Consider the following 115,343-nt stretch of genomic DNA (forward strand, 5'->3'; position numbering starts at 1 on the left):
ATAAAATCGGGCAAGTAGTTGAAGGCTACCGTATTACAAGAGAAGTAATGGGATTAGCCCGACGTTATGGGATTGAAATGCCAATTACTGAGCAAGTATATAAAGTTCTTTACTGCAATCAAGATGTTAGTAAAGCTGCTTTATCCCTGTTGGGACGAGCTCAAAAAGATGAGACACTATAAGCTCATAGATAATTTTATAATTAATTAAGCTTATACCCTCCGGTACAATAAATATTTTTATGGAAATTAAGCTATGTCTTAAATACAATTATATCATAAATCTAGATATAGCAGGGAATGTTGTATGCCAATCGAAGAAACCGAACAAATTTGGCAATTAATCAAAAAAGAAGCTCTTATTCTAGCTGATTATGAACCAATGTTAGCAAGATTTTATAATATAACCCTGCTTGAGCACGAAACTTTAGCTGACGCGCTTAGCTATATTCTATCTAATAAGCTTGCAAATACCATTATGCCAGCTATTGAGATCCGCGAGATGGTAGAGGAGGCATATCGTGCAGACAAAAATATCATAGAATATGCTACTAGCGATATTATTGCCGTTCTAAAACGTGATCCGGCGGTTAATAGATACTCTACACCTTTACTATATCTTAAGGGTTTTCATGCGCTACAGTCATATCGTATCAGTCATTGGCTATGGTTAAAAGACCGTACGTCATTAGCTATTCATCTACAACATCAGATATCGATTGTCTTTGGGGTGGATATTCATCCTGCTGCTATTATTGGCTGTGGTAATATTCTTGATCATGCCACAGGAATTGTGATCGGTGAAACAGCGGTAGTTAAGAACGAAGTTTCTATACTGCAGTCAGTCACATTGGGTGGAACGGGGAAGGAAATAGGAGATCGCCACCCAAAAATAGGTGAAGGCGTAATGATTGGTGCAGGTGCGAAAATTCTAGGTAATATAGAAATAGGACGTGGAGCTAAGGTTGGTGCTGGTTCAGTAGTATTGAATTCAATACCGCCGTATGCAACTGCTGTTGGAGTTCCTGCCCGAGTTATAGCATATTATAAGGAGAAAAAATCATCGATGGATATTAATCAACGATTTTTACAAAGTAAGCATTATAGTTTTGAGTTTGGAGATGGAATATAAACAAAAGCATATTTTATTTAAAAATGGGAAATATATGAATTATCTAACTAATATTGCTTGATCTTTCAACTCATGGCACTTTTTAATATCATCGTTCTATAATTCCGGAATAATCAAAGAAGATTTAATAAATATATTTATACTATATTAAATTAATGCAATTCTTGATAAATAATATTTTGCTAGATAGTATAAAATCATACAAATACAGTGCTTATGTCTTTTAAATAAGTCAGATATGCTATTTTTTAGGAAGATTAAAGAGAGGTATAGCACTATATTATCTTATAGAGCCAACATTATATTTTTGAGATAAAATACTACTTAAATAAAGTCTAAGAGATATTTATCTAATATTTTTAAATAAAACCCTCTAATATTTCTGCAGAAATAAGATTTTTATATTTTAATAGATGTATAGTCCTCCCATAAGGCATAGAATATTAATATTTAAGATCATCATAACATGCTTTTAGAGAAATTTTAGTAAAATACTAACTGATGATAATTTTGCAATGATTAATAAATAGCGCTTAGAAACATAGAGAATTACTTTTTATAAAATACTGTTTGTGCGTACCTATATAATTTACCAATACATAAACATTTTAATAACATACAATCATGTATTGTATTGAATATACAGATCATGTTATATAGAGTTTGTGAGAACTATTTTAAAGCTTATAAAAACTGTAATCTAATGTATTATCATTATTTTGGATGCTCAAATCCATATAAATGATAGGCATAATTATAATATATTGATATGCAAGATATTATGTGCATTTCATTCTTAATCTTATCTTTTTATACTTTCTAGCAACATTAAAATATTGCGTTATAACTAGACATTGTTAATACACATATAACGACAAACTCTTCTAAAAAAATAAGATACTGTCATTAAAAAGAAGAAAGTTACATAAAGTTGATTCCTTAATCAAAAATAGAGAAAATTATATGACCAATTGATAATGTCATGAGTATAATAAAAAGATTATGATGTAATTATACTATCATTTGGAAAATCATAATGCAGTTGAGAATAATCAATAGCTTTAAAATAAAGCGTAATATTAACTAATTTATTGACTGAGGCAGCAAATCTTAGAAATTAAAATAACTTAAGTTACTTCTTGAGTCTAGAATATCCTTAAATACATAAGGATTGAGATATATAGATTATTGCAGATCTTGATTGTTCTTGGATACTCTACCTATAATGTTGCATAGATTTATAATCATAATCACATTATAACCGTACTTTTATAGCTAATTGTTTTTAAATAAATATATCTCTAAAACTTAATTATATGTAAATTGCAACAGCCAAATGAAATTCATTTTTCATAGCACGCTTTATCAGATTCAGATAGAGCAAGCAGTTATAGAGGTATGAGTAATGGCTTTAATCAAAGAAATCTTGCACGCTTTGTGGGAACAGGACTTTACCGTTCTAAATTCTCCTAAAATGCTATGGGCTATATACAGCATTTTGTTTATAACACTTTTACTAGAAAATGGACTACTTCCTGTTTCTTTTTTACCTGGTGATAGCTTACTCCTACTTGCAGGAGCATTAATGGGTAAAGGTGTTTTGCCTTTTTTTCCTACTATTATTGTCCTAATTATAGCATCAAGCCTTGGATGCTGGATAAGCTATATTCAAGGTCGCTGGCTGGGAAATACTAGATTGGTTCAAACCTGGATTATGCAACTACCGGCACATTATCATAATCGTGCATATAATATGTTCCATACACACGGTTTGTTTGCATTATTGGCTGGACGTTTCTTAGGATTTGTACGAACTATTTTGCCAACTATTGCTGGATTATCTGGTCTGAAGAATACACGTTTTCAAGTATTTAACTGGCTTAGCGCTTTTTTGTGGGTTTGTTCTATGACAGGTCTTGGTTTAGCTATAAGCTGTATTCCAATTGTAAAACGCCATGAAGATCAAATGATGACATTTCTAATGGTATTACCCATTATTTTACTAGTTATTGGCTTAGTGGGAACACTAATAATATTTGTGCGTAAAAAAAATCATACTATCGTTTAATAAAATAAATAATTTATGTAATATAAGTAATACCTGTGTATCTTATTAAGATCTATCTTCGGAAGCTGTAAAAAAATTACTATCAAATTTTATTTTCATTCTCTTATTACTTCAAGATATAATCACTCTTTAAATTTTTATAAAACTATACAATATCACTGAAATAATAAAACTTATTACTAACTAATAGGTTAGAAATCATTAAATAATTTTAATTCTATAATATTAGTGATAAAATCTCACAAATATTATAAATAGAATGTATAACTTATAAATAAACCAAAATATTAGGGATACACTATTAAGATCAAATGATAGTATTTAAATATAGTAATTTTTGCGAGATAAAAATAATTTAGTACGAAAATATATGAGCTAGTACTTATTATTATCTCGCAAGAGAATTAATTTCTAATATTATGAGAATGGATGATACTACCTTTTAGATCCATCAAATGCTTTTAATAAATATATATATCTTCTCGGAAGAACTTCATAAATTTATTAATAATGAATAATAGATTGAAACTATTGGAGTTAGATAATATTGCTTCTATTACATTTTGATAAGATACCTCATATAAATGTGATATTTTGCATACCATTTTTATATTATTCGTAATAAGTAAGAGATATTAAAGAAGAATGCAAAACATTAAAAAACAAAATGTTAAATTTCTTCGAGAAATTATGTGTAATTATTTAGGAGTATTACAAAGCATAGAATAATCTTACATAAAATCTCCTAATTCACTTATGTGGATAAATATAAAAATTATCTTGTACAAATATGAGGCAGATACAACTAGACCAACATATAAATATTTCTCTGCGAATACAATTCATTATCTATCGCATTGTCCGTATATAATATTTATAAACAAGATAAAGCCAGTAAGATACTCAAGAAACTTTAATTATAATAGTATAATTTTTTAATTGTCAGAAACATCAGGTCAGTAGTAGAGTAACTTGCTTTGTAGGTATTAGACTCAAATACTCATCAAAATAATCTAAAATATGAAAATATCTGTTTCAATACAGACAGGATTTTTTGGATTACATATTTGTATGTGTATCTCATATATCTGAAATATACATAAAAATAATATATATTTTTTTAAAAAAATAACAACATATAGACAAAAGATAATTTTAATGTTATGATATAATATCTAAATATCAGATATTTAAATGATAAAAAGATAATAATTTAATTAATAAACTATTTAATTCTTCTTGATTCATAAAAAACATAAAATTATTTATTAAAATAATAAAGCCAAAGATATACTCTAGATATTGTGCATGATTTTAATCTATAATATAAGATACTCAGGCCCCTTAGCTCAGTGGTTAGAGCAGGCGACTCATAATCGCTTGGTCGCTGGTTCAAATCCAGCAGGGGTCATCAAAGATATAAATTTGTTATATATGATCTCATTTAGATAAAATTTTTTAAATAAAAAGTTACAAACTAGATTATTATATGATCATAAATTTACTTATTAATACAGTGTCGTTTATTTGCAAAAAAGTGATCAAACTATCACGGGTGCAACTTTTAACCTTTGGTGATACAATACATAATTATCAGAAAAAATATAATTTTCTATCTAAATATTAAGCTTCAATCTAAAATAATAAGAAATATAAAAATAACTTAGATAGTTCTAATATTCTACACTTAAATAAAAAATTTAAATTATACAAAGATTCAATGAACATATCATTCTTAGTTAAACCATCTATGTTGATTATATCAAATCAGCTTAGTTAAAGATATCAAATGAATTAACCTAATGAGATTACAGTAATACAGATGCTGAACAGAGAATGACTTACTATATAACCACTATAAGATTGATAATATCTTTATATATTAAATTTGTTTGCTTAGTATAATATTTAATGTAAGAAAAGAAGACATATAATCTTAAACCTTAGTCAGTAAGAGTAATATAGAAAACGGCGATATAGAAAGCTATCAATTAATAATAAGCTTGTATAAACTATAATTTAAGTAATTTACTCTTAACTCATATATAACTAATTATTGATGAAATATTGGCCAAATCATAACTATTAGTATGCCTGCGATCGTGAACAGTACGTTAGCAATTGCATACGTACCTGCGTATCCCAGTGCTGGAATGTTACTACGTGAGGCATCACTGATAATTTCCATCGCCGGAGCACAAGTTCTCGCGCCCATAATAGCGCCAAAAAGAAGAGCACGGTTCATTCGTAGTACATAAGCACCAAATAAAAAACATATTACTACAGGTAGTAAACTTAGCACTAGACCACTGAACAGTAGCTGGTAGCCAATTTGGCCTAATACTTGATTCAAGTCAGCACCAGCATTAAGGCCGATACCAGCCATAAAAACCATCAAACCTAACTCTTTAACCATATTTAAGGCACCCTGCGGGATATAACCAAAAGTAGGATGGTTAGCACGCAGAAAACCAAGCATGATGCCTGCAAAGAGCAATCCTGCAGAGTTACCGATACCAAATAAAAAGTCAGTAAATTTAAAAGTAATAAGACCAATCATCAAACCAATGATAAAAAAAGCGCAGAAAGCAAGAAGATCAGTTACCTGACTATGGATCGCAATAAATCCAATGCGCTCTGCAATACTCTCCACTCGACGGGCATCACCGCTTATCTGAAGTATGTCCCCCTTATTTAAAACAATATTGTCATCTATAGGCATTTCAATTTGGCTACGAATAACACGGTTTAAGAAGCAACCGTGATCTGCTAGTTTAATCTGACTTAGACGCTTACCAATAACATTATTATTTTTTAAGACTATTTCTGCAGTCACAATACGCATATCTAGCAGATCACGATCAAAAACTTCTTTTCCATTACGGAAGCTAGCATCTAAACGTGAATGGGCATCGGGGTAACCAACTAATGAAATTTCATCACTTATCTGTAATACCGCATCTCCGTCTGGGGTAGCCAGGATACCGTTGCGACGAATTCTCTCAATATAACAACCTGTTTGCCGATAAATATCAAGCTCCCGTAAATTTTTTCCATCAGCCCAAAATATTAACTCGGAGCCAACGCGATACGCACGAATTACTGGTAAGAAAACTTTACGTTGTATTTCATTATCTAAACCGCGTTCTTGAGCAATTTGCTGAGCTGCAGTTGGTAAATCTTGGTGTTCTATCTTTGCTAAATAACGGGCGCTCAAGATCAGGCTAACTAAACCTATAAGATAGGTAATAGCATACCCAAAACTAAGATGATCTTGCGATTTTATAAAAAAAGATTTTTCTGTCATGATCTGACGTAAGGTATCCCCTGCTCCTACTAAGACGGGGGTGGATGTCACAGATCCTGCCAGAATACCGGCCGTTAGACCTATATCCCAGTGAAATAACTTTCCAAAACCCACAGCCATCAGTAATGCACTGCCAATCATAACAAGAGCTAACATAAAATAGTTTTTTCCGTCACGGAAGAAAACAGAGAAGAAATTTGGACCCGCCTCTATGCCAACACAGAAGATGAATAGCATAAAACCAAGATTTAGCGCTTCAGTATTCATCATAAAGTGTTGTTGCCCTAACAAAAGTGAAACAACTAATACTCCTATGGAATTACCGATCTGTAAGGGACCGAGATGAATTTTGCCAATAAAAAGTCCCAGAGCTAAAACAACGAATAGAAGTAAAATGTGATTTCCTGCTAATAAACTCACAATATCAATATTCACGGCGAATAACTTATGGTTAAGTAGATTGCGTTTGCTGCAATAAACTATTAGTTGCTAACAGTAGTTGACTATACAATAAAAATCAATGTTATGCGTAACATAATAATTAATATGAATTTAGGAAAAGATTATGCTAAATATAACGCTAATTACAAACCATACAAATAATTAACATATTTTTACAGAAAAAACTAAAATATTTAAAAAATTTTGCTACTTAGCTAAAATGAAAAAAATAATAGTGCGAACGCCATTATATCACAATGAGATAAACATCGTTATAAACTCTACTCCTATCAATCTTAGATAAAAGATATAATTTCTTTCTAAGAATTAAGGTTATACTTATTTTGAGAAAAGAGTATTATAAAATAATATTATTACAAGCATTTATTATAATTAGATTAAGCTTTAGATAGAGCATTGAGTTAATCAATTATTAGAGATAATAGGTAGGATTTAACCACTTTATAAGATGTTGAATGAGATTAAAGATGACATATTATTGCTATTTCTTATAATTAATATTTTTAGATACAGAGACTTTGTCAAATAAGACTTACTAAAGAAAAAATTAAAAAACTTAGATGTCCACTCTACCTTTTTATACTCAGTATTATCAATTAAAAAGTAATTAAAATAATTAAGATCATAGTTATATCTTTTAAGATATTATTATCTTTAATAAAAGTTATAAAAATTTCTTAATGCTTTACGCATCTTGATAATTTTACAAGAAAAACATTAATAATACTGCTCTCTAAACAACTAAATTATTCTATAAATGAATACTGATATCATTAAAGTAACTCTCATGAAATAAGTCTTTATTGCGACTATATTAGAGTAAGATAATATTTAAGATAAAGATTATAGTAAATATAGTTATAGTTTTTATATCTCTGGATAAATCTAATTTTTAAATAAACTAGAACATTGTTCTCCAGTCTAATTTCTACAATTATTTTAATTAAATATAAGACTTAAAATTATATTATAAATAAATAATCAAACTATATATTAAAATAATGCAAATATTATAAAATAGTTTGATAAACTAATAATACTATAACAGATATATCAACAGTAGCCGAAGTCCATCAAACGGCGATATCGACGATTAACTAACTCTTTAGTTTCCAATATATCCAGATCGCTTAAATCACACAATAACCTAGCTTTTATAGACATAGCCATCTCAAGAAGATCGCGATGTGCACCACCTAAAGGTTCTTTTATAATAGAATCAATCAGATTTAACTCTTTTAAGCGCAGGGCCGTAATACACATAGCGTCTGCAGCTAGTGGTGCTTTATCTGCACTCTTCCATAGGATAGAAGCACAACCTTCTGGTGATATAACCGAATAAGTACTATATTGAAGCATATTAACTTTATCGCCAACGCCAATCGCTAACGCGCCGCCCGAACCACCTTCGCCAATAACTGTACAGATAACAGGTACTCTTAAAATAGACATTTCACGCAGATTGCGCGCGATAGCTTCAGACTGACCGCGTTCTTCGGCACCAACTCCAGGATATGCACCCGGAGTATCAATGAAGGTAATTATTGGTAATTTGAAGCGTTCAGCCATTTCCATGAGCCGCAAAGCTTTACGATATCCTTCAGGTGCGGGCATACCAAAATTACGACGAATTTTTTCTTTAGTTTCACGGCCTTTCTGATGGCCAATAATCATAACAGAGCGACCATTCAAGCGAGCTATACCGCCTACGATAGCGTTATCATCAGCATAAGCACGGTCGCCTGCAAGCTCATCAAAGTCAGTAAAAATTTGCTCAATATAATCTAAAGTATAAGGACGTTTAGGATGTCGTGCTAATTGTGCAACTTGCCAAGCTCCTAGATTAGAGAAGATCTTGCGGGTTAATTCAACATGCTTATCCCGCAAACACTGTATTTCTTCGTCGATATTTAAATCTATTTTGTTATCTGGCAAGCTAACTGATGTCAACAATTTAATTTTTTCTTCAAGTTCGTCAATAGGATATTCAAAATCTAGACTCATATTATTCCTATATTAGTCAAATTTAAGTTCTACTTGTTCATTACCCAAAAGAGTACGCAGATCAACTAGCAGACGTTCTGTTGGGGTTACTCGCCAGGTCACCCCAAATCTTAATTTAGCGCGTGCATTATTACGTTGATAGTATAATTCTACTGGAATAGTTCCTGGATGATATGATTCTAACAAGTCGCGGAGACGCTGTAATATTTGATCATAAATTTGTCTATCAGTTAAATAAATAGCTAGCTTACTCACATATTTCTCACGCGCCTCAATGATATCCATGATCTGACGAGCAATCATTTTCATGCCCCCTCTAAAGTTATCAGAGATAATTTGTCCTATTACTATGAGGATGCGATCTCTTTCTAGTAAGTGTTGGTACTTATCTAATGCCTCATTAAATATTATAACTTCTAGGCGCCCAGAACGATCATCTAATGTACACAGTCCAATGCGATTGCCGCGCTTAGTAGTTTTGATTTTAGCTGCCACTACTAATCCAGCAGCAGTTGTCATTTTACCTTTTTCTGTCGGACGCATATCTTTTATATGTATGCCATCTGCATATTTATCTATTTCCTTAAGATATTGGTTTATAGGGTGCCCAGTTAGATATAAGCCTAAAGTTTCACGCTCGCCATCTAATACCACCTGAGCAGGCCATGGAGCATGTCTCTTATATGATGCCTCTACTTGATCAGTGTCTTGAGGCAATACACCAAACATATCTATCTGACCAATGGATTCAGCTCTGACATGCTGATCAGATGCTTTTAATGCGCTTTTTAGTGAGTTAATTAGAGCAGCGCGATGAGGTCCTAATCGATCAAATGCTCCGGACATAATCAATCTTTCTAACATACGACGGTTTAATTTTTTAGTATCTATTCTGGCACATAAATCAAATAATTCTTTAAAAGACCCACCTTTGTTGCGGGCATTAATGATTGCTTCAATAGCCCCTGAACCCACTCCTTTAATAGCACCTATACCGTAAACAATACCACCTTTATCATTCACGTGAAATTGATAATGTCCATTATTAATATCTGGAGGCAGTACTGTAAGTCCCATCAAGCAACATTCATCTACCAAACTTACTACTTTTTCAGTATTATCCATATCTGCGGTCATTACCGCAGCCATAAACTCTGCTGGATAGTGTGCTTTTAACCATAGAGTCTGGTATGAGAGCAATGCATAAGCAGCAGAGTGCGATTTGTTAAATCCATAACTAGCGAACTTTTCCAGTAAGTCGAATATTTTCATTGATAAATCACCGTTAATACCCATCCGCTCTGCGCCTTTTTTAAAAACTATGCGTTGCTTCGCCATCTCTGAAGGTTTTTTTTTCCCCATTGCACGACGCAATATATCCGCTTCACCTAGCGTATATCCAGCTAAAACTTGTGCTATCTGCATTACCTGCTCCTGATACAGGATAATTCCATAAGTTGACTCTAGTACAGGTTTTAACAATAGATGTTGTCGCTGAGCATCTGGGTAAAAAACTTCTTCACGTCCGTGTTTACGATCAATAAAGTTGTCTACCATCCCTGACTGCAAAGGTCCAGGACGAAAGAGTGCGACTAAGGCGATCATATCTTCGAAACAATCGGGTTTTAGTCGTTTAATCAAATCTTTCATGCCGCGTGATTCCAGCTGAAATACTGCTGTAGTTTCTGATCGTTGCAGCATTTCAAAACTTCTTTTATCGTTAAGCGGTATAGCAGAAATATCAATCTTAGGATCAGCTCTTTTATCCTGACGAGCATTAATCATATTCAATGCCCAATCAATAATTGTAAGAGTGCGTAGGCCTAAAAAATCGAATTTGACGAGTCCGGCGCGCTCTACATCATTTTTATCAAACTGAGTCAGTGGATGATTGCCTTCGGAATCGCAATACAGCGGCGCAAAGTCAGTAATTTTTGTTGGTGCAATAACTACTCCACCAGCATGTTTACCAGCATTACGGGTAACACCTTCTAGTTTACGAGCCATATCAATCAGTGTTCTAACTTCTTCATCCTCTTCGTAAATTTTAGACAATTGAGGTTCGGCTTCAAAAGCTTCTTTTAGTGTTATTCCAGGCTCTAATGGAACCAATTTTGATATGCGATCTACAAAACTATAAGGATAGCCTAAAACACGTCCAACATCGCGGATAACCGCTTTCGCTGCCATGGTGCCAAAAGTAATAATCTGGGATACCTCATCACGACCATAAATTTCAGCCACATGTTCAATTACAAGGTCACGTTTCTCCATACAGAAATCAACATCAAAATCAGGCATTGATATGCGTTCTGGATTTAGGAATCGTTCAAAAAGCAAATCAAATGCAAGTGGGTCTATATCAGTTATTTTTAGCGCATAGGCAACTAATGAACCCGCGCCAGAACCACGACCTGGACCCACCCGCACACCGTTGTCTTTCGACCATTGAATGAATTCCATAACGATTAAGAAATAGGCGGGGAATCCCATATTGTTGATAACTTTTAGCTCACTTTCAAGGCGCTGATCGTACTGTATACGATTCTGAGAGCGTTCTTCTTTATTCGGGAATAAGAATGCTAAGCGGTCTTCTAAGCCACCCCTAGATTTAACAATTAAGAAGTTTTCCGTAGACATTGCACCAGTCGGGAATAGCGGCAAGAAGTATTTATCTAGGATAACTGTAACATTACAACGCTTAGCGATTTCTACACTGTTTTCTAATCCTTCTGGAAGATCAGCGAAGATTCTATTCATTTCTTCTTCGCTGCGCATATACTGTTGTTCGCTATATTGTCTAGGGCGTTTTTCGTTATCTAAAGTTACGCTATTATGAATAGCAACGCGTATTTCATGCGCATCAAAATCAGTAGATTCTAAAAAACGTACGTCATTGGTCGCAACAACTGGAAGACTGCACTCTTCAGCTAGTGCTACTGCAAGTTTTAAATAAATTTCTTCGTTTACACGACCAGTTCTAATTAATTCTAGATAATAACTATCAGGAAAATATTGTTGATAGAAATCAACACATTTATGTACCAACAACTGGTTGCCCCTCAACAACATTTTGCCTACATCTCCTTGACGCCCACCAGATAACAAAATTAGTCCTTCACGATGCTTAATTAGAGCATCTTGGTTAATTACTGGACCTTCGATACCATATCCACGCCGGTAAGCACCTGAAATAAGTAGAGTAAGGTTTTTATATCCTTGATTGTTAGCAGATAGAATAGTCAGTTGAGAAATCTCATTACCTAAAAAATGATCATTTTTTATCAGCACGTCAGCGCCAATGATAGGTTTGATACCAGCTCTATATGCTGCATCATAAAATTTTATCAATCCACACATATTAGTATGATCAGTCATGGCAAAAGCCGGCATACCCAAAGAAACTGCTTTTTTAACCAATGCTTCCACTTTTGCTAGCCCATCTATCATTGAATAGTCGCTATGAACTCGCAAATGTATAAAATGTGGTGCAGCCATAATTCAATTACTCATATAAAAGAATTCGTTAATTGTTAGATACGCAGTCAGATCTCAACATGATAGAATGAAGAGCATTTTTCACTGGTCTAAAGCTGTAGCGGTGCTGTTTAGTTACCCCTAACTTTTCTAAACATTTAATATGAAAAGCCGTTGGATATCCTTTGTTCTTTGCGAACTCATATTTTGGAAATTGTGCATCCAGGTTCTTCATTTCTCGATCGCGCGTGACTTTAGCTAAAATAGATGCCGCGCTGATTTCCTCTACATACAGATCACCTTTCACAACAGTCTGAGAAGCCATGGGTAATGAAGGCCCGCGATTTCCATCTATTAACACAAAATCTGGTTTGAGAGACAAACTAGAAATAGCCCTTTTCATAGCTAGCATAGTCGCGCATAAAATATTAAGTTCATCAATTTCTTTAGGTTCTGCATAGCCTAAGCTCCAGCTCAATGCTTGATTTATAATTTTCTCGTATATCATATTACGACGTTTTTCATTTAATTTTTTTGAATCTGTTAATCCAATTATTGGATGAGCAGGATCCAGAATAACCGCTGCAGTTACAACCGGGCCGACTAAAGAGCCATAACCTACTTCATCAACACCTGCAATACGATATCCAGATGAATAGATTAATCTCTCATAAATTACATTCAAAAACATTTATTTTATACCGATTAATTACTTGTAACTAATGATAGTACCGCATCTGCAGCTTGTGCGTTAGCCCCACAACTAATACTTTTATGCAATTCTAGTAAAGTAGTCTGAAGTACTTGAGTGGACCTATCACCTTCAAGCAATTGGGATAATGCTGAAGATAATTTCCCAGGATGACAGTCATGCTGTAAAAATTCTTTAAATAAAGCACGTCCTGCCAACAGATTAGGTAACGATATATATTCAGTTTTAACTAAACGCTCTGCTAGCCAAAATGTAACAGAATTCATGCGATATCCAACAACCATGGGGCATTTGGCTAGCATGCATTCTAAAGCGGCAGTGCCCGATGCCAATAATGCAGCATCACTTGCATACATGGCATCACGAACTTGTCCGTCAAGCATAATAATATTTATATGTGGGGCAACCTTATCTTTAATATGCTCAAACTGTTTGCGACGACTTGAATTAACTAAGGGTACTACTATCTCTAATGCAGGATATTTTTCGAGCAAAATGAGCACTGTTTTTAAAAAATCAGAACTTAGCATTTTTACTTCATAACTACGACTCCCTGGTAGTAAGGCCAAGCATAAGGCATGAGGAGAGATACCTAAGGCTTGGCGAGCAGCTTTCTTATCTGGATCAAAGGGGATATCATCTGCCATAACATGACCAATAAAGCGACATGGAATATTGAATCTGTCATAAAATTCTTTTTCAAAAGGCAAGCAAACAAGCACTAAATCAGTTGCTTTGCCGATATTGAAAATACGTTTCTGTCGCCATGCCCAAACCGAGGGACTAACATAATGAACAGTTCGGATACCAACATGTTTCAAACGACCTTCAAGAGTAATATTAAAATCAGGAGCGTCTATTCCGATAAACACGTCAGGCCTTAACTCTTTAAAGCGCTTAGTCAAATCACGACGTATTTTTAGCAAGCGAGGTAAATGAGTAACGACTTCAACAATACCCATCACCGCCAGTTCTTCCATTTCAAACCAAGATTCGCATCCTTCATTTTTCATCAAAGGACCAGGCACGCCCAAAAATCGTATATTAGGATAACGTATTTTTAAAGCACGGATCAATCCGGCGCCTATAATATCTCCAGAAGTTTCTCCGGCTACCAGACCTATTGTTATTAGAGGTGAGTTATGATCTTCTGAGATCGAATAAGGAGGTATCTTGGATATCCTCATCTTAACGAATGATGCCTCGCTTAGAACGATTAAAGAAATCAATAAACAGCTTAATATCTGCGTGTCTTTTAGCTAATTTAGTAATTTCTAATTTAGCGTCACCTAGAGTCTGACCACTACGATACAAGATGTTATACACATTGCGTACCATATGTAGAGCTTCTTTATCAAAGCCACGGCGTTTCAATCCTTTAGTATTTATTCCAAATGGTATAGCATGATTACCCTGCGCAAGAACATAAGGGGGTATATCTTGCACAACGCCAGAGCAACCTCCTACCATGACGTGTGCACCAATTACACAAAACTGATGTACTGCAGTCATGCCTCCTATGGTAGTAAAATTATCAACCATCACATGACCACCTAGAGTAACATTATTAGCTAAAATACAATGATTACCAATTATACAATCATGTGCAATATGCGCATTGATCATAAGAAGATTATCGCTACCCACTTTTGTCAGGTTAGCACCCTGCGAAGTACCACGATGAATAGTAACATGCTCGCGAATAAGATTGCGATCGCCAATTTCTACACAGGTAGGTTCGCTAGCATATTTAAGATCCTGATTTACTTCGCCAATAGAAGAAAATTGATATATCTTGTTATTGCAGCCAATTTTAGTAATCCCATTGACAACAACGTGTGATTTAAGGATAGTACCTTCGTATATTTTTACTTTTGGTCCCACGTAGCAAAATGGACCTATATAAACACTAGCGTGAATGACTGCGCCATCCTCAACTATAGCACTTGGATGGATAAACGCGGTTGAATCAATCACGTATTAGACCTCCCGGCTACGGGCGCACATCATTGAAGCTTCGCAAACAATTTTCCCATCAACTTTTGCAATACCATTAAAACGAGCAACACCACGGCGCTCTTTTAGAAACTGCACTTCAAGAATCATCTGATCACCGGGCTGAACCGGACGCTTAAATCGAGCGTCATCAATACCAGCAAAATAATACAGCTCGCCTGTCTCTAGTTTACCCGCACTCTTAAATGCTAGGATACCAGTAGCTTGCGCCATAGATTCAAGAATTAAAACTCCGGGAAAAATAGGTTTGCCGGGAAAGTGACCTTGAAAGAATGGTTCGTTAAAAGTTACATTTTTTACTGCGCGTAAAAATTTTCCTTCTCCGAAATCAAGCACGCGATCTACTAAAATGAAAGGGAAACGGTGCGGCAGTAACTCTAAAATCTCGGAAATATTGAGAGTATGAGTGTCAGTAGTCAAAATACTCTTCCTATAGGAAACTAATAATCATCAACAACACGGCTCACCTAACGTCATTAAAAAAGAATAATTCAGGCCGCCGCAAATAGTTTTATACCCATTTTCAACAGAGTCAATACTAGGAATTTGTATTACTGACAAAGGCATAACTTTAGTTGTTAGCCATTATTCACTTTCTTTTCAATCGTTTTTAACCGTTTATTTATTTTATCAATATTCATTAACAGAGCTACCGTTTTACGCCATATTTTATTAGGTAGCAACGGAATACCTGAGGAATAAATACCTGGTTTAGTAATAGGACGCATTACCATACTCATTCCAGTGACTACAGTCTTATCACAAATTTCCATATGACCATTAAGCACGCTCGCACCACCAATCTGGCAATAGCAACCAATCTTTAGACTACCAGCCATAATCACACCGCCAGCAATTGCTGTATTGTTACCAATGACCACGTTATGTGCAATATGACATTGATTGTCAATGATTACGCCATTACCAATAATCGTATCATCTAGAGCTCCTCGATCTATAGTGGTACAGGCCCCTATTTCTACGTAATCTCCAATACGTACTGTACCTAGCTGAGGTATTTTAAGCCACTCACCCTGATCGTTTGCATATCCAAAACCATCAGAACCGATTACTGATCCTGACTGAATCAGACAATGCTTACCTATTTGAATCTTATGATAAATAGTCACGCTCGCCCATAAACGTGTATTATCACCAATTTTAGTAAATTTACCTATAAAGCAGCATGCTCCAATGATGGTGTTATCTCCTAAAACAACGCCTTCTTCAATTACTGTATTGGCACCAATAGAAACATTATTGCCTAACTGAGCTGTTTCATCAATTACTGCACTAGGCGCAATATCTTTTGCCGGATCAGGGGTAGTATTCATAATTTTTGCCATCAATGCGTAAGTTATATAAGGAGTGCTTACCACTAGTGCGGCCGATATAGTACAAAAAGGAAGATCAGGTTCAGTCAAAACTACAGCTCCTGCCTTACAAGTAGCTAATTCTGAACGGTAACGGCTGTTAGATAAAAAAGTTATTTCGTGTGATTTTGCCGAATGCATAGAAGCAACTCCAGTGATCACAATACTACCATCACCGCGGAGTTCTGCATTCAACTGCTGAGCAAGATCAGCTAGTAGAATTGAGGCCATGCCTTATTGAACCTGTTTTAGCACTTGTGCAGTGATATCATTTAAAGCACTAGAATAAGCCACTGCATTTGCATCAATAACTAGATCATATCCTTTATTTTTTGCAACGATACTCACAGCATCCTTAATGCGTATTAATAATTTATTATTTTCTTCTGTCTGACGACGACGATTATCCTCTTCAAAGGCCTGTGCTTTCTGCAAGAAGGCATCACGCTGCGCCATAATTTCTTTTTCCATATTGGCACGATCGTTATCTTGCATGATCGAGCTATCATGTTGCAGTTTTTGCATTTTAGACTGTAGTGCAGTCTCCTGTTTCTGTAAATCTATCGCTCTGCCATTAAATTCTTTCTCTAATTGCTTAGAAAGCATCTCACGTTGCGACAACTGTTGAAAAATGCTAGAAACTTTAACAGTTGCAATTTTATAAGCAGATTCAGCGTTAGCAGAAGCTGCTAACATCATACAAAGACTGGTTGCATATAACCACCTTTTCAATTTTAACTCCTTAAAATTACTCATATATAAACGACACATTTAACGAAGAGACTGAAAACTATAGTTTATCTTTTCATCTGTATTATCAAGTAATAATTTCAGTATAAGGTATGCTGTGATTATCGTAAAACATTCATATACTTTATACAGTCTCTTATTACCAAGTCTTACCAATATTAAATTGAAATTGTTCTTTTTTATCACCATCGTATTGATTAATAGGATAAGCGTAAGAGAAGACTAACGGTCCTAGTGGAGACATCCATTGTAATGCAAGACCAACGGAAGCACGAATTTTGCTTGGATCGCCATAATCTTTATGAGCCGGATAAGCGTCTTTATCCCAATTAGTATCCCACACGGTACCAGCATCTATAAAGATTGAAGTACGCAGGGAGTTAGCATATTTTTCACTAACAAATGGAGTAGGAGTTATCAAGCCTACAGTAGCTATAACCATTGCATTACCACCGATTGCATCGTCATTGCGAGATTTACTTTGATTAATGCTACCATTTGAGTTTAGATAAACTGCTTTTGGACCAATATTATTTGATTGAAAACCACGTATCGAATTAGAACCACCAGCATAATAATTTTCATAAAAAGGCATTTCTTTACCATTTATTCCATCACCATAACTAATTCGATAACGACCCATTATGACCCAGGAATGGTCTTTATCCAATGGTAAATAACTTTGACTGTTGAATATTATTTTATAGTATTCATTATCAGACCCTGGAATTGTTATTTTTCCATTTAGAGAATACTCTGTGCCCTCGCTTGGGAAAAAGCCACGGTTCATATTATTATAAGTCAAGCCCAGAGACCATGTGCATTCATCTGCCTTATAGTTTGCTTGTTCTATATTGTTAAAAATCTGACCAACAGACTTCAGGTAGCGCCACATGGAAACTTGTGGTTGCATATCAAACAAGGAATTATGGATATAGCTAAAACCAGTGCGCACAGAATGATTTTCTGTGATTGGAAATCCTAATGTGCTATCAATACCATAGCTGCTATTCGTGTATTCTGATAGATCCGCATCATCAGCTTTGAAATCGTTATAAAAAATACGCCCTCCCAAGCTAACGCCATCAAGCATAAAGTAAGGATTAATTATAGAGATTTCGGTGTAGGTCTTATAATTATTCTTTGTGCCGCTAATGCCAATATTATTGCCTGTACCCAAGCAATTTTCTTGCTGAACACCCACCTGAAAGCTCATGCCGCTTTCACTACCAAAACCTACACCAAAGTTAAAAGTTCCAGTATTAACTTCCTTTACTGTATATATGACATCTACCTTATCTGAGGCACCTAGAACACTCTTAATATCAACATCAACAGTTTCAAAATAACCAGTACGATTAAGACGCTCCTGGCCCCTATTAACTAATTCACGACTTAGCCAGGTACCTTCCATTTGTCGCATCTCTCTACGCAGCACTATATCTTTAGTAATTTTATTACCGAAAAAATTAATATTGCGTACATAGTAACGTTGACCAGTATCTACGCTTATATACAACTGAATAGTTTTACTATCATCGTTGATGTTAAGTTGTGTATTAATGTGCGGATAAGCATATCCATATTGATCAAGAAATTTCTTGATATCATCCTCAATTTTAGTAATTTTAGTAATGTTGTAACAATCGCCCGTATTTATGTGGATTAAACGGTTGATGTAGTTACTATATCCATGGATATTGCCAATTACTTCAACACCAGATATCTTGTACTGTGCTCCTTCAGTGATATTAATGGTGATGTAAATACCTTTTTTGTCTGGGGTTAAGGTGACTTGCGTCGAATTTATATGAAAACGAGCGTAACCATGATCTAAATAGTATTTTTTCAGAGTTTCAAGATCTCTGGATAGTTTTTCTCTCTGATATTTACGGTCTCCTATGAAGTTCCAAATAGGCACGTCATCTCGTAACTGGAAATGACTAATCAGTTGTGCATTGGTAAATGCATGGTTTCCCAGAATGTTTATTTGCTGAACTTGGGCTGATTTACCTTCGATGAATAACAGCTTGAAATCAACACGGTTATGTGCTAGCGGCGTGATTATAGCTCTAACGGATGCACTGTATTTACCGATGCTGTAGTAGAAATCTTCTAAACTTTTTTCAAGATTGGAAATAATTGCACGATTTAAAAATTGACCCACGCATACACCAGAAGCTTCAAGATTTTTTTTTAGCATATATCCTGTGATATAATGGTTGCCAGAGAAAGTAATTTTTGCAATTGTAGGACATTCTTTTACCTGCACGATCAGATTATTAGAATCACGTAAGACTTTTACATCATCGAAGTAGCCGGTCTTATATAGTAAGCGAATAGTATTGCTTATATCTCTACTGCTTACTATATCTCCAGCACAGAATGGTATATTAAATAAAGCTGCATCGACAGACACACGCTGCAGTCCTTCTAAATGAATCTCTTTTACTACGAATTTATCCGCACCATATAAAGCTGCGCTGGTAAAAAGCAGCGATGCTACGAGCATTTTTTTTATTAACATCGTTATTATATGTACTTCCCTAACCTGAATGTCGCGCTTAAAAACGCGATAAATCATTGAAAAATGCAATCCCCATTAACACCAACATGAGCATAGAACAGATGCGATCACTGACGCTTTGCACTCGTTTAGAAACTGGCTTGCCTTGTATACTCTCGATAGCTAAGAAGAGTAGGCGACCACCGTCAAGAACTGGGAGAGGAAATAGGTTAATAATTCCTAAATTAATGCTAATTAATGATAAAAACATTAAGTAATATGCTAATCCATACTCTGCAGATATCTTAGCGCTCTGCGCAATAGAAATTGGCCCGCCCAAGTTACTTATTTTTATATCACCAGTAATAAGTTTTAATGTCATAGAAGCCGTGATCTTCATTAACTGCCAAGTTTTTTTTATGGCCTTATTAATTGCCACAAAAGGTCTATATCGTATAATAGATTCATATTCTTTAGGTAATGAAGTGACCGTAGGAGCAAAACCTGCAAATCCTTCTATTTTATTTTTACCAAGCGATTTACTCTTTGGTATTAACTGTAATACTTCAATCCTACCGTTGCGTTCTACTTCTATAGAGATTTTTTTGTTAGGATTTTTCTTAATTTGATTCACAAGCGTACCCCATTTCTGGAATAGGCTGCCATCAATTTTAATGATTCTATCACCGACCTGTAAACCAGCTTGTTGGGCGGCAGAATCTTGTTGTACCTCTGTTAAAACTGGATCAATATTTGGCCCAGTTGGAATGATACCAAGCGAAACTACTGGATCCTCTGTGTCGGGCTCATACCGCCAGTTAGTTAGATCTATAATTTTCTTAGTGATATTATGGCTGCCAAAGGGAACAAATGAAATAGTAGTAATTTTTGTACCGATCTGACTTATTAACGCCAAACGGACTTCATCCCAATTAGAAGTCATAACATCTGCTACATACTTAATTTCAGATCCTGATGTAATACCCCCCTGCGCAGCAACAGATTTAGGAATAACTTCACTAATAATCGGGCGAACACTTACAATTCCAATGATAAAAACTAGCCAATAGGCTAGCATCGCAAACAAGAAATTAGCAACTGGACCCGCACTTACTATCGCTACTCGCTGCAATAATGGTTTATTATTAAAGTACTGATGATGGTATTCAGAACTTAGGCAATCACGTTCACCTAACATTTTGATGTATCCGCCAAGCGGTATAAGAGCAATAATATATTCTGTTTTAAATTTATCGACCCTTTTCCATAAGCATTTACCAAAGCCAATAGAAAAACGTTCTACTTTAACACAACATAGACGAGCTACCCAAAGATGACCGAATTCATGAACTGCAGTCAATAGCCCAATCGATATTATAAAAGCAAGCAAGCTCCAAAGTATATTAGTCATCGGTAGCCTCCTATTCTAAGATTAATTAATCAAATATTAATAGCATAAAAAATGCAAAGACTGGTACCGCAGCAGTCAAGCTATCAATACGATCTAGAATACCACCATGACCCGGAATCAAAAAACTACTATCTTTAATACCAGCTTCACGCTTGAACATACTTTCAGTTAGATCACCTAACATAGAAGACATAGCTACTATAATAGAATAAAAAATTAAATGCGCAGGTATAAATCTTGGCGGTGCATAAAAACTAAATACCCAAGATATTATAGTCGAAGTAGTTAGGCTACCTATAAATCCTTCCCAAGTTTTTCCCGGAGAAATTTTTGGTGATATCTTATTTTTGCCAAATAGATTCCCGAACATATAAGCACTAGAATCTATGCACCAGACTAATACCATAATATATAGCAAACACCATATTCCTTGATCACTATTGATCTTATAACCGTATTGACGCAATGCAATAGTACTACCAAAAAATGGAACTATAGTCGCAGCACCAAATATAATTTTTAATATACGAGAGTGTTTCCACCAGACTGCAGATTTTGGATAAAATAACACTAACAATAGCGCAAACATCCACCAGATAATAGCTGCCCATAGTGATCCGCCTATGACATGCACACTAAAGTTAAATACATAAAAACTAAATAGCATTGCCACCAATACAAGACCAAAGAATAATGCACACCAGATGCGCTGTGAGTTTATTGCAAATCCTGCTAGTTTCCCCCATTCCCAAGCTGCTAGCATGCATATAATTAATGTCATAACAGCAAAACCAAGAGGAGGCAACATAAATAGCGATATAATCATACTAGGTACTAAAATCACAGTAGTGATAATACGAGACTTCAGCAAGATCTTTCTCCATTGGAGTATTAAATATGAATTAATATGTTTGTATAGCACCCCCAAAGCGTCGCTCGCGTTTTGCGAATGCATCTAGCGCACATTCAAAGGTAAGTTCATTAAAATCAGGCCACAGAACGTCAGTAAAATAAAATTCGGAATATGCAATTTGCCAAAGTAAAAAATTGCTAACTCTATGTTCTCCTCCGGTTCTAATTACAAGATCAACAGGAACAAGATCATAGAGGCAAACTTGCTGGCTTAACAAATCTTCAGTGATCTCTTCAGGCTGGAGCAAGTTAGTTTTAACCTGCGCAGCTAATATTTTTACTCCCTGCATAATATCCCAGCGCCCACCATAATTAGCAGCAATATTTAACTTCAGTCCATCATTATTTTTGGTTAATTCCTCAGAACGACTAATATGTTCCTGCAAGGACAAGCTAAAACGTCCAATATCTCCGATAACTTTTAAACGCACATTATGCTTATGCAATCTTTTTATTTCGCAATCTAAAGCACGAACAAACAAATCCATCAGTGCACTCACTTCCTGCTCTGGTCGATTCCAGTTTTCGCTGCTAAAAGCATACAAAGTTAACACCTGAATACCATGGGTTACAGCAAAACGAATAGAACGACGGACTGATTTAACACCAAATTTATGGCCAAATACACTCATTTTACCCTGACGCCTAGCCCAACGTCCATTACCGTCCATAATTATAGCGACGTGTTGTGGAACAGAGAATATCTCGTTAGTCATTGCTGATTGAGTAGAAGACATATGTATAATCAATTCCTCAACGCTTGGTATTAAAAGACTCATCTACAAACTCAACCTAGACCATACGAAATAAATTACATAATCTTAAGGAAATATTGAATAATAAAATTTATAAATAATAAGCATGTAACAGTCACTGTTACGCAAAATTACAAAGATAGATAAATAGATAAAATATTTAACATAGACAACATTGCAGAGGTAGTATAAACATATAGCAATTTATCTAAGTTAACCTGAAAAGGTTACAACCTATTCAAGCAGTAATTTCATTTTCTATATAGCAATAGTTAAGATTTACATATAAAATTTTATACATAATCGACAAGCAATCTCTCTAGCTTTCCTGTCAATTTCAAAAACTTCTCTCAGGTTTTTAGGTTCACTAAAGGAGGAAGCTAGTAAGACATCCTCGTTTAAAGCTGCAATATCAGTAAAGCAAATTTTGCTACTTAGGAAAGCATTAACAGAAATTTCGTTAGCTGCGTTTAGCACTGTAGTTGCGGCCTGCCCAGCACGATAAGCATCAATAGCCAATCGTAAACAAGGATAGCGCTTCATATCTGGTTCCTCGAATGTCAAGGCACTCATCGCGCAAAAGTCGAGGGGTTTGATATCAGTTTTTATACTGTCTGGATAAGCCATAGCATATGCAATTGGCAAACGCATATCAGGAGAAGCGAGTTGCGCTATTACACTACCATCAGAGTAGCACACCATAGCGTGCATTAAAGATTGAGGATGAATGACTACCTGAATCTCTGAATCATCAGCATTAAATAACCAACGGGCTTCAATGTACTCTAGCCCCTTATTCATCATAGTTGCGGAATCGACGGATATTTTTGGTCCCATAGACCAATTGGGGTGCTTGCAGGCTTTTTCTGCTGTGACTTTTTTAAGATCCTCTATCGGCAAGTGACGGAATGGACCTCCAGAAGCGGTAAGTATTATGCGTGAAACGCCATTGGCACTAAGAGCAGCAAAGCCAAGATTATGCTGAATAGACTCAGGCAGTATTCGGAAAATAGCATTATGCTCACTATCGATAGGCAATAGCTGAGCCTTGCTCTGATGCAACGCATCCATAAACAAACGACCACAGCTCACTAAAGCTTCTTTATTAGCTAAAAGTACCTGTTTATTAGTTTTTATAGCTGCCATCGTGGGCATGAGTCCAGCAACACCAACGATGGCAGATATAACCTGATCCACATTATCTAGAGCAGCAAATATACAAGCATCCTGAGCCCCAGAGGTTACTTCAATGTCAAAAAGACCTGCATTATTTAAAAGCAAACGAAGATCATGTCCTGCTTTTTCGTCAGCCATAGAAGCATAGCGTGGCATAAACTCCATACACTGCTGAAACATGGCGTCAATATTTTTGTTTGCTACCAAAGCTACTACTTTGAAATCATGAGGATTTGCTCGTATCACAGCTAGAGCGCTAAGACCAATTGAACCGGTAGAACCAAGAATAGTTAGTTGCTTCATTCGAACCTTCTGAGTAATAATTTAACGCAGTAGATAATTCAGTCTGAAAAGAAGACTGAGATTATGCTGACATCATTAATTAGTTTTTAGAAAATAATGAAGTTTAGTAGCCACAAAGATACATCAAAGATCTGCTTAGTATAGGTCTTAACAAAAGAATGTGATATTAAAACTGCATCAATTCTTTTTCTTTATCATCTAGGGTTGCATCAATATTTTTACTCATAACATCAGTGATTCTTTGTACTTCGTCCTGAAATTTTCGCTCTTCGTCTTCATTAATTTTATTATTTTTAAATAAAGATTTAATTTGATAGTTCGCATTACGACGTACATTACGAACAGACACCCTAGCATGCTCTGCTTCAGAACGAATAATTTTGATAAGATCTTTACGGCGCTCTCCAGTCAATGGAGGAAATGGGATACGAATTATTCTATCAATTGATACTGGATGAAGCCCTAAGTCAGATAGCATGATTGCTTTCTCTACCGCAGTAGATAAGGAGCGATCGAACAAAGTAATTGCTAAAGTTCTAGAATCCTCAGCAATAATATTAGCAACTTGATTTAAAGGAGTAGAGGAGCCATAATATTCTACTGATATATTATCTAGCAAGTTCGGATGTGCGAAACCGGTGCGGATTTTATTAATATTTAATTTGAATGCTTTGATGCATTTATTCATGCGCGTTTCAATATCTTTTTTAATTTCTTTAATCACGTTGCAAACCTTTAAACTGTTAATTTAACTAACTATTTCTTAGATGAAATATTGATGCGTTTTAAATCTAGTATAAATTTTAAAACATCTTATTAGATATTGATCATAGTTAGATGACCAATCCACACAACTTATTTTTTAATTACTTTATTATTGATCATTACCAGGAACTTTATATTATTAACATGTATATGCATTATTGCAGACTAGGGTACCTTCTTTTTCACCCATTCCAGCCCGAAGCAAAGCACCAGGATTATTCACATTAAATACACGAATAGGTAGGTTATGGTCTCGAGCCAGACCGAAAGCTGCTGAATCCATTATTTTTAATTCTTTTTCTAAAACATATTGGTAGGTTATCCTATCAAATAGCCTTGCGCCTGAATTAATTACCGGATCTGCTGAATATATACCATCAACTTTAGTAGCTTTTAAGACTATTTCGGCTTCTATTTCTATACCACGAAGGCAAGCTGCAGAGTCTGTTGTGAAGAATGGATTACCTGTACCGCCAGCGAAAATTACTACCCGGCTGTCGCACAGCATACTTATAGCTTCTGCCCAGCTATAATTTTCACAGATACTATTTAGCGGTATAGCAGACATGAGATGCGCCTTGACGAAGGCACGATGTAAGGAATCACGCATTGCTAAACCGTTCATTACGGTTGCTAACATCCCTATATGATCGCTAACCACACGATTTATACCAGTACCAGCTAAACTGGCGCCACGGCATAGGTTACCACCCCCGATTACAACACCTACTTGAACTCCTAGTTTAACCAAATCTTTTAATTCTTGAGCTATACGATCTACTATGTTCGCGTCAATACCAAAACTCTCCGCACCTTGCAAAGACTCACCGCTAAGCTTAAGCATTATTCGTTGATATAATGGTTTGGAGTTCATTATCATGGCATTTTATCCTCAGAAATAGTCAACAAATATTTCGAATAATTTTAAAATAAAATATTGTAACAGAAGATCTTATGTGTTCTAATAATTAAAAAAGTAATCACAGTATTAACTGTTTCTTTAATTTTTTGATTTTATTAAACTTTAAGTAAAATAATCGGACGCTAAAAAATTTTTTCTTTTAAGGATATTGATTGTCTTGATTCTGTTTTACTGCTCCAGAAAATTCAACGATCTCTTTTCCAATGCCTTCACCCAATTCAAAACGTATAAAATTAGAAACAACAGCATTATTTTCTTGAAGAATCTGCCCAACAGTTTTGCTCACGTCCATAACGAAATTCTGGCCAGTTAGAGAGATTGAACTAGTAAATTTTTGCATGCGACCTTTAACAATTTTTTCTGCAATTTCTTTCTTCTTACCAGAATTAATAGCAATATCTAGTTGAAGTTGATACTCTTTTTCTATTATTTCAGAAGGTGCGTCTTGTGGTTTAATGAATTCTGGATTGCTCGCAGCTACGTGCATTGCCAGTTGTTTCGCTAATTTTTTGTTAGAACCTTTAAGAGAAACCAGAACACCTATGCGATTACCGTGCAAGTAGCCAGCAAGCACTTCTCCTTCGAGAAAAGATACACGACGAATATTTATGTTCTCAGCAACTCTCACAATCAGGGCTATGCGCTCTTCTTCGAACTGTTTTTTGAGTAGTTCAACATTATTGACTTTGTCTGAAAAAGCAGTATCCAGTACTTTTTCAGCGAACCTTTCAAAATCACTATCTTTAGCAACGAAGTCAGTCTGACAGTTAATTTCTAAAATCACACCGCAGTTGCCTACTATCTTAATTTTAATTATTCCTTCAGTAGCTATTAAGCTTGCTTTTTTGGCTGCTTTTATAGCGCCAGATTTGCGCATCTCTTCTATCGCTCGGTCTATATCTCCTTCAGCTTTACTTAACGCTTTTTTACAATCCATAATACCAGCAGCAGTGCGTTTACGCAGTTCTTTTACTAGAATAGTGGTGATTTTAGGCATTTTTTCCTCGATGCACTTACGTGAATAACTAAACTGAAAGAAACTAGAAGGGGTTATCTTGATATTTTCTTAAAATTAATATAATTAAATTATTAATTTAAAATTAAATGGGCTAAATTTATTTCAGAAAATTTATAAATTTAAAAAGAAAACTATAGCTTATCAAGTTAAGCGCCCTATTCAATAATTTATTCTATCTCTTAGTTGTTGAATATTAAAAAATCTTATAAGATTTTTTCGTAAAATAATATTATATTATCTTAGATGGGTTATCATTAGACAGGATTTAATCCTATGATAATAGAGTTTCAAGAATAATTTATTATTTTCATGTGACTATATAGTAATCCTTAAATGCTTATTTTATTAAAAGTAGTGAGTAGCGATATTTTTCAAAAAACTAACAGTTAGTGACTGTGTAGTTTATATACAACTTTGTATACAAAAATATTATTCTAAATAATAAATTCTTTTATTTAGAATAAAAGTATTAATAGAATTACATTACAAATTTAAATTATTTTTACCTGTAAAGGTATATATTTTACCATATAAATAATCAGAATAATCATGACTTGTATTACTTAAACATAAGATATTTTGTTATTTTGATTTAATCAACATATTACTGCACCTATCTAATAATCATACAATAGGATTTTCGCATAGACTTTTATCGTCCGGATCGAACTACATATCATCAAAAGAGGCTAAAAAGTATTAACACAGATATTTTTTGTTTTAAGTGATAACGATATTAAGAACGCTGCATTAGTTGTAATTAATAATGTAGGCAAGCAATAATTTTATGTTTTGTTAGCTTATTTAGAATGTATTATTAATTTTAATATTACTCTACTTGATAAAGGTATATTATAGATAAAAAGCATTAAATGTAGGTCATAAATATAAATAATACTGAGAATAAAATGCAATATTATTAATATGGATCTTAAGTCAATACTGAGATGATAATGACACAAAAAGATAGAGCATAGTATTTTATAAAATAAATTTTATTTAAAGTTTGATATTATAAGATCATTCCCAAAACTTAATGCAAGTGCTTTATCTTCCTGTGAATCATAAGTACTCCTAAAAATCAGGATACATAAAATTGTGCAGACTAATAGGAGGGTAGCTTTTAATAAGCTATAAGCTATTTTTCAAAGTTATAAAAGAGCAGTTATGTTACGCAACATAAAGAATAGCTATTCCTACAAGAATAGCAGAAATACCTTTTAATAGAAAAAGTTAGAGGATTATATTATTTCATTCTTTTTATTTTGATCTCTTCACAAGGTCAATAATTTTTGAGAAGAAGTCTTACAAAATAGTTGTTTGAGGATCACAATCCTCAAACAACTTGTGGTGATCCTAAAAGGGTTTCTTCAACTTTTGTATTGAGTAGCTGAGAACGACCCTCGAGCACAGTTGTAGCCACAGCAGTCAGGTAAAGACGAACTGCACGGGTTGCGTCATCATTACCCGGAATTACAAAATCAATACCATCAGGATCGGAATTTGTATCAACTATAGAGAATACTGGAATACCTAAGTTATTGGCTTCTTTAATTGCTATGTGTTCATGATCTGCATCAATTACGAACAGAGCATCTGGCAAGCCACCCATGTCTTTAATTCCACCTAGACTATTTTCTAGCTTTCCTAGCTCACGAGTACGCATTAAGGCTTCTTTTTTAGTTAGCTTTTCAAAGGTCCCATCTTTAGACTGAGTTTCCAGATCTTTGAGTCGTTTAATACTTTGACGTACGGTTTTCCAGTTAGTCAACATACCGCCTAACCAACGATGATTTACGAAAAATTGATCGCAATTGTTAGCGGCTTCTTTTATGGCTTGGCTTGCAGCACGTTTAGTACCAACAAATAAAATTTTGCCTTTACAAGTAGAAATTTTCCTTAATTGAGATAAAGCTTCATTAAACATTGGAACAGTTTTTTCAAGATTAATAATATGCACTTTGTTACGCACTCCTAAGCCAAAAAATATAAAAGGCTTCATTTTAGGATTCCAGTAACGGGTCTGATGACCAAAGTGTACACCAGCTTTAATCATTTCACGCATAGAGACAGTTGCCATAATTAAACCTCTAAATAAGTTTGGGGCTAAAGCTAAAAACATCTTATGGATATAATCTTAGAGACATTCACTTCTGCGACTCTAATAATGCGATAAAATCTGCAACCTACATACAAATATTAGGATTGCGATTATATTTATTTGCAAATAATAAATATAACACCATTTATATTAAAGGTATATCCGTCTTATAAATAAGTATAAAAAGTGCAGGATTATTTGTAACATACAATATCCATATACTCTACCTTTTTGTTGTAATTTGAGACCTAGTTATTTTTAGGATTTAGCGGTAGCAATAAAATTATTATGATTTTCAATCATTGACTATAACAGTCTATTTGATAATACGAGCGGACATATATTTTATGGCAATATCAATAAAAAAACCAGAACAAATAGAAAAAATGCGAATCGCTGGGCAAATGGCTGCGGAAATTCTAGAAATAATTAAACCATATGTTGTTCTTGGCGCCACCACTGGAGAATTAGATCGTATATGTGCTGATTATATCACCAAAAAACAGCAGGCTGTATCCGCTTGCCTAGGATATCATGGCTATCCAAAATCCGTTTGTATATCTGTCAACGAAGTGGTATGCCATGGTATTCCTAGTGATAAAAAAATCTTAAAAAATGGGGATATAGTTAACATAGATGTTGCCGTGATTAAAGACGGATGGCATGGCGATACCTCAAAGATGTTTATTGTGGGTAAACCAACAATCCTAGGAGAAAGATTATGCCGGGTCACACTACAAAGTCTCTACATAGCTATAAAAATGGTTAAACCTAATATACGTTTGCGCACTATAGGTACGCAAATACAGAATTTTATTGAAGCAAATGGTTTTTCGGTTGTACGTGAATATTGTGGACACGGAATAGGAGAAATTTTTCATGAAGATCCTAAGGTTATGCATTACAATACTAATGATAGCGGGGTCGTACTGCAAAAAGGAATGACTTTTACAATTGAGCCTATGGTAAATGCTGGCCATTACAGCATTCGTACTATGAAAGATGGATGGACTGTAAAAACTAAAGATCGTAGCTTATCGGCGCAGTACGAGCATACCATTGTAGTAACAGATAATGGTTGCGAGATCTTAACCTTGCGTGATGAAGAAACAGACATTCCACGGATCATTATTCAGGATAACATATGAATATAATTTACTGACTGTGCATTGCCAAGTATAGAGATAGTCATAAAATATGTATTTCTTAACTAGTGTCTCTATTTTGAGTGTACTTAATCATACTCAAACCATGTTAATATAGTAAATCTATCTTAGCTCAAAATATTCATCAACTAGCTCTACTAATATACTAGATGATTATAGATAATTTTAGTTTAATTAATTAATACTGATAAATCGAGATATTAAATGCAGGAAAATTTTAAAGTATTATCTAATTAGAAACGATGCAGTATCTTGAAAACTATTAAGAGCTGACAAAACGCATTGAATAACCCACTCACTTCTTTAGACAAGACTGTAAAGTCCTAAATAAATATCACGCAACAGTACTAATCAGCTAAAATGCTCGTATATGAAAGATTTAATTCTTATTATACTACGTTAATTTAAGAAATAACAAATAATTGATTATGCAATGCGTAAAATGATAATGATTACTTAACAATTTATGCATAGTTTTTAAGTATTTATCAGGTAAGAAAATATAGTATGTGTAGAAAAAGCAATGCTGAATATAAAATAGTATCTGCCTGCTAGCAAAAGAGAAATAATCTATTATTTTGTACTTGTTTATATATATGAACTTCTCCAAAAAAAACGATACAGTACCAATAACTTACGCTAATCCTATAAAAAATAAAAGAAGAATATTCCTGTTTTTATTTCAGTTACTAACCAATTTTGTTTCAGCATATTCCTAAAGTATTCAAGATAACTATTGTGATCTTGATTATTAATGTCACTGAATATCATTATAAATATTAAACTAAATTTAAGTGTCTAAATATTATATCTAGAGGGTGTACTTTATTTTCTATAAATATTATATGAAGCAATAAGTAAATAAATTTATTATTAATTAATGATTATCATTTACCTTCTTTAGAAGTAATGCTAAAATATCTTCGTATACTCGAATAATTATTAGACTTATAAAGTATATCTAGTAAAGAATAATAATTTAATCAAGGGATATTAATAATAAAGACATAACCCATAAGGTCAATAAAATACCAAAGAATCCAATGCTCTCTTGGGTGATATTTAGGCTGGATACCACCAATATTCACCATAGCAGATTACCTAATATAATAAGGTTTTTCATGCATCATTTTATTCCGGAACACCAATATAAAATAATTGCCTTTTCTCCTTTAATGTGCCCTTCTTACCGTCATAAATTATTGTCTCTGGGTTTTTTGCCAGGATCTCCTTTTAGTGTAGTAAGAATAGCTCCTCTAGGTGATCCCATTGAAGTTAAGTCACGTCGTGTTAGCCTTGTTCTCCGTAAAAAAGACCTAGCATTACTGACTATCGAGAGAATAACAATAGTTAATAATACGAAACATAAAGTGTTTTGAGATCAAATTTTCTTTTCCTTTAACCAATATTTCATAAGCTACTATGTACAAATTTTTAATAAAACCTTTAACATCTTCTTCTAAATACAGTCTATCCTTAATAAAACGTTGAATTATGAAAAAACTCACGATAGGGTTAATTGGTAACCCAAACTCTGGCAAAACAACTCTATTTAACCAGCTAACTGGATCTAGGCAAAGAGTTGGTAACTGGGCCGGAGTTACGGTAGAGAAAAAAGAAGGTAATTTTCTTACAGAAAAACATCAGGTAAAACTAGTTGATCTTCCTGGAATTTATTCTCTAACAACTATTTCAGAACAGACATCGTTAGATGAGCAAATCGCTTGTCGCTATATCCTGAGTGGTGAAGCAGATCTAATCATAAATGTAGTTGATTCTTCTAATCTTGAACGCAATCTATATCTAACATTACAATTACTTGAGCCGGGTATTCCTTGTATAATCGTTCTTAATATGTTGGACATAGCTTATAATCAGCATATTAAAATTGATATTACATCCCTAGCTCAGCTCCTTGGGTGCTCTGTAATACCACTTATTTCTAGCCGGGCTTATGGAATTATTGAACTAAAAAACGCCATCGATGTATCACAAAAAAACTCCATTGAAACACTAGTTGAATACCCAGTACTCATGGTACATATTGAGCGTTTATCTCAGGCAATGCCAAAGTCTTTATCTATAAAACAGCGCCGCTGGATAGCAATTCAAATGCTTGAAGGTAGTACCTGTAGCTCTATTTGTACCATTAATGCATTAAAAATATTACCTAAAATACAAGAAATATTAAAACAAACAATAAATGAAGACCCAGCGCTAATTATCGCAGATTTACGCTATCAACGTATTACTGATATCTGCGATTTTGTATGCAATACCAGTACTCTGCAAAATAATTTCATGACTGAAAAGCTTGATAAGATTGTCCTTAACCGCTGGATGGGAATACCGATATTTTTACTAATAATGTATATCATGTTTTTTCTGGCAATAAATATAGGAGGTGCATTGCAACCTTTGTTTGACATTGGTTCTTCAACAATTTTTGTTCAAGGTTTACAGTGGATAGGTTATAAGCTAAATTTTCCTGATTGGCTGACTATTTTGCTCGCGGAAGGAGGTGGGGGTATTAATAGTATACTACCCATGATACCACAAATAGGCATTATGTACCTTCTCTTATCTTTCCTTGAAGATTCTGGTTATATGGCACGTGCAGCTTTCATCGTTGATCGCATGATGCAGGTAATAGGTTTACCAGGAAAATCATTTATTCCTTTAATAGTTGGCTTTGGATGTAACGTATCGGCAGTTATGGGTGCCCGTACGCTAGATTCGCCGCGTGAACGCCTCATCACTGTGCTTATGGCACCATTTATGTCTTGTGGAGCTCGTTTAGCAATTTTTGCTATATTTTCAACAGCATTCTTTGGACAAGGTGATGCTCTAATAGTATTCTCGCTGTATATAATTGGTATAGTGATGGCCATTTTAACTGGTCTGATGCTTAAACATACAATTATTCGTGGAGAACCGTATCCATTTGTAATGGAACTGCCTGCATACCACGTGCCCAATCTAAAAATCTTACTGATGCAAACATGGCCACGCCTAAAAGATTTCATTCTGCGTGCAGGAAAAATAATCATCTCAGCAAGTATTGTTATAGGCATACTAAACAGTTTTTCTTTCAGTGGAAAGCCTGTGGATTGTATGAATGATTCTGTGTTAGCTTCAGTCAGCAAGATCATGACTCCCCTACTAAAACCTATAGGAATCAGGAGGGATAACTGGCAGGCCATGGTGGGTTTAATTACCGGTGCTATGGCGAAAGAAGTAGTTGTTAGTACTCTAAATACACTGTATGCAGCAGAAAAAATTTACAGTGTCAAGTTTGATCCGGAAGAATATAACTTACTGAAAAGTTTAGGAGAATCCTTAGAGAATACTTGGGATATGATCCAAGATAAATTAAGTATTCAGTTGTTATCATACTCCATAAAAACTAGTAAAAATGAGCATTATATACCATCAGGATCCATGGGGGTTATGGGAAATAAGTTCGGCAGCGCTAGCTCTACCTATGCTTACCTTATTTTTATTCTTTTGTATCTTCCTTGCATATCCGTGATGGGAACAATTGCCTGCGAAATTAATCATAATTGGATGGTATTTTCTATTTTGTGGAGCCTGAATATTGCCTATTCACTCGCAACGGTGTTTTATCAATTAGCTAATTTTGCAAGCCATCCTAAATATAGTGCTATTACCATCTCTCTTGTTATTATATTCAATACGTTACTATTGATAGGTCTTCGATATTCTGGAAACCTATTTAGTGCACGATCAACAAATGATGATACTATCAAGTAGTAGCTATGATTGTAATGCTAATAAGATATTTCGTTAATTCTTTCGTTGTATCTCATTAAATATTATATACTAAGGGTCCCTTCATAGGAGGATAATAGTATGGCAATCTTATTAGAAATACGAAATACACTAGCCCTGCACGGACAGATCGAATTCAATCATTTGTGTCGCACGGTTAATGGTTCGCCAGCAATAGTTTCAGCTATGCTAGAGCTCTTAGAAAAGATGGGATTGGTTAAAAAAGCTGATGGAATCGATAAATCTTGCTTGACAGGAAGATGTACAGGATGCCTGGAAAGACATAAGAACTGTCACACTCTAATTTACATACCTAAATCATATAACTTGAGTCCCTTAGCAAGGGAATGAATATTAATATTATTTTTTATTAAAATCAATCTTATTATACTTTATTAGTTAGCAGTCAGACAAAATTAAATAATGAAAATATACTAATAATCCTTATAAGCAATAAAATTTTTAAAATTTTATTAAATGTTTTTATTATTAAAGAGCAGATAAATTTAATGTTTGCTAATTAGTACTAAGCTTCTCTTAAAGAGAAAGAGAATCTCAATAAATAACATTTTATCTGATAACAGTAATGAATATAACATAATATCTATTGAATAGATATTATGTTATATTCAAGGTTGTACAGAAATATTTCTATATAGTATTCACAAGATAGTTGAAAACAAGAAAATAAAGAAAACTCTTTAGTTATGATAGTTATATTTTCAAGAAATATTTATAATGTTATTCTACTAGATGAGGAGTGCGCATTTTATATGAATTAATAAACAAAAATATTAATTTTCCATCAATATTAGTATATCTTAATTAAGATAAATTTTATACATTGATGCAATCATATATATTCCTAATGATTAATCAACTCTTTAGTTAAATATATGTTACGTTAATAAATATTGCTCTAATATAAAAAGCATCTATAAGATATAAGCAAAAAAATTTTTTAAGTAAATAGTGATATAGATTTTTCGTATTTTACCAACATCATCATTATCTTCATAATGATTAATGCATTTTTGATTTCTTTTAAACCTTGATTATTCTCTAAGAGAATGCCTCAATAAAAAATAATTAAGGATTAGATCGATTTTATCGGCTCAATATCCTGATCATCTCTCTTTCATTAATAACTGGAATTTTTAATTTTTTAGCTTGATACAACTTGCAACCTGCTCTTGCGCCAAAAATAACAATATCGGTTTTCTTGGAAACTTTGCTAGTAATGGTTGCTCCTAAGGCAATGAGAGTATCTTTGACTACATCACGAGTCATCAAGTTTAGGGATCCTGTTAATACTACTGTTTTGCCTGCAAAAGGGCTTGGAATATTATTATCAATAATTACAGGCGTATCAGACCAGTAAATTCCAATATCAGGGCCTAATAACTCGTCGATCACTTTCTGATTCTGCTCTTGACTCAGAAAATGAAACAGGTGTTCTGCAACTACTCTACCGACGTCCTTCACGCATTGCAGGGCTTCAATATCAGCATTTCGCAAAGCCTCTAAGGAACCAAAATATAATGCAAGATTCATCGCTGTAGCTTCCCCTACTCTAGGTATTCCTAAAGCATATAAGAATCTTGCCATTGTAGTTTTCTTAGACTGTTCTATAGCTTGAAGTAAATTAGTAGCAGACTTAGAACCTATGTGCTCTAACCCAGATAGTATCAGTGCCGTCAGGCGATATAAATCGGATGGAGTATTGACATAACTTTTTTCAACTAACTGGTCAATTATTTTATTAGCAATACCTACTACATTCATAGCTCGGCGTGAAACAAAGTGTTTAAGTGATGCTTTACGCTGAGCACTACATACCAAGATACCAGTACAACGCGACACTGCTTCTCCTCTAATGCGCTCAAGGTCAGAATTACATACTGGACAACGCCGCGGGAAGGTAATCTTCTGTGCATTACTAGGGCGTCTATCCTCCAGCACGCCGACTACCTGTGGGATAACATCTCCAGCACGGCGCACAACAACAGTATCCCCAATACATAATCTCAAACGCTGAATTTCATCGGCATTATACAAAGTAGCATTACTCACAATGACACCAGCAACTCTAACAGGCTCTAGACGAGCAACAGGTGTAATAGTGCCGGTACGTCCTACTTGAAAATCAACACTGTTTAAAACAGTTATTTGTTCCTGAGGAGTGAATTTAAATGCTGTAGCCCAACGAGGTGCACGTGCCATAAAACCAAGCTGTTTTTGTATCGCAAAATTATTTACTTTAATAACAACACCGTCAATATCAAAGTCTAGCGTCAAACGTTCTTTCTCAGCTTGATGACAAAATTTTATTACCTCATCGCTACTATTACATAATTTTATATAATTATTTACTGGTAGTCCCCACTTTTTGAGCTGCTGCAAGGATTCATAGTGACCTCCTGGTAACTCGCCATCTTTAAACAAACCTAGACCGTAACAAGAGAAAAGTAGAGGACGTTTAGACGTAGCCAGTGGATCTAGCTGACGCAATGATCCTGCAGCTGCATTCCTTGGGTTTGCAAAAACCTTCTTGTTGGCGTGACGAGCTTCTTCATTTATTGTCGCAAAACCGGCTAATGGCATAAAAACTTCTCCACGCACTTCTAGACGGCGCGGAATATTATTTCCTTGTAAATTCAAGGGAATACCACGGACCATCTTTAGGTTAGATGTAATATCTTCTCCTATAGTACCATCACCACGAGTAGCGCCTCGCACCAGCAGACTATCTTCATATAGCAGACTCACAGCCAAACCATCAATCTTCAATTCACAGCAAAAAGTCAACGGTTCTGTAGTCTTCAGACGTGTATGAAGACGTTTCTTAAAAGATAAGAAATTATCTTCGTCAAAAATATTATCCAAGGAAAGCATAGGCACTTCATGAAGAACTTGTCTGAATGCAGCAAGAGGAGATCCTCCTACTAGCTGAGTTGGAGAGTCACGGGGTATCAAGTGAGGATAACCTTGCTTTTCTATAAGACGTAGTTCATGCATTAGGCGATCGTATTCAGCGTCAGGAATCTCTGGTTGGTTTAACACATGGTACTGATAAGCATGATATCGCAACTTAGTACGTAGATCCTCTAGTTTTTTAAAGTGCTCTACAGTAGTTGGAGTCATTATATAGTTATTGTTAATGATAAAAGATTAATTAAAGAATATAGCATAATAGGATTTGCATCCTATTGCATTACTTTAGAGTTTTTAAAAATTCACGTATATGCACTTTATAGAACTCTAGTTTCTTAGGAGTGAGGATGTTACGCTCATCATCTAGCACCACACCCCCTAAATCATTAGCTATACGCTGTGCGGATTGCAGCATCAACTTAAAGTTTTGATTAGCATCACCATAAGAAGGCACCTTCATAAATAAGGCAATGCCTGGAGTGCTAAACATAGCCATATTATTAGGATCGAAATTACCCGGTTTTACCATATTTGCCATGCTAAATAGCACCGGGCCACTACCTGATGGGTTTAGATGACGATGAAAAATATTCATGTCGCCAAAGTGAAGTCCATATTGTAGAACATTTTGTAGTAAAACTTCACCTATAAACACACTATTCGGCTGTGCCGCAACGTATAGTGCGAGCACTATATCAGTAACCTCTTCAAGATCCCCTGTATCTTCCCCTTTATTACCAACTGAAAGGGAATGTAGGGTATCTTCTTCAGCAACACAAATAAGATCCTGGCTAGAGTGAATCAAATCTTCTACCGACTTTAAATAACCACTTATATTATTCGATTTTAGATGATTATGATTGTTATTTAGGTCGCCTAAAAACAGATCCCTTAGTTTGTTCTGTTTCTTAATATCAGAACTTGGTTGCATATTAGAAGTAACAGGAACAGATGATACATCTACATCCTTAGAAATATCATTTTGATAATAATCATTCTGTTTAGAGGTTTGTGCATGTTTTACAAAATGACGCAATTTATCGCGGGAACTATCAAATTGTATTTCATTTACCCCTTGATCTATTTCACTTGGTGACTGTTCGTCACAATATTCTTTTATTCTTTTATTTGGATAATCACGAAATAATCGATAATATTCTTTACGACTAGTCCACAAGCCGTGCAGTACCAGTGCTATAATAGCAGCAGCACCAACAACAATTAAAATCAGACGCAAATCCTGCATCGTCGCAATCTCTGTTGTTTTCATACTATTGCCAAAATGGCAAACCCTTAACAAATCAATCTATCAAACTAATAAGACGAGAATAGAATTTACAGTAATATCTACATTAAAAATTAGTTGTTCTAATTTTATAGCAATTTTGCATGAGAAAGAATTTTATCTATGATAAAAATCGCTACGATTTATTAATATAGCAGAAATACAGTTCAACATCAGTCATTGAAAAAGTATTTTTACCCAATTAAATATAAAAATATCCTAAATAAAAAATTGCATTTTCATCTTTAGAAAAGACGAGTGATTAGTTTACCACTTCAATGATGAAAGATCTTTGTCATCCAATATTATGATATTAATACCTTATATGAATTATTACTATAAATTATATTTTAACAATCAATAATTAGTACTAAATATTATAATAGCACAGTTTATTAAAAGGCTGATTCTAAGAAAGAACTTACAGTCTATCCGATCCTACTGGTTCTTTATTTTACACTCTAGTATGCTGCTACATAGCATATATGCACAGAGCATAAGTGCATACATTTATGAATAAAAATTATAAAAAATTTTTTTATTAGCATTATCAGTATAACAGATATGCGATATAAAAAAATAATTTTATATGTAGTAATAGTGAACAGATAATAGATAATTTACTACAAGTTATATTATTGATTATATTTGTTACTTATATCGCTCAAATTATATACTAATTCTAATGTTAAGCACAGCAATAATATCAACTAAATAATATACTTGAACTGTTTGATAAACATAAGTAATATTTGATTGATAAAATCTTTATATAATAAAGAGATAACTGCGAAACAAGCAGAGGTATAATTAACATTATAGATATTGCATACTGTCTAGATTTAATAACCATAATACTTATTATAGCATTATGCTTATACGATGATATCGTCTGTTATAGAAGCAGTCTAGAACTAACAAGACAAAATACTACGAATCAGATTATTACGAATATTTCCTTCTCCAGAGAAACTTTAAATGCATTAAATTAATCTTGAGAATCAAGGACAATCCTCTAACTTATTCATTATTAATTTCTTATTGACATAAACATATAATATTTATTTACTTAACTACATATGCTTATTTGTGTATAATAAAGTAATCTTTTCTGTCTTTAATAGAGTCAACGTGCCCGCCATGAGCAAGATTTTTCAAGATAACTCCCTAACAGTAGGTCATTCTCCTCTTGTTCGATTAAATCGTATCGGCAATGGTTGTATTTTAGCAAAAGTAGAATCCCGTAATCCTAGCTTTAGTGTGAAAGACCGCATCGGCGCCAATATGATCTGGGATGCTGAAAAACGTGGTCTCTTAAAGCCTGGAATTGAACTGGTTGAATCAACTAGCGGAAATACTGGTATCGCTCTCGCGTTTGTAGCTGCGTCTAGAGGCTATAAAATAACGTTAACAATGCCTGACACCATGAGTCTTGAACGTCGTAAACTTCTTGAGGCCTTAGGCGCAAAATTAGTGCTAACCGATGGTACTAAAGGCATGAAGGGAGCTATCTCAAAAGCTCAAGAAATAGTTGCTTCTAATCCAGATCGCTTCCTTCTACTAGAACAATTTAGTAATCCTGCAAACCCTGAAATTCACGAGAAAACTACTGGACCAGAAATTTGGGAAGATACTGGAGGTGAAGTCGATGTACTGGTATCTGGAGTAGGGACTGGAGGCACCCTTACTGGTACTACAAATTATCTAAAAAATATCAAAGGGAAAAAAATTATTACTGTAGCTGTAGAACCTGAGACATCCCCTGTAATCACTCAGGCTTTAGCAGGTCAAGAAATTCAACCAGGCCCACACAAGATTCAGGGCATTGGTCCAGGCTTCATCCCCGATAACCTAGACTTAAATCTAATTGACCGAGTTGAACGTGTTGGCAATGATGACTCAATTAAGATGGCCCGACTATTGATGAAAGACGAGGGAATTCTAGCTGGTATCTCATCAGGAGCGGCAGTTATTGCAGCAGTAAGGATTGCTAATGAACTAGAATTTACTAATAAAAAAATTGTAGTTATTTTACCTTCCTCTGGTGAACGTTATTTAAGCACAGATTTGTTCGCGATACAATAATTACAACAGTGATATGAGTATTCTAAAAAAAGCACTCAATTGAGTGCTTTTTTTGTACAACATCCTAAATTTTAACCTGCAAATATTGTTCAATTGTCAAGTTTAGTGTAAAACGCATTTATAATGATTACAAACAATAAAATAATATCTGTTATTATTTAAAAAAAAAATTTTATCTGGATGCATCAGAATAAAAGTGCTTAACTATATTTAATCAAGAATCAATTAAGTGATTCCACTTAGATAAGTCTATTATCTGATTTATTGAGGAAGCTAAAAGCGACATATTTGGTTTGTAATTTTAGATTAATTAAATGATAGTTATTATCTGATACAAACTTTATTAAATGCATTAGATATAACTATCATATTTGCACTAATATATAAGTTAGATAGCAACTGCAGCAAGATAAAGTAAGTGATCTAATCTAGATTTTAGCTCACATTTTCATTCAAAATAGTTAAGGAAAAATATGTTCCAAACAGATGTCACGATTACTGCTTTACATGGTCTGCATACCCGCCCTGCTGCTCGTTTTGTTAAAGAAGCTAAAGGTTTTACCTCAGAAATCACTCTAACTTCTCACGGCAAAAGCGCAAGTGCTAAGAGCCTATTCAAACTGCAAACACTAGCTCTTACAAAAGGTACTGTAGTAACTATCACCGCTGAAGGTGAAGATGAGCAAGAAGCTGTTAAATATTTAGTCAGACTGATGGCAGAACTTGAATGATGATTAAGTCAAATACCTTTAGTGTTAATAAACAAAACAAATGAGACAAGCTTATGATTTCAGGAATTTTAGTATCTCCGGGCATTGCTTTTGGTAAAGCACTTTTATTGAAAGAAGATGCGATTCAGATTAATAAGACAAGAATAGCGCTTGGTACAGAAGAACATGAGATTGCTCGCTTTAAATATGGTTGTGATAAAGCATCTAAGCAACTACAAGCAATCAAGATAAAAGCGAGCGAACGCTTTGGTGAAGAAAAAGCTGCAATCTTCGAGGGACATATAATGTTATTAGAAGACGAAGAGATGGAGCAGGAAATTATCAATCTCATTCAAGCAAGTAAAATGACCGCAGAAGCTGCAGCTAACGAAGTGATCGAGGGTCAGGCAAAAGCATTAGAAGAACTGGATGACGAATATCTGAAAGAACGTGCATCTGATATTCGTGATATAGGAAAACGTTTGCTTATGAATATTCTCGGCATGAATATAGTTGATTTAAGCGCAATTCAAGAAGAAATTATCTTAGTCGCAACTGATCTTACTCCTTCAGAAACAGCTCAACTGAACCTTAAAAAAGTCCTTGGCTTCATTACTGATTTAGGAGGACGTACATCACATACTTCTATTATAGCGCGTTCTCTAGAACTTCCTGCAATTGTGGGTACTTCTGATGTGACCCAAAAAGTAAAAAATGGTGACTTCTTGATTTTGGATGCTATAAACAACAGTATACATATTAATCCGACGGAATCACTAATTAGAAAACTAAAATCAGTTCATAATCACTTCGTCTCTGAAAAGAAAGAATTAACAAAACTGAAAGATTTGCCAGCTATTACATTAGATGGTCATCAGGTTAAAGTTTGTGCAAATATAGGTACGGTGCGTGATATTGCCGGCGCTAAACGCAATGGAGCCACGGGAGTTGGTCTGTATCGCACAGAACTACTATTTATGGACCGCAATGAATTACCTACAGAAGAAGAACAATTTCAATCCTATAAAGCAGTTGCCGAGATCATGGGTACCCAAGCTGTAATAGTGCGTACCATGGATATAGGCGGCGATAAAGATCTGCCATACATGGAGTTACCAAAAGAAGAAAACCCATTCTTAGGCTGGCGTGCAATTCGCATATGTTTAGATCGCAAAGAAATATTACATACTCAACTCCGGGCTATCTTGCGTGCGTCTGCATTTGGTAAGATACGGGTCATGTTTCCAATGATTATTTTAATAGAGGAAATACGCGAACTCAAAGCTGAGTTAGAACATCTTAAAGAACAGCTTCGTAAGGAAGGGAAAAGATTTGATGAGAAAATAGCGGTAGGAGTTATGATTGAGACTCCATCAGCAGCAACTATAGCACACCACTTAGCGAAGGAAGTTGATTTTTTTAGTATTGGTACAAATGATCTCACCCAATATACTTTAGCAGTAGATCGTGGAAATAAAATGATTTCTCATCTCTATAACCCTATGTCTCCGTCAGTGATAACCCTGATTAAGCAAGTAATCGACGCGTCTCATACAGAAGGTAAATGGACCGGTATGTGCGGAGAACTTGCAGGTGATGAACATGCGACATTGCTTCTTTTAGGTTTAGGACTGGATGAGTTTAGTATGAGCTCTATTTCTATACCTGCAGTTAAAAAAATTATTCGTAACTCTAATTTTGAAGATGTTAAAAAACTAGCAAATGAAGTACTAAATCAACCAACAGTAGAAGATGTGATGCACTTAATAAGCACATTTATAGCAGAGAAAAATATCTGTAAGTAGATGCATAGTGGAACACTATTAACAATATCAATATTATAATGAGAGATTATAATTTAATAAAATACAAAGCAACAACAATTTTTATATTTCTGAAATTTCTTGCGTAATATATCATATTTATAGAATTTTATTTATAAGATACTTACCTTAATACACATATAGAATATATAAAATATTAGAAATACAATGTATATTTTCGATAAAGTAAGGTATTGTAATTGAGTTATGAATCTAATTTAGTATCTATACTATTTTCCATAAATAATAATTTTAAAATATTTGCTAAAAATAATAACTAATTTATTGAAATCAATATTTTTATCGATTGCTCATCCTCATTCTTAGAAAATATAGGATTACTCTTGCTTTATTAATCATTTCAAATATATAAACAATCTTTAAAAACTAACTATTTTTTTATGATCGTTATTTTGATGATCTCCTTCTTATTAACATCAAATAGTCCTTGGATTTATTAACTAAAATACAGAATATGATATGCTTATCTTTCTTAAATAAATAATTTCTCAGATACATTACTGTCATAGGATCATAAGAGCTTACTTGTAAATTTTAAATTATGCCCATAAAACATATCAAGCATATTTCATTAATGCTAAGATCTATTATTATATCTATCAGGAAATAGATGAAAGGAGAAAGTATGATACACAATATGATTAAATATTTTTTGCCAACTACTGAGTAAAAGTATAAATTAATATTATTTATAAATGAAAGAAAAATCTATAATGCTAACATTTCTGTTGTTCGCAACAACTGATATGTCAGATACCATCACTTAGATATGCTTTAAAATAAAACATAAACCTCATAATATTACGCAACTTGTATTAGGTATTAGGTATTAGGTATTAGAGATATCATTAAGCTGATAATGAATTAGGGCCGAGGCAAGATTTTTTCTGCTTATTAATTATATAATCCCTGCTCAATTAGATACTAATATTAATTTAAAGTTATTTTTACCTTTCTATATCAATCCCATATCTCATACTGACTCTTTTGCTAATATTTTTAGGAAAAATAAAGTATATCACACAAATAGTTTATCCTTAATCCATACTATTATTTAGTACTGAATTGCGTCTCATATTAATGGTATTAACAACTTACTCTAAATACTGTTGAAGGTAAATTATCATTATACTAATCGCCTCATAGAAGATAATATACTCAGTATTTTAAATAAGTAGCCCGCCAGATGAGATGTGCTCTATCTTTCTCAGAAAATAATTATGTACATTTAGAGCTATAAGTCTCAATAAACCCATCAGAATAAATTATAGTATTTTAACATACTATAATTTATTCTGAGATATATAGTTAATACATCTTTATCTAAAGAAAAATCTTAAATAAAATTATTCAGGAGATTTTTGCGAACTCTACAGTACGTAGGAAAGTATCTCCATCATAAAGGCGTGCACTCAACCAACCAACAAAGTATCGTTCGCCGCGATGAGGGATATTAATCAAATTAACTGAGGGTATTACTAGGCTTATGGGTTCTAAATCCCATCCTTCAGGCTGCGCTGTTATCTGTTGATAGTATCCACGAGGACTAGCTTCTAATACCTGTACTGGAAGGGGGCAACGAATGCTGGCTTCTGAAATAACTTCTATATCCCAAGGACGTAGAAAAATATCTACTTTACCTTGGTAAACAGAAGGAGAATCTAATGGCCAATGATATTTGCTTATATAAATATTTGAGCCACGAATTTCGCCACTAACCTTGTTAACTTCACCTAAAAATTCTAATACAAATCTGCTATTAGGTGCGCTCCACACAGCGTCTGGAGTACCAATTTGCTCAATATTTCCTTGACTCATTACTACAATTTGATCTGCAACTTCCATAGCTTCTTCTTGGTCATGAGTCACGAACACACTAGTAAAACCAAGATCTTCATGCAACTGACGCAGCCAACGGCGCAGTTCTTTGCGAACCCGAGCATCTAGCGCACCAAAAGGCTCATCTAACAATAAAATGGCTGGTTCTACAGCTAGTGCGCGCGCTAAAGCAACACGTTGTTTCTGTCCGCCAGAAAGCTGCGCAGGAAATCGATCAGATAGATGTGAAAGCTGCACCCTTTCCAGTAATTCCCCTACTGTATTTTTAATTAAGCTCGAGCATGGACGCATACGTCCATGTAGAACAGTCAGACCAAAAGCAACGTTGTCAAAAACACTCATATGTCGAAATAGTGCATAATGCTGAAAAACAAAACCAACTCGGCGGTCTCGCGCATGCAAGTGGCTAACATCATTACCATTGAATCTCAGATGACCACTGCTTTGCACTTCTAGACCAGCTATAATTCGCAGCAATGTTGTCTTGCCTGAACCAGAAGGACCAAGTAAAGCTACCATATGACCAGATGGAATGGTCAGTGAAATATCATTTAGGACTTTAGTTTTATTAAAGTATTTGCTTACATTTTTAACTTCAATGCTCATTTCGCGTTCTCCTGCTCAGCTTTAATTAATTGCCGATTCAGTCGCCAGTGCAGCATGTTCTTTAGAAATAAAGTTGCGATTGCCATCATTGTTAATAAAGCAGCAGCGGTAAATGCACCAACAGTATTATAATCTTGATATAATAGTTCAACCTGTAAAGGTAAGGTATAGGTTGCACCACGTATAGAACCAGATACTACCGATACCGCACCAAACTCACCAATAGCGCGCGCATTAGTAAGGACAACTCCATATAGCAATGCCCAGCGAAAATTCGGTAAAGTTACCCGACTAAACATCTGCCAACCAGAAGCACCTAGCAGAATTGCAGCTTCATCTTCATGAATCCCCTGGCTCATAAGGACGGGCACCAACTCTCGAACCACGAATGGACAGGTTACAAATACTGTAACCATTACCATTCCCGGCCAAGAGAACATCAATTGAATATCATGATCGTCTAGCCATCCTCCCAGAGGCCCATTTGGACCATAGAACAATAAATATAACAGTCCTGCTACTACCGGAGAAACAGCAAAAGGTATATCGACTAGGGTTAGTAACAATTGGCGACCAGGAAAAATAAATCTTGTGCATAACCATGCAAGCAAAGTGCCAAAGATAATATTAACAGGTACCGCAATTAGAGCTACTAATAACGTCAAGCAGATAGCATGAATCATATCAGCATCGATAAGATTACTCCACATGACGCCCACTCCTTCTGAAAATGCTAGCGCAAAAATTGAAATAATCGGCAAAAGCAACAAGAATATAGAAAATAGTATACCAATACTGATCAATAAATATTTTAACAAATTAATGTTAGATATTTTTTGATAAATACTTCGGTATAAGACAGATAAACTATACATCAATACCCCCGATACGTTTACCAAAACGGCTCTGGAAAGTATTTATGCTAAATAATAGCAACAGTGATATTAATAATATAACCGAAGCAATTGAACTTGCTGCAGGATAATCAAATTCTTCTAAATTCATAAAAATAATTAATGAGGTCGCTTCTGTCTTCCAAGCGATGTTTCCTGCGATAAAAATAACCGCACCAAACTCACCCAAGCTGCGAGTAAAAGCAAGGGCTGTACCTGCCAAAAGTGCAGGAGCAACTTCTGGTAATACTACTTTCGAGAAACTTTGCCAACGCGAAGCGCCTAATGTTTCTGCTGCTTCTTCATATTCAGGACTAAGTTCTTCTAATACTGGCTGAACGGTACGTACAACAAAAGGTATGCTGGTAAATGCCATAGCTACAGCGATACCCAGCCAAGTAAAAGAGACTTTGATGTCCATCAAAGATAGCCATTTACCATACCAACCAGTAGCAGAAAATATTCCTGCTAAAGTTAACCCTGCTACCGCGGTAGGTAATGCAAATGGTAGATCTATTAAACTATCTAAAAGTCTGTTCCCTAAAAAATCGTAGCGGGTTAGGATCCAGGCCATCAACATACCGAAAATTCCATTAAACACGCTAGCACAACCTGCTGCAAGCAGTGTTACTTTGTATGCTGCTAATACTCGACTGTTGGTAATTATCTCCCAATGCTGTTGCCATGTCATATGAGCTAATTGCACAAACAATGCGCTTAATGGCAGAAGTAAAATCAGACAAGTATAAAATAGGCTACTGCCTAAGCTTAGGGAAAAACCTGGCAAAACTCTTTTTGGCACTGCACGAGACGACATCATTAACATTATTGGTGTCCTTCTGCTAAGATTTGATCTAACTGACCACCGCTTGCAAAATGTGTTATCATAACCTTTGACCAACTGTCAAATTGATCTTCAACACGGAATAAATGAGAATCAGGAAAACGTCCTTTTAGAGCGTCCATCGCTTGTTTATTATAAACTCGATAGTTAAAGCTAGTAATAATTTTTTGCGATTCTGGTGAATAAAGATAATTTAAATACGCTTTTGCCGCCTTTATTGTACCATTGCGCTCTACATTCTTGTCTACTAACGTAACAGGGAATTCCGCCATAATATCTAAAGAAGGAATTATTACTTCGTAGATATTATCAGTATATTGATTCTGAATACTTTTTACTTCTGACTCAAAACTGATCAGAACATCACCCATATTACGCTCAACAAAAGTAGTGGTAGAGCCACGACTCCCGGTATCAAACACCTCAACATTGCTTAAAAAGCGTCTCATCCACTCACGACTTTTGACTTGATCACCACCGTTATGTAAATTAGCTGCACCCAATGCCGCTAGATAAGTATAACGACCATTACCAGAAGTTTTAGGATTAGGGAAAATTAATTTAACATCACTAGCAACTAAATCATCCCAATCCTGAATATGCTTCGGATTTCCCTTACGCACCAAAAAAGCCATGGTGGAGTAGAACGGCGAGCTATTGTTCGGTAGGCGTTTTCGCCAATCTGCTGGGATTAAATGACCACGATCATGTAATAATTGCACATCAGTAACCTGATTATAGGTCACTACATCAGCACGTAAACCTTGCAATAGAGCCAATGCTTGTTTAGAAGAACCAGCATGAGACTGCTTTATCTTAATAGCTGGATTACCCTCTTTATGCCATTGATTCTCAAAAGCAGGATTAAGAGCGGCAAATAGTTCACGAGAAACATCATAAGAACTATTCAAAAGTTCAGCTGCTTTTGAGATACTCATAGAAAATAGTGTCATTACCAATATCAATCCTTTGAGTTTCTTCAGTTTCATAGATCACCTTCAATCATTCTTTGAAAACTACTATTCATGTTATCCTTCATGAAGTTTAGTATATTTATAAGTAGATCCTAACCTGTAACTATTTTTATTTATATTTTGGGATTTAAAAGTATTAAAGGTTATCCAAATAATTTAAACTATAATTGCTGAAAACTACATATATAAATAATCAGATTAAAATAATAAAATATTTTTATATTTTGTGATTCTTTATAATTCTATATGAAAAATTATTTAATATGGGCGGCTGCTAAAAGCAACATAAATTACCTGTAAACACTCAGTGATACTTGTATTTGTCTTTCATGTAATAAGATTAAAGAAGTGCTCTGTATAAATATTGCAATGAAAATTACTTTAAAATAAAGAAAAGACATGTATTCCAGATATTTTAAAAATAGATTTTATTCGCAATATACAGATAGATAATGTAAATTCTTATTTATCTAAAGTTTTCTGGATTATTCTTTTCTATCATAAATCTGTTGACAACAAGAATGGCGTATTTTGATTATCTGAGTAACTATATGTATAAGAAAATTATTTTTTGACTAAAGCAGAATTTTTTGTCTATTATAATTAGATCATTATTACTATGTAATACATAGGACATTATAGGAAAGGAAAATTTAAAGTTATTAAACACCTGTATAATCAGATAGATTTAATTCTGATCAACCAGATGAAATCGATATTTTAATAAATTAATTAACATAAACTCAAGAATAAAAAGACGTTTTCTTATACAATCTGCTCTACATGATCTCTTATAACAGATCATTAGTATTCATCGATATCCATGTTAAGTATGGTTACCTATAAAATATAAAAGAAACATACTCTTTTATTCTTTTATTAATAATGATAAAAAGATCGTTTATGCAATCTATTAAAAGTGATTGCATACAAGTAATAAGATATAAAAAGACTCTGAGCTTGGTAATAAGTTCAGAGGTAAACAATATATCAGATTATTTCTGATGATTTATCGCAAACTACTAGATAATATTTACTAAAATACAGAAGATAGAAGACAGAATACGACACATATAAAAAGAGGAGTCTGATGAAACTTATTATCTAAACTAAGATGTATTAAAATATAATACAATAATTACTGGACTGTATGCGCATTCAAGAAAAATAATCTATATCTAAGATCTTAGATAGCAAGGTTACTGTATCAATTGAAGAAAGATATATAATAATAAATGCCGTTAATTTAATAAAGCAGAAGGAATACCGAATGGTATTCATATGGTAACAGATTTTAATAGCATAACAATAATATTGAAAAAAAATATAAAAGATTGAAATTTTTCAAAATTTAATTTAAAAATGCTGTGATAGATGAGTACTGCTTTTGTATTACATTATATGTATAAATTCTCTTTCTCAATAAATATTGAGCTACTCGCTAGTAGTAAAATGATATCAAATAGCTATTTTTTCTGAAAATATTTTAAATCAATTTATTCAATATCTTCTAGAAAATATTAACAATAGAAATTGTACTGTTTAGTTTATCTACTAAATTGACAGCATCACCGATGTAGTTCGCTGGTGTCATAGCTTTCAGTCGTATTTTTTCTTCATCAGGTAGCTTAAGTTCATCAATAAAAGCATGCATAACCTTAGCGTTAACCTGTTTTCCACAAGTCAACTCTTTTAACTTTTCATAAGAGTTTTTAATGCCATAACGGCGCATAACAGTTTGAATGGGCTCGGCAAGTACTTCCCAATTATCATCTAACTCATCACGAAGGTGATCGTGATTTACTTCTAGCTTGCTTATACCATTTAGAGCAGATTTGTATGCAATAAGGGCATAACCTAGGCCAACGCCTATATTGCGTAATACAGTTGAACTAGCAAGATCGCGTTGCCAACGAGAAATAGGTAATGTGGCTGCTAAGTGTCCTAAAACAGCATTTGATAATCCTAGATTACCTTCAGAATTTTCAAAGTCTATTGGGTTCACCTTATGTGGCATGGTAGATGAACCAATATTACCTCTAATAGTTTTCTGCTTGAAATGGCTCAGTGCAATATAGCCCCAAATATCACGATCAAAGTCGAGCAGGATCGTATTGAATCGCATCACACACGCAAATAGTTCTGCAATATAATCATGCGGTTCAATCTGAGTAGTATACGGATTCCATTTAATACCTAAAGAAATAATAAACTCTTCACTAAATTGATGCCAATTCACGTTAGGATAGGCAGCTATGTGCGCGTTATAGTTGCCTACAGCTCCGTTAATTTTACCTAGAATTTCTACCTTATTTAATTTGTAAAACTGCTTTTCCATTCGGTATACGACATTAGCAAATTCTTTACCTATAGTAGATGGTGTCGCAGGCTGCCCATGAGTGCGAGACAACATAGGAATGTCTCGATATTTTTGCGACATACATGCTATGGAGTTGATAACTTTTCGCCACTGTGGCTTAATTACATTTTCGCGCGCAGTATTCAGCATAAGCGCATAAGATAAGTTGTTAATATCTTCAGAAGTACAAGCAAAGTGAATAAATTCAGAGATAGACCTCAGGGCGGGTATTCTGCTAACTTTATCTTTCAAAAAGTATTCAACAGCTTTGATATCATGATTGGTGATACATTCGATTCTTTTAATGCACTCAGCATCTTCCTCTGTAAATTCTGCTATAATACTATCAAGAAAACAGTTTGTATCTTCATCAAAAGATGGAATTTCGGAAATTTTTGAACAAGATGCTAACTTTTGCAACCAACGTATTTCTACTACTACGCGGAATCTTAGAAGACCATATTCACTGAAAATAGGCCGCAGCATGGTCACACTATCGCTGTAACGGCCATCAATAGGTGATACAGCAGTTAGAGCTGATAATTGCATCAACGATCAATCCTCCTAAAGGATGAAAGATATATTATAACTTTAATAATTTTAAAATTTTGTAAGTACTTAACTATAACAGGTCTTCTTGATAGTTCGTAAAATAAAATATATACATTCAGCACATGAAATTAATAATATCCTTAGATATTGTTGTGCAGTTTCTGTGTCTGCATGTCTTTGTATTGCTTTGTACAGCAAAGATATATTATCTTCTAAAGATATAGCCAATTATAACCTGTCCGAATCTATTAATATTTTAGAGGATTATAATATCCTCATACAACAACATTAGTTAATATAAATATTTTAGAGAGATCCTCTAAACAAAATCACTCTGAAATATTTTAGTTTCTCATTTAAATATATTAATTTATATAACTAGTTCTAGTAGTCAGACTATTCATCTGTTCGCTAAAGATAATCCTATAACCGAATAAGTTAATACGTTTAACAAGATGGTTTATAATGTAATAGAACATAAAAGACGATATACAAGACGATATACAAATAAATAAATTATCCATCTTTAACATGGCAACATTATATCTATAATAAACAAAGATATAGGCTGCAGTATGATTGAGATAATCAATAAGAATTAACATAAAATATCAAATTAATAAATAGAAGTATCACGAAAATTTCTTGGAATAGAATACACGATGTGCGTTAATCGCTCATAAAGCAGATTACAAGCAAAAATAATAATATATATACATAAAGAAGAGAAACTCTTAAATAATATAAAATATGCAGCTCAGTGAGATAAATTTATAATCATTAGGATATGAGCTAAGTCACATTTTGAGCGTATGTTATTCTGATTTAAACTAATTTATTAAAAAATATAAGATATGATGTCATTGTAATAAATATTATAGCACATAGAGTCCTTTCACTAATACTATTTCTTTAATATACTTAGAATAAAATAGACACGACAATTCCTATAAATAAGACTAAACCTACGTAACTATTATTTGAAAAAGCTCGAAAGCACATCATCGGATTACGATGTGAAACTAATTTATGTTGATAAATAAAAAGCAAGCCAGCTATTATAATACCACAGTAATAGGCAATATTAAGATTATTGAGGTGACCAATTAGTAACATAAACAACAGCGTAGCTAATTGCAACAAACCCAGAATAAGAGTATCAAAACGACCAAATAGAATTGCCGTAGATTTAATACCAATTTTTAGATCATCATTCTTATCAACCATTGCGTATTCTGTATCATAAGCAATGGTCCAGCATGTATTAGCTAAGTACAGAACCCAGCAGCTTAACGGTAGACTTTTAGTGACAGCTGCATATACCATGGGTATTGACCAACTAAAAGCTATACCTAATACAACCTGAGGTAAGTGGGTAATACGTTTCATAAAAGGATAAACTAACACTAAAACTAGCGCAACTAGAGATAAAAAAATTGTCATTGCATTCAGCATTAATACTATTCCAAAAGATATTAATATAAGCATTATAAATAAGATCTTGCTCTCTTTTTCTGTAACTAGTCCACCCGGAAGTGGACGCTGAGCTGTGCGTTTTACATGAAGATCTAAGCGTCGATCAGCAAAATCATTCAGAACACACCCAGCCGCCCGCATAAAAAAGACGCCTACTGTAAATATAGTGAATATTAATATGCTAGGAGGTTGCCTGCCACTAGCTAACCATAATGCCCAATAAGTCGGCCAGAGCAATAAAAGACACCCGATTGGTTTGTCTATCCTCATTAGACTATAATAAGCCCGCCACTTGGTTTGGGTCATTAATCCCTCAGAATAAATATTTTAGTGAAATATTAGAATAAATAATTTTTGATAAAATACTAAAAACTTCTTGTGATCCTTCCTCCTTACTTTACTCAAAGTTAATTTGAATAATATTTTATCAAATATTGATAAAAAGATATAGGGTATGTTTGGCAACATGTAATATTAGATTACAAATCTAATCCATGAATATTTTTTAAAAAAATAGTTTTAATCCTTAAAATTGCTATTTATAGTATGCATACTATTAAATAACTAATTTAGTTTTTAATATATCTTTATAGTCTATCAAATACTAATTTAGTTCATAAGATAAAGCAACATATTGAAATATACTTGATAGTTTAATAAAACAGCTTCATTTTATGAAAAATTGTACTTAAAGTATATATTTATGCAAAATATACTGTTATTTTTGATTAAAGGATATCTTATGGGTTCATAAATAAAATATTTAAGACTATCCTTAGGGATAATTAAATTGGTATTAATAATGTCAACATCATTATAATAAAATTGCTGAACAAGAGAATAGATAAGACTGTTTTTAATTTATGGATTCAATATCTCACTTATACATTATTGTCCATCGCAACTGTTTTAATCTCTCTACACCTCACATAAAGCACACTCTAAAAAGAGAAAATATTATGCAAGAGTTAGATTTAGATCGCAAAAAAATTGAATCCAAATTTGAAATACTCGAGAGTAGAATAGCGTTTCAGGAAATTAATATAGAAGAGTTAAGCCAGAAAGTTATATCCCTACAGTTAGATTTGAATAAATGTTGTAAGCAAATTTACTTATTGGTGGACAAGCTTAAAGGATTACAGTTATCAATGGTTGCCCATGATTTAGAAGATACTCTACCACCACATTACTAATATCTAAACTATTGTTACAAATCAGCGGATAAAAGGATACAATAAATCGTACATCTTTAGATTGCTTACTTATAATTATTATACCAATATTTTGCATTAAAATTATAAATCCCAAGTCTATTCTGCGAAGATGAGTATCTTCATGGAAATTCAATAAGAGCATATTATAATATGATTAATAAATATTAATGTCTTGCAAGAATTTAGCATAAAGCCTAAATAATGCGGTACATCGAATATGTGAGATACTTAAGGTTAATATAAGATATTGTAGAGTTCTCTCGCACGTTCAGAGAAGACCGTCACCATATTTACTGCTAATGGTTTAAGCAACTGATATAACATTACTTCGATCAGTTTATTACTTATTTCAAACTCAAGGTAAAGCTCTACTCTGCAGGACTTAGCACCCAAGGAAATAAAATACCAAGCACCTCGTAGTTTACGGAATGGACCGTTAAGAAGCTGCATTTTTATGCTAGAATTCTCTGATAGAATATTTCGAGTAGTGAAGGTTTCACTCATGCCTGCTTTAGAAATATTGATAGTAGCAGTCATCAAGTTTGGTCCTGAATCTAATACATAACTGCCTATGCAACCAGGTAAAAATTCAGGATACGCAGAAACATCGTGAACTAAGTGGTACATTTGCATAGCACTAAATGGCAATAACGCAGAACGGTTAATATGTGGCATAGCAACTCCTTATAAGTAAACAAATCATATGATTTAATTTTTCTTTGAAAATAAATTCCTTCAACACAGTCCTTTTAATGTATATTATATATCTGCTCATTATGACAGGATCTTTACATCTTGATTTAATTCATATAATAATATTATTATGACAAAGCAAAAAATAAATAATATCTCCTCAAATACAATTGCTATAAATAAACGTGCTCGTTATGAATACTTCATAGAAGATGAATTCGAAGCTGGATTAGTGCTGCAAGGTTGGGAGGTTAAGTCTATGCGCGCAGGAAGAGCGAACATAACAAATAGCTACGTAACTTTTCACAATGGCGAAACTTATCTATTTGGTGCTACTATTCAGCCACAGCAACTAGTATCTAGCCATATGTTTTACGATCCAATGCGTACGCGCAAATTACTGCTAAAAAAAAGAGAATTAGAAACACTAGTCGGCAAAGTTAGTCGTGACGGCTTTACTATAATTACCCTATCGCTGTACTGGAAAGAAGCTTGGTCTAAAATTAAAATAGGCCTAGCAAAAGGAAAAAAAGAACAAGATAAACGCTATGAAATAAAATCTCGTGAATGGAAATTAGATAAAGCACGAATTATGAAACAAGCAAACCGCTAAATTCCTATCCATGGAGATATATCTTCTGATATACTTCTCAACAGTTACTCGGGGCTGATTCTGGATTCGACGGGATTGACAAAACTTGAGGAGCATGCCGAGGGGCGGTTGGCCTCGTAAAATAAGCCGCAAAAAATAGTAGCAAACGACGAAAACTACGCTCTAGCAGCTTAATAACCTGTTAGGCCCTCTCTCTCTAGCCTCAGCTCTTAGGACGGGGATCAAGAGAGGTCAAATATAAAAGAGATCGTGTTTATATACCTTGTTTGGGGTGAAAACATTAAATATAATCAAGCTAGTTTATTAGTGGCGTGTCTATCCGCAGCTAATAGGTAAAAGAATATCAAGCATAGACTAAGCATGTAGTGCCAACAGCGTAGTAATTTCGGACGGGGGTTCAAATCCCCCCAGCTCCACCACAATACTATTTTTAGTATTACACAGATAAAGACTAAACAATTATATTTTACAATAGCTACAAAAATATTATTTCTAGTTTATAACTTGTAAATTTTGGCAGTATGCTTGCAAAATAATTTATTTATCAATACAAGAACACACCCTGAGTTTTATCGCATGATTTAGAATTACTAATAACTCATCATGATGAGTTATTAGAGCAGAAATATAGAATAATATTTAATAATAAATATAAAAAATCTTTATAAGATCTGGATATAGATATAAATCTAAATATATTGAAATACCCATTTTAGAATAAAATAGTTATAATATACAAATTATCCTTAACATTATTTAGATGTAGATACTAGATAACTCTTCTGTGCATAAGATTGTTCATATGAGTGCTGACTAACACTATCCATAATTTTATTTCTTATTTTAAAGAAATAATAATATTATTTTATCAAGAGCATCTGTTCGAATAGCATATAGAAATAAAGGATGTCATTTATCTTTATTTAAGAACTATATATTCTTACTACTTAATTTACCTTGAATATACCCATGGAGAATTATTGCTAAGAAGCAGAGAATGCCGTTATTTCGATTCAGATAATATCTGAAAGATGTTTATAAAAACACTGGTAAGTGTGACTTATAAAATGTATAGTTTACAGAAAATATTGCATATATTTATAAATATCACGCGTAAGATAGGTCTATGCCTAGAAACTGTTTTTCTAAAATTAATCCTAAACATGATGCAATGTAGTTCTAAGATGGTATCTAATCATCTATCTGAGGTGGTGTGATGTAGTTAATCAATATCAAGGATATAATTATCAACTACATGTATTGAAGAATCATCAGAGATAGTATGGCTTTCTCTCTCTAATTATAAAATTATATACCCATTAGTTTTAAAGGCTGCTCATAGAATTAGTTCATTTAATGAATACTTAATAATCTCTGCTCACATCAATAAATATTACGTATAATCTATATATAATTACAATTTTATAATATAAAATATCTAAAAAATAAATAAGATACATAGAAAGATCATTTTTTAATATAAAATTAACAGAAATTTATTATTTTGAAATAATAATAAATGCAATTTATTTAAATTATTTAATTGGTTTATGCGAGTTATAGATTATGTAATAATTTACAACAATAAGAATGATATTCTTACAATTACTTTATTATACAATCATAAAAATTTTTTTATTCACTTATTTGCTGTAAAGGGTTTTTTGTCAAATATAATATTCTAAGGCAGTCAACTATTTCACTAAAATACATGATAAATTGCAAAGAGTATCAATTATAACAGATAACTATTACTTGTATTGATCTCAATCAAGCTTTAGCGGTTTTTATTAGCATCATAAGTGAATAACTTGCAGTTTATAGAATAATAAAAAGTAGAATCATACACAAAAAGAATGAAATTAATTAATTCATGATTAGATGATAGTGTTTCCTAAAAATATCCTTTATATTAGATATATATGAGGTCTCAATAAAATATTTGATTGAGTCAATATAAGAGAAATATCAATTTATTACTAAAAACCTGTTTCTCTGTCTATGTAACATAACAAAACATTGAAGTATAAAAATAATATCAATAATAATATTAAACTTTTAGAATAAATAACAAAACAGTCAATTAAGTATTATTGACAATCATATAATTCAAGGAAATTTACGCGCACCTTAAGTTCTCGATAATATATGACTAAGAGTAATCTCTAGACTGAAGAATTTTAGGATATTCTGTTCCTATCACAGGTAAAATAATTCTTATTACATCGTTCTGTCAATCAATACCAAAATCGTATGCAATTTAGTCAAACTGATAACCCATAAATATTATTACTCAATGATATCCTGAGAATTAGTGAACCAGAATGCCCTGTACTATAAGTAAGAAATGAGCAAACATTAAATTAAATAACAATATAATAAATAGCTTTTAACATGAGTATAGAATAAATATGAGCAAAGAGTTTTCTATAAAAAGTTACAATTGCTATGTTTTATTATAGATAATAGCGCCAGACTAACCAAAGACCACGTATGTAAGATTTGAGAGCATAATTTTAGAATAAAATATATTCTAATCTGGCTTTTCTATCTCGTTCTAATCAATTCTCATTAAGTGTTTAGTGTTCTATGCTAATATTTTTGCCAGAAGACGCAACTATCTTCTGCATCAAAATTATAAATAAATTATTATAAATACAAGATCCCAAAATATATCATTATCTGCTATATAGTAATATTATCAATAATACATACTTTTATCTCATGAAATATTACAACTTGCTAGGAATATATATTTGATCTTTATTAAATACTACTTGTCTGTAGTAATTGGTAAATTATAGAGTTATAATACTATTAATAATCAGTGTAAGATATGATAGTTAATATTTATAATGGATAATATCCATAAGATTTTCTTGTATTATCATTTTCTTATTTTATTTAAACTTATAAGTCTTAATTATATTTCTCAATTACGCATCCTAATCTAGCATGACGACTAGTAGATGGTATAGTTCTACAGTATGTTTAGGACATGATTCTCCTACATTGTACATGTATCCCTTGGAGTTTAAAGTTGCTATTAAGGTACTCAGTAAAGATTTATCTAAAAACTCAAGAGAATGTATACCACGCGATATCGATAGATGTTGTGCCATAATCCAGCTTTTTTTTTCTAACTCACTTCGGCTTATTTTTGGATTAGAGATAAGAAGAGAGAATGTAATAGCATAACGTTGAAGAGTTTCCCGTACGACTGCTGCCAATAACGTTACCACAAAAATACGGTCATGGTTTATCATCAAATCATTGCCATTTATAAAAAGAAGTTTCTGGCGAGATAACTCTATGACTATCGATTTAAGAAGCTCTGGTAAATCAATTATTTGATGACACAAGAATAGATCCTTTTCAAAAAGAGGATATAACATCTCGAGATACCGCAATAGACTCTTGAAAGAAATACTATTATAGTGCATGACTATGTTAGATATTAGCGATGGCAGTACAAGCATGTGCTGAATATTGTTACGGTAGTATGCCAGCAATAAAGCCTGCTCTTGTGGTAGGATGATAAGATGACCAATATTATTTTTCTTTACTGCAAATTTACCCATATGTATAGCGTGTTTTAATAAATCTTCCGGATTTTGATTTGGCGTAGTTACACGCGCAGCATACGGAGTATTATTCAGAAGATCTAAATAACATACCAATTGTTCTAGCAACTGTTCTCGAGTAAGTGCATGCGGACTAGCAGCAAGCACAGCTGTAGAACATAGGTTTATTGCATTTGCTGCTGCTGATTTATTTATGTTAACCATAATAGTATGGGCAATAGCGTTAACAGTTGGGGTGAACCATCTTGGACGTTGCGGTTCTACGGCGTTAATCGACTCTCTCCATTCTGGGACATGCTGGTTCAGCCAGTTATTAATGTTAATTGGCTCACCAAAGTTTACATGTACTTCTCCCAAATTACGTAACTTAGTAAGACCGCGAAACATTTGAATTATATTTTCATTTTCTTTTATTGCTCCACCTAGCTCTTTAGCATAAGTTACCACCTCCATAATATGTTCATAACCAATATACACAGGAACAAGGGTGACAGGACGTCTGCTACCTCGTAATATTGATTGGATAGTGATAGCTAAAGTACCTGTTTTCGGTTCAAGTAAACGCCCTGTACGTGAGCGTCCCCCTTCCATAAAATACTCAATAGAATAACCGCGGCTAAATAACTCACTTAGATATTCACGGAATATGGTAGAATATAGCTTATTTCCCTTAAAAGTACGGCGAATAAAAAATGCACCTAAACGACGCAAAATAGAACCAACTGGCCAAAAATTTAGATTTATCCCTGCCGCGATATGCGGCGGAACCAAGCCTTGTTGGTATAGCACGTATGATATTAGCAGATAATCCATGTGACTACGGTGGCAAGGTACATAAACAATTTCATGTCCTGCCTGTGCCAAATTTAGCACAGATTCTACATGATGGACATTAATACTCTGATATAAACGATTCCATAACCAGGCCAGCACACGATTAGATAAACGTACTGTTGCATAAGTAAAATTTGCAGCGATCTCTTTCATCAAAACAACTGCTTTTTGCTCGGCCTTTTCTAGAGAAATTTTTTTGCTGCGCGATTCACCTTCAACAGCTTTTCGAATTGCTTTGGATGATAACATTTTAATAAATAGATCCCGAGGCTCTAATGGAATTGGACCTACAGCAGATAAACGCTGCCGGAAAAAATGCATGCGTGCTAAGCGAACCATTTTGTGTGCGATCACGTGGTCACTACCGTATTTATCTGAGATATGACGCAGTGACACTGAGCTAGAAAAATGCACAAAACTATCACGCCCTAACCATATTACAACAAAACATTTCTTAACAAAGTTAAAAAAATGCAGGCGTGGACAGCTATTAGAAGCGTGAAGATGCGGAGAACGACCAAACATCACCGATGTTGGGATGATTTGGATATCAAGAAAAGGATTGTGACGATGAATTTCTATATAATACTGAAATAGTTTTACTGATTTTTGTATTGTCGCATTGTGACATCCACGCAGATCATCAAGAAAAACGTAACGAGGCAATATAGTACCGTTAATTTGATTAGTGTCCAATGGATCAGGCAAATTATGAATCAGACAACAATGGCGTAGAGTTAATAAATCTAATTTTGAATTACAGGGTAAGATATAAACAACCGGTCTGGTCATATCTAAACATAGCTGAGACACTGGTTGAGAAGGTATTATCGTGCTTCTCACTAGTATTTTGATCTTGAACTTTAATAAATTCAAGAAAAATCTACGCCAGCATAAGATAAAAAAGAGAAGACTAGTGTTAGCTATTCGCATAAAGAATACCGGAAAAATTTAGCTCTGGGTCTTAATTAAATAAGAACTGGCGATAATTATATTCTTTATTGATACAAGCAAGATTCTATCGCTTTCATAACTCTTATCTCTTTATAATTTTTGCTAAATTTTATTTCCATATTATATATTAAAGATAATACCTGCGTTAGTGATATTGATAACTAATATTAGTAAATTACATATTTTTACTTGCGAATTGATGTTAATTTATAGGTGATTAGAACGACAGTCTAATCTTTAGACTAGCATTTTATAGATTACGGTATTCTACAATTTTAGACCATACCTAATTCTAGTGATTATGATAGATGATACCATAGTTAACTTTTACATAAAAAATAATTTGATCTGTGAGCCATGACTAGTTTTTTAACAATTACAGAAGGAAATTGGTGATTAGCGCAACTGTTTTAGGTATGAACTCTTGATAGATTTCTTTATGTCTTTATTAGTAAGCTTTTTATTAATCAGTCCGCCAGACAAATATATTACTGCAAAAAAGAACTTAAACATTCAGTATATTATAAATTGATTTTAGAATAATGCTCTCCTATGCTATCTTGACGCATGAAAACTATGATGTCCATTTATTAAAATTATAAAATTTATCATGCGATAATTTATCTTGACTGATAAAATAATAATTGACTGCACGTATATATAACCACCCTATCTAATTTTCCTAATTTAAAATCCTGGATAAGAGATTATAATAACATTAATCAGTATTAACTGATTTCTATATAAGCTTAAATATCTAGAATAATATCAATATAGCTATTTAAAATAGAGCTATCCTAGTATTATTTTGACAGAATAGTCAGTTGATTTACTAAACGTAAGTTTATGAATATTAATTTTAATATAAATCTAAGTTATAGGTTTTACTTATTAACCATTGAATTAGGTATTCAGCAATAATACGTAATATTTATAGCTAATAAAGTATAGATAATACCAAATATATAAAAGAAAAATAATTTTTCTGAAAAAATAAATATAAATAGCAAAACTTTATAATTTTGGTAAATCCTCTAAAGGCCATCGTGGACGAACGGAAATTATCAAATTTAAATTGATGCCATGTTTTAAACGTACCATGCCAGCATAAGCAATCATTGCACCGTTATCTGTACAAAATTCAGAGCGAGGAAAAAATGCTTTACCACCCCTGTTCTCCATCATTACAGCTAAATTGGTCCGTAGCTGAAGATTATCAGCTACACCACCAGCAATTATCAAATACTTAAATCCTGTCTGTTCTAATGCACGTTTGCATTTGATAGTTAAGGTATCCACTACAGCTTCTTCGAATGCAAGAGCAATATCAGCACGTGTTTGATTATCTGCCTGATGATCACGAATAGTATTAGCTGCAAAGGTTTTCAGACCGGAGAAGCTAAAATTAAGATCTGGGCGATCTATCATAGGGCGCGGGAAAAAAAACCGTCCCTTTTTTCCTTGCTGGGCGATTTTGGATAACATGGCTCCACCGGGATAGCCTAGTCCGAGCAATTGAGCGATCTTATCGAAAGATTCACCTGCAGCATCATCTAAAGATTCTCCTAGCAGTTGATATCTTCCGATACTAGTTACGGCAATTAATTGAGTATGCCCTCCAGAAACCAATAGGGCAACACATGGAAAATGCGGAGAATTATCTTCTAGCATTGGAGCAAGCAAATGGCCCTCCATATGATGAACAGGAATTGCGGGTAAATCCCATGCAAATGCCAGAGATTTCCCTATTGAAGCTCCTACTAATAAAGACCCGACTAAACCTGGTCCCGCTGTATAAGCGACTCCATCTAGGTCTTGTCCAGTTAACTTAGCTTCTTTTAAAGCAGCTTGAATCAGAGGAATAGTTTTTCGGATATGGTCGCGAGACGCTAATTCCGGTACAATACCACCGTAATCAGAATGTGTTTTTACCTGGCTGTATAAGTGGTTAGCCAGTATACCCGCTTTATCATCATAAATACTAATACCTGTGTCATCACAGGATGTTTCAATTCCTAAAATACGCATGGCTGTTTCAATAATATTTCTCTCCAAAAGAAGATGGAATATAGTAGCATAATTCAGCTATACTGTTTCCTGTATTGCTATCCCTAATTAATAAATTAAACTACCTGCTATAATAATCATGTCATTCCTGATCATAATTTAAAAATTAATCACTAAAGGATAGAAAGTCTGTAGACATTAAGACAACACTGTTTTATAAAAGAACATTCTTTATATTCAAAATAGCATTATTTTCAACAGCTAACACTAAGTTGGCAAAACACTGATTGATATCGAGGTGAGAGAGGCAAATGCCATTAATTAAAGTACGTGAGAATGAGCCATTCGACGTCGCTCTACGGCGCTTTAAGCGTTCATGCGAGAAAGCAGGTATTTTAGCCGAAGTACGTCGTCGTGAATTTTATGAAAAACCCACAACTGAACGTAAACGCGCTAAAGCTTCTGCAGTAAAACGTCATGCCAAAAAAATAACTCGTGAAAATGCACGTCGTACCCGTCTATACTAATTTTGTATTAGATGAATTTTTGCACATACTGAATAGGTAATTCAGTATTAATAGTAGTCAATATTTAAAGAGGCTTTATCAGTATATTTTAACATCCAAGAACCAGCCAACTCTTAAAAGGTGGTTGGTTCTGCTTCCGTCTCTATTTTATATAGTTAATGCAGCTAAAGCTGTGCCGTTAAACAATAATGTCAGGACTTATGGCAGGACTAATTCCACGTTTATTCATACATGACTTGCTCAGTCGGACTGATATTATAGATCTTGTCTGCACAAGATTACAATTAAAAAAAAGAGGCAAGAACTACTATGCCTGCTGTCCATTCCATAACGAAAAAACACCTTCATTTACTGTTAACTCAGGTAAACAGTTCTACCACTGTTTCGGCTGTGGAGCTCACGGCAACGCTATTGATTTTTTGATGCATTACGATAAATTGAAATTTATAGAGAGCATTGAAGAACTAGCTGCTATAGCGGGCCTTGACGTTCCTTTTGAACCAGGAAATAAGACTTCTAAAACAGAGTATCACCATCGTCAGATGGTATATCAATTAATGAATAACATAAAAGATTTCTATCAAGAAACTTTATTAACTAGCCCAAGCAGCAAATATGCGCACCAGTATCTTGTACAGCGTGGACTAGGACGAGATATTATGAAGCACTTTAATATCGGATATGCACCACCAGGATGGGATAATATTCTTAAGCGATTTGGTCATAATTTTTCTAGCAGAAAAGATCTTAATTATGCTGGTATGCTAGTCAATGATGACAAAGGTAGAACCTACGACCGATTCCGAGACCGTGTTATTTTCCCAATCCGAGACAGACGTGGACGAGTTATAGCTTTTGGTGGACGTACTATAGGTAATAGTATACCTAAATACATTAATTCTCCTGAAACCGAGATTTTCCATAAAGGAAGAAACTTATTTGGCCTTTATGAGGCACAGAGGCACAATACTAAATTATCCTGCCTTCTAGTTGTTGAAGGTTATATGGACGTAGTAGCACTAGCACAATTCGGGATAGATTATGCCTTATCCTCCTTGGGTACTGCTACAACATCAGAACATATTCAGCTCATGTTCCGCACAACTGATACTGTAGTTTGCTGCTACGATGGCGACAACGCCGGACGTGAGGCAGCTTGGAGAACACTGAAAAATGCGTTATCCTTCTTGGAAGATGGTAGGCAGTTGAGATTTATGTTTTTACCTAACGGCGAAGATCCTGATACACTGATACGTAAAGAAGGAAGATCGGCATTTCAAAAACGCATTGATCAATCCCAACCTTTATCCTCTTTCTTATTTAATACTTTAATGAGACAAGTAGATTTGAGCAGCCCCGATGGGCGCGCGAAATTGAGTACATTAGTTTTGCCGTTAATTAGACAGATTCCAGGCGAAACATTGAAGCTATATCTAAGGCAGTTTTTAGGACAGAAATTAGGAATTATAGATGATTCTCGGCTCGAAAAGATGTTGTATAGACAAGATAGTAAAATAAATAACCACACTAATAATCAGATAAAAATTACAAATATGCGCCTCTTGATCGGATTGTTAATACAGAATCCATCGCTAGCATATGAAGTTCATACAGTCGAATTTTTATGGAAACAAAAACTGCCAGGATTGGAATTATTTCTTGAACTAGTAGAAACCTGCGTAGCAAATCCAGGATTAACAACTGGCCAGCTTATTGAACGTTACCGAAATAATAAATATGCTAAACAGCTTGAAAATTTAGCAATATGGAACCACATGGTTATTGAGGATAAAGTGCATCAAACATTCCTTGATACACTAGTCTGTCTCTACGATTCGATACTCGAACAACGTCAAGATAAACTGATCGCGTTAGAACGAATTCAGGGATTAGAATCTGATCAGAAAAAAGAATTGTGGAAAATTAGTAAAGCACTAGCTAAAAAAAAACAATAATGCAAGATTTGCAATAAATCTATTGATTTGCACTCAAAATATTTTTTGTACTTAGAAAAAATTAATACTTTCCAATTATAAAATAGCCTTGTTAGGTTTTCAAACGTCAATAACAGTCTGACATTCCAATAAAAGCGGGAATAAACTTCTGATCATTCTGTAATATCGGAAAGTCAGAAGTAGTCAGTAAACCGTATCAATTATTGTTGATGGCTATACTGCTCAACACCGATTTAAACCCTGAAGTATGGATATAGTTTTATGGAGCAAAACCCGCAGTCACAGCTGAAAATTCTTGTTAACAAGGGTAAAGAGCAAGGCTACTTAACCTATGCTGAGGTTAACGACCATTTACCAGAAGACATAATAGACTCCGATCAAATTGAAGATATCATCCAGATGATTAATGACATGGGTATTCAAGTCATGGAGAAAGCACCTGATGCTGATTATTTAATGCTAGCAGAAAATATTGCTGACGAAGATGCAACAGAGGCTGCTGTGCAAGTACTATCAAGTGTAGAATCCGAAATAGGCCGCACTACTGATCCTGTGCGCATGTATATGCGGGAAATGGGAACTGTAGAGCTTCTAACACGTGAAGGCGAAATAGACATTGCTAAACGCATAGAAGAAGGAATAAACCAGGTTCAGCGCTCAGTGACGGAGTACCCAGAAGCAATTACTTATTTGCTTGAGCAGTATGATCATGTTCAATCAGAAGAATATCGTCTATCTGATATAATTACCGGTTTTGTAGATCCTAACGCAGAAGAATATTTTTCAGCAACTGCAACTAACGTAGGTTCAGATCTCTCTTCAGAAGAGCTCAATGAAGAAGACGAAGACAATGAAAACGAAGAAAATACCGATCACCATAATATTGATGAAGAATTAGCTCGCCAAAAGTTTTCTGAACTCCGTGAACAATATCAAAAAACTCATATAGCTATTAAAGCTCATGGGCGTAAACATGAGGTAGTAGAAGAAGAAATTCTAAATCTTTCAGAAGTTTTTAAACAATTCCGTCTAGTGCCAAAACAATTCGATCACCTGGTCAACAACATGCGTCAGATGATGGATCGTGTGCGAACCCAAGAAAGATTAATTATGAAACTCTGCGTCGAACAGAGCAAAATGCCAAAGAAAAATTTTATTACCTTGTTCACGGGCAATGAAACTAATACCAGCTGGTTTGATGCTGCTTTAGCTATGGCTAAGCCATGGGGCGAGAAGCTCAAATTCGTACGTAAAGACGTTGAACTGAGTCTAAACAAACTACTTCAAATAGAAGAAGAAACGGATCTTACTATAAAACAAGTAAAAGATATTAATCGTCGAATGTCTATAGGTGAAGCAAAAGCACGTCGTGCAAAAAAAGAAATGGTTGAGGCGAACTTACGCCTAGTTATCTCTATTGCCAAGAAATATACGAATCGTGGCTTGCAGTTCTTAGATCTTATTCAAGAAGGTAACATCGGCCTTATGAAAGCAGTTGATAAATTTGAATACCGTCGTGGTTACAAGTTTTCTACTTATGCAACATGGTGGATCCGGCAGGCTATTACTCGTTCTATCGCAGATCAGGCCCGAACCATACGTATCCCTGTTCATATGATAGAGACTATTAACAAACTTAATCGCATTTCTCGTCAAATGCTACAAGAGATGGGCCGTGAACCTACGCCGGAAGAGCTAGCTGAAAGAATGATAATGCCAGAAGATAAAATACGTAAAGTTCTAAAAATAGCTAAAGAACCGATTTCAATGGAAACTCCGATCGGTGATGATGAAGATTCACATTTAGGTGATTTTATTGAAGATACAACTTTAGATCTCCCACTAGACTCTGCTACTTCTGAAAGCCTGCGCTCTGCTACCCGTGATGTTCTATCGGGTTTAACAATCCGCGAGGCAAAAGTATTGCGCATGCGATTTGGTATCGACATGAACACAGACCATACGTTAGAAGAAGTAGGCAAACAATTCGATGTTACACGTGAACGCATTCGTCAGATCGAAGCGAAGGCGCTGCGCAAATTGCGCCACCCCAGTCGTTCTGAAGTCTTGCGTAGCTTCTTAGACGATTAATTTTTTGCTAAACCTTTCTAGAATATTCCAACTAATAATGCTTTAAACATGTCTGAATGCAGAATATTTCCAAGAGAAAACAAAATGCTACATTTGATACTCAGTAATGAAAGATAAATATTATATAACAAATATAGATCGCTTGTCCAAATCTTTTACCACTCAACTATAACTAATTTAGCATAATCATATTTATTTACTAATTTTAAAATATAGTATGGATAAACTAATGTTTAGCTATAGTTTATACATATAAAATTATTTCGTTATACCCCTAAAAGACGTTAGATACTAATAATATTTATTTTAATCAAAATAGCATTATTTAATGATAAAAAATTTTCTAGGCATACAAAATAATTAATGTGCAAAACCTATGAGTCGATAAAATAGTTGATTGCGCTATAAACACATATAGAAGTAATATAATTGATTGACTAACTAAGTCTAGAAAAGATAATATAAAATTATGATAGATTATAACATTATGATTATTTTAATAAGAGAGATTTTCTTAGTATAACTATACCTATAATAGATAGTTGTACTATGCAATTAATATATTTTAAATATTTAGATTATTTCTCTTTACAATATCTTCATTTCAATAGTAAAGTAACAAGCTTATCATGTAGTAGATAGGCTATGTAATTAACCGCATATATATTAGAATGATACTTGTTTTATAATAAATTCGATCACATTATTCTTCTTGCTCTGAACCACTGAAGAAATTACGTTAATTTTGTAAAATATCCTTTCAATTTTTTGTGAGTGCAGACGCTTTATATCTATTTAAAACTTTCATTTTATGTTAAAACACACATAACATCACTAAACATCTCATCTATAATAAATATTATATACATTTTTTAATTCAATTATATTGTATTTATGTCATATTGCATCCATGTGTACATGGAGTTGTTATAGTTTGCAGTAATTTATAATAAAATTTGATCTATTTTATATAGACATAAAAATTCTAGATAATCACAGGATTCTTAATCCTTGATTAAATTGTAACTTATAAGTTTTAGATGATATATCTATCAATGCTTCTAATGATTAGATGTAGACAAGAGAATAAATATAGGTATCCTGAAATATTATAAGTAAAAATCTGTCCTCTTATTAAGAGAGTTATCTTTATTCTTCAGATCATAATATTATTTTTTGTTATAACCACAGGTATTCTTAGTTTTTAGTGTTATCTTTTAAAAAACTACTAAATTGTATTATTTTAAAACCAAATATATGTTTAATAATATTACTCAGCATCTAGAAGTAGTCTAAAATATTTTTATAAGACCTTATAAAATGCTTGCTAACAATTAGTTGATACTTTAATCTTTATTTAATAACCAAATATTTATCTAGACATTCTATACAAAGAAATCTTAAGTATTTTAATATTTAGTAACTATTTAATCTTTTCTGAGATGCAAAATATTTTTTTTGTATGCTATATTGTCTTTAATAACTAATCTAAATATTCGATCACAATTAATTCATAGCTACATCTATTTTTATGAGATTTACTGTATGATTCTCTGAAAGCATGCAGTTAGTTTATGGGATATTATTAATACCATATACATCGTAAATATAGATTTTTAAGCCGCTATCATTATAAGCTTAAGATTATATTAAAATTTATTAAATAAAATGTAATCAGATATTTTTTAATAAAATTCAATATTGATTGCAATCATATTTTAACATATAAAATATGTAGTTGGTTATTCTATTAAAAATTAAAAAGATTTACTAGTAATCGCAATACAATTTTTTAAAAAAAATTTTTAATGATTTTTTTAATTACACTCTACTTAGAGTAGAGTCTAAACAACTTATATCAGAATAACACTAATAGAGGATCTAAATATATGCAGAAACAACGACAGAAAATAATGTTATATTTAACATAGTTATAATCTTAATGTCGTCGCCATAAGATGGCTTAATATACTTATCAAGTTGTGTAGAGACAAGCACCTTAAATATGATAAATTGCGCATCAAGCAATACAAGATATCTATTATGAAATTTTCAACACAGGCTAATTATACAAGGAGTTACGCCTAACTAATAAATTAATTAACTATGTTAAGTAATATACATTTATATATACCACCCTAAACAAACTCCGCAATGCAATAGTTAGTTTGTCTGTAAAAGAATAAAAAAATTTTATATATTACCCGCAAACTTAAACTGATCTAATCACTTCATTCCATTTCAAGAGACATGCAAGAAATTATAGTTATGATTATTTATTTAGTAGTAGTATTAAGAAAATAGTTTGTTATCTCGATATAATTGTCACGAAAAGCCGCAAATGAATTATTAGATGATATTCTTGAATATATAGATTTATCAATGTTTTACTTATTTTATAAACCACAAGCATATTGCTACAATTTATGACATACAGATGCTAGTAAATGATTCATGTCTTAGAAAAATTCTTTTTATAAGAGCAGATATATTTTAGCGCTTGTATTAAATAGTACGGTATAATATTCCTCGAAATATTTTATAAATGGAGTAACAGCCGTTCCTGATTGCAATGATAAAAAATTTCAGTCAATCCAAGAGAGGCTTTTAAGATGTCTATTATTAATATGAAAGATTTAGATCTTTCTGGTAAACGCGTTCTGATCCGTTCAGATCTCAACGTTCCAGTAAAAAATAGAGCAGTAACTTCTGATGCACGAATCCGTGCAGCCTTACCCACCATTAAAGCTGCGTTGAAGCAAGGCGCTCTAGTTATGGTAACTTCACATCTAGGACGTCCTACTGAAGGTCAATACAGCGAAGAATACTCTTTATTGCCTGTAGTTAACTATCTTAAAGAACACCTGCAGTTACCGGTGCGTCTGGTTATAGACTATCTTAACGGAGTTGACCTTGCAAAAGGTGAGCTTGTAATTCTAGAAAATGTTCGTTTCAACAAAGGAGAAACAAAAAACGACGAAAAACTGTCTAAGAAATATGCAAGTCTTTGTGATATTTATGTTATGGATGCATTCGGCACCGCGCATCGCGCACATGCTTCGACTAACGGTGTAGGAAAATTTGCTCCTATAGCATGTGCGGGTCCTCTGCTATCCGCAGAGCTTCTAACACTTGGAAATCTCAAACACCCAATCGTCGCTATTGTTGGTGGATCAAAAGTTTCTACCAAACTAAATCTACTAGATTCTTTATCGAAAATTGCCGACAAGATAATTGTTGGCGGTGGAATAGCAAATACCTTTATTGCTGCGAAAGGCTACAAAGTAGGTAGATCTCTATACGAATCTCATATGGTCGAAGAAGCAAAAAGACTATTAGCTGCCTATGATATCCCGGTGCCAACTGACGTACGGGTTGCTACCGAGTTCTCTGAAACGTCTATTGCAATAATGAAATCTGTAGAAGATATTAAAGATGATGAACAGATTTTAGATCTGGGTGACATCTCTGCATACGCACTATCAGAAATTCTGAAGAATGCAAAAACCATTTTATGGAATGGACCAGTAGGAGTATTTGAATTCCCTAATTTCTGTCAAGGAACAAAAATTGTTGCTGAGGCAATTGCTGCTAGTACTGCATTCTCTATTGCGGGAGGTGGTGATACTCTAGCAGCTATTGACATGTTCGGGATCGCAGAAAAAATTTCTTACATTTCTACTGGCGGTGGATCATTACTTGAATTCATTCAGGGCAACAAGCTGCCCGCTGTCATGATGCTTGAAGAGCAAGCTAAGAAGATTAATAAGAAATCACGGTAAAGGAGTATAGCCTCTATTTTGACCGGTGTTTAAATCAGTGAAGAGTTTTTCTATATTTCCTGCATTAAACAAATAAAAGAACTTTATTAAAAATATCTCAAAAAAGAGGATAACTTAATATGTGTAAAATATTTGATTTTATTAAACCAGGGGTAATAACTGGTGATAATGTTCAAAAAATATTTCATATAGCCAAAAAAAATAATTTTGCATTGCCTGCTGTGAACTGTATTGGTACAGACTCTATTAATGCAGTAATGGAGTCAGGGTTAAAAGTACGTGCTCCGGTTATAGTCCAATTCTCCAACGGAGGAGCTGCATTTATTGCTGGAAAAGCTATAAGTAGCAAGTATCCTCAAGATGCAGCTATCTGTGGTGCTATTTCTGGTGCACATCACGTTCACCAAATGGCTAAGTACTACGATATTCCAGTGATGCTGCACACTGACCATTGCTCTAGAGCACTACTGCCATGGCTAGATGGACTATTAGATGCCGGTGAAAACTATTTTACAGCCACCGGGAAGTCATTATTTTCTTCTCACATGATTGACTTGTCAGCTGAGCCTCTAGAAGAGAATATTGAGATATGTTCGAAATATCTAAAACGTATGTCTAAAATAGGAATGACACTAGAAATTGAGCTGGGCTGCACTGGTGGGGAAGAAGATGGATTAGATAACAGTAATATAGATAGCGCTGCATTGTATACTCACCCAAAAGATGTTGACTATGCCTATACCAAACTAATCGAGATAAGCCCATGTTTTACTATAGCTGCTTCTTTTGGTAATGTACACGGAGTTTATAAGCCAGGCAACATACAACTAGCTCCAAAAATTCTGTATAATTCTCAATGCTATGTTTCCAAAAAACATAATTTACCAAAAAACAACTTAAACTTCGTGTTTCACGGGGGTTCTGGCTCTACTACCGCAGAAATCAAAGAAGCTATCAGCTACGGCGTAGTCAAAATAAATATTGATACCGATACTCAATGGGCAACTTGGACTGGTATTATGAGCTACTACAAAAAATATGAAGTCTATCTCCAGAAACAGTTAGGCAACCCTAACGGCATGGATATACCTAACAAGAAATACTATGAACCGCGTGTTTGGCTGCGTGCCGCTCAAAATAGTATGATCACCCGTTTAGAGCAGGCATTCGAGGAATTAAACTGCAAAAACGTTCTCTGATTCTTGTCTAAATATTACTAAAGATTCTTAAGATTATAATGCTTAGTAAAATATATTTGGTATTAGAGAGAATAATAAGGCTGGATTGACTAATAAGGATCATTAAGAACAAGTTATGATTGTGACCTTCAAGAATCAGCACATAAATTATGCAGATCTATAATCTATTCTATATTGCATCAGCAATATAGAACACAACTGTTAATGGTTAATCTATATACTAAATGTCTAATTTAGATAACATAATATATTTCCATCAAATAGAATAATGATATTTATCATCATCCATAGGTGTGTAATTTACATATATAGATATATAGGAAAATATTCTTTGTATATTTCAATAAACCTATCAACAGTATAATGCATTCTCACAAACAGCGCTATGATAAATTAATGAATCATGCATTAAAAATCAAACAACTAATTTATATATTTTTAAAAAACAAATATACATTTACTACACTGAGATTATCTAGAGTTTATATTGAATCATTCAGAGAATACAATTCTATCTAATAACTGTGATGTATTATTTGTTCTTTATTAACCACGCATCTTAATATTAAACTTTTACAAAGTTTCGTTAGACATCCTAAGATTTCAAATAATACAAATAATAAAAATTATGATATACTTATAAAATACGATTAATTTAATATCAATCAATACAATTAACTAATGAATATATATTTACCAAGTAAAAGGCGGTATCATAAGGGGGATAGCTATCGTTAATGATTAGTTACTCTCTTCTTGTGACTGGTCCAGCCTATGGTACACAGGCTGCTAGCAGCGCATATCAATTTGCAGAGGCCCTCATTGCTAATAAACATCGTTTACTGAATGTATTTTTCTATAGAGAAGGAGTAAGCAACGCTAATAATCTGACCTCACCAGCAAATAATGAATTAGATCTAGTACGTGCATGGCATATTCTAGCGGAAGAAAATAACGTAGTTCTTAATGTATGTGTCGCTGCTGCTTTACGTCGCGGCGTTGTTTCACTAAGTTTAGCTAATGAACTTGGTCTATACACTTTTAATTTACAGAATGGCTTTATATTGAGCGGTCTAGGATCATTGGCCGAAGCAGCTCTTAAGAGCGATCGCTTAATGCAGTTTTAAGATAGATGTAAATATGAAACGTTTAGCATTTGTTTTTATTCAACCTCCACATACAACAAGCGCAGGGAGAGAAGGGTTAGATGCGCTACTAGCAGCATCTGCCTACAGCAAAGACATTCAAGTATTTTTTCTTGGTGACGGTGTTTTACAGCTAATGCCTGATCAAAAACCGAATGAAATTCTCTGCCATAATTACGTGGTAACCTTTGCCGTAATGTCTATATACGATATCATAGATGTCTATATGTGTTTAGAATCCCTGGATGAAAGAGGTTTAAATAATTTTCAGAACTGGATTGTTAAAGTAAATCTAGTCAGTGCAGAACAGATAAGAAAAAATATTGAACAATGCGATATTGTACTAACGTTCTAGTATCAGGAGTTTTATATGTTACATACGGTGACCAAGTCTCCAAATGCAGCAGATCTGAAAACTCTTTATGCCATCGCAAGCAATAATGACGCTATCTTGTTACTACAAGACGGTGTGTTATGCGGATTAATAAATACCGAGGCTCTTACTAATCTAATGTATACTTCTACTTTTCTATTTGCAATAAAAGTTGATGTGCTTGCTAGAGGTTTGAGTAATAGAATTTCTCCTAATATTGTACTGCTAAATTATAATGAATTTGTTGCACTAAGTGTCCTACATAAGCAACAGTTATCTTGGTAAAGACACTATTTTATATATTTCTTGATACCTATTTTGAGCAGCCATGAAATTTTTTTCCTAATTTTTATCCATATCTTTATCGGATATTTTCACACTTGTTATAAAGTTAGAAACACAACAAATACTAGGGAACTATTAATGACCACAATTAACCAGCTAGTACGTAAACCACGATCAGTGAAGGTTGCTAAAAGCAATGTGCCTGCTCTGCAGGCCTGCCCTCAAAAACGTGGAGTATGCACTCGCGTATATACCACTACTCCTAAAAAACCAAATTCAGCACTCAGGAAAGTTTGTCGTGTGCGCTTAACAAACGGTTTTGAAGTGACCTCCTATATTGGCGGTGAGGGTCATAACCTTCAAGAACACAGCGTCATACTAATTCGTGGCGGGCGTGTAAAAGATTTACCTGGTGTTCGTTACCACACTATTCGTGGTGCTCTTGACTGCTCAGGCGTGAAAGACCGTAAGAAATCACGATCTAAATATGGTGTGAAGAAGCCAAAAGCTTAATAGTTCTCTGTTAAGTAAGGCCAAACTTTTTAAATTTTTAATGTCAAGCTCAAATTATAGAGTTTTGGAAAACCCTGAATTAACAACGGAGATTTATATGCCACGTCGTAGAGTCATTGGACAGCGTAAAATTTTGCCTGATCCTAAGTTCGGATCAGAATTATTGGCTAAATTTATTAATATCCTGATGGTAGATGGTAAAAAATCAACTGCAGAAGCTATTGTATACACAGCTCTTAAAACCCTATCTGATAGGTCTGGGAAAAGCGAACTTGGATCTTTTGAAGTAGCCCTAGAAAACGTTCGCCCAGCAGTTGAGGTTAAATCTCGTCGTGTTGGAGGCTCTACTTATCAGGTACCAGTAGAAGTCCGACCGGTGCGTCGCAATGCCTTGGCAATGCGTTGGATCGTTGAAGGTGCTCGTAAAAGAGGTGATAAATCTATGGCTATTAGATTATCTAAAGAACTTTATGATGCTGCAGAAAATAAAGGTACTGCAGTTAAAAAACGTGAAGATGTTCACCGAATGGCTGAAGCCAACAAGGCGTTTGCGCACTATCGTTGGTAATATACATACATGTATATTAATAAAGAAATCGCTTCAAGCAAGCAACCTCGTATATTTGATTTAGCTTGAGCATTCTAGTTATAGAGGAATTCAATGGCTCGTACAACACCAATTGCTCGTTATCGTAATATAGGTATTAGCGCACATATTGACGCCGGCAAGACTACTACTACCGAACGTATCCTTTTCTACACTGGTGTCAATCATAAAATAGGTGAAGTTCATGACGGTGCTGCAACTATGGACTGGATGGAGCAAGAACAAGAACGTGGTATTACAATCACATCTGCTGCTACTACTGCATTCTGGTCTGGCATGGCTAAGCAATTTGAGCCACACCGTGTAAACATAATTGATACACCAGGACATGTTGACTTTACAATAGAAGTAGAACGTTCCATGCGCGTTCTTGATGGTGCTGTAATGGTTTACTGCGCCGTTGGTGGTGTTCAACCTCAGTCTGAAACAGTATGGCGTCAGGCAAATAAATACAGAGTTCCACGAATAGCATTTGTGAACAAAATGGACCGCATGGGCGCTAATTTCCTTAAAGTTGTTGGGCAAATAAAAACCCGCTTAGGTGGTAATCCTGTTCCACTGCAGCTGGCCATTGGAGCTGAAGAAAGCTTTGTTGGTGTTATTGATCTAGTGAAGATGAAAGCAATCAAATGGAATGATGCTGATCAAGGAGTGACCTTCGAATACAAAAATATTCCTCTAGATATGATTGATTTAGCTGAAGAATGGCGCCAGAACCTGATAGAAGCAGCAGCAGATGCTTCAGAGGAACTGATGGAAAAATACTTAAATAGTCACGAACTAAGTGAAGAAGAGATTAAACAAGCTCTTCGTCAAAGAGTACTAAAGAACGAAATTATTCTCGTAACCTGCGGATCTGCATTCAAGAACAAAGGTGTGCAAGCAATGCTGGATGCAGTAATTGATTATTTACCATCTCCGATAGAAGTACCTGCTATTAATGGTATTCTAGACGATGGCAAGGATACTCCTTCCGAGCGTAGAGCTAATGATAGTGAGCCTTTTGCCGCTCTGGCCTTTAAAATAGCTAATGACCCATTCGTTGGAAATTTAACTTTTTTTCGGATTTACTCTGGCGTAATTAACTCTGGCGATACCGTACTGAATCCTCTCAGATCTGCACGTGAACGTTTTGGCCGTATTGTGCAAATGCACGCTAATAAACGTGAAGAGATTAAAGAAGTTCGCGCGGGAGATATCGCTGCTGCTATTGGTTTAAAAGACGTGATGACGGGTGACACTTTGTGCCATCCAGATGCGCCAATCATTCTAGAGAGAATGGAATTTCCCGAACCGGTAATTTCAATAGCTGTAGAACCAAAAACCAAAAGTGACCAAGAAAAAATGGGAATTGCTCTGAGTCGCCTTGCTAAAGAAGACCCATCATTCCGTGTATGGACTGATGAAGAATCTAACCAAACAATAATTGCAGGCATGGGTGAACTACACCTCGACATTATTGTCGACCGCATGAAACGAGAATTTAATGTCGAAGCAAACATAGGAAAACCTCAAGTTGCGTACCGTGAAACAATACGTATTAAAGTTACTGATATAGAAGGAAAGCATGCCAAACAGTCTGGTGGTCGTGGTCAATACGGTCATGTAATTATAGATATGTACCCACTAGAACCAGGATTAAACTCAAAAGGTTACGAGTTCATAAACGATATTAAGGGTGGCGTAATTCCCGGAGAATACATTCCTGCAGTTGATAAGGGGATACGGGAACAGCTTAAATGTGGTCCATTAGCTGGATATCCGGTGGTTGATATTGGCGTACGTCTACACTTCGGGTCTTACCATGATGTTGACTCCTCAGAGCTATCTTTTAAGTTAGCTGCTTATATAGCCTTTAAAGATGCCTTTAAAAAAGCTCAACCAATTCTTCTAGAGCCGATCATGAAAGTTGAAGTAGAGACTCCAGAAGAGAATACCGGTGACGTAATAGGTGATCTAAGTCGCCGACGTGGCATTCTTCGTGGTCAAGAATCTAATAGTACTGGAGTTATTATTCACGCTGAAGTTCCATTATCTGAGATGTTCGGGTACGCAACTCAATTACGTTCTCTGACTAAAGGGCGTGCATCTTACTCTATGGAGTTTCTGAAATACGATGATGCCCCTAGAAATGTTGCGCAAGCTGTTATTGAAGCTCGTGGCAAATAAGATACTGGTTTAAAAAATGATCAAGTACTCTCTCAAAGGAAGAACACAAGAGTAAGGAAAAAGCAATGTCTAAAGAAAAATTTGAACGTAAAAAACCTCATCTTAACGTAGGTACTGTTGGTCACGTTGATCACGGTAAGACGACCCTAACAGCTGCAATCACCAGCGTTCTAGCAAAAATGTATGGAGGTTCTGCCCGAGCATTCGATCAGATAGATAATGCACCAGAAGAAAAAGCTAGGGGTATCACGATAAATACTTCTCACGTTGAATATGATACCCAGAATCGTCACTATGCTCACGTTGATTGCCCAGGGCATGCCGACTACGTTAAAAATATGATTACTGGTGCAGCTCAGATGGATGGTGCTATATTAGTTGTTGCTGCAACTGATGGTCCTATGCCTCAGACTCGTGAGCATATCCTTCTAGCTCGTCAAGTTGGTGTGCCATACATAATTGTATTTATGAATAAATGTGATATTGTTGACGATGAAGAATTGCTTGAACTAGTAGAAATGGAAGTTCGTGAACTTCTATCTCAGTATGACTTTCCCGGAGATGATACTCCAATAATTCGCGGTTCTGCCCTAAAAGCACTAGAAGGCGACAAGGAGTGGGAAGATAAGATTACAGAATTAGCACAAACCCTAGATCATTATATCCCAGAACCAGAACGTGCGATCGATAAGCCTTTTTTACTACCAATAGAAGACGTATTCTCTATCTCTGGTCGGGGTACTGTTGTTACCGGGCGAGTAGAACGAGGAATTATTAAGGTAGGTGAAGAGGTTGAAATAGTTGGTATAAAAGATACCGTGAAATCAACTTGTACTGGCGTTGAAATGTTCCGTAAACTGCTAGACGAAGGACGTGCTGGCGAGAACGTAGGTATTTTGTTACGTGGTATCAAGCGCGAAGAAATAGAACGTGGTCAGGTTTTATCTAAGCCAGGATCAATAAAACCACATACTAAATTCGAATCAGAAGTTTATGTTCTTACAAAAGACGAAGGAGGACGTCATACTCCATTTTTTAAAGGATACCGTCCACAATTTTATTTCCGTACTACTGACGTAACTGGCACCATTGAATTACCAGAAGGGGTTGAAATGGTAATGCCAGGCGATAATATACAAATGATCGTCACCCTAATCCACCCTATTGCAATGGATGATGGTCTGCGTTTTGCAATACGTGAAGGAGGCCGTACTGTTGGTGCTGGGATTGTAGCAAGAGTAATAGAATAATATTTAAAATATTTAGTTTTAACTAATAAAAGGGCGCCAAGTCGCCCTTTTATTAGTTAAAATATAAGAGTTTATCGATCTTATATAAATTAAAAAGATGTTCATAAAATTAGAAATTTTTATAAAATCACAGATAATAAGTCTATCAATCCTAGTAAACTAGGAAAAATTATAAATACAGAACTACTTGCATCTTTGTTAATCAATTGTCATATGTCGCACTATATTTGAATTCTTATTAGATGATTGAATATTTGATGCTTCTAGTGATATTATTATATTTACTAAGTTCCTAAAAATAGTGATTAAACTAAAAATTTTAATAACCTAAAAACTCGAAATATTATAAATCTATATAAGATTTATAATATTTAATACTAATAACGTTAGTTATTTAAGAACGCTGTAATTCTCTATTATCATAAGATCTTAATAAGCAGAAGTCACTCAATATTATTATTTACAAACTGCTATGGGATGTCTAATCAATACAGTTTTTTACTTAGTTAATAAAATATTTTTAATAATACTCCATTAATTTTTAAGAAGATGAAGTATATAAGATAGTAATTTTATATAAAATTCGAATATCGTTTAATATTTATCTGATATTTTACCTCTAATATTTTTTGAAGTAATAAATGAATATTGCATAATATAAGCTAATAGCTAACGTCTAATAATTCATTAGAAATGAATTCTCTTTTCTATATATAAATAAATTTGTTCTTTAAAATTACATATATTTTATCAGCTATAAAATATATATGAATTGATGCACAGTACTATTTTATGATTTAATTAGGAAGAAATTGACCAGTAAACTTCTTTATATGGAAAAATTAGATTCCAAGAAGATAATTCCATTACCTAATTTTTTTATTTATATAGTATTAAAATATATTTTAATACTATATAAATAAAAAATAAAATGATGCGCATTTACTTTTCTTCAAAAATTATGAATCTTAATAAGATATTAATTCATTATCCGTCTTTACTATTAAAAGACGAACTGAATATAAAAAAGCATTCGTGACTATTTTAGTGTATCTTCCATACTAGACCGGTAGTCTAGAATAGATCGAGATCAAGTAAAAATAATGGAGTGTTCATGGAGAATGAAAATTTAATTAAACAACTGCAAGAGCGAGGAATACTTGCCCAAGTAACCCATCGGGAAGAGCTCATAAAAAGACTAGCAGAAGGTCCATTAACACTATATTGCGGCTTCGATCCTACGGCTGATAGCTTGCATTTAGGACATTTAGTGCCACTGCTGTGTCTGAAGCGTTTCCAGTTAGAAGGTCATAAACCGATTGCTTTATTAGGCGGAGCCACGGGTCTTATCGGTGATCCATGTTTTAAAGCAAATGAACGCAGATTAAATACTCAGGAGACCGTGTCTGAATGGGTAACAAAAATACGCCGTCAAGTAACACCATTATTAAATTTCGATTGCGATGAGAAAAGCGCTATTGTAGCTAACAACTACGATTGGTTTCAAAATATGAATATTATCACCTTCCTGCGTGATATTGGTAAATATTTCTCTGTGAACCAGATGGTTAAAAAAGAAACTATAAAACAAAGATTAATCCAAGATAAAGCTGGAATCTCTTTCACTGAGTTCTCTTACAACCTACTGCAGGCTTACGACTTTGCTAATTTAAACAAACTATACGGTGTTGAACTACAAATAGGTGGTTCTGATCAGTGGGGAAATATTATTTCAGGTATTGATCTAACCCGTCGTCTGCACCAGAAACAAGTCTGGGGCTTGACGCTTCCATTAATTACCAAAGCAGATGGTACTAAATTTGGTAAAACAGAGCACGGCTCAATCTGGTTAGATTCCAATAAAACTAGTCCATATAGATTCTATCAATTCTGGATGAATACAGCTGATAAGGACGTCTATAAGTTTTTGAAATTTTTTACTTTTATGCATCTAAACGAGATAAACGCACTTGAAGAAAAAGATAAAAACAGCTGCAAAGCTCCAAATGCGCAGCGTATTTTAGCTGATCTTGTAACTCGTATGATTCACGGTACAGAAGGACTTGCTGCTGCAAAACGCATCACTAATAGTCTATTTTATGGTATAATTGGCGAACTGACCAAAGCTGACTTTAATCAGTTGGCACAAGATGGCATTCCTATGATCAAGCTTAAACGCACTGCAGATTTAATAGATGCACTGATTTATGGTGAACTACAAAAGTCTCGCAGACAGGCGCGCAAAACGATCGCTTCTAATGCGATTAGCATCAATGGACATAAACAATCTAATCCTGAATATAGGTTCAATGATACAGATCGTCTGTTTGGGATCTTTACTTTATTGCGTCGTGGTAAAAAGGATTACTGCCTTGTTTGTTGGACATAATATACATATGAAAAGGCATTTAAATACTTATATTATAAAACCTATTTATCGTAATGCAATACTATTTTTTGATAATTTTTATATTATACCTAAATAAAAAATAATGTGCACAGAGAATTTTGTAGTACAAAAAAGCACACAGTTAGAGTATTGTGATCCAAATAAATTAAAAACATCAACTAAATATTATAATATAATGATCATAACTGCGATATCTGCTACTAAAATTAAATATTTCATTGATCATTATATATTAAATACTTGTTTTAGGTTATAATACAGCAGCCAGCTTATTCTGGGAATTATTATTGAAATATCTTATTACAATACACTTGGATTCTAGCAGGCTCAATAATCAAAAGATTTTAGATCATATTTTTAACTAAAATTATATATCTAATTAATGAATAAAATTTCTAAAATCTTAAAGATTAATGCTATGAGGTTACTTATCAATAATTCAAATAAACATTAAAGACCATTAAAGAAAGATAGATCTAAAAATATCGTTAAATAGAATCATCAAATATATTCATTATCACAGCAAACTACCTACTGTAAAGTTATTGTTTCTCTTGCAAAGCAAGCAAAGGCCCTAAGGCTCGACCTCCTAAAAGATGCATATGGATATGATATATTTCCTGCCCTGCATTACTATTGCAATTAATGATCAAGCGGTAACCATCTTGAGCAATGCCTTCTTGTAGAGCTATTTTAGACGCTGAGATGATCATGCGACCTAGTGTAGCTTCGTGTTCTATTGTAACATCATTAATAGTCCGAATTACTTGGTTAGTAATAATTAAAATATGGCTTGGCGCCTGTGGGGATATTTCTCGAAATGCAGTAACCAAATCATCTTGATAGAGTATATCGGCTTGGATTTCATGACTAATTATTTTGCTAAAAATAGTTTCTTCTCTCAAAATAGATATCCTTAACTAATAAACAGAAATAAAAATATTATGCGTTCTTTATAAATACAGTACAACAAATTTATAGAGACAACAATCTAAACCTAATTCTAAAATATTCTTTGTTTTTAGATCGTATTTACTTTTAGACACGCAACTGTATGACGGACACTACCATCTATTAGCGGGATCGTTAAAGCGCATTTAGGCTCTGATATAGGGCAACGAGTACGAAAAATGCAACCTGAAGGTGGATGGAATGGTGAAGGGATTTCTCCTTCTAATACATGTATTTTCTTCCCTTTTTCCATATCAGGATCGGGGATAGGGACTGCAGAGAGTAGAGCTTTAGTATAAGGATGCTGGGGATTATCATAAACTGCTTCATATGTACCAAACTCAATTACATGTCCAAGGTACATTACCATAACCCAGTCGGAAATATGTTTTACCACTGCTAAATCATGAGCGATAAAGATCATAGCAAGACCTGTCTCCTCGCATTGCAACTTTTGCAATAAGTTGACTACTTGCGCTTGAATAGACACATCTAATGCAGCGACAGGTTCATCACATATAATTAATTTGGGATCAAAAAGCAGCGCACGTGCAATAGCAACACGCTGACACTGCCCACCGGATAATTCATTCGGATAACGATTAATGTAGTTAGGTATCAGCCCTACTTTTATCATCATGTTTATTGCGCTATTTTTGACTTCCTTGCGGGACATGCTTGCATGATAAGTACGCAGAGGCTCCGAAATAATTTCACCAATCGTCATACGTGGGTTTAAAGAAGACAGAGGATTTTGAAAAATAATCTGAATATCTTTGCGTACTTTACGCCAGTGTTTGGTGTCGCATTTGAGCAGATCTCTTCCCCGCCATACTACGCTTCCATGGGTAACTTGTGCCAGACCAATAATAGCTCTTGCAAAAGTGGATTTACCGCACCCAGACTCACCGATGATACCTAAAGTTTCACCTGCATACAAACGCAAAGTTATGCCATCAACGGCTTTTAGAATTTTATTGGGGCGACATAATGATGTCTTTTTATCTTTCACCTTAAAATAAACTTTTAAGTTATTTACTTCAAGTAATGCTTGTTTATCTTCGCTGTCTTGGATCATGATAATTCCTCGACTTCCTTGAAACATGCACGCACACGATCTTCTCCAAATTTTTTTAATGAAGGCATCTTCATACACAGCTCAGTAACATAGGAACAGCGGGTATTAAATGGACATCCTTGAGGTAAACAAAGCATATTTGGTGGATCCCCAGGAATCGTCAAAAGGTATTTGTTTTCGCAATTCAAGCGCGGAATAGCATTAAGCAATCCTATCGAATATGGATGGCTTGGTGAATAAAATAAGTCTCGCACATTGCCATACTCCATCATTCTACCTGCATATATAATTAGTATTTTGTCACATATGCCTGCAACTACACCAAGATCATGCGTAATTATAATAATAGATGTATTAAAATCTCTTTTAAGATCATTAAAAAGAGTCATGATTTGCGCTTGAACTGTAACGTCTAGAGCTGTTGTAGGTTCATCAGCAATTAATAACTTAGGTCGACATAACAACGCCATAGCAATCATTACTCTTTGGCCCATGCCACCGGAAAGCTCATGTGGAAACATCATCATACGCTTTCGAGGTTCAGAAATTTTCACTGCATCTAGCATCTGCACAGACTCTTCAAAAGCTTTCTTCTTGCGCATACCCTTATGAAATATTAACACTTCCATTAATTGTTGCCCAACTTGCATATACGGATTTAGCGCGGTTATTGGATTTTGGAAGATCATTGCAATTTCTTGAGCACGCAACTTGTTAAGTTTTTTTTCAGATAAATTAAGAATTTGACGACCTTGTAAAAAAGCAAAACCGCTTATGCTAGCATTTTTTGCTAGCAAACCCATTAGTGCAAAAGCAGTTTGAGATTTGCCTGAACCGGACTCACCTACTATACCTAATGTTTCACCTTCCCGTATTGAAAAACTTAAATCATTTACTGCTGTAATATTCCCGTCTTTAGTAGAAAAAATTACACGAAGATTTTTTACCACAAGCAATAACTCTGCGCTTGTCTCTGTTAGTATCATCGCATAAATCCTTACAGATTTTTAGGGTCTATGGCATCACGTAGCCCATCACCAATAAAGTTAAAACAAAATAGAGTAACCACTAAAAAAGCGGAGGGATATATCAACAGCCATGGAGCAACTTCCATTGCTTTGGCTCCATCACTTAATAGTGCTCCCCAACTGCTCAGCGGTTCTTGAATACCCAAGCCAAGAAAGCTTAGAAAGGACTCGAATAGAATCATACTCGGAACAAGGAGAGACGCATAAACGACTACTACCCCTAGCACATTAGGTATTATATGACGACTGACTATTGTAATAGTCGATAATCCTCCTACAAAAGCAGCTTCGATAAATTCTTTACGTTTTAAACTCAATGTTTGACCACGAACGATACGTGCCATATCTAACCAGGAAACCATACCAATAGCAATAAATATTAAGAGCACATTCTGTCCTAAAAAGGTCACCATAAGAATCACAAAGAACATGAAGGGAAATGAATTTAGTATCTCAAGAATACGCATCATTACAGAATCTGTTTTACCGCCAATATAACCTGCTACTGCACCATATAAAGTACCTACTACAATAGAAACCAAGGCTGCAGCAATACCCACAATCAGAGAGATACGACCACCAATCCCAATACGTACTAATAGATCTCGCCCAGAAGAATCAGTGCCAAAATAATGACCAGAGGTCATATTAGGTGCCTCTGATATCATTTCCCAATCAGTATCATCATAGGAAAACTGAGAGATCATGGGCGCTATAGATACAAAAAGCGCAATCAATATAAGTACAAATAGGCTAGATAGCGCTGCTCGATTGTTTACGAAACGACGGCGTGCATCTTTCCATAAGCTACGCCCCTCTAATTCTAAATCTCTAGTAAAATTTTCTGCTAACTTAATGTATTCTTTATTCTGTAACAAGGGTATTCCCTTAATCAGTATCGTATTTTAGGATCACAAAGAACATAAAGCATATCAATAATTGCATTAAATAATATAGTGAGTACGCCCATTAACATTGTTAAGCTCAGTACCAAGGAGTAATCACGATTGAGAGCACCGTTAACAAATAGCTGACCAATTCCAGGTAAACCATAAATGGTTTCAATCACCATAGACCCAGTGATAATACTAACAAAGGTAGGGCCTAAAAAAGATATAACAGGCAATAATGCAGGCTTTAAAGCATGACTGAAAATAATACGTAATGTAGGTAACCCTTTGGAACGTGCAGTGCGTATAAAATTTGAATGCAACACTTCAATCATAGAACCGCGAGTAATACGAGCAATCCCAGCAATATAGGATAAGAAGAGAGATACTACGGGAAGAATAATAAATTTAAGAGCCCCGTTATTCCATCCACCTCCGGGTAACCATTTTAACTGAATAGAAAAAAGTAATACTAGTAAGGGCGCTAGAATAAAACTAGGTATTACAACACCAATCATTGCAAAACCCATTACTAAGTAATCCCATGTACTATTCTGCTTTAACGCAGCTAATACTCCTGCTATAACACCAAATATCACTGCTAACATAAATGCCGTAAATCCTAATTTAGCAGATACTGGGAAAGAAGCACTCACTAAATCATTCACTGAATAATCTTTGTATTTGAATGAAGGGCCAAAATCACCATGACATAATTGCACGAGATATTGTGTGTATTGTTTCCATATTGGATCATGTAAATGATATTTTGCCTCAATATTTGCAAGTACTTCCGGTGGTAATGTTCGTTCACCACTAAAAGGACTACCAGGTGCTAATCGCATCATAAAAAAAGATATTGTTATAAGAATAAAAAGTGTCGGTATGGTTTCAACTAAACGACTAAAGATAAATTTTAACATTATTATTATACAACTTCATTTCACTACAGTGTTTAGGATATTCTCAGCTGATCTTCTTGCTATGCGAGTTATTTTTTGAGTCATTTATAGCATTATTTTATGATTTAATTTTTTATATCAATCTAAAGATTAAAAATCAGCGGTAATACGTTTAATTGTAACAAATAGGACTACAAGTTTCACGACTCATAGTGAATAAAAGCTCTGGGATAGATATGAAAATATATGCGTTATAAATTCTGTTGTAGCTATTATAGCTAGTAAATGATTTGGATATGCCTGTTCATTGTATACTATTCGTACTTGTATAGAAGATCAAGAAAATCACACAAGATTGTTGGATCTTATTTGGTCTATGGAAATATACTAGATGCCGCAAATATGTTGTTGCAGATATAAAACCAGAATTAATCTTATCCTATATTAGTAAGAAATAGATTCTCTTAGTATATATAATATATTGTATCTCTCTTTTTATAGATATAATACAAAATCAGCAGAAATATACATTTATAAATAAGATGTATATGCTATTATTTATTTTACCATCATATGATTTGATCAATAATTATTTATGAATATGTCTTCATAGACCTAACCTTTATCAGGTTCTAGTAAATAAAATCATCGTACTTATATATTTCTAGTTTATAAACGTATTCCATTTAAGTATGCTATAAACTCAATTTTTTTACTAATCCCGATTTCCATACAAATAAGATGATACATATCGATGCTTAATTAGGAATTATAGTAAACTATTATCCACTAACTTGTTACTTTGTATTAATTTTATTAAAAAAATAAAACCATATTACTCTGTTGACTAGAGTAATAGTATAAGTAATTTATGCTTTATAATGAGCTAAATTTATATATGCTTCTAACATCTTAACTTATCATGAAAAATAGTAAACTAAATAAAACGTGCTTAGCATTTAGATATTTGACTAAAAGTAATATAGCAAAATTAAATAGCTACAGATCCTTTTATTTCTGGATGAGGATGGTAACTTTTAATCTCAAAATCTTCAAAACGATAGTTAAAAATAGATTCTGGTTTACGTGTAATTAATAATTTAGGTAAACAACGAGGTTTACGGCTTAACTGAAGTTTTGTTTGTGCTATATGATTTGTATATATGTGGGTATCACCGCCGGTCCAAATAAAATCACCAACTTTAACATCTAGCTGCTGTGATATCATATGTAATAAAAGAGCGTAAGAAGCAATATTGAAGGGTAATCCTAGAAATACATCGCAAGAACGCTGATACAGATGGCAAGATAGCTTACCATCAGCCAGATAGAATTGGAATAATGTGTGACAAGGAACAAGAGACATTTTATCTAATTGACCCACGTTCCACGCAGAAACAATGATGCGACGTGAATCTGGATTATATTTTAGCTGTTCCATAACCAAGCTAATTTGATCAATCTGGCAGTTATGGGAAGTGTCCCAGGCGCGCCACTGTTTACCATAAATAGGTCCGAGATCACCATTATGATCGGCCCATGCATTCCAGATGTTTACATTATGTTTACGCAAATAAGAAATATTAGTATCTCCGCTCAAAAACCATAATAATTCATGAATGATAGAAGAGAAATGACAACGCTTAGTAGTTACTAAGGGAAAACCTTCTTGCAGATGGAAGCGCATCTGATAACCAAAAATAGAGAGAGTCCCAGTTTTTGTCCGATCAGTTTTTTTTGTCCCTTCAGTTAGGACTATTTTCATTAAATCAAGATACTGTTTCATCGCACCTCAAGAGGTTAATAATTCTACAGTGGAAATATAGTTTTTCTCTTATGCAATTTTATAGTTTATTGAATATTTTAAGATCTTCTAAATCTATAAGCCCATATTATCACGACAATACCAGCAATAATCATTGGTATGCAGAGTATTTGTCCCATACTCATTGTGCCATTAAACAGTCCGATCTGAGCATCTGGCTCACGGAATAACTCTACTATAGTACGTAAAGATCCGTAACCAATCAGAAAGAGGCCAGAAACAGAACCTACTACTGGACGTCTCTTGCAAATAAATAAGTTTAATATTATAAACAGCAATACGCCTTCTAACAGCATTTCATAAAGCTGCGAAGGATGACGTGGTAATACACCATAATGGTTTATGATTTCTTTCCACTTTAAGTTATTAGCAGCTAATATAATATCTTCGTTTCGTGATTTTGGAAATAACATTGCCCATTTAGTATCAGTGGTAACGCGTCCCCATAACTCACCGTTAATAAAATTACCTAAACGTCCTAATCCTAAACCAAATGGTATCAACGGAGCAATGAAGTCAGAAACCTGAAAGAAATTACGTTGTGTTTTACGCGCAAATACTAACATCACTAGAATCACTCCAATTAAACCGCCATGGAATGACATTCCTCCTTCCCATACCTTTAAAAGATAAAGTGGATCTTCAAGGAATAGGTGAAAATTATAAAAAATAACATAGCCTACACGACCACCTAGAAAAACCCCGAGGAATCCTGCGTATAAGATTTTTTCAACTTCATGTGTATTCCAACCGCTTTCAGGTTTTTCAGCACGTCGCAAAGCCAACTTAAGAGCGAAAATAAATCCCAATAAATACATCACTCCATACCAATGTAAAGAGATCGGTCCTAAGGAAAAAATAACTGGGTTAAAATCAGGAAAATATAGATAGCTAGTCATGTAGAACCACACTATTAAAAAACTGGTATATCCTATAACACATCATATTATTAAATAATGTTTTTATAATTTGATTAAAAAAATTATTTTTATATTTTATATAGATAGCTCATTCCTAAATTGGGCTATTTTCTGAAATAACAATATATTTGCTGCTGTTTAAACGTCATGTTATATATACATGAAATCAAAATAACTCAGATAAAATTATTAATCATAATTAAACATTATATGAGCATTTGTTTCAAGAAGTACATATATTTTGCAATCTATTAAGAGTAATTTGCATTAAAAGAAAAATATGTTAATCAGAATTTAATAAAAAATAATAGTATTTGCTGTAGAAGCATTAGTCGATAACTTTAATCTTTAACTTATTAAAATGTAACATATTGCTAAAAACATTCTTAGGTTAAATAGTCAATAATATAAGAATTTAATGATATTTATACTTAGTAATAATTTATTAAGATTTGATAATATCTTTATGCCGTAGCAATTCTAAGATTTTTGCGACTAAATCTATTAATAATTCTTGACCATTTAAATGAATTTCAGGCTCTTCTGGCATTTCATAAATTGAGCTTATTCCAGTAAAGTATTTAATTTCACCTAAACGAGCTTTTTTGTATATCCCTTTGGGATCTCGTTGTTCACATACTGCCAAAGGTGTATCTACAAACACTTCAATAAAACGTCCTTCTGGTATAATGTGACGCACAAGTTGCCTTTCATGACGGTAAGGAGAAATTAACGCAGTCAGAACTAAAAGTCCAGCATCTTGCATTATTTTAACCATTTGGCTTATGCGGCGAATATTTTTAATACGATCTGCATCACTAAACCCCAAATCACATGATATTCCGTGTCTTATATTATCTCCATCGATTAAATACGTACTGACACCGATGCGGTATAGCTCCTGCTCTAAAGCTCCAGCTATTGATGACTTTCCTGAGCCGGAAAGTCCCGTAAACCAAATAACTGCTCCTTTGTGACCATGCAATTTCTCACGATCACTGCACCCTATTGAATGAGAATGCCAAGCAATATTGTTATTAGCAAAATCAATTTTTGTAGTTTTTTGAAAAATATCCATAGCAGTTATTCAATAGTCCTTCTTAAAATTATTTACCATCTAATAAATCATGAACACCCCAGTGCGGGAAATTACGACGTACCAAAGCATTGAGTTCAATTTCAAGAGTGCTATAATAAATAACTTCTTTCTCCTGTTGATTATGTGCCTCTCGGATTAACCCAGCTCCAACTGTTGCATTAGTTAAGCGATCTATAAAGATTAAACTACCTGTATCGTGATTGTGAAGATAGCTATCAAGCGCTATCGGCTCATCAAAAATTATCTCAACTGAGCCAATGCCGTTAATATTAAGTGAATCGGTTTTATACTGTGTTAAATTATTAATATCAATTTGATAGTTGATTGTTTTAATATAAACCCTAGTTTTTTTAGCACATATTTTAATATCAAAACTTTGCCCTTTATATAATGGCTGTTCTGACATCCATACTACATCTACCTGAGCGCATCGTGAAACAGGAATAGATGAATCCAGGGAAACTATAATATCGCCACGGCTGATATCGATTTCGTTCTCTAAAACTAAGGTTATTGCCTCTCCGGGAATAACCTTAAGCAAATCTCCGTCCAAAGTCACAATACGAGCAACGCGCGAAGACAAGCCAGAAGGCAATACTTTCACATCCTGCCCAACTCTAAGAACACCAGATGATAACGTGCCTGCATATCCACGAAAATCTAGATTAGGACGATTCACATATTGCACAGGAAAGCGCAGTGACTGCTTGTTGAAGTTCTGCACAATATCTACAGTTTCTAGAATGTCCAATAAAGTAGGACCGTCATACCAGTCCATCAATTTACTGCGTGATGCAATATTATCTCCATCAAGAGCCGAAAGAGGCACAAAGTTGATATTTAAATCCAGCGATAACTTTTTAGCAAAAATCAGATAATACTGCTTTATTTGCTCAAATACATCTTGTTGATAATCACACAAATCCATTTTATTAACGGCTACTACTAAATAACGAATTCCAAGTAGTGTTGCAATAAAGGTATGACGACGAGTTTGCTCTAGAACCCCTTTGCGCGCATCTATGAGCACAATAGCTAAGTCACAGTTGGAAGCCCCTGTGGCCATATTACGGGTATATTGTTCATGACCAGGGGTGTCAGCTATAATAAATTTACGTTTTTCAGTAGAAAAATAACGATATGCTACGTCAATGGTAATACCCTGTTCACGTTCAGCTTGTAAGCCATCTACTAGTAAAGCAAGATCTAATTTTTCACTCTGGGTGCCAATAGATTTACTATCATGATGCAATCTTATAAGATGATCTTCATAAATTTGTCGTGTATCATACAATAAACGGCCAATTAAAGTACTTTTTCCATCATCTACGCTACCGCAGGTTAGGAAACGCAATAAACTTTTATTTTGCTGCAATTTTAGATAAGCTTCTACGCCGCCCTGGGCAGCAATCTGATTAGCAATTAAATTATTGATAACCCGGATCATAATGTAGCTCCTCTGCCAATCTTTAAAAGTAACCGTGGCGTTTTTTAAACTCCATAGACCCAGACTGGTCGATATCGATCATCCTACCCTCACGCTCGCTAGTTGTTGAAGTCAACATTTCCTCAATAATTTCTGGTAGTGTTTGTGCCCAGGATTCTACTGCACCGGTAAGAGGCCAGCAACCTAAGGTACGAAAACGAACCATTCGTTCTTTAACTACTTCACCAGGCTGAAGATCGATGCGATCATCATCTACCATTATCATCATCCCATCACGCTCAATAATAGGACGTTTTTTAGCAAGATAGAGAGGCACAATATCTATGTTTTCTAGATATATATATTGCCAAATATCAAGTTCAGTCCAGTTTGACAGCGGGAATACACGAATGCTTTCCCCTTTATTTATTTGTCCGTTATAGTTATGCCACAGCTCCGCTCGCTGATTTTTAGGATCCCAACGATGTTGACAGTCACGAAATGAGTATATACGCTCTTTAGCGCGAGATTTCTCTTCATCACGGCGCGCTCCCCCAAATGCTGCATCAAAACCGTATTGGTTTAATACTTGTTTTAGTCCTTCAGTTTTCATGATATCCGTATACTTAGCACTTCCGTGAACAAATGGGTTCATGCCCATGCGTACTCCTTCAGGATTATTATATACTAGAAGATTATAATCATAAATTGTAGCTGTATGGTCACGAAATTTGTACATCTCTTTGAATTTCCATCCAGTATCAACATGCAATAAAGGGAAAGGTAATGTTCCAGGATAAAATGCCTTACGAGCTAAATGCAACATAACAGAAGAATCTTTACCAATGGAGTACAACATGACTGGTTTAGAAAACTCAGCAGCCACTTCGCGAATAATATAAATGCTTTCTGCTTCGAGATTTTGTAAATGCGTTAGTCTTTGCGTATTCATATAAAATCCTTAAGCTAGAAATTCAACGGAAATACACACATATACCTCGGCTTATTCTTTCAATACATGCATCCTTAGAGGATGTGGTCCCGCTCGATCAACTTCTATGGTACTGATTAATTTAGGTGGACTAAAGCAGATATAACTTTAAATAATAATATAAATTTTATCATAACTCATTGAGTTAAACAAAATAAAATCAATTAAGGGTCTAAAGTGATAGACATAACTAATAACAAGCCTAAAGGCTATGCAATGTCTTTCTAAATCATGTTATAGAGCTATATAATATAGGGTTAATCATATCTTGTGTGGAGTTAAGCGCGGCATAATCTAAAATATAGATCTACTTAGAATATTAACTGCTCCAGCATAAACACGATACAACTTAAATAAATTACGATCATTCGATCATGGATGAGCTAAGAAGAGGATGCCAGAATTATAACTAATTACCTCTCATTAATCTAATTGATATAATTAATAATTTGAGTTTTAGTGTTGATTCAGCTCAGTATAATAATAAGAATATTTAACATGATTTTTAGAATAAAAACACGCTAGTGTGTGACAAACGAGACACTCTAATACAAGATAATTTATAGAATTTAAAATAATGAAATTAAGACTATAATCTCTAGGTTGATAAAAATATAGTTGAATTTATTTCTGAGATAAAGTACAAATAAACAATAATATATAATGCATATTTCTTTAATATTTCATCAATTTATTAAGAAACTAAGTAATCTTAATACGAAATTTTAAGAAATATTTCTTTTCATAAATCATGAGTAAAGCTGTATTACTCACAGTACTAGGAATCATCATAATAACTATATATGCAATACTTTTTGATAACCCTAACATCTTAATAACTTAAAATTTCTGAAAGATATCTATATTTTCTAAAAATAATTTTTAATTTTAGTAGACTGAGAGCGCGCATAATATAACAGTATTTTCAAGAAAACATATAACTTTTCTTAAATAAATATTATTAAGGTCTATGAACTATTTTCTAAATATTACTGCTCTCAGTGATCATTTAATGTGTGATAATATGTGTATAACTTATGGATTTTCTTGCTATCATTTACTACCTGAATCGTTCTTGCAAGATTTAGAAAGGTACGTATAGATCTTAGAGAATATTATGATTATATTGGATTCATTATGAGAAGATGTTTATTCAACTTATAATATTTCTATATTTTCTTATGTTGAAAGTTATTTTTATGATTACATTATCTTGCTATTACATAAAAATAATATAGCCATTTTGTGTTATAGGTTATAAATTGATCAATTTAAATACATGCAGATCAGCAATATACTTTACTTGTTGAGGATGAGATTCTTAAGTAATTATAACTCTTAAAAATTATTTCATCAGAATACTAATTCTAGTAGAATTGATAATTAATACTTAAAAAAGTATAATATTTATTAAGCATATGAAGCCTTTACCTATATTAACTAGATTCTTACACTGTTGATGTTGTAATTATATAAAATATAATTAATAACTTAGATTTAACTATAGCAAGATAAATCCATTGACTATTATCGCTCTTAATAAAAAGCTGGGGATCCAGCTCTTTATTAAGAGCGATAATAGTCAATGGAATAATAAAAGCATATAATTTTTGAAAAAACTTAACAACTGGATTTATTTATTTTTAATAGTACTATATAAATTATATTATTTATTATAGGCTTAGTAGGCCGGCCCAAGAACCAAAAATTCCTATCATGAAAAAACCTATAATAATCCACAGTGCATTGACTTGCTTACCCAATAGCCACATACAACCGAAAGTTAAAAATAACGGTATTAGACCAGGCATCAACTGATCTAAAATAGTCTGGATAGTTGTGACTGTAGTATGACCTACTTGATCAGTAATTCGGGAAACGACAAGCGGAATATTTACATGTGTCCACTTGTTAACCAAGGCTCCCATAACAAATAGACCCAAGATAGATGCTCCTTCTGTTAATTTAGGTAAGACGCCTCCACCCATATCACTGACAATATCAAGACCTTTTTTGTAACCGTAAGATATACCATAATAACAAAACAGAAGACGCACCATATTGAACAATATAAAGAATAGTAATGGACCAAGCAAACTGCCAGTCATGGCAATACCTGCGCCTAAAGCAGCGAATACTGGGCGTAAAGTACCCCAAAATATTGGATCACCAACACCAGCTAATGGACCCATAAGACCAACTTTAATTCCATTAATAGCGCCATCATCAATTGAAGCACCATTCGCCCTCTGTTCTTCCATTGCGGCAGTTACACCAAGAATAGGGGTCGCAACATATGGGTGTGTATTAAAAAACTCTAAGTGGCGTTTTATTGCCTGCTTACGCTCATCTGTGTTTTCTGGATATAGACGACGTATAACTGGTATCATAGAAAAACAGAAACCCAATCCTTGCATACGCTCGAAGTTCCATGAACCCTGCAATAGGTTAGATCGCAAAAATACCTTGCTTAGATCACCTGAGGTAAGTTTTTTTTCAGTTTTTTTATTTGCAAATAATACTGTTTTATCAACCATTTCTATCACCTTTACTTAGTCTAATTCATTATCAAGATCGTTATTAATTTCAGGAATTTTGACAACTTTAGATGTATTGTATTTAGGGCTAAGCTGGATATACAGAATTGCCATAATCATACCTATAATACCCAATGCAAGCAAATTAAAATTAGTAAAAGCCGCGGTAACAAAACCTAAATAAAAGAAAGGCATGAGGTATCCAGCGCGCATCATATTAATGACCATAGCATAACCAACAACGACGATCATGCCACCGGCAATAGCTAGACCAGAGGTCACAATATCGGGTATAGCATTAAGGATATTGTGGACGGCATTAGTGCCTACGGAAATAGCAACCACAACTGCTGGAATTGAAATGCGCATAGCTTGAAGGATTAAAGCTGAAAAGTGTAGTAAGTTTATTGTTCGTAGATCGCCACGCTCGGCAGCACTGTCTGCACAGTGTTGAAATCCGACAGTACAAGTACGAACAATAATTGTCAGAACTTGTCCGGCGGCTGCCAATGGAATAGCAAGTGCTATCCCCGCGCCAACACTTTGTCCACCAGCTATTACTAAAATCGTGGAAATAATAGAGGCTAGAGCTGCATCGGGTGCTACTGCAGCACCAATATTCATCCAGCCCAGAGCAATCATTTCTAAAGTGCCTCCAATAATAACCCCAGTTTTCATGTCGCCTAGAATAATACCTATCAAAGTACAAGCAACAAGGGGACGATGGCACTGGGCTTCATCAAGGATAGAGCCCATTCCTGCAATACAAGCAACAATAAATATCAGTACAATCTGAAGGTTGGTAATCTCCATTGCACTTCTCCTCTAATCAGAGAGCTGAGTTCAAAAAACGAATCTAAAATTCCGATTCAACTTTTATTAATTTTCTTAATTAAATCTATCATCTTTAGAGGGCTTTCATTGGGTACTTTTCTGATTTCCAATTCAATACCATATGAATCTAGTTTTTTGAATGCTATAATATCTTTTTCATCCACCGAAACTGCGGTAGTTATTTGAATCTTCCCATGTCTGAAGGCCATGCCACCGATGTTTATTGAAGTAATTCGTATACCACTTTCAACTAAACGAACTACATCTGTTGGATTAGTAAAAAGTAGCATAACACGATCATGCACGTAATCAGGATTACTATAAACACGGATCATTTTTTCAATATTGACAATATGGGCTGTAATACCAGGGGGGGCTACTTGCTTAAGTAACGTAGAACGTGTATTGTCTGCAGAAACTTCATTGCTTACCACGATAATCCGACTTACTCTTGCTTCTTTCGTCCAACACGTAGCAACCTGTCCGTGGATAAGACGATCATCTATACGTGCTAAGCATATTTGCATGTTATCTTTGGTTTTTGTTAAATTTTTTAGTGATTTAGAGACGGGGATTTTTGTATGTGGTTCGGGAACTTGAGCTTTTGGTGCATAAAGTATGCGAATACCTTCACGACCTGTTTTTAATGCCAATACAACCAACTCATCGAATGAAAGATCATCATCTCGAGCCATAAATATTTCAACCAGCATTGGAATGTTAACACCAGTTATTACTTGATGATTATCTTTGTTTATAACAATGCTGCTAGCTGCGTTAAAAGGACTACCACCCCATGTATCCACTAAGAAAATAACACCTTTACTGGATTTCAGATGTCTTAGTCTTTCTGTATACTTTTCAATTAATGTTTCAGCATTTTCACCGGGAACGAAATCAATAAAGGCAACATTGCTTTGTTTACCTATTAACATTTCTGCAGTTTTGAGCAATTGCTCTGCAGCTGCTCCGTGAGTGCCAATAATAATAGCAACACTACTCACTCGCTACCTCCTATCTACTTTCTGTCATTCTTTAAGATCTAGTAGAATTCACTTACATAAAAATATAATTAAGTCAAAAGATTTGTAGATACATCCTTGTCGAGTAACTGCTCACTACTAAAATAAGTGGTATATCTAACTGATTGTTATTATAGAACAATAACAATCAGTTAGATATACCATAAATTTTTATAGATTCTTCTCTATTGTGTATACACATAAATTCGTTAGTATCGTATAAACCATAACAGAACAGTTTTAGCATAAAATTATATATTTAAAAAGTGAAATAGTTTCTGTTTTTAGAAACTAAAAACTTTCATATTTTATGCTAAATGGAAGAAATGCTAAAATACTACTCATATTTAAAGAATTTCATAATTACTGCGTCAGTATAGAGAGCTAGATGATTATTTTTGTAAATAATGATTATCCTGATTTATATAAAAATTTTTCTCTTATAACAGCCCATAAAAAACCCGCTTTTGCGGGTTTTTTATGGGCTGTTATTTTATATTGCATTTACATTAACTGCAGATGGTCCTTTCTGGCCATCTTGGATCTCAAACTCAACATTCTGACCTTCAGAAAGAGTCTTAAAACCGTTACCCTGTATTGCAGAGAAGTGCACGAAAACATCTTTACTTCCATCAGTAGGTGTTATAAAACCAAAACCTTTTGCTTCGTTAAACCACTTTACTTGACCTTTTATCTTAGACATCTTGAGTATATTTCCTTTGGATTGTTTAAAGCGTTTTAAGGCGCTACACAGACAAACTAGAGTAGTTACTGATTGAGGCACTAAGATAAGAATTATCAGAGAAGTGATAGTCAACGCCATGGTCTTTACTCAGAACTTCTTTACTAAAAATGCCACACATATACAGAACTTTACCTCATTTTACCTATATATTATCATGAAATCTGCATTCAATGGCTAAAAATTTTATATAACAAAAGCCACATCGTACAAAATATAACGATCATTAAAATATATGAATTAATTCAATAAATGAATGCTCATAGAACTTAGATCTATAAGAAACTTTATTAATACTTACTTGGAGCGTCTCTATTACTTACCCGCGCCATCTTTAAGATAATCCTAAGAAGCATCTTATAGATTTTAAAGCAATAAATTACTATTATTTTTTACTATATATATATCTTTCAATAAAGGCAAGATGAATTTCTTAATTTTATTCAAAAGAAACTAGGTAAAGATTAATCGCTTATGTTAAGTAATATAATTAGTAAAAAGTTTATTCTCATGTTGCATTATCTTGTATGTAATACTTCTTGGCTAAAGAGTTGTCTTATTAAAACAGCTAGATTTAGAAGTTTTACTACTAACCTAAAGCTATTAATTTTTATTAGATATTTTATAATAAATTATATATTTATTATTTTTATTGTATATATTTTATATGCAAACATTCTAATTATCAATAATATTTATATATCCCTTTATTTATTGTAATTACTGAATATTATTTTAAATTTAATGATATTAAGAAGATCTAAAAAGAATAAAAATATCTGAATAGCAGTCAACAGTCTAATTTAGCATAATACTCTAACCTTGTCATGAATATAAATAAGATTTTTACCCTCTTAAGTATTAAAATATAGCGTTTATCTCAAGTATCTAGAATTTAGTATTGTTATATCTATGCATAATTAGGTGTTTCATAATATTTCATCTATTTATAAGAGAAATAAGCATCATCTGTTGTACCATATGCAACAAATTAAATATTATAAATAAATAAATCAAAATTATATAAAATATTCAAATATTATAAACAGAAATTACATATTTAAATTAATATTATTCCCTACAATTATCATAACTTATATAAATAATATTATGAAGATTATTTGCCATTATGATTTTAATTCTTATCTTCATAAGAAGATAATTATATTAAAGAACTAGTATATCCTAAAAAATTACATTATCATTTATTAATAAATATCTTTACCATATTAAATAAGGTTTTTCAGGATAAAATAATAGATAAGATCTATTTTAGATAAATTACTAAATTTATCGATATATTTTACTATTACATCCTAAATAGAAATGACCAGCAAACTGTGTCTAGACTAATAAATCATAATCTATGTATAATAATTATTATGCTATTTATCTTATATGTATACCAGTAATTAAAGTAGGATATTTTCTTGTGAAATTCCATTTTATTAGAATACTTCATAAATATACTACAAATCCTTAAATTTAATATTTTTTAACAAATTTGATAGATTATCGCTTTAACAGGTGTTATTTTTAATTACTAATAGTGTATTTGAGATAATTAATAACATTTTTTATATTTCACCAGAAAAATTGTTATCTACTAATATATTTAAAATAATATTTATTAGCTCTATAAAAATATTTTTATTTACTAAATAGCTTGTATAGATTAAATAATCTATAATATCAAAAAATGATGAAATATTTTGCTTCTAATTATTGAATAATTAAAACATATCCCAGTGATAAATTAATATAGTATATAATATACAGTAATTTATTTTTTACTCAATCAAAATATAATACATATAAGTACTACAGCTTAATCTATCATCTCCACTGAGAAATCTTAAGGTATGTAAGAACCATATTAAATATCTATCATATGCTTCATATAGTTTTAATAAATGTCATAATATCTCGCTATTATATATCATATAAAGAGTAAGGAGATCTTTCTGAAAATTAATTAAAAAATCTTAGACAGATTACATCGCAATACTTTTTAAAAAATATACATATAATGTTATATGTATATGTGTCATTAATTACTTGATTCAATAATTAATGCTTATTTAAAACCTAGTCTACAAGGATAGAAAAGGTGGTGTTAGGCTGATATTAATAGCAACATTTATACACAGTGTTATTTGGATGAAAGCTACATCATAGATGATCCTGTTACTTAGATTACACTGTATGTCTTAGCAGGCCTAAAGAAAAATAATCTAATGTTTATTCATAATATTTTGAACTAACTAATTCATACTCTTGATATAGTTTTCTATTTTTACATACCCTGTATATCTTTAATATTAATTCAATAAATAATTATACATTGTTTAGTTCTTAACTTCGCTCAATATTTAAATATATATTAAATATATTTAACATTCCTAAATATAGTTCTACTATATTTCTCTGTATAGTCTATTGAAATTAAAATACATAATTAAATTATGACTACAAAATAAATGCTCTAAACTAGACAATAATTTCTTTTTATTATTTGATGCTCATATTGACTTCCTTGCAAGACGTAGTAAAACCAGTAATGAGGAAATATGGATCTTTGTAAGACAATCGGGTGGCTTAAATTAAGTAAGATAGAAATTAAATATAAAGACTTATCATAAGTATGATAAATAAGATAAAATATATTATTACAACAAGATATTACATAAATCATTCTCGAGAATAATAGTACCTACTAGACAATACCTGACTTATACAGTGGTAATATAAAGTATATTTAATAATATAAATTGTGATTGACTAAAAGAAATGATAATTAGATGATAATTTTATTTTTGCAATAGCATAAAGATGCAATAAAAATAAATATCAGGATTCAGTAATGTAATGAAAATGAGATTTACTTTTTCTAAATAAAACTACTATATAAAATAGTAATTTTAGAACTAAAATGCTTTTTGCTATTATGAATAAATAATATCTAATAAAACTAGGAATACAAAATTTACAGAGGCCAATCAAGACAAAATTGTAGATGGTACTAGGCATTAGTTATAGATGAATCCATAGCAGGAAAAGTCGTTGTGTCAATCCTCTTAGAATGAGAACAACTTTAAATAACTAAAGGAAAGCAATAATGAAAAATATTTTATTTATAGCATTCGCAGCATTATTTCTAACAGGATGTCAAGTCTTTAAAAAGCAAGATAGTACAGCTATATTAAAAAGTAAGTTAAGCACTCAAAACAAGATGCCTGTAACTTCACTAACGACACCGTCGAAACAGTTGCAATTAAATACACCTCCAACGTCGGATAAGATTCAAAGCTTTCAATGGAAGGATTGCCTAGCACCATTAATTCACAAGATTCTATGCTTACCAGAGATTACAAGAGGTGATGTATTGTTAGTAGATAATATACAGAACCAGACTAACGGTAACTTACAAGTATATGCTGCTACTGCAGAACTACAAAAAGCACTGAAGCAGAGCAATACATTCAATCTTGTCCCTATAACTAAGATAACACTTGCTAAACAATATCTTGGATTATCTGCAGAGGATATTTTAGGTTCACGGCGCAAGGCTATTGATTTAGGACATATATTAAATGCTCAATATGTTCTATACAGTACTGCAGCAGGAGAGGTACATTCACCCCACATTATTATGCAACTGATGTTGGTAAAAACAGGTGAAATCATTTGGCATGGTGAAGGTACAGTATCTCATTAATATTTTTATATAAATGAAATCATTAATTATTTTAATACTTACCCGTGCTATCCGTATTTTAGATCTTCTTCCCGCTAGGGGTATAAAAAGTATAACAGTAAGATGATATAATATATATTATTATAAAGATCACAGCAATATTAAGGACTAATAATAAGTAATAAATTCTATATTTTGTAGATTTTTTATTCAAAAAAAAATGCATAATATTATTTACATTGTGCAGAGCTTGCTCAGCATATGAATTACTTCATCACTTAAGGTGTTCTTGATAATTTTCTATACCTAAAAGTATATTTCTGAGATTTTTATATAAATAGATGATATAATTACTGCATGATCGCATTTCTATTACTAGACCTAATTACTTATATTTAGATATTTCTCTTTAATTAAAGATTTTAAGTTGTTATATAACTTAACTGTTCTTATGGTGCATCAATATTGTATTTTTTGTGAATTATATGATTTATTATAATATTTTCTAAATTATTAGAAGAATTCTTCATCATATATCTTAAATAGGACTATCTAATAAAGATTGTTAATATATCAAGATATTAAATGCTAAATTTCTATGTAATAAGATCATTCTTCTTAAAATATAGATACTAATTAATTAGATTAAACCATATAAAATTATATTTTTATTCAATCAAAATAAATAAATACATTAGTTAAGCATATTAAATATTTTTTTCTAAAACAAATTAATATCAATGAGTATTAGCAAAATTTCTATTCTTCAAAGTCTCTCTTTTGGCTATCTGCTAGATAAAACTAACACTAATTTTAATACAATAGCACAACAATATTATTAACAATAGATTTATATCTATTTGCTAAATATCAAACTTTTTATAAAATATCTTGATATAATTATTTGTAATTACCAGTCCATAAATCAGTGTTGAACAAGAGGTTCATGTATTATAAAATATGATCATAAAAAATTCATTAACATAGCTACCATATTTTATGCAGTTAATTAAGTTCAAATAAAGATCTATTTTATCATAATAAAGTCAAATCAGAATATAAAGTAAAATAACAATTAAACTTACAGTAATTTGTTAAACAAGGTTTTATATATTGCATACAGCAGTGCTGTACTTCTAAACATAATAATATTTCTTGCCTACTTTACCTCTAGCATTTGGAAAGATAGAATACCCCTTCCTAATGTAATAATCATAGATAACCTTTATGATTATCAAGATATTTCATAGATTATTCATAGAGAATTTCTCTTTATTCTTTTACTTTAACTACTGGGATGCGCTGAATGAAAAAGTGTTCACCTCTGTTAATTGCATTTTTATTAGCTTTAGGTATTAATACTACAATCGCCGACGATTGTCCAAAACGGAAAAATGACAATAACATTATATATTTTTATAACTGGAGTGAATACGTACCTCCCGGATTACTAGAGCAGTTCACCAAAGAAACCGGTATTAAGGTGATTTACTCAACTTACGAGTCTAATGAAGCGATGTATGTTAAACTAAAAACATACCAAAGTGGCGCATATGATCTGGTTGTTCCTTCTACTTATTTTGTGGCTAAAATGAGAAAAGAAGGTATGCTACAAAAGATAGATAAGTCTAAGCTCAAGAATTTCCATTATTTAGATACCAATCTATTGTACAAGGATTTTGATCCTAGAAATGACTACTCTATTCCCTATCTATGGGGTGCAACAGTTATTGGTATTAACTCTAATCAAATAGATCCTAATATAGTTACTCATTGGAGTGACCTATGGAATCCTGCATATAAAAGTAGTCTATTGCTTACTGATGATGCGCGTGAAGTTTTTCACATGGCACTGCTAAAACTGGGATATTCTGGTAATACCACTGATCCCAAACAGATTGAAGCTGCCTATCAAGAACTCAGAAAGCTAATGCCTAACGTATTGGTATTCAACTCAGATAACCCTGCTAACCCCTACATGGCAGGAGAAGTGAGTTTGGGCATGATTTGGAATGGATCCGCATTTATTGCTCGTGAATCTGGTGTGCCACTGCAAGTAATTTTACCACAAGAAGGTAGTATTTTCTGGATGGATAGTCTATCTATTCCAGTCAATGCTAAAAACCCAGAAGGTGCATTAAAGCTGATTGATTCTCTGATGCGTCCTGATATTGCACTGCAGATTGCACAAACTATCGGCTATCCAACTCCAAATTTGGCTGCACAGAAAATGCTGCCAAAATATATTATTGAAGATAAATCTTTATATCCGGATACAAAAACAATAATACATGGAGAATGGCAGAATGACGTAGGTAGCGCCGCAAGCGAAATGTATGAGCATTACTTCCAGCAGCTAAAAGCTGAGATTTCATAACTTATATTAACACTTATATAGCATATATAACATAGGTTTTGATAATGACGTCAATACTTGATTCATAAATAGTAATAGAAGACCAATAAAAATCTATTTGTTATTTATAATAATAGTTTGAAAGCTTTTGAAAAAAATAAAATAACTATAATTCACTGTGGTATAAGCAATATTACTATTTTATAGCTCGCCACCTAAACGATCGAGGATTATACTAACAATGACTCATTAGAAGCATAACATAATTAAAATAATATGTGTTAACAACGTTGATTATTTACTTATCTAGCCATTATAGACTTAATCTCTATAAAGCAGATACATCCTATATTTAAGGATAATACATATTAAAATAATACTAGACAATACTCGATAGACAATAACATACGTCATATCAAATACGACCCTACCTATAGTTACAATGCATGTAAGAAATAATCTGTATATCACCTAATGCTCATTACCTAATCAATCAATGTTGTAGAATTAAAAATTTGTTTCAGTGTTACCATCTGAGATAGAGAGACCATACAATTAAAATAAGTATAAAAATAATCGGTGATATTTATGATCTTTAACTTAGTTATATTGACGACAAGCAAAGCTATACAGCAATAGATATATAACTCCACTCTTACAGAGCAGTCTTAAGATGATGATTTCTTTTCAAAAACCAAGCAGGATTAAACATGAAGGTCGTTACAGTAGCCTTACCTGTTCCATTAACTAAAATTTTTGAGTATCTTATACCATCTAGTGTAACAGCGATTATAGGTGCACGGGTCTTGGTGCCTTTCGGGAGAAATAAGATGATTGGTATTATCACTGGTTCTCTTGAAAGTAGCAAACTACCACATAAACATTTAAAATATATCGATCAAATATTAGACAATGTCTCACTCTTCTCTTCTTACACGTGGTATATGCTGCACTGGGCTGCAGATTATTACCATTATCCCCTCGGAAAAGTGCTTCTCCATTCTCTACCAGTTATGCTGCGCCAAGGAAATACTGCACAGAGAAACGAAAGGCGGCAATGGAGAGTCACAGCAGCAGGATCGTCTTTACCTTTAAAATTATTAGAACGCGCACCAAAACAACAACAGGCTCTCGCAATTCTGGTAAATAACCCGCTCTATCGAGATCAACTTATAGAATATAATATAACAGAAACTACACTAAAAAAAATAAAAGCAAAAGGACTAGTAGAATTATGTACTAAATCATCCAAGACCGATAATTGGCAACATAATTATGTAGAAAATAGCAAATGCTTGACACTCAGCAAAGAACAAGCCGTTGCCGTAAAAGAGATAAAGAACCAAGATAAAAAGTTTATTGTCTGGCTGCTTGAAGGAGTGCCCAGTTCAGGAAAAACAGAAGTCTATCTTAATGTAATAGAACATATTTTAAAAGAGGGACGCCAGGCTCTAGTGCTCTTACCAGAAATAAATCTAACTATGGAAAGCATTACCCGCTGTAGAAAACGTTTAAACGCACCTATTGATGCTCTTCACTCTCATTTAAGTATAAATGAAAGACTATCATCATGGCTACGTGCACGTAATGGAGAAAGTGCAGTAGTAATAGGGACACGTTCGGCAATATTCACACCTTTTGCACGTTTGGGCATCATAATTATTGATCAAGAACATGATAGTTCTTATAAGGAAAAAAAAGGGTTGAGATATCACGCCCGTGATTTGGCTATATTGCGAGCGCATAAAGAGGGAATCCCAATATTACTAAGCTCAGCCACTCCGTCCTTAGAAACTATACACAATGTTACATTAGGAAAATATCGACAACTTCGACTAACTAAGAGACGAGTAAGCAGCAAGTCAATTATGAAGCATATCGTAGATTTAAACAGGATACCGCTTAAAGCCGGAATATCAGAAACCCTGTTAACAAGGATGAAGCAGCATATTAACGTAGGTAATCAGGTAATTTTGCTTCTTAATCGCCGCGGTTTTGCTCCCATCCTCATGTGCCACAAATGTGGATGGATTATAGTATGCAAAAAATGCGACCATTACTACACTCTACATCATGAAAAAGATCATCTAGATTGTCATCTATGTAATACAAAAATACTTATTCCACAACAGTGTTCAAAATGCGAAAGCCCAAATATGTTAACTGTAGGACGAGGCACTGAACAGCTTGAAGCAGAGTTAAATCTTCTATTCCCTAAAACAAAAATTATGCGTATTGATCGCGATACCATAAGAAAAAAATCATTAGATAAACAACTAGCTGATATAGACTGCAGAAGTGCTAGTATATTAATAGGCACGCAAATGTTAGCGAAAAGACAGAAAAATATAAATAATAACGTCACGCTAGTCGCTCTACTTGACTTTGATAGCGCAATGTTTTCTATTGATTTTCATGCCTTCGAACGTTTTGCTCAATTATATACACAAGTGACCGCTCAAGTAGAACACCCAGAAAAACATGGGGAAGTGATATTGCAAACACACCATCCTGAACACCCCCTAACATTAACATTGATCAATAAAGGATATGATGCTTTTGCCAGACAGGTACTCGAAAAACGTAAAGATACATCTTTACCTCCGTACACTAATCATATACTTATGCGTGCTAAAGATTACGACAATAAAAATGCAGTAAAGTTTTTACAAAAATCAAGAAATTTATTGGAAAATAGCCCGCTTAGAGATAAATCATTTTGGATATTTGGTCCTATCCCGTCTTTACAACCTAAACGTGGCGGGTGTTTTTGCTGGCAGTTATTAATTGAACATCCCTCACGTGCATACCTACAAAAAATAGTCAAAGGAATCATGCCACTTATCAGAAGCTTACCTATAATAAAAAAAGTAGAATGGACGATAGATGTAGATCCAATAGATTATTAAATACACAACGAAATTTTTAGAAATATTTTTAAAATAGTTTCATTGGATAATGATTTAGAGGCATTATATTCCGATCTATAAGAAGAATTATTTAATAATATACTTCTCATAATAATTATATTACACCATAATATGTCTATTTTTATTAAGGATATACTAAGGCATAATACAGGGTTTTGAAATAAATTGCAGTATAAGTATTATGCCTATATAATCCATAAATTTAAATAGAATTATTTATAAAAATAAATGTATTAAATGCCTATTTTAGTAGATTCCAAGAATGATATAAATTCAACTGAGGTTATCCTATGAAACAAGATATCCATCCAAAATATATTGAAATAACTGCAACATGTTCTTGCGGCAACGTGATCACAACTTATTCTACCGCGAGTCATGACTTAAATTTAGATGTATGCAGCAACTGCCATCCATTCTATACAGGCAAGCAACGAAATATTGCCACTGGTGGTCGTATTGATCGATTTAACAAACGTTTTAGGGTGCCATCCATAAAACGGTAATATTATTAAAAATAATAATTTTCTTGTCTTGGCTTCGCTAATTTCTTAGACATTATATTTCTTGTAATAATCATTGACACCGCTTATGCTAATGTTGTGCAACACATTCTTGTGATAGTCAGATAGTTTAGTGAGATATGTATTATCTTAAATAATTCTATGGATAGTATTTATAAATCTTATTGATATACTAAATATACTAATTGATGTGAACGTGCACTCAAAATACAATCAATAATAAAGATTGTTGAATTTCTCTGTGTATTGCATGACAAGCAATAAAACTTATCTCTCTATCTGATAGAGGGTACTTTGATTTTATATCATGTACTAACAATTTTTTTGCAAAAACTCTTTAATAATACAGAAATATAGAAACTATCAGAGATAAAAAGATCTAATCTTACAGATGTGATTAATTAATGTTTCATAAAAATTAATAATACTTATAAGAAGATCAAGCCACAACTTTTTTGAATTCACCTGGATTATCCATATGTACTAAAACTTAAGAGTACTATTGAACTAATAAACATATACGTATGATATCCATTATTATTCTTGAGTTATAACATATGATAAAATAGTGTAGAGTATTTTGGGATATAAAATTTATAAATAAAGATATTATAGTTATAGCATATACAACCATAACTTTAAGAAAAATAAAAGTATTATAAATCTTTATAGCAGATTGCTGAGGCTAACTAAAAAAGATACACTATAATAAATATTATTATGATAATATATACTTAATTTAGGATAAAGAGCGCAAAAAAATTTTTCTAAATATCTATTTATACCTTGAAAACATATTCACTAGTAATTTTATTAGTTCTTAAAAGCCACTCCTAAGACTACTATCTGTAGTAGTCTATAAAAGTACTATGAGAAAATTTACAAAAATATTATTAGGAATTTACGCAAGAAGTATTGCCGCAGTTTAATTATACGCACTTCATTTATTTCTGGTTTACTATTTGATATACACATATAATACTAGCTAAATTTTTTAAATTGAAAGTCATTTAGACTCCTGAGGTAACCTATTATCAATATAAATAGCAATTGATAATACAAGATGATTCTAAAAAATTAGAAGTGATGTAGCTTGAAATCCTTAAGAGGATTTGCACTCATTTCTTAAAATTTCTACGGGTTTCATAAAGAAATGCCTTATCCTTTAGCCTCATAACTAAATATAATTTTAAACCTCTTCTATGAAACTAATAAGAATCTTAAATAAATAAGAGTCTAATGAACCAGGTCTTAAGTGTTGAATATGTATAACTAAAGTTAATGTTAGCACTATGCTAATGGTGGTTAATAGAAGGTAGTTATAATTAAATAAAATAATTTTATAATATTTTCAATAATTTTATCCCGAGTGAAAAATCAAATGATTAAGAAGATGTTAAATAATGATAATTGTATAAAATAATGTTATATTTAAGAATATAAAATTTATAACACATGAGAGAAAATTTAGTCTAAAAATAGATATTTTTAATAAATAATATTTTATCAAAATTAAGATGCAGACATATGACATACATTTTAGACTACAGTTTCTTAATGATTTCATTACTCGTTTATTCTAAATGATGTGTATTTATCTAGTGATGGTTCATATTTCTTGCTCGATAGATAACTAGTTGAATTGAGTGAATTCAGTATCATAGCATCCTTAATATAAATATATGCTTAATATATTTTAACAGAAGTCAATAATATGCCTGCATAGCAACAAGATGTAAGGTATTACTATGTGAAAAGACGGTGGCACAGCGCGATTACATCAGACGGAAAAAATCATCAAGAGCAAAGCTCTTAATACATACGCAGAAAAATAAGAAGTTATTTCTACGTCCTTATAAAAATATTATAATAATTGTTATGGGGGTTTGTACTGCCTTTGCTATTGGGATTTATTTTTTAACGCAGCATATATCATGCGGTAATCAACTATTGCCTAAGCAGGCTCAGCATATATATGCTGATGCGCTGCCCCCTAAACCAAAAGAGCAATGGAGTTATATTAAAGAGCTTGAGCATCCTGAGTATTTACCTTCTTTACCAATAGAACCAAATAGTAAATCCTTGAATGCAGGTAATCAGACAAGAGATCTTACCCTAGAACAACGACAGCTATTAGAACAATTCCGCTCTGATATGTCTAAACATTAACTCATACATCTTAATTGCCCTACAAAGATCAAAGTAATATCGAGAATTCTATAAGGTATAAATAGCTAGACCACAACCTAGTACAGACGGATTTACAAAATTTATTACGTTCTTTAAAAATCATCAATTTTTATCATAGATCTCTTCGAGAATCAAAGCGTGTTAAATGCATGCTATTTAATCAGGGACAAAATATCATTAATATTATAAACAATAGAAAATAGTGCCATAAATTAACGTATAAAGACTAAAATTTTCCAAAAAGATACTAAAATAAGCACAATAAAAGCCAAGTAATTACTTTAATATATTCTTATACATCATAGATAAAACCTCAGCAGAGGTATCAATTCTAAGCTATGCTTAAATAAAATATAATTTTTATATTTTAAATGATACAAATCTTGCTAATTCAATAACAAAAATACTATTAGATCATCATAATAGATCTCTTGATAAATTTTTTATGTAGCGAATATACTGCTATCAGCTGATGCTGTCTGCTTACTAAGCATAGTAATAACTTTATGAGATACAAAGTAATAGCCGTGATATCCCCATATGAGAAGTGCAGTTTTATTCTTAGCATCTTAATAATAGCAAGTAAAAACGGTTGATATTTTTTATTTTAGCGCATCTTAGGTAAAACACAGGCTTGAAGAACACTAGAAATAAGTTCATAGAAGAAACTTCAATAAATATGATTTAGAAACATTTGCTGCATATAAGGTCATCATCGCAAGCATGATGATTTATTTTGTAGTTAGGTGAAATTGTTCAGGGATAAACATGCAAAACATCAGAATTAAGCATTTATATATCGACCTTATATACTTTGTAGTGGAATAAGTAAAATTATTAGGAAAAACCAGAATACATGTAAATATCACATCGTGATTTATTTAAGAATTAATATATGCAATAATATGTAAAAGACGAAGATACCTGAGAATTATTAATATCTAAAATATCTCACTAAAAACACAAAGCAAGTATTTAGGTCATCTTTAAATCGTGATACACAAATCACTATCATAGATATAATCTTTCCAGCCTTTTCATTAAGTAATGCCATTATAATAATTTTAACTACTTTACACATTTGTGTTATAAGTTTTATTATATTATGCCATATAAAGCTGTACTCAAACAGTAATCCAAAACAAATCTAAGTAAGAAAAAATTACAGAACAGTACATTATTATAGCTGTCTTTATTAATCAAGATAGATGATAAATATAAATCACATCATATGGTGAATTAATCGATAAAATAATTTCATCCAATAATAGTAATATAATAACGATAGTAATAGAATAATAGATGCATTCCTAATGCTAGGGAGCACTCTGTCTAATGGTAATTTGATATTCAAGAATATAGAAAATGATCTTTTAAATATTTAGTTAAAAGACATAAATCAGTAGCTAGAATGTAGATAAAGGTCAAATTATAGAATCTATTTATATCTAGAGTGCTGTAAACTTCTAAATATAGTTATACCGGAAATAAAAGAGGCCCCATATAAAATATAAGAAATACCCGCTAATAGTTATGATAATCCTTAAGCCTCATTTTAGCAGAACCCCATAAATAAGATGTCCATTTGACACAATGGCACACAATATCTGAAGCTAATAGCATTTGAGCTAATAAAGTTCTAATAAATTATGATTCAAGGAAAATTAAGAAAGTATAGTAAATGCACGAAGATATCATTTAGAGTAATTTGATATAAAACATAAAGACTGTGTTTTATATCTCTTAATTTCTTTATAGAAATAGAGGATGACTATAGATATTTTCATTGCACATGTCTGCGCAAATATAGTGGTCGGCGAGAGAGGATTTGAACCTCCGACCCACTGGTCCCAAACCAGTTGCGCTACCAAGCTGCGCTACTCGCCGACAAAATTAATCATATTTAATAACTTAATTATTTTACTTCTAAGAGAAAATTATTAAATTTATATTAGGTGTGATGCGAAGAGAGGGACTTGAACCCTCACGTCTATAAAGACACTAACACCTGAAGCTAGCACGTCTACCTATTCCGCCACCTTCGCAATTCCTCTGATGAATTTGGGGTGGCTAATGGGGCTCGAACCCACGACCATTGGAATCACAATCCAAGGCTCTACCAACTGAGCTATAGCCACCATACAAGATTATAATATTTTATATTATTGCATACTTTTACTAATTATTTTTAATAATATAAGATCAACTAATAAATTAAAACTGGCGCGCTCGACAGGACTTGAACCTGAGACTTCTGTCTCCGGAGGACAGCGCTCTATCCGGCTGAGCTACGAGCGCTTATTTGCTTTTGGGCAATAGATATTACGAATTTAGTGTGATTATGTCTAGTATTTTGTTATATAATATTATTATATTAAAATTTGCAAGCTTTATAGAAGTTTTAAATATTTTTTGCTTTTATTCTCTAATATATTTTCTAGTTGTAAAACTAATAAAACAAACATAATCACTAGATTATGCAAACTAATATGATTTTTTAAAGAGTATTGCAAAATATTATCTCACATTTGGGATATATCTAAATTCTAATCATATAAATATCTTTAATAAGTTCTAGAACTAGAAGATTAGTTCTTGAAAAGACACTGACATAAGTCAAGATATCATGCATAATCTTTCTACGATTAAATCGTATAGCAAACACTTAGTTCTAATTATACTATTAAATATTTTCTCTATATTAAGAGAAATAGATCAACTTTATTTTAATAAAAGACAGGGAATCGATCAACGAGAACAACAGAAAACTATAAATACAAATAGGTAAATATATTAAATATATGTAAAGATCTTCGTCGATAAACAGTAGGTAACTTCTATTATATCAACACGTAATAAAGATATACGGCAAAACCGAAGATGGAAATTTATAAAGATCTAAACTATAACAGTCTGCAAATAAGAAACAATATTTTTGATAAAATCATTTTCTATATAAAATATAACATTAGAGATATTGCTCAAAATAATAGCATTTTTTTAGAAAAATGATCTTTGGTTAATAGCATGCTTTCATCGAGTGAAATAATAGCAATACCGCAATTACTGAATGGTTTTCTATAAAGAAAAATTACAATGATGATGACTTTTCTATAACATAGATCTCAAACAAGTATGACAGAACAACAGTGTGGACTTTTTATACTAAGCACTATCTTCCTGAATCTATGAATACACTAATCAGCAGATTAGATGGGTTATTTGGTGAAAAATACAATCAATTACTATGTACTTGTTTAATAATATTTGATAATCTCAATCAACGTAATCTAAAAATTATATTAATAAAATAAATAGTGAAATCATAGAGATAGTCAAGAGTTCTAACAGACTGTAAATAGCTATTGATCAAATACTATTCTATAGTTAATCTTCTGCAAGAATGTATGTCTTGATATTTTCAATATTAAAAATTTTTATATTTATAAATACTCATATACATAACGTGTACTCGATACTCTAATAGAATACAATTCTACTTTTCTTACCATACATTCATACACCATTAATCAAAGTGATCATCTATTGTTGCACAAATCCTTATTGGTATTCTATACTAATACTAATACTAATACTAATACTAATACTAACACTAACACTAACACTAACACTAACACTAGCATTCACTTCAGAACATATAATACTATATTTATATCTGCTTTACTCACAGGATTGTAATTACTATGCAAGAACAATATCGTCCAGAAGATATTGAATCACAAGTCCAAAATTATTGGCATATAAAGAAAACCTTTGAGGTTACTGAGTCTCAAAAGAAAGAAAAGTACTATTGCCTTTCCATGTTGCCATATCCATCTGGCCGACTCCACATGGGTCACGTACGTAACTACACTATTGGTGATGTCATTTCTCGTTATCAACGCATGTTGGGTAAAAATGTACTTCAACCCATAGGATGGGATGCCTTCGGTCTGCCAGCTGAAGGAGCTGCGATTAATAACAAAACAGCACCTGCAAGATGGACGTACGATAACATCAAATATATGAAAAAACAGCTTAAACGACTGGGATTTAGCTATGACTGGAGTAGAGAAATCACGACATGTGATCCTAATTACTACGTCTGGGAGCAATGGTTTTTCATAAAACTATATGAAAAAGGCATGGTTTATAAAAAAATATCTGATGTTAATTGGTGTCCGCATGACCAGACTGTTTTAGCTAACGAACAAGTAATTAATGGCTGCTGCTGGCGTTGTGATACGAGAGTTCAGTCTAAAGAAATATTGCAATGGTTTGTCAAGATTACATCTTATGCGGAAGAACTGCTACGTAATTTAGATAGGCTAGAAAATTGGCCCGAAAAAGTAAAAGTAATGCAGCGTAACTGGATTGGTCGTTCTGAAGGAATCGAAATTACCTTCGAGATTGCAGATATTAAAAAAAGTGTGATCGTTTATACAACTCGCCCTGATACCTTAATGGGTGTCACCTGTATTGCTATGGCCATAGATCATCCGATAGCACAGGAAGTAATGATCAAGAATAGACAAGTATTTCATTTTATCGAAGAATGCAAAACAACTAGATTTACTGAAGAAGACATCGCAAATATACAAAAGAAAGGATTAAACACTGGTCTATTTGCTATACACCCACTGACCAAAGAAAAACTGCAGTTATGGATTACAAACTTTGTACATATAGAATACGGTACAGGTGCTATAATGGTTGTTCCTGCGCATAATAAAAATGACTGGGCATTTGCAGAGAAATACAATTTGCAGGTCAAGCCAGTTATCCTAAATCTAGATGGTAGTCACCCTGATATACACATATCAGCAATGATCGACAAAGGTAAACTATTCAACTCCGGTAAATTTGATGGATTAGATAATAAAGATGCTGTTAATGCTATTGTTGATCACTTGGTAAACATAGGCGTAGGTGCACGTAAGATCCATTATCGTCTTCGTGACTGGGGAGTGTCCCGGCAGCGCTATTGGGGGGCACCGATACCTATGCTGTCCCTTGAAGATGGTACCCTTATTCCAGTACCAGAAGATCAACTGCCTATTATCCTCCCTGAGGATATTATTATTAATGGAATAAGTAGCCCAATAAAATCTGATCCTAACTGGAAAAAAACTATTATTAACAATAAACCAGCAATACGTGAAACTGATACTTTTGATACCTTTATGGAATCTTCTTGGTATTACGCACGCTACACCTGTCCAGATTATCAGGCGGGTATGATCAATTCAGAAATTGCTAACTACTGGCTGCCGATCGATCAGTATGTGGGCGGCATAGAACATGCTATCATGCATCTTATGTATTTTCGTTTCTTCCATAAACTAATGCGGGATGAAGGTATCGTTAACTCTGATGAGCCAGCAAAACGTCTATTATGCCAGGGTATGGTTCTAGCTGACGCGTTCTATCACGCTGGAGCCAATGGTAAACCTGAATGGATTTCTCCCACTGATATCACTATTGAACGTGATGAGAGAGGACGCATTATCAAGGGAGTAGATAAAAAAGGGCGTCAAGTTGTTTATGCCGGAATGACTAAAATGTCTAAATCAAAAAATAATGGAGTAGATCCTCAGAGTATAATAAAACGTTATGGTGCTGATACTCTTAGACTATTCATGATGTTTGCCTCTCCGGCTGAGATGAAATTGGAATGGCAGGAGTCTGGGCTTGAAGGTGCACATCGCTTTCTTAAGCGTGTCTGGAGGATGGTCTACAAGCACACACAAAAAGGAGGATGCGCCTTTTTAAACGTAATGGGGTTAAACTCAGACCAAAGAGCTCTGCGTTGTGAGCTACACAAAACTATTGCAAAAGTGAGCGATGATATAGATCGTCGTCAAAGCTTTAATACTGCTATCTCCGCTATTATGCTCTTAGTAAACAAATTAGCGCGCGCCCCTCAAGAGACAGAGCAAGATCGCGCACTAATGCAAGAGTCCCTTCAAAACGTCATTCATATGTTATATCCTTTTACACCACATGCTAGCTTTAAAATGTGGTCAGCGCTTGGCTGTAAATGCAATATTGATTTTGCACAATGGCCTGTTGCTGATGAAAATGCAATGATAGAAGTATCTAAGCTTATCGTAATTCAGATCAATGGTAAAGTCCGCGGTAGAATTAATATTCTGGCAGAAGCTACTGAAGAACAGATTAAAAAAATTTTATTACAAGAAAAAAAGTTTTTAAAATATCTAGATAACAAGACCATTCGTAAGATTATTTACATTCCAGGCAGACTTATAAATCTTGTAATAGATTGACCCAGAGAGGCATAGGGTGATAAAATTTATCATGCGATCATTATTTAAAATTTTCTTCCTAGGAATGATCGTATTAAATACTTCCTGCGGCTTTCATCGTTACAGCAATGCTTTAGTACCAAACGAATTACGCCAGATTACGCTCGACACAAAAGATCCTTATGGATCTCTATCTCGCTCTATTCGCAAACAACTGCATCTAGTAGGCATCACTATTATTGATCCCAAGAGAATTGAATATAGCGTAAAAAAAGTATTAAATAGAACAAAAAGCAGTATGGTTAATGAATATAATGGCATTGATATACAATCAAATAACTCTGATAACATTCCTTCATTACGCATTTCTAGTAGTAATGATCCAGAGGCAACAGTGTCAAT

General features: G+C 33.4%; 75 protein-coding genes, 5 tRNA genes, 1 other RNA gene and 1 pseudogene (2 of these 82 running past the window's edge). 34 read left to right on the forward strand and 48 right to left on the reverse strand.

Features of this window, described 5'->3' with window-relative positions; translation table 11 throughout:
- From gpsA to KTT71_RS01800, 4 genes are all read left to right on the forward strand, one after another.
- Positions 1-182: the end of an NAD(P)H-dependent glycerol-3-phosphate dehydrogenase gene (gpsA, locus tag KTT71_RS01785; RefSeq protein ID WP_216782165.1), read on the forward strand. The gene continues 832 nt to the left of window position 1, outside the view; 182 of the gene's 1,014 nt are visible here — the last part of the coding sequence; its start codon lies off the left edge, out of view; it ends in the stop codon at positions 180-182.
- A gap of 124 nt (positions 183-306) precedes the next feature.
- The gene (gene cysE / locus KTT71_RS01790) at positions 307-1,131 is read left to right on the forward strand and encodes a serine O-acetyltransferase (RefSeq protein ID WP_216782166.1); all 825 of its coding nucleotides are present in this window, start codon (positions 307-309) and stop codon (positions 1,129-1,131) included.
- A gap of 1,405 nt (positions 1,132-2,536) precedes the next feature.
- Positions 2,537-3,199 (forward strand): DedA family protein, encoded by a 663-nt coding sequence (locus KTT71_RS01795; protein ID WP_216782167.1) that lies wholly within the window; start codon positions 2,537-2,539, stop codon positions 3,197-3,199.
- 1,338 nt (positions 3,200-4,537) lie between these two features.
- Positions 4,538-4,610, forward strand: a tRNA-Ile gene (locus tag KTT71_RS01800).
- Between the two features lie 642 nt (positions 4,611-5,252).
- Here KTT71_RS01800 and KTT71_RS01805 read toward each other — a convergent pair.
- From KTT71_RS01805 to rpsB, 18 genes are all read right to left on the reverse strand, one after another.
- Positions 5,253-6,941 (reverse strand): aspartate:alanine antiporter, encoded by a 1,689-nt coding sequence (locus KTT71_RS01805; RefSeq protein WP_216782168.1) that lies wholly within the window; start codon positions 6,939-6,941, stop codon positions 5,253-5,255.
- Between the two features lie 1,080 nt (positions 6,942-8,021).
- Entirely contained in the window at positions 8,022-8,972 is a 951-nt protein-coding gene (gene accA / locus KTT71_RS01810) for an acetyl-CoA carboxylase carboxyl transferase subunit alpha (protein WP_216782169.1), read from the reverse strand.
- A 12-nt stretch (positions 8,973-8,984) separates the two neighbouring features.
- Entirely contained in the window at positions 8,985-12,470 is a 3,486-nt protein-coding gene (gene dnaE, locus KTT71_RS01815; RefSeq protein WP_216782170.1) for a DNA polymerase III subunit alpha, read from the reverse strand.
- Positions 12,471-12,498: 28 nt separating this feature from the next.
- On the reverse strand, positions 12,499-13,140 hold the full coding sequence (gene rnhB, locus KTT71_RS01820) for a ribonuclease HII (RefSeq protein WP_216782171.1): 642 nt from the start codon (positions 13,138-13,140) through the stop codon (positions 12,499-12,501).
- A gap of 14 nt (positions 13,141-13,154) precedes the next feature.
- On the reverse strand, positions 13,155-14,348 hold the full coding sequence (gene lpxB / locus KTT71_RS01825) for a lipid-A-disaccharide synthase (RefSeq protein WP_216782172.1): 1,194 nt from the start codon (positions 14,346-14,348) through the stop codon (positions 13,155-13,157).
- Between the two features lies 1 nt (position 14,349).
- A complete protein-coding gene (gene lpxA, locus KTT71_RS01830) occupies positions 14,350-15,138 on the reverse strand; it encodes an acyl-ACP--UDP-N-acetylglucosamine O-acyltransferase (protein WP_216782173.1) in 789 nt (262 codons plus the stop codon).
- A 3-nt stretch (positions 15,139-15,141) separates the two neighbouring features.
- Positions 15,142-15,597: a 3-hydroxyacyl-ACP dehydratase FabZ gene (gene fabZ, locus KTT71_RS01835; RefSeq protein ID WP_216782174.1), complete on the reverse strand. Its 456-nt coding sequence runs from the start codon at positions 15,595-15,597 to the stop codon at positions 15,142-15,144.
- Between the two features lie 158 nt (positions 15,598-15,755).
- On the reverse strand, positions 15,756-16,781 hold the full coding sequence (gene lpxD, locus KTT71_RS01840; RefSeq protein ID WP_216782175.1) for a UDP-3-O-(3-hydroxymyristoyl)glucosamine N-acyltransferase: 1,026 nt from the start codon (positions 16,779-16,781) through the stop codon (positions 15,756-15,758).
- Between the two features lie 3 nt (positions 16,782-16,784).
- Positions 16,785-17,282 (reverse strand): OmpH family outer membrane protein, encoded by a 498-nt coding sequence (locus KTT71_RS01845; protein WP_216782176.1) that lies wholly within the window; start codon positions 17,280-17,282, stop codon positions 16,785-16,787.
- A gap of 157 nt (positions 17,283-17,439) precedes the next feature.
- The gene (bamA, locus tag KTT71_RS01850) at positions 17,440-19,827 is read right to left on the reverse strand and encodes an outer membrane protein assembly factor BamA (RefSeq protein WP_216782747.1); all 2,388 of its coding nucleotides are present in this window, start codon (positions 19,825-19,827) and stop codon (positions 17,440-17,442) included.
- Between the two features lie 37 nt (positions 19,828-19,864).
- Complete coding sequence (gene rseP, locus KTT71_RS01855) at positions 19,865-21,217, reverse strand: sigma E protease regulator RseP (RefSeq protein WP_216782177.1); 1,353 nt, start codon at positions 21,215-21,217, stop codon at positions 19,865-19,867.
- A gap of 25 nt (positions 21,218-21,242) precedes the next feature.
- Entirely contained in the window at positions 21,243-22,088 is an 846-nt protein-coding gene (gene cdsA / locus KTT71_RS01860; protein ID WP_216782748.1) for a phosphatidate cytidylyltransferase, read from the reverse strand.
- 31 nt (positions 22,089-22,119) lie between these two features.
- A complete protein-coding gene (gene ispU, locus KTT71_RS01865) occupies positions 22,120-22,866 on the reverse strand; it encodes a (2E,6E)-farnesyl-diphosphate-specific ditrans,polycis-undecaprenyl-diphosphate synthase (RefSeq protein ID WP_216782749.1) in 747 nt (248 codons plus the stop codon).
- Between the two features lie 297 nt (positions 22,867-23,163).
- Positions 23,164-24,363 (reverse strand): 1-deoxy-D-xylulose-5-phosphate reductoisomerase, encoded by a 1,200-nt coding sequence (gene ispC, locus KTT71_RS01870; protein WP_216782178.1) that lies wholly within the window; start codon positions 24,361-24,363, stop codon positions 23,164-23,166.
- Positions 24,364-24,529: 166 nt separating this feature from the next.
- Positions 24,530-25,087: a ribosome recycling factor gene (frr, locus tag KTT71_RS01875; protein ID WP_216782179.1), complete on the reverse strand. Its 558-nt coding sequence runs from the start codon at positions 25,085-25,087 to the stop codon at positions 24,530-24,532.
- A gap of 180 nt (positions 25,088-25,267) precedes the next feature.
- Complete coding sequence (gene pyrH / locus KTT71_RS01880) at positions 25,268-26,008, reverse strand: UMP kinase (protein WP_216782180.1); 741 nt, start codon at positions 26,006-26,008, stop codon at positions 25,268-25,270.
- 181 nt (positions 26,009-26,189) lie between these two features.
- Complete coding sequence (gene tsf / locus KTT71_RS01885) at positions 26,190-27,047, reverse strand: translation elongation factor Ts (protein WP_216782181.1); 858 nt, start codon at positions 27,045-27,047, stop codon at positions 26,190-26,192.
- A 1,357-nt stretch (positions 27,048-28,404) separates the two neighbouring features.
- A complete protein-coding gene (gene rpsB, locus KTT71_RS01890) occupies positions 28,405-29,148 on the reverse strand; it encodes a 30S ribosomal protein S2 (RefSeq protein WP_216782182.1) in 744 nt (247 codons plus the stop codon).
- A gap of 368 nt (positions 29,149-29,516) precedes the next feature.
- Here rpsB and map point away from each other — a divergent pair, with 368 nt between their 5' ends.
- From map to KTT71_RS01910, 4 genes are all read left to right on the forward strand, one after another.
- Positions 29,517-30,317, forward strand: a complete 801-nt coding sequence (gene map, locus KTT71_RS01895; RefSeq protein WP_216782183.1) for a type I methionyl aminopeptidase — start codon at positions 29,517-29,519, stop codon at positions 30,315-30,317.
- Between the two features lie 1,139 nt (positions 30,318-31,456).
- Positions 31,457-31,714, forward strand: a complete 258-nt coding sequence (gene feoA / locus KTT71_RS01900; RefSeq protein ID WP_216782184.1) for a ferrous iron transporter A — start codon at positions 31,457-31,459, stop codon at positions 31,712-31,714.
- Between the two features lie 115 nt (positions 31,715-31,829).
- Positions 31,830-34,109 carry a Fe(2+) transporter permease subunit FeoB gene (feoB, locus tag KTT71_RS01905; protein ID WP_216782185.1) on the forward strand — a complete coding sequence of 760 codons (2,280 nt, stop codon included), beginning with the start codon at positions 31,830-31,832 and terminating at the stop codon, positions 34,107-34,109.
- Positions 34,110-34,208: 99 nt separating this feature from the next.
- Complete coding sequence (locus tag KTT71_RS01910; RefSeq protein ID WP_216782186.1) at positions 34,209-34,478, forward strand: FeoC-like transcriptional regulator; 270 nt, start codon at positions 34,209-34,211, stop codon at positions 34,476-34,478.
- 756 nt (positions 34,479-35,234) lie between these two features.
- On the opposite strand, the gene ligA is transcribed toward KTT71_RS01910, so the two are convergent.
- Positions 35,235-37,271 carry an NAD-dependent DNA ligase LigA gene (gene ligA / locus KTT71_RS01915; protein ID WP_216782187.1) on the reverse strand — a complete coding sequence of 679 codons (2,037 nt, stop codon included), beginning with the start codon at positions 37,269-37,271 and terminating at the stop codon, positions 35,235-35,237.
- A 70-nt stretch (positions 37,272-37,341) separates the two neighbouring features.
- Positions 37,342-38,331 (reverse strand): cell division protein ZipA, encoded by a 990-nt coding sequence (gene zipA / locus KTT71_RS01920; RefSeq protein ID WP_420885568.1) that lies wholly within the window; start codon positions 38,329-38,331, stop codon positions 37,342-37,344.
- A 1,155-nt stretch (positions 38,332-39,486) separates the two neighbouring features.
- Between zipA and cysK the strand changes: the two genes are divergently transcribed.
- From cysK to ptsI, 3 genes are all read left to right on the forward strand, one after another.
- Positions 39,487-40,431, forward strand: coding sequence for a cysteine synthase A (gene cysK, locus KTT71_RS01925; protein WP_216782188.1), 945 nt, complete (start codon positions 39,487-39,489; stop codon positions 40,429-40,431).
- A gap of 473 nt (positions 40,432-40,904) precedes the next feature.
- Positions 40,905-41,162, forward strand: a complete 258-nt coding sequence (gene ptsH, locus KTT71_RS01930) for a phosphocarrier protein Hpr (RefSeq protein ID WP_216782189.1) — start codon at positions 40,905-40,907, stop codon at positions 41,160-41,162.
- Between the two features lie 53 nt (positions 41,163-41,215).
- Positions 41,216-42,946, forward strand: coding sequence for a phosphoenolpyruvate-protein phosphotransferase PtsI (gene ptsI / locus KTT71_RS01935; RefSeq protein ID WP_216782190.1), 1,731 nt, complete (start codon positions 41,216-41,218; stop codon positions 42,944-42,946).
- Between the two features lie 1,389 nt (positions 42,947-44,335).
- Here ptsI and cysA read toward each other — a convergent pair.
- From cysA to ubiA, 6 genes are all read right to left on the reverse strand, one after another.
- On the reverse strand, positions 44,336-45,430 hold the full coding sequence (gene cysA, locus KTT71_RS01940) for a sulfate/thiosulfate ABC transporter ATP-binding protein CysA (protein WP_216782191.1): 1,095 nt from the start codon (positions 45,428-45,430) through the stop codon (positions 44,336-44,338).
- The gene (cysW, locus tag KTT71_RS01945; RefSeq protein WP_216782192.1) at positions 45,427-46,305 is read right to left on the reverse strand and encodes a sulfate/thiosulfate ABC transporter permease CysW; all 879 of its coding nucleotides are present in this window, start codon (positions 46,303-46,305) and stop codon (positions 45,427-45,429) included. The genes cysA and cysW overlap by 4 nt, the downstream gene beginning before the upstream one ends.
- On the reverse strand, positions 46,298-47,149 hold the full coding sequence (cysT, locus tag KTT71_RS01950) for a sulfate/thiosulfate ABC transporter permease CysT (RefSeq protein ID WP_216782193.1): 852 nt from the start codon (positions 47,147-47,149) through the stop codon (positions 46,298-46,300). The genes cysW and cysT overlap by 8 nt, the downstream gene beginning before the upstream one ends.
- Entirely contained in the window at positions 47,149-48,120 is a 972-nt protein-coding gene (gene cysP, locus KTT71_RS01955; RefSeq protein WP_246543853.1) for a thiosulfate ABC transporter substrate-binding protein CysP, read from the reverse strand. Before cysP ends, cysT begins: the two co-directional genes overlap by 1 nt.
- Before the next feature lie 1,531 nt (positions 48,121-49,651).
- Positions 49,652-51,049: an adenylosuccinate lyase gene (purB, locus tag KTT71_RS01960; RefSeq protein ID WP_216782751.1), complete on the reverse strand. Its 1,398-nt coding sequence runs from the start codon at positions 51,047-51,049 to the stop codon at positions 49,652-49,654.
- Between the two features lie 924 nt (positions 51,050-51,973).
- A complete protein-coding gene (ubiA, locus tag KTT71_RS01965) occupies positions 51,974-52,834 on the reverse strand; it encodes a 4-hydroxybenzoate octaprenyltransferase (RefSeq protein WP_216782195.1) in 861 nt (286 codons plus the stop codon).
- A 653-nt stretch (positions 52,835-53,487) separates the two neighbouring features.
- Here ubiA and KTT71_RS01970 point away from each other — a divergent pair.
- Positions 53,488-53,721, forward strand: coding sequence for a SlyX family protein (locus KTT71_RS01970; RefSeq protein WP_216782196.1), 234 nt, complete (start codon positions 53,488-53,490; stop codon positions 53,719-53,721).
- 255 nt (positions 53,722-53,976) lie between these two features.
- Here the strand turns inward: KTT71_RS01970 and KTT71_RS01975 are convergent, their stop codons facing one another.
- Positions 53,977-54,417, reverse strand: coding sequence for an SRPBCC family protein (locus tag KTT71_RS01975; RefSeq protein WP_216782197.1), 441 nt, complete (start codon positions 54,415-54,417; stop codon positions 53,977-53,979).
- A 148-nt stretch (positions 54,418-54,565) separates the two neighbouring features.
- Here KTT71_RS01975 and smpB point away from each other — a divergent pair, with 148 nt between their 5' ends.
- Together smpB and ssrA are read left to right on the forward strand one after the other, a co-directional pair.
- Complete coding sequence (gene smpB, locus KTT71_RS01980) at positions 54,566-55,048, forward strand: SsrA-binding protein SmpB (protein WP_216782198.1); 483 nt, start codon at positions 54,566-54,568, stop codon at positions 55,046-55,048.
- A gap of 50 nt (positions 55,049-55,098) precedes the next feature.
- Positions 55,099-55,467: a transfer-messenger RNA gene (gene ssrA, locus KTT71_RS01985) on the forward strand.
- Positions 55,468-57,999: 2,532 nt separating this feature from the next.
- On the opposite strand, the pseudogene plsB reads toward ssrA, so the two are convergent.
- Both plsB and tsaD read right to left on the reverse strand, forming a co-directional pair.
- Positions 58,000-60,399 (reverse strand): annotated as a pseudogene (gene plsB, locus KTT71_RS01990) (glycerol-3-phosphate 1-O-acyltransferase PlsB); the annotation flags it as partial.
- A gap of 1,035 nt (positions 60,400-61,434) precedes the next feature.
- The gene (gene tsaD / locus KTT71_RS01995; RefSeq protein WP_216782753.1) at positions 61,435-62,448 is read right to left on the reverse strand and encodes a tRNA (adenosine(37)-N6)-threonylcarbamoyltransferase complex transferase subunit TsaD; all 1,014 of its coding nucleotides are present in this window, start codon (positions 62,446-62,448) and stop codon (positions 61,435-61,437) included.
- Positions 62,449-62,738: 290 nt separating this feature from the next.
- Between tsaD and rpsU the strand changes: the two genes are divergently transcribed.
- From rpsU to tyrS, 13 genes are all read left to right on the forward strand, one after another.
- A complete protein-coding gene (gene rpsU / locus KTT71_RS02000) occupies positions 62,739-62,954 on the forward strand; it encodes a 30S ribosomal protein S21 (RefSeq protein WP_216782199.1) in 216 nt (71 codons plus the stop codon).
- Between the two features lie 200 nt (positions 62,955-63,154).
- Positions 63,155-64,909, forward strand: coding sequence for a DNA primase (gene dnaG, locus KTT71_RS02005; RefSeq protein ID WP_216782200.1), 1,755 nt, complete (start codon positions 63,155-63,157; stop codon positions 64,907-64,909).
- Positions 64,910-65,170: 261 nt separating this feature from the next.
- Positions 65,171-67,000, forward strand: coding sequence for an RNA polymerase sigma factor RpoD (rpoD, locus tag KTT71_RS02010; protein WP_216782201.1), 1,830 nt, complete (start codon positions 65,171-65,173; stop codon positions 66,998-67,000).
- A 2,612-nt stretch (positions 67,001-69,612) separates the two neighbouring features.
- Positions 69,613-70,782: a phosphoglycerate kinase gene (locus KTT71_RS02015; RefSeq protein WP_216782202.1), complete on the forward strand. Its 1,170-nt coding sequence runs from the start codon at positions 69,613-69,615 to the stop codon at positions 70,780-70,782.
- A gap of 119 nt (positions 70,783-70,901) precedes the next feature.
- Positions 70,902-71,981 carry a class II fructose-bisphosphate aldolase gene (gene fbaA / locus KTT71_RS02020; RefSeq protein WP_216782203.1) on the forward strand — a complete coding sequence of 360 codons (1,080 nt, stop codon included), beginning with the start codon at positions 70,902-70,904 and terminating at the stop codon, positions 71,979-71,981.
- A gap of 737 nt (positions 71,982-72,718) precedes the next feature.
- A complete protein-coding gene (tusD, locus tag KTT71_RS02025) occupies positions 72,719-73,108 on the forward strand; it encodes a sulfurtransferase complex subunit TusD (RefSeq protein WP_216782204.1) in 390 nt (129 codons plus the stop codon).
- A gap of 13 nt (positions 73,109-73,121) precedes the next feature.
- A complete protein-coding gene (tusC, locus tag KTT71_RS02030; RefSeq protein WP_216782205.1) occupies positions 73,122-73,481 on the forward strand; it encodes a sulfurtransferase complex subunit TusC in 360 nt (119 codons plus the stop codon).
- 15 nt (positions 73,482-73,496) lie between these two features.
- Positions 73,497-73,784: a sulfurtransferase complex subunit TusB gene (gene tusB / locus KTT71_RS02035; RefSeq protein WP_216782206.1), complete on the forward strand. Its 288-nt coding sequence runs from the start codon at positions 73,497-73,499 to the stop codon at positions 73,782-73,784.
- Positions 73,785-73,922: 138 nt separating this feature from the next.
- Entirely contained in the window at positions 73,923-74,297 is a 375-nt protein-coding gene (rpsL, locus tag KTT71_RS02040) for a 30S ribosomal protein S12 (RefSeq protein WP_216782207.1), read from the forward strand.
- A 97-nt stretch (positions 74,298-74,394) separates the two neighbouring features.
- Positions 74,395-74,865 (forward strand): 30S ribosomal protein S7, encoded by a 471-nt coding sequence (gene rpsG / locus KTT71_RS02045; protein WP_216782208.1) that lies wholly within the window; start codon positions 74,395-74,397, stop codon positions 74,863-74,865.
- A gap of 93 nt (positions 74,866-74,958) precedes the next feature.
- Positions 74,959-77,073 (forward strand): elongation factor G, encoded by a 2,115-nt coding sequence (gene fusA, locus KTT71_RS02050; RefSeq protein WP_216782209.1) that lies wholly within the window; start codon positions 74,959-74,961, stop codon positions 77,071-77,073.
- A 65-nt stretch (positions 77,074-77,138) separates the two neighbouring features.
- Entirely contained in the window at positions 77,139-78,323 is a 1,185-nt protein-coding gene (gene tuf / locus KTT71_RS02055; RefSeq protein ID WP_216782210.1) for an elongation factor Tu, read from the forward strand.
- Positions 78,324-79,437: 1,114 nt separating this feature from the next.
- Positions 79,438-80,712 carry a tyrosine--tRNA ligase gene (gene tyrS, locus KTT71_RS02060; RefSeq protein WP_216782211.1) on the forward strand — a complete coding sequence of 425 codons (1,275 nt, stop codon included), beginning with the start codon at positions 79,438-79,440 and terminating at the stop codon, positions 80,710-80,712.
- 563 nt (positions 80,713-81,275) lie between these two features.
- On the opposite strand, the gene KTT71_RS02065 is transcribed toward tyrS, so the two are convergent.
- The 15 genes from KTT71_RS02065 to KTT71_RS02135 form a co-directional block, all read right to left on the reverse strand.
- Entirely contained in the window at positions 81,276-81,638 is a 363-nt protein-coding gene (locus KTT71_RS02065; RefSeq protein ID WP_216782212.1) for an HIT domain-containing protein, read from the reverse strand.
- A gap of 116 nt (positions 81,639-81,754) precedes the next feature.
- Positions 81,755-82,762: a murein tripeptide/oligopeptide ABC transporter ATP binding protein OppF gene (oppF, locus tag KTT71_RS02070; protein ID WP_216782213.1), complete on the reverse strand. Its 1,008-nt coding sequence runs from the start codon at positions 82,760-82,762 to the stop codon at positions 81,755-81,757.
- The gene (gene oppD, locus KTT71_RS02075) at positions 82,759-83,748 is read right to left on the reverse strand and encodes an oligopeptide ABC transporter ATP-binding protein OppD (RefSeq protein WP_216782214.1); all 990 of its coding nucleotides are present in this window, start codon (positions 83,746-83,748) and stop codon (positions 82,759-82,761) included. The genes oppF and oppD overlap by 4 nt, the downstream gene beginning before the upstream one ends.
- 11 nt (positions 83,749-83,759) lie before the next feature.
- Positions 83,760-84,668 (reverse strand): oligopeptide ABC transporter permease OppC, encoded by a 909-nt coding sequence (oppC, locus tag KTT71_RS02080; protein ID WP_216782215.1) that lies wholly within the window; start codon positions 84,666-84,668, stop codon positions 83,760-83,762.
- Between the two features lie 14 nt (positions 84,669-84,682).
- Positions 84,683-85,603: an oligopeptide ABC transporter permease OppB gene (gene oppB, locus KTT71_RS02085; protein ID WP_216782216.1), complete on the reverse strand. Its 921-nt coding sequence runs from the start codon at positions 85,601-85,603 to the stop codon at positions 84,683-84,685.
- A gap of 970 nt (positions 85,604-86,573) precedes the next feature.
- Positions 86,574-87,368 (reverse strand): thymidylate synthase, encoded by a 795-nt coding sequence (gene thyA, locus KTT71_RS02090; RefSeq protein ID WP_216782217.1) that lies wholly within the window; start codon positions 87,366-87,368, stop codon positions 86,574-86,576.
- Positions 87,369-87,445: 77 nt separating this feature from the next.
- Positions 87,446-88,306 carry a prolipoprotein diacylglyceryl transferase gene (gene lgt / locus KTT71_RS02095; RefSeq protein WP_216782218.1) on the reverse strand — a complete coding sequence of 287 codons (861 nt, stop codon included), beginning with the start codon at positions 88,304-88,306 and terminating at the stop codon, positions 87,446-87,448.
- A 466-nt stretch (positions 88,307-88,772) separates the two neighbouring features.
- Positions 88,773-89,405 (reverse strand): adenylyl-sulfate kinase, encoded by a 633-nt coding sequence (cysC, locus tag KTT71_RS02100; protein ID WP_420885569.1) that lies wholly within the window; start codon positions 89,403-89,405, stop codon positions 88,773-88,775.
- A 28-nt stretch (positions 89,406-89,433) separates the two neighbouring features.
- Entirely contained in the window at positions 89,434-90,873 is a 1,440-nt protein-coding gene (gene cysN / locus KTT71_RS02105; RefSeq protein ID WP_216782219.1) for a sulfate adenylyltransferase subunit CysN, read from the reverse strand.
- Positions 90,874-90,895: 22 nt separating this feature from the next.
- Positions 90,896-91,804 carry a sulfate adenylyltransferase subunit CysD gene (cysD, locus tag KTT71_RS02110; RefSeq protein ID WP_216782220.1) on the reverse strand — a complete coding sequence of 303 codons (909 nt, stop codon included), beginning with the start codon at positions 91,802-91,804 and terminating at the stop codon, positions 90,896-90,898.
- Between the two features lie 1,712 nt (positions 91,805-93,516).
- A complete protein-coding gene (locus tag KTT71_RS02115; protein ID WP_216782221.1) occupies positions 93,517-94,380 on the reverse strand; it encodes a PTS mannose transporter subunit IID in 864 nt (287 codons plus the stop codon).
- A gap of 15 nt (positions 94,381-94,395) precedes the next feature.
- Positions 94,396-95,193 carry a PTS mannose/fructose/sorbose transporter subunit IIC gene (locus KTT71_RS02120; protein ID WP_216782222.1) on the reverse strand — a complete coding sequence of 266 codons (798 nt, stop codon included), beginning with the start codon at positions 95,191-95,193 and terminating at the stop codon, positions 94,396-94,398.
- Positions 95,194-95,249: 56 nt separating this feature from the next.
- Complete coding sequence (gene manX / locus KTT71_RS02125) at positions 95,250-96,218, reverse strand: PTS mannose transporter subunit IIAB (protein ID WP_216782223.1); 969 nt, start codon at positions 96,216-96,218, stop codon at positions 95,250-95,252.
- A 511-nt stretch (positions 96,219-96,729) separates the two neighbouring features.
- Entirely contained in the window at positions 96,730-96,939 is a 210-nt protein-coding gene (cspE, locus tag KTT71_RS02130; RefSeq protein WP_216782224.1) for a transcription antiterminator/RNA stability regulator CspE, read from the reverse strand.
- A 43-nt stretch (positions 96,940-96,982) separates the two neighbouring features.
- On the reverse strand, positions 96,983-97,099 hold the full coding sequence (locus KTT71_RS02135) for a DUF2627 domain-containing protein (protein WP_216782225.1): 117 nt from the start codon (positions 97,097-97,099) through the stop codon (positions 96,983-96,985).
- Between the two features lie 2,997 nt (positions 97,100-100,096).
- Between KTT71_RS02135 and lpoB the strand changes: the two genes are divergently transcribed.
- The 5 genes from lpoB (at position 100,097) to KTT71_RS02160 (ending at position 108,654) form a co-directional block, all read left to right on the forward strand.
- Positions 100,097-100,696 carry a penicillin-binding protein activator LpoB gene (gene lpoB, locus KTT71_RS02140; RefSeq protein WP_216782226.1) on the forward strand — a complete coding sequence of 200 codons (600 nt, stop codon included), beginning with the start codon at positions 100,097-100,099 and terminating at the stop codon, positions 100,694-100,696.
- 1,285 nt (positions 100,697-101,981) lie between these two features.
- Positions 101,982-103,052 (forward strand): spermidine/putrescine ABC transporter substrate-binding protein PotD, encoded by a 1,071-nt coding sequence (potD, locus tag KTT71_RS02145; protein ID WP_216782227.1) that lies wholly within the window; start codon positions 101,982-101,984, stop codon positions 103,050-103,052.
- Positions 103,053-103,741: 689 nt separating this feature from the next.
- A complete protein-coding gene (gene priA, locus KTT71_RS02150; RefSeq protein WP_216782228.1) occupies positions 103,742-105,940 on the forward strand; it encodes a primosomal protein N' in 2,199 nt (732 codons plus the stop codon).
- 311 nt (positions 105,941-106,251) lie between these two features.
- Positions 106,252-106,467, forward strand: coding sequence for a 50S ribosomal protein L31 (gene rpmE, locus KTT71_RS02155; protein WP_216782229.1), 216 nt, complete (start codon positions 106,252-106,254; stop codon positions 106,465-106,467).
- Positions 106,468-108,246: 1,779 nt separating this feature from the next.
- Positions 108,247-108,654, forward strand: a complete 408-nt coding sequence (locus KTT71_RS02160) for a hypothetical protein (protein WP_216782230.1) — start codon at positions 108,247-108,249, stop codon at positions 108,652-108,654.
- A gap of 1,831 nt (positions 108,655-110,485) precedes the next feature.
- Here KTT71_RS02160 and KTT71_RS02165 read toward each other — a convergent pair.
- The 4 genes from KTT71_RS02165 to KTT71_RS02180 all read right to left on the reverse strand — a co-directional run bounded on the left by KTT71_RS02165 (position 110,486) and on the right by KTT71_RS02180 (position 110,973).
- Positions 110,486-110,562 (reverse strand) — tRNA-Pro (locus tag KTT71_RS02165).
- A gap of 74 nt (positions 110,563-110,636) precedes the next feature.
- Positions 110,637-110,720: transfer RNA gene (locus KTT71_RS02170), tRNA-Leu, on the reverse strand.
- Positions 110,721-110,737: 17 nt separating this feature from the next.
- Positions 110,738-110,813, reverse strand: a tRNA-His gene (locus KTT71_RS02175).
- Positions 110,814-110,896: 83 nt separating this feature from the next.
- A tRNA-Arg gene (locus KTT71_RS02180) sits at positions 110,897-110,973 on the reverse strand.
- A gap of 1,406 nt (positions 110,974-112,379) precedes the next feature.
- Here KTT71_RS02180 and leuS point away from each other — a divergent pair.
- Both leuS and lptE read left to right on the forward strand, forming a co-directional pair.
- The gene (gene leuS / locus KTT71_RS02185) at positions 112,380-114,962 is read left to right on the forward strand and encodes a leucine--tRNA ligase (RefSeq protein ID WP_216782231.1); all 2,583 of its coding nucleotides are present in this window, start codon (positions 112,380-112,382) and stop codon (positions 114,960-114,962) included.
- Positions 114,963-114,993: 31 nt separating this feature from the next.
- Positions 114,994-115,343: the 5' portion of an LPS assembly lipoprotein LptE gene (gene lptE, locus KTT71_RS02190; protein WP_216782232.1), read on the forward strand. It continues 370 nt past the right edge of the window; 350 of the gene's 720 nt are visible here — the first part of the coding sequence; its start codon is at positions 114,994-114,996; its stop codon lies off the right edge, out of view.

Origin of the sequence: Candidatus Profftia tarda (genome assembly GCF_904848675.1) — a bacterium.
GTDB classification, from domain to species: Bacteria; Pseudomonadota; Gammaproteobacteria; order Enterobacterales; family Enterobacteriaceae; genus Profftia; species Profftia tarda.

Bases quoted from the DNA above. Each gene is read 5' to 3' on its own strand.
- oppD (WP_216782214.1), bottom strand. From the start codon at position 83,748: ATGATACTAACAGAGACAAGCGCAGAGTTATTGCTTGTGGTAAAAAAT.
- cysK (WP_216782188.1), top strand. From the start codon at position 39,487: ATGAGCAAGATTTTTCAAGATAACTCCCTAACAGTAGGTCATTCTCCT.
- lpxB (WP_216782172.1), bottom strand. From the start codon at position 14,348: ATGAGGATATCCAAGATACCTCCTTATTCGATCTCAGAAGATCATAAC.
- accA (WP_216782169.1), bottom strand. From the start codon at position 8,972: ATGAGTCTAGATTTTGAATATCCTATTGACGAACTTGAAGAAAAAATT.
- map (WP_216782183.1), top strand. From the start codon at position 29,517: ATGGCAATATCAATAAAAAAACCAGAACAAATAGAAAAAATGCGAATC.
- tusB (WP_216782206.1), top strand. From the start codon at position 73,497: ATGTTACATACGGTGACCAAGTCTCCAAATGCAGCAGATCTGAAAACT.
- rseP (WP_216782177.1), bottom strand. From the start codon at position 21,217: ATGACTAATATACTTTGGAGCTTGCTTGCTTTTATAATATCGATTGGG.
- feoB (WP_216782185.1), top strand. From the start codon at position 31,830: ATGAAAAAACTCACGATAGGGTTAATTGGTAACCCAAACTCTGGCAAA.
- cysC (WP_420885569.1), bottom strand. From the start codon at position 89,405: ATGGATATTTTTCAAAAAACTACAAAAATTGATTTTGCTAATAACAAT.
- cysN (WP_216782219.1), bottom strand. From the start codon at position 90,873: ATGATCCGGGTTATCAATAATTTAATTGCTAATCAGATTGCTGCCCAG.
- rpsU (WP_216782199.1), top strand. From the start codon at position 62,739: ATGCCATTAATTAAAGTACGTGAGAATGAGCCATTCGACGTCGCTCTA.
- tyrS (WP_216782211.1), top strand. From the start codon at position 79,438: ATGGAGAATGAAAATTTAATTAAACAACTGCAAGAGCGAGGAATACTT.
- KTT71_RS02135 (WP_216782225.1), bottom strand. From the start codon at position 97,099: ATGTGTGGCATTTTTAGTAAAGAAGTTCTGAGTAAAGACCATGGCGTT.
- tsf (WP_216782181.1), bottom strand. From the start codon at position 27,047: ATGCCTAAAATCACCACTATTCTAGTAAAAGAACTGCGTAAACGCACT.
- rpmE (WP_216782229.1), top strand. From the start codon at position 106,252: ATGAAACAAGATATCCATCCAAAATATATTGAAATAACTGCAACATGT.
- priA (WP_216782228.1), top strand. From the start codon at position 103,742: ATGAAGGTCGTTACAGTAGCCTTACCTGTTCCATTAACTAAAATTTTT.
- dnaE (WP_216782170.1), bottom strand. From the start codon at position 12,470: ATGGCTGCACCACATTTTATACATTTGCGAGTTCATAGCGACTATTCA.
- cysE (WP_216782166.1), top strand. From the start codon at position 307: ATGCCAATCGAAGAAACCGAACAAATTTGGCAATTAATCAAAAAAGAA.
- cysP (WP_246543853.1), bottom strand. From the start codon at position 48,120: ATGACACTATTTTCTATGAGTATCTCAAAAGCAGCTGAACTTTTGAAT.
- KTT71_RS01910 (WP_216782186.1), top strand. From the start codon at position 34,209: ATGGCAATCTTATTAGAAATACGAAATACACTAGCCCTGCACGGACAG.
- rpsG (WP_216782208.1), top strand. From the start codon at position 74,395: ATGCCACGTCGTAGAGTCATTGGACAGCGTAAAATTTTGCCTGATCCT.
- rpsL (WP_216782207.1), top strand. From the start codon at position 73,923: ATGACCACAATTAACCAGCTAGTACGTAAACCACGATCAGTGAAGGTT.
- leuS (WP_216782231.1), top strand. From the start codon at position 112,380: ATGCAAGAACAATATCGTCCAGAAGATATTGAATCACAAGTCCAAAAT.
- rpoD (WP_216782201.1), top strand. From the start codon at position 65,171: ATGGAGCAAAACCCGCAGTCACAGCTGAAAATTCTTGTTAACAAGGGT.
- KTT71_RS02115 (WP_216782221.1), bottom strand. From the start codon at position 94,380: ATGGTTGATAAAACAGTATTATTTGCAAATAAAAAAACTGAAAAAAAA.
- cysD (WP_216782220.1), bottom strand. From the start codon at position 91,804: ATGAATACGCAAAGACTAACGCATTTACAAAATCTCGAAGCAGAAAGC.
- ispC (WP_216782178.1), bottom strand. From the start codon at position 24,363: ATGAAGCAACTAACTATTCTTGGTTCTACCGGTTCAATTGGTCTTAGC.
- cspE (WP_216782224.1), bottom strand. From the start codon at position 96,939: ATGTCTAAGATAAAAGGTCAAGTAAAGTGGTTTAACGAAGCAAAAGGT.
- KTT71_RS01795 (WP_216782167.1), top strand. From the start codon at position 2,537: ATGGCTTTAATCAAAGAAATCTTGCACGCTTTGTGGGAACAGGACTTT.
- dnaG (WP_216782200.1), top strand. From the start codon at position 63,155: ATGGCAGGACTAATTCCACGTTTATTCATACATGACTTGCTCAGTCGG.
- lpoB (WP_216782226.1), top strand. From the start codon at position 100,097: ATGAAAAATATTTTATTTATAGCATTCGCAGCATTATTTCTAACAGGA.
- bamA (WP_216782747.1), bottom strand. From the start codon at position 19,827: ATGTTAATAAAAAAAATGCTCGTAGCATCGCTGCTTTTTACCAGCGCA.
- oppF (WP_216782213.1), bottom strand. From the start codon at position 82,762: ATGATCCAAGACAGCGAAGATAAACAAGCATTACTTGAAGTAAATAAC.
- oppB (WP_216782216.1), bottom strand. From the start codon at position 85,603: ATGTTAAAATTTATCTTTAGTCGTTTAGTTGAAACCATACCGACACTT.
- tusD (WP_216782204.1), top strand. From the start codon at position 72,719: ATGATTAGTTACTCTCTTCTTGTGACTGGTCCAGCCTATGGTACACAG.
- fbaA (WP_216782203.1), top strand. From the start codon at position 70,902: ATGTGTAAAATATTTGATTTTATTAAACCAGGGGTAATAACTGGTGAT.
- pyrH (WP_216782180.1), bottom strand. From the start codon at position 26,008: ATGATAATGAACTCCAAACCATTATATCAACGAATAATGCTTAAGCTT.
- cysW (WP_216782192.1), bottom strand. From the start codon at position 46,305: ATGTATAGTTTATCTGTCTTATACCGAAGTATTTATCAAAAAATATCT.
- ptsH (WP_216782189.1), top strand. From the start codon at position 40,905: ATGTTCCAAACAGATGTCACGATTACTGCTTTACATGGTCTGCATACC.
- feoA (WP_216782184.1), top strand. From the start codon at position 31,457: ATGCATCATTTTATTCCGGAACACCAATATAAAATAATTGCCTTTTCT.
- tsaD (WP_216782753.1), bottom strand. From the start codon at position 62,448: ATGCGTATTTTAGGAATTGAAACATCCTGTGATGACACAGGTATTAGT.
- ligA (WP_216782187.1), bottom strand. From the start codon at position 37,271: ATGACTCCAACTACTGTAGAGCACTTTAAAAAACTAGAGGATCTACGT.
- ubiA (WP_216782195.1), bottom strand. From the start codon at position 52,834: ATGACCCAAACCAAGTGGCGGGCTTATTATAGTCTAATGAGGATAGAC.
- potD (WP_216782227.1), top strand. From the start codon at position 101,982: ATGAAAAAGTGTTCACCTCTGTTAATTGCATTTTTATTAGCTTTAGGT.
- KTT71_RS02015 (WP_216782202.1), top strand. From the start codon at position 69,613: ATGTCTATTATTAATATGAAAGATTTAGATCTTTCTGGTAAACGCGTT.
- thyA (WP_216782217.1), bottom strand. From the start codon at position 87,368: ATGAAACAGTATCTTGATTTAATGAAAATAGTCCTAACTGAAGGGACA.
- zipA (WP_420885568.1), bottom strand. From the start codon at position 38,331: ATGAAAACAACAGAGATTGCGACGATGCAGGATTTGCGTCTGATTTTA.
- tusC (WP_216782205.1), top strand. From the start codon at position 73,122: ATGAAACGTTTAGCATTTGTTTTTATTCAACCTCCACATACAACAAGC.
- KTT71_RS01970 (WP_216782196.1), top strand. From the start codon at position 53,488: ATGCAAGAGTTAGATTTAGATCGCAAAAAAATTGAATCCAAATTTGAA.
- lpxD (WP_216782175.1), bottom strand. From the start codon at position 16,781: ATGGCCTCAATTCTACTAGCTGATCTTGCTCAGCAGTTGAATGCAGAA.
- lgt (WP_216782218.1), bottom strand. From the start codon at position 88,306: ATGACTAGCTATCTATATTTTCCTGATTTTAACCCAGTTATTTTTTCC.
- smpB (WP_216782198.1), top strand. From the start codon at position 54,566: ATGACAAAGCAAAAAATAAATAATATCTCCTCAAATACAATTGCTATA.
- rpsB (WP_216782182.1), bottom strand. From the start codon at position 29,148: ATGGCAACTGTCTCTATGCGTGAAATGATTAAAGCTGGTGTACACTTT.
- cysT (WP_216782193.1), bottom strand. From the start codon at position 47,149: ATGTTAATGATGTCGTCTCGTGCAGTGCCAAAAAGAGTTTTGCCAGGT.
- purB (WP_216782751.1), bottom strand. From the start codon at position 51,049: ATGCAATTATCAGCTCTAACTGCTGTATCACCTATTGATGGCCGTTAC.
- ptsI (WP_216782190.1), top strand. From the start codon at position 41,216: ATGATTTCAGGAATTTTAGTATCTCCGGGCATTGCTTTTGGTAAAGCA.
- rnhB (WP_216782171.1), bottom strand. From the start codon at position 13,140: ATGTTTTTGAATGTAATTTATGAGAGATTAATCTATTCATCTGGATAT.
- KTT71_RS02120 (WP_216782222.1), bottom strand. From the start codon at position 95,193: ATGGAGATTACCAACCTTCAGATTGTACTGATATTTATTGTTGCTTGT.
- KTT71_RS01975 (WP_216782197.1), bottom strand. From the start codon at position 54,417: ATGCCACATATTAACCGTTCTGCGTTATTGCCATTTAGTGCTATGCAA.
- fusA (WP_216782209.1), top strand. From the start codon at position 74,959: ATGGCTCGTACAACACCAATTGCTCGTTATCGTAATATAGGTATTAGC.
- cysA (WP_216782191.1), bottom strand. From the start codon at position 45,430: ATGAGCATTGAAGTTAAAAATGTAAGCAAATACTTTAATAAAACTAAA.
- ispU (WP_216782749.1), bottom strand. From the start codon at position 22,866: ATGTCTTCTACTCAATCAGCAATGACTAACGAGATATTCTCTGTTCCA.
- tuf (WP_216782210.1), top strand. From the start codon at position 77,139: ATGTCTAAAGAAAAATTTGAACGTAAAAAACCTCATCTTAACGTAGGT.